102 protein-coding genes, 10 tRNA genes and 1 pseudogene (1 of these 113 running past the window's edge) are annotated in these 113798 nt (G+C 60.2%); 56 read left to right on the forward strand and 57 right to left on the reverse strand.

Going from position 1 to position 113798, the window contains the following annotated elements; all coding sequences use genetic code 11:
* Nucleotides 1-524: 524 nt before the first annotated feature.
* From rhtA to ACP7C6_RS12075, 4 genes are all read left to right on the forward strand, one after another.
* A complete protein-coding gene (rhtA, locus tag ACP7C6_RS12060; protein WP_068932449.1) occupies nt 525-1412 on the forward strand; it encodes a threonine/homoserine exporter RhtA in 888 nt (295 codons plus the stop codon).
* A gap of 163 nt (nt 1413-1575) precedes the next feature.
* Nucleotides 1576-1857: a hypothetical protein gene (locus ACP7C6_RS12065; RefSeq protein WP_028615818.1), complete on the forward strand. Its 282-nt coding sequence runs from the start codon at nt 1576-1578 to the stop codon at nt 1855-1857.
* A gap of 111 nt (nt 1858-1968) precedes the next feature.
* On the forward strand, nt 1969-2700 hold the full coding sequence (locus ACP7C6_RS12070; protein ID WP_323989929.1) for an SDR family oxidoreductase: 732 nt from the start codon (nt 1969-1971) through the stop codon (nt 2698-2700).
* A gap of 36 nt (nt 2701-2736) precedes the next feature.
* Nucleotides 2737-3327, forward strand: coding sequence for a 2-hydroxychromene-2-carboxylate isomerase (locus tag ACP7C6_RS12075; protein ID WP_028615816.1), 591 nt, complete (start codon nt 2737-2739; stop codon nt 3325-3327).
* Here the strand turns inward: ACP7C6_RS12075 and ACP7C6_RS12080 are convergent.
* On the reverse strand, nt 3324-4310 hold the full coding sequence (locus ACP7C6_RS12080; RefSeq protein WP_426108792.1) for a zinc-dependent alcohol dehydrogenase family protein: 987 nt from the start codon (nt 4308-4310) through the stop codon (nt 3324-3326). The two genes, ACP7C6_RS12075 and ACP7C6_RS12080, sit on opposite strands and share 4 nt — an antisense overlap.
* A 116-nt stretch (nt 4311-4426) precedes the next feature.
* On the opposite strand from ACP7C6_RS12080, the gene ACP7C6_RS12085 reads away from it, so the two are divergent.
* Nucleotides 4427-5335: a LysR family transcriptional regulator gene (locus ACP7C6_RS12085; RefSeq protein WP_068932458.1), complete on the forward strand. Its 909-nt coding sequence runs from the start codon at nt 4427-4429 to the stop codon at nt 5333-5335.
* Here the strand turns inward: ACP7C6_RS12085 and ACP7C6_RS12090 are convergent.
* The 3 genes from ACP7C6_RS12090 to ACP7C6_RS12100 form a co-directional block, all read right to left on the reverse strand.
* Nucleotides 5328-7136 carry an aminopeptidase P family protein gene (locus tag ACP7C6_RS12090; RefSeq protein ID WP_426108793.1) on the reverse strand — a complete coding sequence of 603 codons (1809 nt, stop codon included), beginning with the start codon at nt 7134-7136 and terminating at the stop codon, nt 5328-5330. The two genes, ACP7C6_RS12085 and ACP7C6_RS12090, sit on opposite strands and share 8 nt — an antisense overlap.
* Before the next feature lie 49 nt (nt 7137-7185).
* Nucleotides 7186-8346: a cysteine desulfurase family protein gene (locus ACP7C6_RS12095; protein ID WP_305384486.1), complete on the reverse strand. Its 1161-nt coding sequence runs from the start codon at nt 8344-8346 to the stop codon at nt 7186-7188.
* A gap of 233 nt (nt 8347-8579) precedes the next feature.
* The gene (locus tag ACP7C6_RS12100) at nt 8580-8849 is read right to left on the reverse strand and encodes a hypothetical protein (protein ID WP_028615811.1); all 270 of its coding nucleotides are present in this window, start codon (nt 8847-8849) and stop codon (nt 8580-8582) included.
* Between the two features lie 399 nt (nt 8850-9248).
* Between ACP7C6_RS12100 and msuE the strand changes: the two genes are divergently transcribed.
* The 4 genes from msuE (at nt 9249) to ACP7C6_RS12120 (ending at nt 13425) form a co-directional block, all read left to right on the forward strand.
* Nucleotides 9249-9812, forward strand: a complete 564-nt coding sequence (gene msuE, locus ACP7C6_RS12105) for an FMN reductase (RefSeq protein WP_028615810.1) — start codon at nt 9249-9251, stop codon at nt 9810-9812.
* A gap of 9 nt (nt 9813-9821) precedes the next feature.
* Nucleotides 9822-10964, forward strand: coding sequence for an FMNH2-dependent alkanesulfonate monooxygenase (ssuD, locus tag ACP7C6_RS12110; RefSeq protein WP_426108794.1), 1143 nt, complete (start codon nt 9822-9824; stop codon nt 10962-10964).
* A gap of 158 nt (nt 10965-11122) precedes the next feature.
* Nucleotides 11123-12310, forward strand: coding sequence for an acyl-CoA dehydrogenase family protein (locus ACP7C6_RS12115; protein ID WP_122684572.1), 1188 nt, complete (start codon nt 11123-11125; stop codon nt 12308-12310).
* A gap of 11 nt (nt 12311-12321) precedes the next feature.
* Nucleotides 12322-13425 carry a sigma-54 interaction domain-containing protein gene (locus tag ACP7C6_RS12120; RefSeq protein WP_028615807.1) on the forward strand — a complete coding sequence of 368 codons (1104 nt, stop codon included), beginning with the start codon at nt 12322-12324 and terminating at the stop codon, nt 13423-13425.
* On the opposite strand, the gene ACP7C6_RS12125 is transcribed toward ACP7C6_RS12120, so the two are convergent.
* The gene (locus tag ACP7C6_RS12125; RefSeq protein WP_026000062.1) at nt 13414-13779 is read right to left on the reverse strand and encodes an antibiotic biosynthesis monooxygenase; all 366 of its coding nucleotides are present in this window, start codon (nt 13777-13779) and stop codon (nt 13414-13416) included. The two genes, ACP7C6_RS12120 and ACP7C6_RS12125, sit on opposite strands and share 12 nt — an antisense overlap.
* A 101-nt stretch (nt 13780-13880) precedes the next feature.
* Here ACP7C6_RS12125 and soxR point away from each other — a divergent pair, with 101 nt between their 5' ends.
* On the forward strand, nt 13881-14330 hold the full coding sequence (gene soxR, locus ACP7C6_RS12130) for a redox-sensitive transcriptional activator SoxR (protein ID WP_068932468.1): 450 nt from the start codon (nt 13881-13883) through the stop codon (nt 14328-14330).
* Nucleotides 14331-14418: 88 nt separating this feature from the next.
* Here soxR and ACP7C6_RS12135 read toward each other — a convergent pair whose 3' ends face one another.
* The 3 genes from ACP7C6_RS12135 to ACP7C6_RS12145 are packed head-to-tail and all read right to left on the reverse strand — an operon-like array spanning nt 14419 to nt 17111.
* Nucleotides 14419-15189, reverse strand: a complete 771-nt coding sequence (locus ACP7C6_RS12135; protein WP_028615805.1) for a MetQ/NlpA family ABC transporter substrate-binding protein — start codon at nt 15187-15189, stop codon at nt 14419-14421.
* A 29-nt stretch (nt 15190-15218) separates the two neighbouring features.
* Nucleotides 15219-15884: a methionine ABC transporter permease gene (locus ACP7C6_RS12140; RefSeq protein ID WP_016980232.1), complete on the reverse strand. Its 666-nt coding sequence runs from the start codon at nt 15882-15884 to the stop codon at nt 15219-15221.
* Nucleotides 15885-15887: 3 nt separating this feature from the next.
* Nucleotides 15888-17111 carry an SfnB family sulfur acquisition oxidoreductase gene (locus tag ACP7C6_RS12145; RefSeq protein ID WP_122684570.1) on the reverse strand — a complete coding sequence of 408 codons (1224 nt, stop codon included), beginning with the start codon at nt 17109-17111 and terminating at the stop codon, nt 15888-15890.
* 227 nt (nt 17112-17338) lie between these two features.
* On the opposite strand from ACP7C6_RS12145, the gene ACP7C6_RS12150 reads away from it, so the two are divergent.
* From ACP7C6_RS12150 to ACP7C6_RS12165, 4 genes are all read left to right on the forward strand, one after another.
* Nucleotides 17339-17800: a VOC family protein gene (locus ACP7C6_RS12150; protein ID WP_426108795.1), complete on the forward strand. Its 462-nt coding sequence runs from the start codon at nt 17339-17341 to the stop codon at nt 17798-17800.
* A 198-nt stretch (nt 17801-17998) separates the two neighbouring features.
* A complete protein-coding gene (locus ACP7C6_RS12155) occupies nt 17999-18874 on the forward strand; it encodes an alpha/beta fold hydrolase (RefSeq protein ID WP_426108796.1) in 876 nt (291 codons plus the stop codon).
* A gap of 83 nt (nt 18875-18957) precedes the next feature.
* The gene (locus tag ACP7C6_RS12160; protein ID WP_305384472.1) at nt 18958-20262 is read left to right on the forward strand and encodes a dicarboxylate/amino acid:cation symporter; all 1305 of its coding nucleotides are present in this window, start codon (nt 18958-18960) and stop codon (nt 20260-20262) included.
* 78 nt (nt 20263-20340) lie between these two features.
* The gene (locus tag ACP7C6_RS12165; RefSeq protein ID WP_204937098.1) at nt 20341-21255 is read left to right on the forward strand and encodes a LysR substrate-binding domain-containing protein; all 915 of its coding nucleotides are present in this window, start codon (nt 20341-20343) and stop codon (nt 21253-21255) included.
* Here the strand turns inward: ACP7C6_RS12165 and leuD are convergent.
* Complete coding sequence (gene leuD, locus ACP7C6_RS12170) at nt 21252-21866, reverse strand: 3-isopropylmalate dehydratase small subunit (protein WP_028615800.1); 615 nt, start codon at nt 21864-21866, stop codon at nt 21252-21254. The two genes, ACP7C6_RS12165 and leuD, sit on opposite strands and share 4 nt — an antisense overlap.
* Nucleotides 21863-23281, reverse strand: a complete 1419-nt coding sequence (gene leuC, locus ACP7C6_RS12175) for a 3-isopropylmalate dehydratase large subunit (protein ID WP_122684562.1) — start codon at nt 23279-23281, stop codon at nt 21863-21865. The genes leuD and leuC overlap by 4 nt, the downstream gene beginning before the upstream one ends.
* A gap of 271 nt (nt 23282-23552) precedes the next feature.
* Between leuC and ACP7C6_RS12180 the strand changes: the two genes are divergently transcribed.
* From ACP7C6_RS12180 to ACP7C6_RS12215, 8 genes are read left to right on the forward strand one after another with little or no spacing between them, the layout of a single operon-like run.
* Complete coding sequence (locus ACP7C6_RS12180) at nt 23553-24755, forward strand: PepSY-associated TM helix domain-containing protein (protein WP_426108798.1); 1203 nt, start codon at nt 23553-23555, stop codon at nt 24753-24755.
* The gene (locus tag ACP7C6_RS12185; protein ID WP_426108799.1) at nt 24752-25288 is read left to right on the forward strand and encodes a thiamine pyrophosphate-binding protein; all 537 of its coding nucleotides are present in this window, start codon (nt 24752-24754) and stop codon (nt 25286-25288) included. Before ACP7C6_RS12180 ends, ACP7C6_RS12185 begins: the two co-directional genes overlap by 4 nt.
* Entirely contained in the window at nt 25285-25614 is a 330-nt protein-coding gene (locus ACP7C6_RS12190) for a hypothetical protein (protein ID WP_016980241.1), read from the forward strand. Before ACP7C6_RS12185 ends, ACP7C6_RS12190 begins: the two co-directional genes overlap by 4 nt.
* Nucleotides 25611-26171, forward strand: coding sequence for a DUF6162 family protein (locus ACP7C6_RS12195; protein WP_028615798.1), 561 nt, complete (start codon nt 25611-25613; stop codon nt 26169-26171). Before ACP7C6_RS12190 ends, ACP7C6_RS12195 begins: the two co-directional genes overlap by 4 nt.
* 19 nt (nt 26172-26190) lie before the next feature.
* Nucleotides 26191-27111 carry a metal ABC transporter substrate-binding protein gene (locus tag ACP7C6_RS12200; protein ID WP_028615797.1) on the forward strand — a complete coding sequence of 307 codons (921 nt, stop codon included), beginning with the start codon at nt 26191-26193 and terminating at the stop codon, nt 27109-27111.
* Nucleotides 27108-27854, forward strand: a complete 747-nt coding sequence (locus tag ACP7C6_RS12205; RefSeq protein WP_305384461.1) for a metal ABC transporter ATP-binding protein — start codon at nt 27108-27110, stop codon at nt 27852-27854. The genes ACP7C6_RS12200 and ACP7C6_RS12205 overlap by 4 nt, the downstream gene beginning before the upstream one ends.
* A complete protein-coding gene (locus ACP7C6_RS12210) occupies nt 27851-28750 on the forward strand; it encodes a metal ABC transporter permease (protein WP_028615795.1) in 900 nt (299 codons plus the stop codon). The genes ACP7C6_RS12205 and ACP7C6_RS12210 overlap by 4 nt, the downstream gene beginning before the upstream one ends.
* Complete coding sequence (locus ACP7C6_RS12215) at nt 28750-29664, forward strand: metal ABC transporter solute-binding protein, Zn/Mn family (protein WP_308908607.1); 915 nt, start codon at nt 28750-28752, stop codon at nt 29662-29664. The genes ACP7C6_RS12210 and ACP7C6_RS12215 overlap by 1 nt, the downstream gene beginning before the upstream one ends.
* Here ACP7C6_RS12215 and ACP7C6_RS12220 read toward each other — a convergent pair.
* Nucleotides 29645-30370, reverse strand: a complete 726-nt coding sequence (locus ACP7C6_RS12220; protein WP_038844847.1) for a UTRA domain-containing protein — start codon at nt 30368-30370, stop codon at nt 29645-29647. The genes ACP7C6_RS12215 and ACP7C6_RS12220 overlap by 20 nt on opposite strands.
* 347 nt (nt 30371-30717) lie before the next feature.
* Here ACP7C6_RS12220 and ACP7C6_RS12225 point away from each other — a divergent pair, with 347 nt between their 5' ends.
* The 6 genes from ACP7C6_RS12225 to ACP7C6_RS12250 all read left to right on the forward strand — a co-directional run bounded on the left by ACP7C6_RS12225 (nt 30718) and on the right by ACP7C6_RS12250 (nt 36045).
* Nucleotides 30718-31794, forward strand: a complete 1077-nt coding sequence (locus ACP7C6_RS12225; RefSeq protein ID WP_028615792.1) for an ABC transporter substrate-binding protein — start codon at nt 30718-30720, stop codon at nt 31792-31794.
* A 154-nt stretch (nt 31795-31948) separates the two neighbouring features.
* A complete protein-coding gene (locus ACP7C6_RS12230; RefSeq protein ID WP_426108800.1) occupies nt 31949-32755 on the forward strand; it encodes an alkaline phosphatase family protein in 807 nt (268 codons plus the stop codon).
* Nucleotides 32752-33588, forward strand: a complete 837-nt coding sequence (locus ACP7C6_RS12235; RefSeq protein WP_426108801.1) for an ABC transporter permease — start codon at nt 32752-32754, stop codon at nt 33586-33588. The genes ACP7C6_RS12230 and ACP7C6_RS12235 overlap by 4 nt, the downstream gene beginning before the upstream one ends.
* Nucleotides 33575-34375, forward strand: a complete 801-nt coding sequence (locus ACP7C6_RS12240) for an ABC transporter permease (RefSeq protein ID WP_028615789.1) — start codon at nt 33575-33577, stop codon at nt 34373-34375. The genes ACP7C6_RS12235 and ACP7C6_RS12240 overlap by 14 nt, the downstream gene beginning before the upstream one ends.
* Nucleotides 34372-35361: an ABC transporter ATP-binding protein gene (locus ACP7C6_RS12245; protein ID WP_426108802.1), complete on the forward strand. Its 990-nt coding sequence runs from the start codon at nt 34372-34374 to the stop codon at nt 35359-35361. The genes ACP7C6_RS12240 and ACP7C6_RS12245 overlap by 4 nt, the downstream gene beginning before the upstream one ends.
* Before the next feature lie 30 nt (nt 35362-35391).
* Nucleotides 35392-36045, forward strand: coding sequence for an HAD family hydrolase (locus ACP7C6_RS12250; RefSeq protein WP_426108803.1), 654 nt, complete (start codon nt 35392-35394; stop codon nt 36043-36045).
* Nucleotides 36046-36165: 120 nt separating this feature from the next.
* Here the strand turns inward: ACP7C6_RS12250 and ACP7C6_RS12255 are convergent, their stop codons facing one another.
* Nucleotides 36166-37128 (reverse strand): zinc-binding dehydrogenase, encoded by a 963-nt coding sequence (locus ACP7C6_RS12255; protein ID WP_426108804.1) that lies wholly within the window; start codon nt 37126-37128, stop codon nt 36166-36168.
* A gap of 138 nt (nt 37129-37266) precedes the next feature.
* Between ACP7C6_RS12255 and ACP7C6_RS12260 the strand changes: the two genes are divergently transcribed.
* Nucleotides 37267-39348, forward strand: a complete 2082-nt coding sequence (locus tag ACP7C6_RS12260) for a carboxy terminal-processing peptidase (RefSeq protein WP_174890955.1) — start codon at nt 37267-37269, stop codon at nt 39346-39348.
* Nucleotides 39349-39466: 118 nt separating this feature from the next.
* Complete coding sequence (locus ACP7C6_RS12265) at nt 39467-41236, forward strand: bifunctional diguanylate cyclase/phosphodiesterase (RefSeq protein ID WP_028615784.1); 1770 nt, start codon at nt 39467-39469, stop codon at nt 41234-41236.
* Here the strand turns inward: ACP7C6_RS12265 and ACP7C6_RS12270 are convergent.
* The 4 genes from ACP7C6_RS12270 to ACP7C6_RS12285 form a co-directional block, all read right to left on the reverse strand.
* A complete protein-coding gene (locus ACP7C6_RS12270; RefSeq protein WP_005786715.1) occupies nt 41233-41604 on the reverse strand; it encodes a hypothetical protein in 372 nt (123 codons plus the stop codon). The genes ACP7C6_RS12265 and ACP7C6_RS12270 overlap by 4 nt on opposite strands.
* Complete coding sequence (locus ACP7C6_RS12275) at nt 41601-41942, reverse strand: helix-turn-helix domain-containing protein (protein ID WP_426108805.1); 342 nt, start codon at nt 41940-41942, stop codon at nt 41601-41603. The genes ACP7C6_RS12270 and ACP7C6_RS12275 overlap by 4 nt, the downstream gene beginning before the upstream one ends.
* Nucleotides 41943-42035: 93 nt before the next feature.
* Nucleotides 42036-42494, reverse strand: coding sequence for a YkvA family protein (locus tag ACP7C6_RS12280; RefSeq protein WP_122684546.1), 459 nt, complete (start codon nt 42492-42494; stop codon nt 42036-42038).
* A gap of 313 nt (nt 42495-42807) precedes the next feature.
* Nucleotides 42808-43539 (reverse strand): FKBP-type peptidyl-prolyl cis-trans isomerase, encoded by a 732-nt coding sequence (locus tag ACP7C6_RS12285; protein WP_028615781.1) that lies wholly within the window; start codon nt 43537-43539, stop codon nt 42808-42810.
* 247 nt (nt 43540-43786) lie between these two features.
* Here ACP7C6_RS12285 and ACP7C6_RS12290 point away from each other — a divergent pair, with 247 nt between their 5' ends.
* The 3 genes from ACP7C6_RS12290 (at nt 43787) to ACP7C6_RS12300 (ending at nt 46991) form a co-directional block, all read left to right on the forward strand.
* Complete coding sequence (locus ACP7C6_RS12290) at nt 43787-45595, forward strand: di-heme-cytochrome C peroxidase (protein WP_426108806.1); 1809 nt, start codon at nt 43787-43789, stop codon at nt 45593-45595.
* Complete coding sequence (locus ACP7C6_RS12295) at nt 45592-46758, forward strand: catalase family protein (RefSeq protein WP_426108807.1); 1167 nt, start codon at nt 45592-45594, stop codon at nt 46756-46758. The genes ACP7C6_RS12290 and ACP7C6_RS12295 overlap by 4 nt, the downstream gene beginning before the upstream one ends.
* A gap of 110 nt (nt 46759-46868) precedes the next feature.
* Nucleotides 46869-46991 (forward strand): hypothetical protein, encoded by a 123-nt coding sequence (locus ACP7C6_RS12300; RefSeq protein WP_256348291.1) that lies wholly within the window; start codon nt 46869-46871, stop codon nt 46989-46991.
* A 3-nt stretch (nt 46992-46994) separates the two neighbouring features.
* Here the strand turns inward: ACP7C6_RS12300 and ACP7C6_RS12305 are convergent, their stop codons facing one another.
* The 5 genes from ACP7C6_RS12305 to ACP7C6_RS12325 all read right to left on the reverse strand — a co-directional run bounded on the left by ACP7C6_RS12305 (nt 46995) and on the right by ACP7C6_RS12325 (nt 52111).
* Nucleotides 46995-47930: a LysR substrate-binding domain-containing protein gene (locus tag ACP7C6_RS12305; protein ID WP_305384441.1), complete on the reverse strand. Its 936-nt coding sequence runs from the start codon at nt 47928-47930 to the stop codon at nt 46995-46997.
* 83 nt (nt 47931-48013) lie between these two features.
* Entirely contained in the window at nt 48014-50023 is a 2010-nt protein-coding gene (locus tag ACP7C6_RS12310; protein WP_311895510.1) for a CocE/NonD family hydrolase, read from the reverse strand.
* Between the two features lie 27 nt (nt 50024-50050).
* The gene (locus ACP7C6_RS12315; protein WP_068932507.1) at nt 50051-51634 is read right to left on the reverse strand and encodes a BCCT family transporter; all 1584 of its coding nucleotides are present in this window, start codon (nt 51632-51634) and stop codon (nt 50051-50053) included.
* 305 nt (nt 51635-51939) lie between these two features.
* Nucleotides 51940-52016, reverse strand: a tRNA-Asp gene (locus ACP7C6_RS12320).
* A gap of 19 nt (nt 52017-52035) precedes the next feature.
* A tRNA-Val gene (locus tag ACP7C6_RS12325) sits at nt 52036-52111 on the reverse strand.
* Between the two features lie 200 nt (nt 52112-52311).
* On the opposite strand from ACP7C6_RS12325, the gene ACP7C6_RS12330 reads away from it, so the two are divergent.
* The 3 genes from ACP7C6_RS12330 (at nt 52312) to ACP7C6_RS12340 (ending at nt 56319) form a co-directional block, all read left to right on the forward strand.
* On the forward strand, nt 52312-52830 hold the full coding sequence (locus ACP7C6_RS12330; RefSeq protein ID WP_028615770.1) for a sigma-70 family RNA polymerase sigma factor: 519 nt from the start codon (nt 52312-52314) through the stop codon (nt 52828-52830).
* A 6-nt stretch (nt 52831-52836) separates the two neighbouring features.
* Nucleotides 52837-53808 carry a FecR family protein gene (locus tag ACP7C6_RS12335; RefSeq protein ID WP_311895508.1) on the forward strand — a complete coding sequence of 324 codons (972 nt, stop codon included), beginning with the start codon at nt 52837-52839 and terminating at the stop codon, nt 53806-53808.
* 78 nt (nt 53809-53886) lie between these two features.
* The gene (locus tag ACP7C6_RS12340; protein WP_426108808.1) at nt 53887-56319 is read left to right on the forward strand and encodes a TonB-dependent siderophore receptor; all 2433 of its coding nucleotides are present in this window, start codon (nt 53887-53889) and stop codon (nt 56317-56319) included.
* A gap of 142 nt (nt 56320-56461) precedes the next feature.
* Here the strand turns inward: ACP7C6_RS12340 and ACP7C6_RS12345 are convergent.
* Together ACP7C6_RS12345 and ACP7C6_RS12350 are read right to left on the reverse strand one after the other, a co-directional pair.
* A tRNA-Asp gene (locus tag ACP7C6_RS12345) sits at nt 56462-56538 on the reverse strand.
* A gap of 19 nt (nt 56539-56557) precedes the next feature.
* Nucleotides 56558-56633: transfer RNA gene (locus tag ACP7C6_RS12350), tRNA-Val, on the reverse strand.
* A gap of 159 nt (nt 56634-56792) precedes the next feature.
* Here ACP7C6_RS12350 and rdgC point away from each other — a divergent pair.
* The 3 genes from rdgC (at nt 56793) to sugE (ending at nt 59239) form a co-directional block, all read left to right on the forward strand.
* Nucleotides 56793-57713: a recombination-associated protein RdgC gene (gene rdgC / locus ACP7C6_RS12355; RefSeq protein WP_005786703.1), complete on the forward strand. Its 921-nt coding sequence runs from the start codon at nt 56793-56795 to the stop codon at nt 57711-57713.
* Between the two features lie 139 nt (nt 57714-57852).
* Complete coding sequence (locus tag ACP7C6_RS12360) at nt 57853-58818, forward strand: bile acid:sodium symporter family protein (RefSeq protein ID WP_426108809.1); 966 nt, start codon at nt 57853-57855, stop codon at nt 58816-58818.
* A gap of 106 nt (nt 58819-58924) precedes the next feature.
* Nucleotides 58925-59239, forward strand: a complete 315-nt coding sequence (gene sugE, locus ACP7C6_RS12365) for a quaternary ammonium compound efflux SMR transporter SugE (protein WP_003237114.1) — start codon at nt 58925-58927, stop codon at nt 59237-59239.
* A 66-nt stretch (nt 59240-59305) separates the two neighbouring features.
* On the opposite strand, the gene ACP7C6_RS12370 is transcribed toward sugE, so the two are convergent.
* From ACP7C6_RS12370 to ACP7C6_RS12385, 4 genes are all read right to left on the reverse strand, one after another.
* Nucleotides 59306-61180: an MFS transporter gene (locus tag ACP7C6_RS12370; RefSeq protein ID WP_078047680.1), complete on the reverse strand. Its 1875-nt coding sequence runs from the start codon at nt 61178-61180 to the stop codon at nt 59306-59308.
* 67 nt (nt 61181-61247) lie between these two features.
* Nucleotides 61248-62396, reverse strand: a complete 1149-nt coding sequence (locus tag ACP7C6_RS12375) for a TDT family transporter (protein ID WP_028615766.1) — start codon at nt 62394-62396, stop codon at nt 61248-61250.
* Between the two features lie 107 nt (nt 62397-62503).
* Nucleotides 62504-62815 (reverse strand): cupin domain-containing protein, encoded by a 312-nt coding sequence (locus tag ACP7C6_RS12380; RefSeq protein WP_028615765.1) that lies wholly within the window; start codon nt 62813-62815, stop codon nt 62504-62506.
* A 44-nt stretch (nt 62816-62859) separates the two neighbouring features.
* Nucleotides 62860-64053 (reverse strand): MFS transporter, encoded by a 1194-nt coding sequence (locus ACP7C6_RS12385; protein ID WP_028615764.1) that lies wholly within the window; start codon nt 64051-64053, stop codon nt 62860-62862.
* A 91-nt stretch (nt 64054-64144) separates the two neighbouring features.
* Between ACP7C6_RS12385 and ACP7C6_RS12390 the strand changes: the two genes are divergently transcribed.
* Nucleotides 64145-64684 carry a TetR/AcrR family transcriptional regulator gene (locus ACP7C6_RS12390; protein WP_028615763.1) on the forward strand — a complete coding sequence of 180 codons (540 nt, stop codon included), beginning with the start codon at nt 64145-64147 and terminating at the stop codon, nt 64682-64684.
* A gap of 550 nt (nt 64685-65234) precedes the next feature.
* On the opposite strand, the gene ACP7C6_RS12395 is transcribed toward ACP7C6_RS12390, so the two are convergent.
* The 4 genes from ACP7C6_RS12395 to ACP7C6_RS12410 form a co-directional block, all read right to left on the reverse strand.
* On the reverse strand, nt 65235-66014 hold the full coding sequence (locus tag ACP7C6_RS12395; protein WP_005786689.1) for an ABC transporter permease: 780 nt from the start codon (nt 66012-66014) through the stop codon (nt 65235-65237).
* Nucleotides 66011-66943, reverse strand: a complete 933-nt coding sequence (locus ACP7C6_RS12400) for an ABC transporter ATP-binding protein (RefSeq protein ID WP_028615762.1) — start codon at nt 66941-66943, stop codon at nt 66011-66013. The genes ACP7C6_RS12395 and ACP7C6_RS12400 overlap by 4 nt, the downstream gene beginning before the upstream one ends.
* A gap of 134 nt (nt 66944-67077) precedes the next feature.
* Complete coding sequence (locus ACP7C6_RS12405) at nt 67078-67695, reverse strand: glutathione S-transferase (protein ID WP_122684530.1); 618 nt, start codon at nt 67693-67695, stop codon at nt 67078-67080.
* A 56-nt stretch (nt 67696-67751) separates the two neighbouring features.
* Entirely contained in the window at nt 67752-68411 is a 660-nt protein-coding gene (locus ACP7C6_RS12410) for a transglutaminase-like domain-containing protein (RefSeq protein WP_236319060.1), read from the reverse strand.
* Between the two features lie 158 nt (nt 68412-68569).
* Here ACP7C6_RS12410 and ACP7C6_RS12415 point away from each other — a divergent pair, with 158 nt between their 5' ends.
* Together ACP7C6_RS12415 and ACP7C6_RS12420 are read left to right on the forward strand one after the other, a co-directional pair.
* On the forward strand, nt 68570-71017 hold the full coding sequence (locus tag ACP7C6_RS12415) for an acyl-CoA dehydrogenase (protein WP_426108810.1): 2448 nt from the start codon (nt 68570-68572) through the stop codon (nt 71015-71017).
* A gap of 75 nt (nt 71018-71092) precedes the next feature.
* A complete protein-coding gene (locus ACP7C6_RS12420) occupies nt 71093-71500 on the forward strand; it encodes a PA2817 family protein (RefSeq protein WP_016979513.1) in 408 nt (135 codons plus the stop codon).
* 104 nt (nt 71501-71604) lie between these two features.
* Here ACP7C6_RS12420 and ACP7C6_RS12425 read toward each other — a convergent pair whose 3' ends face one another.
* Nucleotides 71605-72537, reverse strand: coding sequence for a LysR family transcriptional regulator (locus ACP7C6_RS12425; RefSeq protein WP_068932517.1), 933 nt, complete (start codon nt 72535-72537; stop codon nt 71605-71607).
* A gap of 89 nt (nt 72538-72626) precedes the next feature.
* On the opposite strand from ACP7C6_RS12425, the gene ACP7C6_RS12430 reads away from it, so the two are divergent.
* Entirely contained in the window at nt 72627-73253 is a 627-nt protein-coding gene (locus tag ACP7C6_RS12430; protein ID WP_305384417.1) for an alanyl-tRNA editing protein, read from the forward strand.
* On the opposite strand, the gene ACP7C6_RS12435 is transcribed toward ACP7C6_RS12430, so the two are convergent.
* Together ACP7C6_RS12435 and ACP7C6_RS12440 are read right to left on the reverse strand one after the other, a co-directional pair.
* Nucleotides 73250-74824 carry an alkaline phosphatase D family protein gene (locus ACP7C6_RS12435; RefSeq protein ID WP_426108811.1) on the reverse strand — a complete coding sequence of 525 codons (1575 nt, stop codon included), beginning with the start codon at nt 74822-74824 and terminating at the stop codon, nt 73250-73252. The genes ACP7C6_RS12430 and ACP7C6_RS12435 overlap by 4 nt on opposite strands.
* Entirely contained in the window at nt 74821-75375 is a 555-nt protein-coding gene (locus ACP7C6_RS12440; protein ID WP_426108812.1) for a GNAT family N-acetyltransferase, read from the reverse strand. The genes ACP7C6_RS12435 and ACP7C6_RS12440 overlap by 4 nt, the downstream gene beginning before the upstream one ends.
* A 190-nt stretch (nt 75376-75565) precedes the next feature.
* On the opposite strand from ACP7C6_RS12440, the gene ACP7C6_RS12445 reads away from it, so the two are divergent.
* The 6 genes from ACP7C6_RS12445 (at nt 75566) to ACP7C6_RS12470 (ending at nt 82874) form a co-directional block, all read left to right on the forward strand.
* Entirely contained in the window at nt 75566-75973 is a 408-nt protein-coding gene (locus ACP7C6_RS12445; RefSeq protein ID WP_005786670.1) for an ExbD/TolR family protein, read from the forward strand.
* 2 nt (nt 75974-75975) lie between these two features.
* Complete coding sequence (locus tag ACP7C6_RS12450; protein ID WP_426108813.1) at nt 75976-76695, forward strand: energy transducer TonB family protein; 720 nt, start codon at nt 75976-75978, stop codon at nt 76693-76695.
* Between the two features lie 24 nt (nt 76696-76719).
* On the forward strand, nt 76720-79002 hold the full coding sequence (locus ACP7C6_RS12455) for a TonB-dependent receptor (protein ID WP_028615753.1): 2283 nt from the start codon (nt 76720-76722) through the stop codon (nt 79000-79002).
* 17 nt (nt 79003-79019) lie between these two features.
* Nucleotides 79020-79667 carry a MotA/TolQ/ExbB proton channel family protein gene (locus tag ACP7C6_RS12460; protein ID WP_028615752.1) on the forward strand — a complete coding sequence of 216 codons (648 nt, stop codon included), beginning with the start codon at nt 79020-79022 and terminating at the stop codon, nt 79665-79667.
* A gap of 154 nt (nt 79668-79821) precedes the next feature.
* Nucleotides 79822-81039: a phospholipase D-like domain-containing protein gene (locus ACP7C6_RS12465; protein WP_426108814.1), complete on the forward strand. Its 1218-nt coding sequence runs from the start codon at nt 79822-79824 to the stop codon at nt 81037-81039.
* A gap of 95 nt (nt 81040-81134) precedes the next feature.
* On the forward strand, nt 81135-82874 hold the full coding sequence (locus tag ACP7C6_RS12470; protein WP_028615750.1) for a dipeptidase: 1740 nt from the start codon (nt 81135-81137) through the stop codon (nt 82872-82874).
* A 31-nt stretch (nt 82875-82905) separates the two neighbouring features.
* On the opposite strand, the gene ACP7C6_RS12475 is transcribed toward ACP7C6_RS12470, so the two are convergent.
* The gene (locus ACP7C6_RS12475; protein WP_122684519.1) at nt 82906-84567 is read right to left on the reverse strand and encodes a M24 family metallopeptidase; all 1662 of its coding nucleotides are present in this window, start codon (nt 84565-84567) and stop codon (nt 82906-82908) included.
* 77 nt (nt 84568-84644) lie between these two features.
* Between ACP7C6_RS12475 and ACP7C6_RS12480 the strand changes: the two genes are divergently transcribed.
* On the forward strand, nt 84645-86150 hold the full coding sequence (locus ACP7C6_RS12480) for a PLP-dependent aminotransferase family protein (RefSeq protein ID WP_426108815.1): 1506 nt from the start codon (nt 84645-84647) through the stop codon (nt 86148-86150).
* Between the two features lie 11 nt (nt 86151-86161).
* Here the strand turns inward: ACP7C6_RS12480 and ACP7C6_RS12485 are convergent, their stop codons facing one another.
* Entirely contained in the window at nt 86162-86413 is a 252-nt protein-coding gene (locus ACP7C6_RS12485) for a hypothetical protein (RefSeq protein WP_016979527.1), read from the reverse strand.
* A 59-nt stretch (nt 86414-86472) separates the two neighbouring features.
* On the reverse strand, nt 86473-87576 hold the full coding sequence (locus ACP7C6_RS12490; protein WP_028615747.1) for a polyamine ABC transporter substrate-binding protein: 1104 nt from the start codon (nt 87574-87576) through the stop codon (nt 86473-86475).
* A gap of 138 nt (nt 87577-87714) precedes the next feature.
* Between ACP7C6_RS12490 and ACP7C6_RS12495 the strand changes: the two genes are divergently transcribed.
* Nucleotides 87715-88512, forward strand: coding sequence for a response regulator transcription factor (locus ACP7C6_RS12495; RefSeq protein ID WP_028615746.1), 798 nt, complete (start codon nt 87715-87717; stop codon nt 88510-88512).
* A 21-nt stretch (nt 88513-88533) separates the two neighbouring features.
* Here ACP7C6_RS12495 and ACP7C6_RS12500 read toward each other — a convergent pair whose 3' ends face one another.
* The 9 genes from ACP7C6_RS12500 to ACP7C6_RS12540 form a co-directional block, all read right to left on the reverse strand.
* A complete protein-coding gene (locus ACP7C6_RS12500) occupies nt 88534-93714 on the reverse strand; it encodes a hypothetical protein (protein WP_426108816.1) in 5181 nt (1726 codons plus the stop codon).
* Between the two features lie 12 nt (nt 93715-93726).
* Nucleotides 93727-95148, reverse strand: coding sequence for a trypsin-like serine peptidase (locus ACP7C6_RS12505; protein WP_426108817.1), 1422 nt, complete (start codon nt 95146-95148; stop codon nt 93727-93729).
* A gap of 168 nt (nt 95149-95316) precedes the next feature.
* On the reverse strand, nt 95317-97311 hold the full coding sequence (locus tag ACP7C6_RS12510) for a M3 family metallopeptidase (RefSeq protein WP_311895462.1): 1995 nt from the start codon (nt 97309-97311) through the stop codon (nt 95317-95319).
* A 396-nt stretch (nt 97312-97707) separates the two neighbouring features.
* Nucleotides 97708-97783 (reverse strand) — tRNA-Gly (locus tag ACP7C6_RS12515).
* Nucleotides 97784-97786: 3 nt separating this feature from the next.
* Nucleotides 97787-97862, reverse strand: a tRNA-Glu gene (locus ACP7C6_RS12520).
* A 103-nt stretch (nt 97863-97965) separates the two neighbouring features.
* Nucleotides 97966-98041: transfer RNA gene (locus ACP7C6_RS12525), tRNA-Gly, on the reverse strand.
* Between the two features lie 3 nt (nt 98042-98044).
* A tRNA-Glu gene (locus tag ACP7C6_RS12530) sits at nt 98045-98120 on the reverse strand.
* Nucleotides 98121-98224: 104 nt separating this feature from the next.
* Nucleotides 98225-98300, reverse strand: a tRNA-Gly gene (locus ACP7C6_RS12535).
* Between the two features lie 4 nt (nt 98301-98304).
* A tRNA-Glu gene (locus ACP7C6_RS12540) sits at nt 98305-98380 on the reverse strand.
* Nucleotides 98381-98742: 362 nt separating this feature from the next.
* Between ACP7C6_RS12540 and ACP7C6_RS12545 the strand changes: the two genes are divergently transcribed.
* Nucleotides 98743-99513: a hypothetical protein gene (locus ACP7C6_RS12545; RefSeq protein ID WP_028615743.1), complete on the forward strand. Its 771-nt coding sequence runs from the start codon at nt 98743-98745 to the stop codon at nt 99511-99513.
* Between the two features lie 274 nt (nt 99514-99787).
* Entirely contained in the window at nt 99788-100600 is an 813-nt protein-coding gene (locus ACP7C6_RS12550; protein ID WP_311895458.1) for an alpha/beta fold hydrolase, read from the forward strand.
* A 36-nt stretch (nt 100601-100636) separates the two neighbouring features.
* Here ACP7C6_RS12550 and ACP7C6_RS12555 read toward each other — a convergent pair whose 3' ends face one another.
* The 4 genes and pseudogenes from ACP7C6_RS12555 to ACP7C6_RS12570 form a co-directional block, all read right to left on the reverse strand.
* Complete coding sequence (locus ACP7C6_RS12555; RefSeq protein ID WP_394365184.1) at nt 100637-101518, reverse strand: methyl-accepting chemotaxis protein; 882 nt, start codon at nt 101516-101518, stop codon at nt 100637-100639.
* Nucleotides 101495-102604 (reverse strand): annotated as a pseudogene (locus ACP7C6_RS12560) (HAMP domain-containing protein); the annotation flags it as partial. The gene ACP7C6_RS12555 and the pseudogene ACP7C6_RS12560, both read right to left, overlap by 24 nt.
* Nucleotides 102605-102718: 114 nt before the next feature.
* Nucleotides 102719-104131: a PLP-dependent aminotransferase family protein gene (locus ACP7C6_RS12565; protein WP_068932537.1), complete on the reverse strand. Its 1413-nt coding sequence runs from the start codon at nt 104129-104131 to the stop codon at nt 102719-102721.
* A 203-nt stretch (nt 104132-104334) separates the two neighbouring features.
* Nucleotides 104335-105096, reverse strand: coding sequence for an SDR family oxidoreductase (locus tag ACP7C6_RS12570; protein ID WP_311895455.1), 762 nt, complete (start codon nt 105094-105096; stop codon nt 104335-104337).
* A gap of 229 nt (nt 105097-105325) precedes the next feature.
* Between ACP7C6_RS12570 and ACP7C6_RS12575 the strand changes: the two genes are divergently transcribed.
* Nucleotides 105326-106333 (forward strand): NADP-dependent oxidoreductase, encoded by a 1008-nt coding sequence (locus tag ACP7C6_RS12575; RefSeq protein WP_305384392.1) that lies wholly within the window; start codon nt 105326-105328, stop codon nt 106331-106333.
* 101 nt (nt 106334-106434) lie between these two features.
* On the opposite strand, the gene pyrF is transcribed toward ACP7C6_RS12575, so the two are convergent.
* Nucleotides 106435-107133 (reverse strand): orotidine-5'-phosphate decarboxylase, encoded by a 699-nt coding sequence (gene pyrF / locus ACP7C6_RS12580; RefSeq protein ID WP_010211681.1) that lies wholly within the window; start codon nt 107131-107133, stop codon nt 106435-106437.
* Between the two features lie 260 nt (nt 107134-107393).
* Here pyrF and ACP7C6_RS12585 point away from each other — a divergent pair, with 260 nt between their 5' ends.
* Nucleotides 107394-108158, forward strand: coding sequence for a response regulator (locus ACP7C6_RS12585; protein WP_122686770.1), 765 nt, complete (start codon nt 107394-107396; stop codon nt 108156-108158).
* The gene (locus ACP7C6_RS12590; protein ID WP_068932539.1) at nt 108158-109192 is read left to right on the forward strand and encodes a sensor histidine kinase; all 1035 of its coding nucleotides are present in this window, start codon (nt 108158-108160) and stop codon (nt 109190-109192) included. The genes ACP7C6_RS12585 and ACP7C6_RS12590 overlap by 1 nt, the downstream gene beginning before the upstream one ends.
* On the opposite strand, the gene ACP7C6_RS12595 is transcribed toward ACP7C6_RS12590, so the two are convergent.
* From ACP7C6_RS12595 to ACP7C6_RS12620, 6 genes are all read right to left on the reverse strand, one after another.
* Complete coding sequence (locus tag ACP7C6_RS12595) at nt 109189-110250, reverse strand: AI-2E family transporter (protein WP_016979537.1); 1062 nt, start codon at nt 110248-110250, stop codon at nt 109189-109191. The genes ACP7C6_RS12590 and ACP7C6_RS12595 overlap by 4 nt on opposite strands.
* A 72-nt stretch (nt 110251-110322) precedes the next feature.
* Nucleotides 110323-111141 (reverse strand): DUF4892 domain-containing protein, encoded by an 819-nt coding sequence (locus ACP7C6_RS12600; protein WP_426108818.1) that lies wholly within the window; start codon nt 111139-111141, stop codon nt 110323-110325.
* A 102-nt stretch (nt 111142-111243) separates the two neighbouring features.
* Complete coding sequence (locus ACP7C6_RS12605) at nt 111244-112098, reverse strand: alpha/beta hydrolase (protein WP_122686759.1); 855 nt, start codon at nt 112096-112098, stop codon at nt 111244-111246.
* Nucleotides 112095-112898 (reverse strand): alpha/beta fold hydrolase, encoded by an 804-nt coding sequence (locus ACP7C6_RS12610; RefSeq protein ID WP_068932545.1) that lies wholly within the window; start codon nt 112896-112898, stop codon nt 112095-112097. Before ACP7C6_RS12610 ends, ACP7C6_RS12605 begins: the two co-directional genes overlap by 4 nt.
* A gap of 97 nt (nt 112899-112995) precedes the next feature.
* Nucleotides 112996-113439 (reverse strand): hotdog fold thioesterase, encoded by a 444-nt coding sequence (locus ACP7C6_RS12615; protein ID WP_028615732.1) that lies wholly within the window; start codon nt 113437-113439, stop codon nt 112996-112998.
* Nucleotides 113440-113470: 31 nt separating this feature from the next.
* Nucleotides 113471-113798, reverse strand: the end of a protein-coding gene (locus ACP7C6_RS12620) for an AMP-binding protein (RefSeq protein WP_426108819.1). 1322 nt of this gene lie beyond the right edge of the window; only the last 328 of its 1650 coding nucleotides appear in the window; its start codon lies off the right edge, out of view; it ends in the stop codon at nt 113471-113473.

Genomic DNA, 113798 nt, shown 5'->3' on the forward strand with positions numbered 1-113798 from the left:
CCACAAGCACCCACACGAATTGCTTGATTCAGTTGTTAAAGAGCGGTTGGTTAAGATCTTTCGTCTCAACCGAGGCGCGCATTCTACAGCAGCCTCATTTGCTGTCAAGTGATTATTTTCAGAAGCTTTCGAAGATTTCTTCAACAACTTCAACCACTTGCGCTTCCGATCTCTCGTCAGCGGGAGGCGAATTCTACAGCGTTACACGCTGCTGTCAACACCTCTTTTTCAACTTCCTTTTGGCTTCGATGAACTGAAGCAACCTGCTGCCGAAACCTACATAACTCATTGTTTACCAAGGAGTTTTCCATTTCGACTGCGCCGGAAGTGGGGCGAATTATAGACGTCTGAAATCTGCCGTCAACTCTTAATTTGTTTTTTCTATCAGAAGGGCTGAAAACCGCTAAATCCGCCTTTTTAGCCTCTCGATAAGGATAATTGAGCAATATATTGCCCAACCTCAAACAGTTAAGCATCATAGCGCCGACGTTTCTCTTAATATGACTTCGGACGAACACTCCCAAATGACCACCTCCCCCCGCAGCCTGGCCTCGACATTGTTCCCCGTCGGCCTGCTGCTGATCGCCATGGCCTCCATCCAGTCCGGCGCCTCGCTGGCCAAGAGCATGTTCCCTATCGTCGGCGCACAAGGCACCACGGCGCTGCGCCTTATTTTTGCCAGCGTAATCATGCTGCTTTTATTACGCCCATGGCGCGCCAAGTTGACGGCAAAGTCCCTGCGGACGGTGATCGTCTACGGAATGGCATTGGGCGGCATGAACTTCCTCTTCTATATGTCCTTGCGCAGCGTACCTCTAGGGATTGCGGTCGCCCTGGAATTCACCGGGCCGCTTGCCGTCGCGATCTATGCCTCTCGGCGCGCCGTCGACTTCCTCTGGATTGCCCTGGCGATCGTCGGCTTGCTCTTACTTATCCCGATGGGCGAAGCGAGCAGCGGTATCGATTTACTGGGTGCGGGTTACGCCCTGGGTGCAGGGGTCTGCTGGGCGCTCTACATTCTGTATGGTCAGAAAGCCGGTAATGACAACGGCGTACAGACCGCCGCCCTTGGCGTAATGATCGCGGCCTTGTTTGTTGCGCCTATCGGTATCGTCCATGCGGGCAGCGCATTGCTGACGCCTGCCCTGATCCCGGTCGCCATCGGTGTCGCCATTCTGTCCACCGCCCTCCCCTACACACTGGAGATGGTTGCACTGACGCGCCTCCCCGCCCGAACTTTCGGCACACTCATGAGCATCGAACCGGCGTTTGGCGCCCTCTCCGGCCTGTTGTTCCTGCACGAACACCTGTCACTCGCACAGTGGCTGGCGATCACGTGCATCATCCTGGCCTCCGTAGGCGCTACTGTGACGATGCGCAGCGAGTCAAAGCCACTGGTACCAGCGGATTGAAGCCTGTTTGAATCTAGCTCTGGTATTTACCATTCATTTAGGCCATGTTTAAGCCGTAAACGAATGTCATTCATGGAGAATTTCGACAAGGACAGCGCGAACGCTACACCCGAGAGCGAGTAAAGCCAGCCTGTAGATTGCGGGCCGGCTATTAAGGATAGGAATGAAGCGAATTTTGATACTGTTAATGGTCATGGCGATTACCGGTTGTGCCGCGACCACCAAGACAGAAGTGAAACGTGGCAAAAAAGGGCTGCATATCAACTGTTCCGGCCTGTCTTCTTCCTGGGACCAGTGCTACACCAGTGCAACCAACTCTTGCGGCGCCAAGGGCTACCGGGTTATCGCAAAGTCCGGCGACAATTCCGAGGAACCAGGGGACTACCCCTTCGGCCTCAACCCTGCTGGCTACACCAGCCGCAGCATGATCGTCATCTGCAAGTAGTCGCTTGAGCAGTCACCCCCTGACTGCTCTCATTAAATTCCAGCTACAAACCCAGCCCTTCTCGCCGTTGCGTCTAAACTCCTGCTCGACTATCGAGCCAAGAGAGTTCCCATGACGCACAACAAGAAAATCGTATTGGTAGTGGGCGCCGGAGACGCAACGGGTGGCGCCATTGCCAAACGTTTTGCCCGCGAAGGCTACGTGGCGTGTGTCACCCGCCGCAGCGCCGATAAATTGCAGCCGCTGGTAGACAGCATCCACGCGACAGGCGGTGAAGCCCATGGCTTTGCCTGCGATGCCCGTAAAGAAGAAGACGTCATTGCGCTGATCGACCAGATCGAAACCGAGCTGGGTCCGATTGAAGCCTTCGTGTTCAACATCGGCGCCAACGTGCCGTGCAGCATCTTGGAAGAAACCGCACGCAAGTATTTCAAGATATGGGAGATGGCTTGCTTCTCCGGGTTCCTGAATGCACGCGAGGTGGCCAAGCGTATGGTCACGCGTAATCGAGGCACCATTCTGTTCACAGGTGCCACCGCAGGATTGCGCGGCGCGGCAGGGTTTGCCGCCTTCGCTGGCGCCAAGCACGGTATCCGGGCACTCGCGCAAAGCATGGCGCGGGAACTGGGGCCCAAGAACATCCACGTCGCCCATGTGGTGGTCGATGGCGCCATCGACACCGACTTCATACGTGACAATTTCCCGCAGAAATACGCGCTCAAGGACCAGGACGGTATCCTCAACCCCGAGCACATCGCCGAGAACTATTGGTACCTGCACAGCCAGCCACGCGACGCCTGGACATTTGAACTGGACCTGCGTCCCTGGAATGAACCCTGGTAAGCACGACCCCACAATAATAAGCAGCGAGCATCGACCATGCGTAAAACCCTGGAATTCTTCTTTGACCTCGGCAGCCCCGCCACCTACCTGGCTTACACCCAGTTACCCGCACTGTGCGCTTCAACCGGTACGCAGCTGATTTATAAGCCCATGTTATTGGGCGGCGTGTTCAAGGCCACGGGCAACGCCTCTCCCATCACCGTTCCCGCCAAAGGTCGCTACATGTTTGATGACCTGGCGCGCTATGCCCGCCGCTACAACGTACCGCTCAAGTTCAATCCGCACTTTCCCATCAACACCCTGGTGTTGATGCGTGCAGTGACCGGCATCCAGCTGCGTCAACCCGAGCACTTTGACGCCTTTGTGGATTGCCTGTTCCGCGCGCTCTGGGAAGACGGTCGCCACTTGGGAGATCCCGTCGTTGTGGCTGCCGTGCTAACCGAGCATGGTTTCGATCCGGAGGAGGTCCTGGCCTTGGCCAATGACGAAGCGGTAAAGGCCGCCCTCAAGGACAACACCGAACACGCCGTGAAACGCGGTGTGTTCGGTGCGCCCAGCCTATTTGTAGGCAACCAGCTGTTCTTCGGTCAGGACCGTCTGGATTTTGTGCGTGAAGCCCTGACTTAAATCTCAATCGCCAAGCGCCCTTGCGCGCCGCTTGCGAGCACATCGTAGGCGGCGTTCGCACTGTGCAAATTGAATGCACGCCCATCCAGGATCGGCTTGAGCTTACCGGCATCGATCAAGCGCGCGGCCTCGGCAAGAATCTGCCCGTGATGCTCACGCCCCTTACCGGTCAGCAACGGCAGCAAGGTGAACACACCCGAGTAGGTCGCCCCACGAAACGACAGTGGGGCCAGGCTGTATTGCCCCCATCCCAGGCAACTCACGACATGACCGTGATAGGTCTTGGCGGCTCGAAAGGATGCATCCAGCGTTTCGCCGCCGACAGTGTCATACACAATGTCGAAGCCTTCGCCCGCGGTGTGCTGCGCGACGTACTCTTCGACCGTCTGCTGCTGATAGTCGATAAACGTCGCGCCCAGCCCCTCGATTACTGAGCGATGCTTGGCGGATCCCGTGGCATACACCTGCGCTCCGCGAGCAATCGCCAACTGCACTGCGACATGCCCTACACCGCCCGCGCCGCCTTGGATCAGTACTTTGTGCCCGGAGCCTACATGCGCCCGGTCCACCAAGCCCTCCCACGCAGTGATCAGCACCAGCGGCAATACCGCCGCTTCACGCATGCTCAACACCTCAGGTTTCTTCGCCAGCAAGCGGACATCGACGGCCGCGTACTCGGCCAATGAGCCCTGTGCGCCACCAATGCCGGTCGCCAACCCATAGACATCATCGCCCACATGCCAATCACCGACGTCAGGACCTACCGCTTCCACGGTACCTGCCACATCCATACCGAGCACTGCCGGTAATGGCTGCCGGGCGTGGGCAGCCTGGCCTGCGCGGATTTTCCCGTCCAAAGGGTTAAGGCCACTGGCGCTGATTCGGACCAGGACTTGGCCAACGCCTGCTACCGGTTTGGGAATTGTCGTCAGCCGGAATGGCGCGTCCACGGCATCCACAATCAAAGCGTGCATATCAGTCATGTTGGCGATCTCGCGTCATCGAAGAATGAAATCAATGATCCGCCAGCCAATTCATGCTGATAAGACACCAAAAGACTATAGTTCCTATGCTTAATAGACATGAGTTGGAACCCCCAATGGATAAACTCAACGCAATGGCGATTTTCGTTCGAGTGATCGAACGCGGCAGCTTTTCCGCCGTCGCCCGGGAAATGCAAACTACCCAACCCACCATCAGCAAAGTCCTGCGCGCCTTGGAAACCGAACTGGGTGGCAAGCTGATTGCCCGCAGTACACGTCAACTGTCCCTGACCGACGAAGGTCAGCGGTACTACAGCCATTGTCGTGAAATCCTCGCCGCCGTGGACGCCGCCGAACACAGTTTCCAGACCGGCAAAGAGGCGATCGCCGGCCCATTACGCGTGGGTTCGTCGGTAAGTTTCGGCCGCCTGCAGATTGCTGCACGCTTGAGCGATTTCCTGCAGAAATACCCTGACGTACAAGTAGACCTGCAACTCAACGATCACCTGCAAGACATGGTCAGCGAAGGCTTGGACGTAACCCTGCGAATCGGTGAACTGCGCGACAGCGGCTTGATCGCCAGGCAAATCGGCACCACCCACCGCGTCACCCTGGCCAGCCCGGCCTACCTGGCCAAACATCCCACGCCGAAAACCCCGCAGGATCTCAGCCAGCACAACTGCCTGCTGTTCAACCTGCTCAGCAGCCAGAACCAGTGGGTTTATGAAAAGAATGGCGCGCGACACAGCGTGCGCATCACCGGCAACGCCCAGAGCAACAACTCCGAAGCGGTGCGGGAGATGGTGTTGACGGGGCTTGGCATTGCGCTGTCGCCCCTGTGGTTGTTCCATGACGATTTGAAAGCCGGCCGCGTGATTGCGTTATTGCAGGACTACACCCCGCAACCACTGCCGATCCATGCGGTGTCAGCACCCAATCGCCGCCAGTCGGCCCGGGTCAAGGCATTCGTCGACTATATGGCCGACGCTTTGGCCCAGGCCCCCGAACTGCAGGCGGTCAAATAGCCGCAGTGCGCACCTGCAACCATTCAAGCGCGGCACCATCAAGCAATGGACTCAAACGCTCACGTACCTCGGCATGGTAAGCGTTGAACCACTCACGCTCGTCTGCCGTCAGCAGCGACGGTTCCAGACAGCGCGTGTCGATCGGACACAGGGTCAGGGTTTCGAACTTGAGGAACTCGCCGAACTCGGTCTTGCCGGCTTCGCGGTTCAGCACCAGGTTCTCGATACGCACGCCCCAGCGTCCCGGACGGTAAGTGCCCGGTTCGATGGAGGTGATCATCCCCGGCTGCATCGCCGTTTGCGGCGCAGTGGCCGCCTGATAGGCAATCACTTGCGGACCTTCATGCACATTGAGGAAATAGCCTACGCCGTGCCCGGTACCGTGGCCGTAGTCCACGCCTTCCGCCCAGATCGGCGCGCGAGCAATGGCGTCCAGCAGCGGTGACAGGATGCCTTTCGGGAAATGCGCACGGGACAAAGCAATCACGCCCTTGAGCACACGGGTGCAGTCGCGCTTCTGTTCCTCACTCGGCGTACCGATTGGCACCATCCGCGTGATATCCGTGGTGCCGCCGAGGTACTGGCCGCCCGAATCGATCAGCAGCAGGCCATCGCCTTCGATCACTGCGTGTTCTTCTTCAGTGGCGTGGTAATGCGGCATCGCACCGTTGGCGTTATAGGCGGCGATGGTGTTGAAACTCAGCGACACATAACCGGGGCGACGGGTGCGCGCAGCGGTCAGGTGTTCGTCGATGGTCAGTTCGGTGATACGTTCGCGACCCAGCGCACTGTCCAGCCAGGCGAAGAATTCGCACAGCGCCGCGCCATCCTGCTCCATGGCTTGGCGGATGTGCTCCGCGTCGGCCAGGCTCTTGCGCGACTTGGCAAGTGTCGTCGGGTTGAGGCCTTCGATCAGCTTGACGCCGGCATCGAGATTTTCCAGCAAGCCAGCGGTAACGCGAGCCGGATCGACCTGCAAACTGGCGCCCGCCGGCACCGTACGCAAGGCATCCGCCACTTCGCTGTAGTCGCGCAGCGTCACGCCATCCTGTTCCAGCACCGCCCGCAGCTCGGCATCGACTTTGCTCAGCGCCACGAACAACGTGGCCTGCTGTTGATTGATCAACGCAAAGGACACAAACACGGGGTTGAACGAAACATCCCCTCCACGCAGATTGAACAGCCAGGCGATGTCGTCCAGGGTCGCGATGAAGTGCCAGTCGGCGCCCTTCTCTTTCAAGGCCGCACGCAGCGAGGCGAGTTTCTCACCACGGCTGACGGTGGCCTGAGGCGGCAGGTGTTGATAGATCGGCTGGTTCGGCAGTGTCGGACGGTGTTTCCAGACTTCATCCAAAAGGTCGATATCAGTACGCAGTTGTGCACCGCGCTCTGCCAACTTGCCGCCCAAGGTACGCGCCGAGGCCACGGCCATCACCGCACCGTCCACCGCGACTACGCCACCTTCCGGCGTCTGCTCGGCCAGCCACTCCAGCGGTCCTGGTTGGCCCGGCTGCAGTTTCACCAATTCGATGCCGCTGCCCTTGAGTTCCTTGGTCGCTTGTTCCCAGTAACGGCTATCGGCCCACACGCCGGCGAAATCCGCAGTGACAATCAGCGTCCCGACCGAACCATGAAACCCCGACAACCATTGCCGCCCCTGCCAATAACCCGGCAGGTACTCGGACAAGTGCGGGTCGGCCGACGGCACCAGCAGGGCGTGAATGCCCTCGCGGCTCATCAGTTCACGGGTGTGCGCCAAGCGCTGGGGAACCGTTCCATGGGTCAAAGGCTGCGTACTCATTGTGTCTCCTGCTAACCACGAATAATTATTATGTGTTGCGATAAATGAATCAGACCGCCCAGAACGCCGGTGCGCTGGCCAGGGATGCCTTGATCAATTGCACCGCCTGGTCGATATCCTGCTCGGTGGTAAACCGGCCGAGGCTCAAGCGAATGGTGCGGCCGGCGCTGCGTGCATCATGGCCCAACGCCAGGAGCACGTGGGACGGCGCATTGCTCGCCGAATTACAGGCCGAGGTCGCGGAAAACGCGATCCCCGCACTCAACGCAGCGGCATTGAATTCACCTTCGCCAAACGTGAGGCTCAGGGTATGTGGAATACGCTGCGTCGCGCTGCCATTGAGGCGCACGCCGGCCACCGCTTCCAACTGATCCAGCAAGCGCTGACGCAAGGCGACGATTACCGCCTTTTCTTCAGTAAAAGACGCCGCCGCCAGGGCAAACGCGGTGCCCATGCCGGCAATCTGATGGGTCGCCAGAGTGCCGGAGCGCAAACCGCCTTCGTGACCGCCGCCGTGAATCTGCGCCAACACCTTCTGCTGCGCCCGTGGGCCGACGTACAACGCGCCGATCCCTTTGGGGCCATACAACTTGTGGGCCGAAAACGACATAAGGTCCACTGGCCATTGCGCCAGATCGATTGCCACCTTGCCCGCGCCCTGCGCCGCATCCACATGCAACAACGCGCCGTGTTCACGCACTCGCGCGCCGATGGCGGGGATGTCGTTGAGGGTGCCCAGTTCGTTGTTCACCAGCATCAGCGAAACCAGGAACGTGTCTTCACGCAAGGCTTCGCTGACGGCATCGGCACTGATCAGCCCATCGGCATCCGGCACCAGGTACGTGACGGCCACGCCGGCTTCCTGCAGTTGCCGGGCGGTATCCAACGTGGCCTTGTGTTCGATCTGGCTGGTGATGATATGCCCACCCGCCACGCCCCGTGCCTGGGCCACGCCCTTGATTGCAAGGTTGTTGGATTCGGTGGCGCCGGAGGTCCAGACGATTTGCTCGGGGTTGGCACCGACCAATTCGGCCACCTGGCGACGCGCGTGCTCGACCGTATGCCGGGCCGCCTGGCCGAACGCATGGGAACTGGACGCGGGGTTACCGAAATTGGCATTGAAGCCCAGACACTCGACCATTACCTGGATGACCCGCTCATCCACCGGGGTGGTGGCGGCGTAGTCGAAATACAGCGGACGTTTATTCATGACGTTAAAAACTCGCAGAGCAGGTTCCCGAGAGCAGCGTCTCAGGGGCACGGACCGGAACTGAGGTCGTCAGGTTTAACCGATCGAATGCCATTAAAGAAGGACCACTTTATGTAAATGTGCGTAGGAACGCTCCTGAAATTCAGCTTAACAGGCTGAAGTCGCACCATGGCAAACAAAAAGCCCGAGGTTCCTTAGGGGAATCCTCGGGCTTTGTGCCGTCAGGCGCGGGATCAACTGGGACGACCATGCAGGGTCACGCTCCGTTCGGCATTCATTTCGCCCTGGCGATCAAAGCCGAAAGGCTTCTGTGGCTGTCCGGTCAGCGCGGCGCGCTGTTGTTGGTATTCATCAAACGACAAACCACGACGACTCAATGCTTCCAGGGCCAACTGCTTGGTTTCTTCCGCCGTGTAGGGGCGCAATTCTGGCGAAGGATGGGTCGCACATCCGGCGAGGACTGAGCTGACAATCAATAAGGAAACAGCGAGGAATCGGTTCATGGCGGCGGCCCTGCAAAGGAGGTTTCGAGTCAATGAACACAGGCTACTCCCGGCCCCGCACGGTGAAAAATCACCTGCCTTGATAGTCGCTATCAACCGCCAAGACACCTCCAATAGCAAGACCTTCATATTTCTTTATGATCTATAAATATGGAAATACGTTCATTTACGGAATAAATCCAACCCTCTATAACGGGTGCTACGCCGCATCGGAACTGTTGCCCACGCAACTGTTGCCAGCGCAACAGCCAATCAACAAATCACCAGCCAGACAACAGCGACACTTTTCGGCAGCAAGCCTGCAACCCACGCCAATCAAGGCTCGCGCCCGTTGGTATAGCTCTTGCTCAACAGGTTGCACCTACCCGTTCTGCACCTCTGTTGAAAAAGGAACTGTTCATGACCCGTCCCCTGAATGTCGTTGCCCTCTCCGGTGGAACCTGGCGCCCGTCACGCACCCTGGTGCTGACCCAAGCGGTGCTCGCCGAACTGGCCACGTTGCTGCCGATCCAGACCACCCTGATCGAACTGGGCGACATTGCCCGACCTCTGGGAGGTGCGCTGTCCCGCGACGAACTGCCGGCAGACGTCGAATCCCAACTGTTGGCCATCGAACAGGCCGACCTGCTGATCGTCGCTGCGCCGGTGTATCGCGGCTCCTACCCCGGCCTGCTCAAGCATCTGTTCGACTTGATCGGCCTCAATGCCCTGATCAACACGCCGGTACTGCTTGCCGCTACCGGCGGCAGTGAACGCCACGCGCTGGTGCTCGATCATCAACTGCGCCCGCTGTTCAGCTTTTTCCAGGCATTGACCTTGCCGATCGGTGTGTATGCCACCGAAGCCGACTTCACCGACTACCAAATAACCAGTGAACTCTTAAAAGCCCGTATTCAACTGGCGGCAGAACGTGCAGCGCCTTTGTTTGCAGCGCACTCCCTCTCTCTGTTGAAAATCGCTTAAGGATTGGTCATGGATGTTTTCTGGTTTCTACCCACACATGGCGACGGGCATTACCTGGGCACCACCCAAGGTGCGCGGCCGGTCACCCTTAATTACCTGAAACAAGTAGCTCAAGCCGCTGACAATCTCGGCTACTACGGCGTGCTGATTCCCACCGGGCGTTCGTGCGAAGACTCCTGGGTCATCGCCTCGGCGCTGGTGCCACTGACCGAACGCCTGCGTTACCTGGTGGCGATTCGTCCGGGCATCATCTCGCCGACTGTTTCTGCACGCATGGCGGCAACCTTGGATCGCCTGTCCAACGGCCGCTTGCTGATCAACGTGGTGACCGGCGGCGACCCGGATGAAAACCGTGGCGACGGCAGTTTCCTCGACCACAGTGAACGCTACGAAGTCTCCGATGAATTCCTACAGATCTGGCGTCGTGTGTTGCAAGGCGAATCGGTAAATTTCGAAGGCAAACACCTGCGCGTGCAGAACGCCAAGGCGCTTTACCCACCGGTGCAGAAGCCTTATCCACCGCTGTATTTTGGCGGATCCTCCGACGCCGCCCACGACCTTGCCGCCGAGCAGGTCGACGTCTACCTGACCTGGGGCGAACCGCCTGCCGCCGTCGCAGAAAAACTCGCGGACGTGCGTGAACGCGCCGCACGCCACGGGCGCACGGTGAAATTCGGCATTCGCCTGCATGTGATCGTGCGCGAAACCGAAGAAGACGCCTGGAAAGCCGCCGACAAACTGATCGAACACATCAGCGACGAAACCATCGCCGCCGCGCAAAAATCCTTCTCGCGTTTTGACTCCGAAGGTCAGCGGCGCATGGCCGCCCTGCACGACGGGCGCCGCGACAACCTGGAAATCGCCCCCAACCTGTGGGCGGGCGTCGGCCTGGTGCGCGGCGGTGCCGGCACTGCGTTGGTGGGCAACCCGCAACAAGTCGCCGAGCGCATCAAGGAATACGCGGACTTGGGGATCGAGAGTTTCATCTTCTCCGGCTATCCGCACCTGGAAGAGGCGTATCGCTTCGCCGAACTGGTGTTCCCGCTGCTACCGGAACCCTACGCCAGCCTGGCCGGACGTGGCGTCACCAACCTCACTGGCCCCTTTGGCGAAATGATTGCCAACGATGTACTGCCAACGACAAAGGCCTGAACCGCTGCTCTTCTGTAGGAGCCGGCTTGTTGTGGTGAGTAGGGCTTGTCCCCCGACGGGTTCGCCGCCGATGCAAGGGGGCTGCTTCGCAGCCCAGCGCAGGGCAAGCCTGCTCACCACAGCAAGCCAGCTCCTACAAGGAAAATAGAGGAAACCCCGTGACAGCCAAACCCCACAGCGTCCTGCCCTCCCCCTTGCAGACCGCCAAACTGCTGGCCGCCGAATTCGCCCTCACCGCCGTCGAGCGCGACGAGCGCGGCGGCACGCCCAAAGCCGAACGTGACGCCCTGCGCCACAGCGGCCTGCTGGCCCTGAGCATCCCCACCCAATACGGCGGCCTCGGCGCACGCTGGAGCGAAACCCTGGGCATCGTGCGCGAATTCGCCAAGGTCGACAGCTCCATCGCCCATGTCTTCGGCTTCCACCACCTGATGCTTGCCACCGTGCGCCTGTTTGCGCGCCCGGACCAATGGCAACCCTGGTTCGAACAGACCGCGCGCAAAAACTGGTTCTGGGGCAACGCCCTCAACCCGCTGGACACCCGCACGGTGGTCAAGGATTTCGGCGGCTGGCGCGAGTTCTCCGGCAAAAAGAGCTTCTGCTCCGGCGCCAGCGACTCGGAAATGCTGATCGCCTCGGCAGTGGACGAAACCGCCGGCGGCAAGCTGCTGATCGCCGCAATCCCGAGCGGGCGCAGCGGCATCACCTTGCACAACGACTGGAACAATATCGGCCAGCGCCAGACCGACAGCGGCAGCGCCAGCTTCGAACGGGTGCGTGTTGAAGAATCCGAATTGCTGCTCGATCCCGGCCCACTGAGTACGCCCTTTGCCTGCCTGCGCCCGCTGATCGCCCAGTTGACCTTCACGCATATGTTTCTCGGCATTGCCGAAGGTGCCTTCGAAGAAGCGCGCAACTACACCCTGACCGAAACCCGCGCCTGGCATAAGTCTTCGGCTGAAGACGTGCGCCAAGACCCTTACGTGCTGCATCACTACGGTGAGTTCTGGGTCGCCCTGGAAGGTATCCGCCTGCTGGTGGAGCACGCCGCAGAGTTGCTCGACCAAGCCTGGGCCAAGGGCCCGAACCTCAGCGAAACCGAGCGCGGCCAGCTAGCCATTGCCATCGCCACCGCCAAAGTCGCCGCCACCCGTCAGGGTCTGGACTTGTGCAGTCGGTTGTTCGAAGTCACTGGCGCGCGCTCCACCCACGCCTCGCTACGGCTGGACCGCCACTGGCGCAACCTGCGTACGCAGACCCTGCACGATCCGGTGGACTACAAACTTCACGAACTGGGGGATTGGGCGTTGAACCAATCCCTGCCAATTCCTACGTTCTATTCCTAAGAGAGGTGCCCATGCAGCTGTTGACCCTACCGCCCTCGCCCGCACTCGCGACGTCGATCCGCGCCACGGCCCAGGTCTTCGAAGATCCGAAATCCCAGGCATTGCTCGACCATATCCAGCAAGTGGCGCCGAGCGAAGCCAGCGTGCTGATCATCGGCGAGACCGGCACCGGTAAAGAGCTGGTGGCGCGCCACATCCATAACCTCAGCGCGCGGCGCAACCGACCGTTTGTGGCGGTGAACTGCGGGGCATTCTCCGAATCCCTGGTGGAAGCCGAGCTGTTCGGCCATGAAAAAGGCGCCTTCACCGGCGCCCTCAGTGCCAAGGCCGGTTGGTTTGAAGAGGCAGACGGCGGCACCCTGTTCCTGGATGAGATCGGCGATTTGCCGATGGCAATCCAAGTGAAGCTGCTGCGCGTGCTACAAGAGCGTGAAGTCGTACGCCTGGGTTCGCGTAAGAGCATTCCGATTGATGTGCGCGTATTGGCCGCGACCAACGTGCAACTGGAAAAGGCCATCAACGCCGGGCATTTCCGTGAAGACCTCTATTATCGCCTCGACGTGGTCAGCCTGGAACTCAGCCCGTTGCGCGAGCGCCCCGGCGATATCCTGCCGCTGACCCGGCACTTCATCGAAGCCTACAGCCAGCGCCTGGGCTACGGCCCGATCACGATCAGTCGTGAGGCCGAGCACAAACTCAAGAGCTACAGCTGGCCCGGCAACATCCGCGAGCTGGAGAACGTGATTCACCATACCTTGTTGATCTGCCGTAACGGCGTGATCGAACGGGACGACCTGCGCCTGTCGAACATGCGCATCGAACGCCAGGACGACAGCCAGCACAGCACCGACAATAGCGCCGAAGCCTTGCTCGCGCGCGCCTTCCAGAAGCTGTTCGAAGAACAGGCCGGCGCCCTGCACGAAAAGGTCGAGGACGCCCTGCTACGTGCCGCCTATCGCTTCAGCCATTACAACCAGGTACACACCGCCAACCTGTTGGGCTTGAGCCGCAACGTCACACGCACGCGCCTGATCAAGATCGGCGAGCTGGCGGTGAACAAGCGCCGACCCGGTGAAAACGTGCAAGGCGAGCGCATGCTGCATTTATCCATTTAGGCGGCAGTGCAGCGCGTTGTCATGGCTGCGCTCGAAACTGCGCAGCACCTGGAACGAACCGAAGGTGACCGCCGTGGCCTGATGGGCGCGGATCAGCGTCCAGAAGTCTTCCTCGCCATGCTCAAAGCACTGGAAAGCCGCCTCGCCGTCTTCACGCGAGCGCCATTGCAGGTAGTTGAGCACCCGCCGTCCGTCATCACTGACCTGCACACTTGCATTGATAAAGCCGCCGTGGCCCTGGGCCAGGCGTTCGCTTTGGGTGGTCAAGGCCGCCACCAGGGCGACTTGCTGCTGGGGCTCGATCTGAAATTCAATCAATTGAGTGAAGCTGCGATTTTTCTCTGATACCTGCATGAACACTCCCCTTCCTCTGTAGGCAGAATCTTGCGATTCGATGCCACGCAGGGTAAAACCTCTAGTTAAGTCAAGGTCAAGCGTTGTCTGGGAGTTTCTTCATGCTCAACAAAGAACTTACCGTCGGCCAACTGGCCGCCCGCAGCGGCGTGGCGGTCACAGCCCTGCATTTCTATGAAACCAAGGGGCTGATCAAGAGCAATCGCAATGCTGGCAACCAGCGGCGCTATCCGCGGGATGTGCTGCGGCGCGTGGTGGTGATCAAGATTGCCCAGCGTTTGGGCATACCACTGGCAACGATCGGCGAGGCGTTGCAGGCCTTGCCGGATGGGCGTACGCCCACGGCGCAGGATTGGGATCGTTTGTCCGCGCTGTGGCGGGAAGACCTGGATGAGCGCATCAATAAACTGATGCTGCTGCGGGACAAGCTCAATGGCTGTATTGGGTGCGGGTGCCTGTCGATGGAGGCGTGTCCGTTGCGTAATCAGGATGATCAGCTGGGTGAGCGTGGGCCGGGGGCTCAATTGCTGGAACCCACCCCAACCGCATGACCTGCAAACCCAATCATTGCCGGCGATGGCGGTCATGAGGACGCTATGGCCGGCAAGCCGGGCTCCTGCAGGAATGTGTGTTTAATTCTTAGAAACCAGGGGCAATCTGGCCTTTGTAACGGGTCAGGATGAACTGGCGCACCTCATCGGAATTCAACACCTTGGCCAGTTTCTGGATGCGCGGGTCGTTGATGTTATCCGGCCGCGCCACCAGGTACTCGACGTACAGCGACTTGCCCTTCTCCACGATCAACGCGCTGTTGGTATCGATCCCCGCTTCCAGGGCGTAGTTGGCAAACACAAACGCCAAATCCACCTGGCTCACCGAACGGGCCAGCAAGGCGCCTTCCAGTTCGCGAATCTTCAAGTGCTTGGGGTTATCCGCAATATCGCGCGGCGTGCTCAGGGTGTTGCTCGGGTCTTTGAGCTTGATCAGGCCCGCCTCATCCAGCAGCACCAGGGCGCGGCCAGTGTTGACCGGGTCGTTGGGGATCGACACCGTGGCACCGTCCTTCAGCTCCGCGATGTTTTTGATCTTGGTCGAATACGCGCCAAAGGGTTCGATATGCACACCCACCACCGGCACCAGGTCGGTGTGACGGGTTTTGTTGTAATCATCGAGGAACGGGCGGTATTGGTAATAGTTGGCGTCGATGTTCTTCAACGACAGTTGTTGATTGGGCTGGATGAAGTCGGTGAAGACTTTGATCTGTAAGTCCACGCCCTCCTTGGCCAGCACCGGTTTGACGAACTCGAGGATTTCCGCATGGGGCACTGGGGTCGCACCGACTACCAGCTTTTCATTGGCAACGGCATTCAACGACAGGACAGCGGCCAAAATGGCCAGGGACTTTTTCATACATGCTCCGAAGGCAGTTGTTATAGGAATCAACGGCGGCTGTAACGCGCCACCAAACGGTCACCGGTCATCTGCAGCGCCTGCACCAGCACCAACAGCAGCACCACGGTGACCACCATTACGTCGGTCTGAAAACGCTGGTAGCCATAGCGAATCGCCAAGTCACCCAAACCACCGCCACCGATCACGCCGGCCATGGCGGTGTAGTCCACCAGCACAATCGCGGTCACGGTCACTGCCGCCAGCAGCCCGCCTCGGGCCTCCGGCAGCAGGGTGTGGCGGATTACCTGCCAGGTGCTGGCGCCCATGGACTGGGTGGCCTCGACCACGCCGCGATCCACCTCGCGCAGCGCGGTTTCCACCAGCCGCGCAAAGAACGGCGTACAGCCCACCACCAGCGGCGGGATGGTGCCCGGCACGCCGAGGGAGGTGCCCACCAGCAAGGTAGTCAGCGGGATCAACACGATCAGCAGGATGATGAACGGCAGCGAACGCAGCACATTGACCACCACCGACAACAACCGATACACCACCAGCGCCTCGTGCAACTGGCGCTTGCCGGTGAGAAACAGCAGCACGCCCAGAGGCAGCCCCAGCAGCACGGTAAAACCCAGCGCAGCGGCAAGCATGCTCAGGGTTTCCAGGCAGGCCTGGCCGATGTCGGCCCAGTAGATGTTCTTGAACAGTTCGGCCATGGATCACGACCAGTCATGGCGCGGCGGCTTGGCGCCGTTGAGCAACCAATTGCCCACCACGTGGTACTTCCAGCGCACCGGGTCGTGCAAGGTGTGGACCCGCGCGTTGCGCCAGTGACGGTCGAAGTTGTGCTTCTTCAAGGTGGAACGAGTGCCACCCAGTTCGAACAGTTTGTTGCTGGCTTCAATCGCGACTTCAGTGGTCAGCACTTTGGCGCGGGCGACGGCCAGAGACGCGTGGGCGACGTTGTCTTCATCTGGGGCCGGGCGCGCGGCGTCCAGGGCAAAGCCGGCGCGGTCGAGCAAGGCTTCGGCGGCTTCCAGGCGAATATCCAGGGCACCGACCTGAATGATGGTGAGTGGATCCTCACTGGCTTTTTCCACCGCGGCGTCGATCCATGGCCGGGCGAATTGCTGCACGAACTGCACCGTGTCACGCAGCGCGGCGCGGGCAATGCCAGCGTCGATGGCGGCAGTGGTCAATTGTGCGAAAGGCCCGGCCAACGTTGGGGAATCGTAGGATTTATGCGTGGGAAACAGATTGAACGCCGGCACCCGCAGATCCTGTGCCAGCACCGTCCCGCTGGAAGTGGTGCGTTGGCCCATGCTGTCCCAATCGTCAACCACCACCAGCCCTTCGGTGCCACGCGGCACAAAGGCCAACTGGGCATTTTGCTGTTCATCCAGCGCCAGCACCGCCAGCCAATGGGCGTACAGCGAACCGGTGCAATAGCCCTTGCGCCCGTTGATCACATAGCCGTCGCCTTCGCGGCGAATAGTGGCCTGGATGTCCTGCACGTGCTTGCCGCCGGTTTCCGACAGCGCATTGGCAAACCGGTGACCTTGCAACGCCAGGCCAAAGAAGTGTGCCTGTTGCTCGGGCGTACCTTGCAGGCGGATATCTTCCAGCAGGCAGTAGTGGTTCTGCGGGATCTGCCCCAATGACGGGTCGGCCGACGAAATAATCGCGATCACCTGGGCCAGCACCGCGTAAGACACCTGCGCCCCGCCGAACGCGCGCGGCACACTGATGCCCCACAGGCCGCTGTTGGAATACAGGTCCACCACCTCGGCGGGCACCTGGCGAGTGCGATCGCGCTCGGCGTCCTGTTCCAGGAGGACGGCGGCGACGCGGTGGGCGACGGCAATCGCCTCGGCTGCATCGCGGATCAATGCGGCATGGGGCGTGTGGATCGGGTAATCGGCAGACACAGGCAGTACAGACATACAACGCTCTCGGGCGAATGGTTTGCCAGAGGTATTGCAGCTTCTGTGCCGGGTCCAAAACCGCTGGTTTGGCCTTAAAAACCCGCCCGGGTCCGCTTATGGCGCAGCAAACTGCCTGCTCGCTGTTGCCTGGCAGACACCTCGTCGGCTGCCTGCAGGCCCCGCCATACGTGGCCTATAGTGAAAAGACCGTGCCTCCACAACCACAACAACCCAAGGAGAACGAAATGAGCGTTAAACCCATTCCCGAGGGTTTCCACAGCGTCACGCCCTACCTGGGCGTCGAAAAAGCTGCCGAAGCCATCGAGTTCTACAAGAAAGCCTTTGGCGCCATCGAAGCCATGCGCCTGGACATGCCCGACGGTAGAGTCGGCCACGCCGAGCTGCGCATCGGTGACTCGCCGATCATGCTGGGTTCTCCCTGCGATGAAAGTGCGTTTTGCAGCCCGCGTGATGGCCACACCAGCGTCGGTTTGCATGTGTATGTCAATGACGTCGACGCGCAATACAAACAAGCCATCGCAGCCGGTGGCACACCGATCTCCGAACCCAAGGACCAGTTCTACGGCGATCGCTCCGGCACGCTGAAGGATCCATTCGGCCATGTGTGGTTCCTGGCCACCCACAAGGAAGACCTGACTGAAGCGCAGATTCGCCAGCGCGCGATGGAGATGTTTAAGCAAGCCTGAGCCTTTGTAGGAGCGAGCTTGCTCGCGAAAAACGCCATGACAATGCCTACGTTCAGGAGGCCGGCGTTATCGTTAACCTTCTTCGCGAGCAAGCTCGCTCCTACATCACACTTCATGAACAACCCCTCCACGTTTTCGCCCTTGCCCCGAACGCCGCGTGATTCCAGGATGCAGGCACTCATCACAAGGAGTCATTCCATGTTCGCCGGATTCCAAAAAGACAGCTGCCACGTCAACGGCGTGGACATCAGCTACCGCAAAGGCGGTACAGGTCCCGGTCTGCTCCTGCTGCACGGGCACCCGCAAACCCACGTCATCTGGCACAAAATCGCCGAGCAACTGGCCGAGCACTTCACCGTGGTCGCGGCCGACCTGCGCGGTTATGGCGACAGCAGCAAGCCGCCGGCCAGTGACCACCACACCAACTACTCAAAACGCGAAATGGCGCGGGACGGCGTTGAACTCATGAAAGCCCTGGGCTTTGAGCAGTTCTCGGTGCTGGCCCATGACCGTGGTGCCCGCGTGGCCCATCGCCTGGCCCTGGACCACCCGACCGCCGTGCAACGCATGGTGCTGCTGGACATCGCCCCTACCCTGGCAATGTATGCGCAAACCGACGAAGCCTTCGCCCGTGCCTACTGGCACTGGTTCTTCCTGATCCGCCCGGCACCGTTGCCGGAAGCCTTGATCGAGGGCAACCCGCAGCTGTACCTGCGCAGCGTGATGGGCAGTCGCAGTGCCGGGCTCAAGCCATTCACCGACGAGGCCTTTGCTGAATACCTGCGCTGCCTGAAACTGCCGGGCGCCGCCACCGGCATCTGCGAAGACTACCGGGCTGCCGCCGGCATCGACCTTGAGCATGACCAGGCGGATATCGACGCCGGCAAACACCTGAACTTGCCGTTGCTGGTGATGTGGGGCGCCGAAGGCACCGTCGGCCGCTGTTTCGAGCCGCTCAAGGAATGGCAGAAAGTCGCCACCGACGTGCGCGGCAAGGCCCTGCCGGCCGGCCATTACATTGCCGAAGAGGCTCCCGAATTGTTGCTGGGCGAAGTCCTGACCTTCCTTCGCTGACCCCCTGATTCACTCCCCCACGCAGGCACGCCAACGCCTGCGACGGGGTCTGCTTGCCCAAAAAAGACTGCGAGATAATAACAATGACAATCAGAAAACTGCTGGGAACCCTGTATATCCAGGTGCTCATCGCGATCGCGCTAGGCGTGTTGATCGGCCATCAATGGCCGCAGATCGGCATCGACCTCAAGCCCTTGGGCGACGGTTTCATCAAGCTGATCAAGATGATCATCGGCCCGATCATCTTCTGCACGGTGGTCTCCGGCATCACCAGCATGCACGACGTAAAACAGGTCGGCCGCGTCGGCGGCAAGGCGCTGCTGTACTTCGAAGTCGTCTCGACCATTGCCCTGTTGATCGGCATTCTCGCCGCGCACCTGCTGCATCCGGGCGTCGGCTTCAATATTGACGTGAAGACCCTCGACAGCTCGGCCATCGCCGGTTTTGTCGGCCAGGCCGAACATGGAGAAGGCATCGTCGGGTTCCTGTTGCATGTGATCCCCGCAACGTTTTTCGATGCGTTCTCCAAGGGTGAAATCCTGCCGGTGCTGTTCGTTTCCGTGCTGTTTGGCGTCGGCCTGGTGATGGTCGGAGAAAAGGGCCGGCCGCTGGTGGGTGTAATCAACCAGGCCAGCGAAGTGTTTTTCCGCATCGTCGGCATCATCAGCAGGGTCGCGCCGATCGGGGCCTTTGGCGCGATTGCGTTCACCATCGGCAAATACGGCGTCGGTTCGTTGCTGCCGCTGTTGAAACTGGTGGGCACCTTCTATGTCACGGCGTTTTTCTTTATTGCCGTGGTGCTGGGCAGCATCGCCCGCTATGCCGGGTTCAGCATTTTCAAGTTGATGGGCTACATCAAGTCGGAGCTGTTGATCGTGCTCGGTACCAGCTCGTCGGAGTCGGCATTGCCGCAGCTGATCCAGAAACTCGAAAGCCTGGGCGCCTCCAAGGGCGTGGTGGGCATCGTGGTGCCGACCGGCTACACCTTCAATCTGGACGGCACCAACATCTATATGACCCTGGCGGTGTTGTTCCTGGCCCAGGCCACCAATATCCACTTGCCGCTGGAACAGCAGTTGACGCTGCTGGCGGTGGCCATGCTGACGTCCAAGGGCGCCGGGGCGGTGGTCGGCGCGGGGTTTGTCGCATTGGCGGCAAGTTTGGCGGTGGTGCCGACCGTGCCGGTGGCAGCGATGGTGTTGATTCTCGGCGTTGATCGCTTCATGGCTGAATGCCGCTCGCTGACCAATATCATCGGCAATGCCGTGGCCGCGCTGGTGGTGGCAGCCTGGGAAGGTGAACTGGACCGCGAAAAAATGGCGCCTATCGCGCTCAAGCACGGCCGACATGCCCGCGCGGCCACCCAAGCGAAGATCGCTGCCGAGTAACCCAAGAGGGCCGGGTGTGCCGGAAGGCATACCGATCCGGTGCTATTCTGGCGGCTCATGCCGCCAGCCCTGTTTCTGATGACAAATAAGAAAGATACCGTGCCCCTACCCGAAGACCTGCGGGTGTTCCTGACCGTTATCCGCAAGGCCGGCTTCGCAGCGGCCGCCGATGAACTGGGCTTGTCGCCGGCCTATGTCAGCAAGCGCATCCAGATCCTCGAAACCACCCTGGCCACCCGCCTGTTGCACCGCACCAGCCGGCGCATCGCCCTGACTGAAGACGGCGAGCGGGTGCAGCGCTGGGCTGTGCGTATCCTGGAAGACTTCCAGCAACTTTCCGATGAACTCTCCGACGCACACGACAGCCCCCGTGGCCGTCTGCACCTGTGCAGCAGCTTTGGTTTCGGCCGCAACCATGTGGCGCCGGCCCTGTCGCTGCTGGCGGAACAGTATCCGGACCTGGAAATCCGCCTGGACCTGTTCGACCGCGTGGTAGACATCGTCAGCGAAGGCTTCGATTTGGAGATCCGCGTGGGCGACGACATTCCTGGCCAGCACATTGGCCGCCGACTGGTGAGCAACCGCCGCGTACTGTGCGCAGCGCCGGCTTATCTGCAGCGGCGCGGAACACCGCAACAGTTGAGTGACCTGGAGCAGCACGACTGCCTGGTGCTCAAGGAGCGCGATAACGCGTTTGGCATCTGGAACCTGGAACACAACGGCGCCCAGGAAAGCGTGCGCGTGCGCGGGCCGTTGTCGTCGAACAATGGCGAGATTGTGTTGCAGTGGGCGTTGGATGGGCGCGGGGTGTTGCTGCGCTCGATGTGGGATGTGAAGCCGTTACTGGAACAAGGCAAGCTGGTGCAGGTGCTGCACGGTTATACCCAGAGCGCCAACGTGTGGGCGGTGTACCCGACACGGTTGGCGTATTCCGGAAAGCTGCGCGCCTGCGTGGAGTTTTTGCAGGAGCATTTCAAAGGGCTCTCGATTTAGCTCAGCCAGGGATTGGCTGCCAGGTGCCGGTGCTCGAAAGCCTTGATCTGTTCACTGCGTTGCAAGGTACTGCCGATGGCATCCAGGCCCAGCAACAGCGCGGTTTTGCGCAGGTTATCGATCTGGAAAGGGATCACCTGGCCATCCGCCAAGCGAATTTCCTGGGCTTCAAGGTCCACGCTGATCTGCGCCTGATCTGCCTGGCTCACAGCCTTGCCCAGTCTCTGCAACACCGACTCGTCCAAAGTGATCAACAACACCCCGTTGCGCTGGCAGTTGTCATAGAAAATCCCGGCAAAGCTGCTACCGATCAACGCGCGGATGCCCATTTGCTTCAAGCCCCATACCGCATGTTCACGGCTGGAACCGCAGCCGAAATTCGGCCCCACCACCATGAAACTCGCGCCCTGCCAGGCCGGTTGGTTCAGCACGAAGTCGGGGTTGAGCTCGCCGGACGGCAAGAAGCGCAAGTCGAAGAACAGCCCGCGGTCCAGGCCGCTACGGTCGATGCCCTTGAGGAATTGCTTGGGCATGATCACGTCGGTGTCGATGTTGGCCGCCAGCATCGGCGCGGCCTTGCCGGTGACCAGGGTGAAGGGCTGCAGGCTCATGGGCGCGCTCCAAAGTGGCGGATATCAGTCAGGTGGCCGCTGATGGCAGCGGCGGCGACCATCGCCGGGCTCATCAGGTGCGTGCGTGCGCCCGCGCCCTGGCGACCTTCGAAGTTGCGGTTGGTGCTGGAGGCGCAGCGGTCGCCGGGGGACAGCACGTCGTCGTTCATGGCCAGGCACATCGAGCAGCCCGACTGGCGCCATTCAAAGCCAGCGTCGATGAAAATCGCCGCCAGCCCTTCGGCCTCGGCCTGGTCACGGACTTCGGTGGAGCCGGGCACGATCATCGCGCGGACGTGGCCGGCCACGTGTTTGCCACGCACCACGCTGGCGGCGTCGCGCAGGTCTTCGATACGGGCGTTGGTGCAAGAGCCGATGAAGGCGTGGCTGATGACAATCTCGCTCAGCGGCATGCCGGCTTCCAGGCCCATATAGTTGAGGGCACGGCGCATGTCTTGGCGCAGGATCAGGTCGCTGACGTCCTGCGGGTCGGGCACGCGGGCTCCGATGGGCGCGGCCTGGTCGGGGCTGGTGCCCCAAGTGACCATGGGTTCCAGGGTGGTGGCGTCGAGTTGCACCTCCCGGTCGAACACCGCGTCGTCATCGGTGTGGAGTTTTCGCCACTCCAACAGCGCTTTTTCCCACAGCTCGCCTTGAGGTGCGCGTGGTTTGCCCTTGAGGTAGGCGAAGACTTTCTCGTCCGGCGCCATGAAGGCGCCACGAGCGCCCGCTTCCACCGCCATGTTACAGATGGTCATGCGCGCCTCGACGCTCAGCGCGTCGATGGTGGAGCCGCGAAATTCAATGGCGTAGCCCGTTGCGCCGGACGCGCCGATCTTGCCGATCAGCGCCATGATCACATCTTTTGAGGTCAAACCCGGCGCCAGGTCACCGTCTACGGTCACGCGCATAGTTTTCAGACGTTTGTAGACCAGGGTCTGGGAAGCCAGCAGGTGTTCGATTTCCGAGGTGCCGATGCCAAAACCAAAGGCCCCGAGGGCGCCGTAGGTGGTGGTGTGGCTGTCTCCGGCGGCAATCACCATGCCGGGCAGGATAAAACCCTGTTCCGGGGCGATCACGTGCTCGATGCCCTGGCGCTTGTCGAGGATGTCCAGCAGCTCGATGCCGAAGTCCCGGCAGTTCTCCGCCAGGTACGACACTTGCCGCGCGCCGCCTGCATCCGGCATCGCCGCGATGCGCTGGGGCGTGGTGGGGTTCACATGGTCGACCACGGCCAACGCCGTGCCCGGACGCCACACCGTGCGCCCAGCCTCGCGCAAGCCGCTGAAGGCCTGGGGACTGGTGTATTCGTTGATCACCTGGCGGTCTATATAGAGCAGGACATGGCCCTGGTCATCCAGGGGGCACACCGTGTGGGAGTCGATGTGTTTGTCGTAGAGGGTTCTGGCAGTCATTTCTTGGGCTCACTCAACGGTATAAGCCCATCCTACGCAGCGCCTCGGCCCCATCAATGCCGCTTGGGTGATGGCTTGGAACATGTTTCGTGTTCGATCAAGGCGTTTAAGCGGCCTGAATGTGAACCTGAAACATTTTCTTTCATATCCGGGTTAGGGATTTCTCATTCTCATCCGTCTTAACTTAGATACAGCCTGTCGCGTCAGCAAAAGCTACGACTGGCCTTTTCCGGGCCTTCACTGCCCCCCTCCGATCAAGACCCTCATTCACATGTCGAAGAAGTCACGCTCCAAACTCTGGTTTCTCGTGCATAGCTGGTTGGCCTTGCCCATCTGGTTCTTTGTACTGATCGTCTGCGTCACCGGCACCCTGGCGGTGGTCAGCCAGGAGATCGTCTGGCTGGCCAACCCGGATATCCGCGCGAGCAAGCCGACGGACGACGCCGAACCGCTGAGCTATGACCAGGTGATCGCCGCGATCAAGCGCGAAGAACCTCAGGTGTTCGTCCAGTCGATCAGCCACCCCGACGAGTCCCATTTCGCCCTCAGCGTCGACCTCAGCTACCCCGACGGGCGCTCCGTCGAGGTCTACGTCAACCCCTACACCGGTGCGATCCAGGGCATCAGCCCGTCGTTCAACTTCCAGGCCTTTACCCGCGCCCTGCACGGCTGGTGGCTGGTGCCGTTCACCAATGGCTACAGCTGGGGCTGGTATCTGGTCTCGGCACTGGGTATTCCGCTGCTGGCATCGCTGGTCACCGGGCTGGTGGTGTACAAGCGTTTCTGGAAAGGATTCCTACGCCCTACCCTGCGTATTCGCCATGGTGCGCGGATCTTCTGGGGCGACTTCCACCGCTTGAGCGGTATCTGGTCGATCTGGTTCATCGCAGTGATCTCCGTCACCGGCATCTGGTTCCTGATCCGGGCGATCCTGGGGGATAACCAGATCTCGATTTCCACCGAGCCGGTCATCCCGGTGATTGCACGGGAAAAAGTGCCGATGTCGGCACCCGGCGTGCCGGCTCCCATGATTCCTGTGGACGAGGCGATCAAGATCGCCACACAGCGCATTCCTGGCCTGGAGGCGAGCTTCATCAGCCTGCCGCTCAATGCCTATAGCCACCTGCAGATCGGCGGGCGCGGCTGGTATCCGCTGATGTTCCAGACCGCGCAGATCAACCCCTATGACGGCGAAGTCGCGGCGGCGCACTTGCTGTCCGACCGCTCGAAGCTGGAGTTCGTCACCGAATCCATGCGCCCGCTGCACACCGGCGACTTTGGTGGGATCTGGATCAAGCTGATCTGGGCATTCTTTGGCCTGATCATGAGCATGATGGTGTTGAGCGGCCTGCTGATCTGGACCAAGCGCACCGCCCTGGCCACCCTCAATGCCCTCAAGCGTGAAGCCAAGACCCAACACAAGCCGGCGGCCGCCCCCGCCAGGCAGGCTGAAACCTCGGAGGTCACCCCATGAGCAAGGTCGCTGCTGCTAAACCTTCGGCGCTGCGGGCCTTCTGGCTGAAATGGCGCTTCCACATCAATGTGCTGCTGTTGCTGATCCCCCTGGGCTTCATGCCCAAGTACTTCGCTGACGCGGCGCTGTTTCGTGGCGACACCGGCATCGGCGAGCGAGTGGCCGGTGAGGTGCAGGTCGGGCCCTGGAGCCTGACCCTGGCGGAGTTCCGCAATGAAGGCCCGCGCCCCGACCCAGCCGGGCCGATGAAGTTCTTCAATGCCGCCCTGTGCGACACCTGTGCCGAACAGGTCAAGGCCACCTACCTGCGCATCGGCAAGCCGCGCAGCATGCGCGCCGCCGGGGTGATCTTCTTTGGCACGCCGTACCGCATGGGCGCCGGCCTGCCGATCCCGGAACGCACACCCGCCGACGCCGAACTGTGGGTCACCATGGAAGGCTGGGACGGCACGATGCACCAGGGTTCCATCCCGTTGAGCCAGGCCTCGCCTGCCACTATTGCCTGGCTGAACAAGCAAGGAGTTAAACCATGACTTTGATGCGCATGACCCGCGCCTGTGGCGTCCTGCTGATGTGCGCCGGTTTCAGTACCGTCGCCCTGGCCCACAACCCGATGTGTGAGTGCAAGGAAATCCCCGGCGAGCAGATCCAGTGCAAAGGCGGCTTCTCCGACGGCAGCGGCGCACCCGGCGTGACCCTCGATGTGATCGGCTACGACGAAACCATCCTGGTGCCCGGCAAGCTGGGTGAGGACTCGACCCTGACCTTCAAGAAACCGTCTGCCGAGTTCTACGTGTTGTTTGATGCAGGCCCCGGCCACGTGGTGGAAATCGACCAAGCGGATATCCAGCCGCAATGACGACCACACAGGTTGTACGCCCCGCCGGCGCCGGTCATGAAACCCTCTACGTGCTGCTGTTGTGCCTGATCATCCTCGCGGTGGCAGGCTCGGTGATCGCGCTGCACGGTGAATCCCAGGAAGTGGCGGCCGTGCCCAGCCACCAATTGGATGCGCGCCGCGACCTGAGCGCCGCCGAGCAAGGCATCTACGCCGACCTGCGGGTGACCCTGGATGAGATCCAGCTGTTGCAGCAGGAGCAAAGCGCGCTGCCCAGCCCGGCGCAACTGGCCGAAGAAGGCTTCGCGCCCTTTGCCCAGGATGCCAGTTCGGTCAGCCGTGGCGATCATCGCTGGCGATTGCTTGAGCCCTCGGCCTACCTGGGCTTGAGCCAGGCACCGGCCACCGCCGGCTCGCTGCTGATGCGCGTGCACGGTACCGAACCGGATATCTGGCTCAATCGCCAGGCCAACCTCGCCGCCCCTTCCGACCTCACTGACCAGGCGCTGATTGCGGCCGGCTGGCAGCAAGTGGTTGCGCAATTCGATGCCGGCGTCACCCGCCAGCACCGTCACTGAACGAGAAGACCGATTGCCCATGTCTATTTCATCTCCCCTGTTGCGCCTGTTGCTGGTTGGCCTGCTCAGCCTGATGCTCGCTCCATTGGCTAACGCCGAGGCTGCCAAGCGCCTGCGTATCGGTATCACCCTGCACCCTTATTACAGCTACGTGGCGAATATCGTCGGCGACAAGGCCGAAGTGGTGCCGCTGATTCCGGCCGGTTTCAACCCACATGCCTACGAGCCACGCGCCGAAGACATCAAGCGCATCGGCACCCTGGACGTGATTGTGCTCAACGGCGTCGGCCATGATGATTTTGCCGACCGCATGATCGCCACCAGCGAACGCCCGGACATCCCGGTGATCGAGGCCAACGCCAACGTACCGCTGCTGGCGGCCACCGGTAACGCCGCGCGCGGCGCGGGCAAGGTGGTCAACCCGCATACCTTCCTGTCGATCAGTGCGTCGATTGCCCAGGTCAACAACATCGCCCGCGAATTGGGCAAGCTCGACCCGGACAACGCCAAGGCCTACACCCAGAACGCCCGCGCCTACGGCAAGCGCCTGCGCCAGATGCGCGCTGATGCCCTCGCCAAGTTGACCAGCGCGCCCAACCCGGACCTGCGCGTGGCCACCGTGCACGCGGCCTATGACTACCTGCTGCGCGAGTTCGGCCTGGAAGTCACCGCTGTGGTCGAACCGGCCCACGGCATCGAGCCAAGCCCGAGTCAGTTGAAGAAGACTATCGATGAACTGCGCGCCCTGGACGTGAAGGTGATCTTCTCGGAGATGGATTTCCCGTCCACCTACGTCGACACCATCCAACGTGAGTCCGGGGTCAAGCTGTACCCGCTGTCGCATATTTCCTACGGCGAATACAGCGCCGAGAAGTACGAAGTCGAGATGACCGGCAACCTCAACACGGTGGTGCGAGCCATTCAGGAGTCCGGGTCATGACGGCGGCGGAACAACTGAGTGCAGTCAGCGTCGGCCCGACACTTGAGTTCGACGAGATTGCGCTAACGCTCGGTCGCACCGTGATCCTTGATGACGTGAGCTTCCAGGTACAGCCGGGCAGCATTCATGCGCTGGTCGGCCCCAACGGCGGCGGCAAAAGCTCACTGATCAAGACACTGCTGGGCCAGACACCTCATCAGGGAAGGTTGAGCCTGCACTGGCCGGCCACGCCCGGCACCATTGGCTATGTGCCCCAGGCCCTGGAGTTCGACCGGGGCTTGCCGATGACCGTGGATGATTTCATGGCGGCCATGTGCCAACGGCGTCCGGCGTTTCTGGGCCTGTCCAAGCATTACGCCGGCGCGATTGGCGATGCGCTGGAGCGCGTCGGCATGCAAGACAAACGCAAGCGGCGCATGGGCGCGCTGTCCGGCGGTGAGCGCCAGCGCGTGTTGCTGGCCCAGGGACTGATCCCGGCGCCGCAGCTGCTGGTGCTGGATGAACCGATGTCGGCGCTTGATGAAGCCGGTATCCAGGTGTTTGAGCGCCTGCTGAATGACTGGCGCCTGGCGGGAATCACCGTGCTATGGATCGAACATGACCTGGAAGCTGTGGGCCGCCTGGCCGACCGCGTCACCGGCCTCAACCGCCGCGTGCTGTTCGACGCCACGCCCAAAGAGGCGTTGACCCCGGATCGCCTGCTGAGCCTGTTCTCTACCCACCCTCGGAGCCCGGCGCAATGAGTTATGAAGCCTTTCGCTTGATGGTCCAGGGCTGGGCCTCTGCCGGTTATCTGCCGGAGGCGCTGGCCTACGGTTTTGTGGTCAACGCCCTGCTCGCCGGTCTGCTGATCGGCCCGGTACTGGGCGGCCTGGGCACGCTGGTGGTGGTCAAGCGCTTCGCGTTTTTCTCCGAAGCGGTCGGCCACGCGGCGCTGACCGGCGTGGCGGTGGGCATCCTGCTCGGTGAACCCTACACCGGCCCGTATGGCGCGCTGTTCGGCTACTGCCTGCTGTTCGGCATCCTGCTCAACTACCTGCGCAACCGCACCGGCCTGGCGCCGGATACCTTGATCGGCGTGTTCCTGTCGGTGTCCCTGGCGCTGGGTGCGAGCCTGTTGCTGATCCTGGCCGGCAAGATCAACGTGCATATCCTCGAGAACGTACTGTTTGGCTCGGTGTTGACGGTCAACGGCAACGACCTGCTGGTGCTGGCGGTAGTCGGCTCGTTGGTGATGGCCCTGGCACTGCCGTTGTACAACCGCATCATGTTGGCCAGCTTCAACCCGCAATTGGCGGCGGTACGCGGTGTAGCGGTGAAGACCCTGGACTACCTGTTCGTGATTCTGGTGACGCTGATCACCGTCGCGGCGGTCAAGGTCATCGGCGCGATCCTGGTGGGTGCGCTGCTGGTGATTCCCGCCGCTGCGGCGCGCCTGTTGAGCCAGTCGCTCAAGGGCTTCTTCTGGATCTCCGTCGCGATTGCCACCATCAGCACCCTGTGCGGGATCCTGCTGCCGATCATCTTCGACCTGCCCGTGCCGTCCGGCGCCGCGATCATCCTGGTCGCCGGTATCGCCTTCGCCCTGGCCGCCATCGCGCGCGGCACGGTGCCCAGCCTTAAAGGGAATCTTGGATAATGCGCTCCGTTCTTTCTCCCCTGGCCCTGGCCATCGCTTGTTTGTTCACCACGCCGTTGATGGCGGCTGAAGCGGCCAAACCGGCTGCCCACGCGGCAAAGCCGGTCAAAGTGCTGGCCTCGTTGCCGATCACCTACGGCCTGGCTGAAGTGCTGCTCAAAGGCACCGACGTGCAGCTTGAACGCGCCGCGCCGGCCAATCTGCCCGGTTCGCGACAAGTGTCCTACTTCACCGGCCGTGGCGCCCCCGCCCTGAATAAGTTGGCGCTGGATGCCGACGCCGCCATCGGCCTGCGTTCGCTGTGGGCCGACGACCCGCTGTACCCGGTGGCGCGGCGCAGCAATATCCGCATCGTCGAAGTCGATGCTGCACGCCCGGTGGACGGCGGTCTGCCTGGCATCGCGGTGCAGCCGGGCGTCACCGATGGTTTGAACAGCCAGCCGTGGCAATCGAGCAACAACATGGGGCGCATGGCCGATGTGCTGGCCGCCGACCTAAGCCGCCTCGCCCCCACCGCCAAGCCGAAGATCGACGCCAACCTCGCCGCCCTCAAACAGCGCCTGCTCAAGCTCACCGCCGACAGCGAAGCACGACTGGCCAAGGCGGATAACCTGAGCGTGGTCAGCTTGAGTGATCACTTCGCGTACTTGGTCAGCAGTTTGAACCTGGAAGTGCTCAGCACCGATGCACGGCCCGACGCGGATTGGACGCCTGAGGCGTTGCAGAAACTGAGTGCCGATTTGAAGGACAATGAGGTCGCGGTGGTGCTGCATCATCGGCAGCCGAGTGAGGCGGTGAAGGCGGCTATTACTGCCGGTGATTCGAAGCTGTTGGTGTTGAATGTGGACGGTGCCGAGCCGGTGACAGAGCTGGAAACCAATGTGGATCAGGTGATCAAGGCGCTGACCCCGTAACATCCACACCGACATGAATGGCATCATGCCGCCAGAACTCCAGGTCGCAATCGATCAACCGCTGGTGCTGGTCATAATTGACCCGGGCGATCCGCAAGCCCGGGCTGCCCACCGACACGCGCAACGCGGCGGCGGCTTCCACTGGCAGTGAGGTCGGCACGATTTCAAAGCGCACGCGCCCGTAGTGCAGGTCGTATTTGCGCGCATACAACTCTGTCATCGACTGATTCAAATCACACGCCAGGATCCCGGGAAAATACTGCGGGTTCAGGTAGTGCTCCACATACAGCACCAAGCGCCCATCGATCCGCCGGCCCCGGCAGATCTGGATCACACTGGACAGCGCCGGCAACTGCAACCACGCACACACCGCCGCCGATGCCGGCTGCAACCGCGCCGAAATCACTTCGGTGGACGCCACGCGCCCCTGGTCGCTGACCATGGCGTGAAAGTGGCTGCGTTGCATCAGGTTGTAGGCCAGCCGTGGCGGCGAGACAAACCAGCCGCGCCGCTCCTCGCGATAGATCTGGCCTTGGGCTTCCAGTTGTAACAAGGCTTCCCGCACCGTAATCCGGGTGGTACCAAACAACTCGCTGAGCTTGCGCTCGGCGGGCAGTTTGCTGGCAGGCGGCAACAAACCGTGGTCGATCTGCTCTTGCAGCGCCAGGCCAATGGATGTCACCGCCTTGATTGCCTCATCACGCATCAACGTTACCTATCTGGACTAGACCAGCACCGTTCGGGTGCATAAACCGCGCTGCATTTGGGCTGTTGCGGTTGCACGCCAGCCTAGGCATTGCAGATGACCGACAGATGACAGTCCGCGTCGATCCCCCGCAGAACACCCTGCAATACATCGGCCAAGTCCAATCAATGCGGGCACTTGGACATGGTCTACGCTCATCCTGAACTTAGCGACATCTAAGCTTTGAAAACGACATCGACATGAAACTGTCATCCATCGCGTCTAGATTGGCTCAGGTATTGCTCTGACCTAGACCAACAACACAGCAGAAAAAACCGCCGCGTTGAAAACGCCCAAAGGAGCTTCGGATGAAACAGCTTTTCCTGGCATCACTGTTAGGCTCGACCATTGCCATGTGCACCGCCGCCATGGCCGCTGATACCGATCTAAAAACCCTGGAAGCTGCCGCAAAGGCAGAAGGCGCTGTAAACAGCGTCGGCATGCCCGATGACTGGGCCAACTGGAAAGGCACCTGGGAAGACCTGGCCAAGACCTACGGCCTCAAGCACATCGACACCGACATGAGCTCGGCCCAGGAAATCGCCAAGTTCAAGGCTGAGAAAGACAACGCCAGCGCCGACATCGGCGACGTGGGCGCAGCGTTCGGTCCGATCGCGGTGAAGCAGGAAGTCACCCAACCATACAAACCGTCCACCTGGGCCCAGGTTCCGGATTGGGCTAAAGACAAAGATGGTCATTGGGCCTTGGCCTACACCGGCACCATCGCGTTTATCGTCAACAAGAAGCTGCTGCACGGTTCTGAAGTGCCAACCAGTTGGGCGGACCTGCAGAACGGCAAGTACAAGGTCTCCATCGGTGACGTGAGCACCGCGGCACAAGCAGCCAACGGTGTACTGGCAGCGGCCATTGCCAATAAAGGCGACGAAAAGAACATCGCTCCCGGCCTGCTGTTCTTCACCAAGATCGCCCAGCAAGGCCGTCTTTCGCTGTCCAACCCGACCATCGCCACCATGGAAAAAGGCGAAGTCGAAGTGGGCGTGGTCTGGGACTTCAACGGCCTGAGCTACAAGGCCAAGATGGCCAACCCGGATGACTACGTGGTGTTGATCCCATCGGACGGCTCGGTGAAATCCGGCTACACCACCATCATCAACAAATACGCCAAGCACCCTAACGCCGCCAAGCTGACCCGCGAATACATCTTCAGCGACGCCGGCCAGCTCAACCTGGCGAAAGGCAATGCGCGCCCGATTCGCGCTGAAACCGACCTGAAACTGCCGGCCGACATCGCCAAGAACCTGATCCCGGGCGAGCAGTACACCAAGGCCAACCCGCAGCCGATCAAGGATGCGGATGCCTGGGAAGCCACGTCCAAGAAGCTGCCTCAGTTGTGGAACGAGCAGGTCATCGTAGAGATGAAGTAATCGAAGCAAACCTCTGTAGGAGCCGGCTTGCCGGCGATCGCGGTCGAACATTCAACCTGTATGTTGACTGATACACCATCATCGCCGGCAAGCCGGCTCCTACCGATCTGATACCACCTGATCCAAGCCCATCTGTTGCGGAGCGCCAGCCCCCATGAAGCACACTGTCATCCTTGTCGTGCTCGACGGCCTGAACTTCGAGGTTGCCCGACACGCCATGGGGCACTTGCAGGCCTACATCGGCGCAGGACGCGCAGCCCTCTACAAACTGGAATGTGAACTGCCCGCCCTGTCCCGCCCGCTGTATGAATGCATCCTCACCGGCGTGCCTCCAATCCAGAGCGGCATCGTGCACAACAACGTCTCGCGCCTGTCCAACCAACGCAGCATTTTCCATTACGCCACCGACGCCGGGCTGACCACGGCAGCGGCGGCTTACCATTGGGTCAGCGAGTTGTACAACCGTACGCCCTTCCTCGCCGCCCGCGACCGTCATACCGACGACAAGTCACTGGCGATCCAGCACGGGCATTTCTACTGGAATGACCATTACCCGGACTCCCACCTGTTTGCCGACGCCGAGAGCCTGCGCCTCAAACACGCGCCGAACATCCTGGTGGTGCACCCGATGAACATCGACGACGCCGGCCACAAGCACGGCCTCGACACCCCGCAATACCGCAACAGCGCACGCTCGGCCGACATTATCCTGGCCGACTACCTGCAAGTCTGGCTCGATGCCGGTTACCAAGTGCTGGTGACCGCCGACCACGGCATGAACAACGACCGCTCCCACAACGGCCTGTTGCCGGAAGAGCGCGAAGTGCCGCTGTTCGTTCTCGGCAATGCCTTCAGCCTCGACCCCAACGCTACACCGAAACAGACCGACCTCTGCGGCACCATCTGCGAGTTGCTGGGCGTGCCCCACGACAAACCTGTCTGCCGGGAGCTGTTGAAATGATCCGTGGCAAATGGTTGGCGCTGCTGTGCCTGGTGCCCTTCGCGCTGTTCTTTATCGTGTTTGAAATTGCCCCGCTGGTGTGGGTGCTGATCAACAGCCTGCAAACGGAAGAGGCCGGTTGGGGCGTGGAAAACTTCGTGCGCATCTTCAGCTCGAAATTCTACCTGCAAGCCATCCAGTTCAGTTTGGAGATCAGCTTCTACTCCAGCATCTTCGGCATCATCATCTCCACGCTGGGCAGCTACTCGTTGCGCCGGGTGGATTCGCCGCTGCGCAATTTCGTCACCGCCTTCGCCAACATGACCAGCAACTTTGCCGGTGTGCCCTTGGCCTTCGCGTTCATCATTTTGCTGGGCTTCAACGGCAGCATCACGATCATGCTCAAGCAGGCGGGGATCATTCAGGACTTCAATCTGTATTCGAAGACCGGCTTGATCATCCTCTATACCTACTTCCAGATTCCCCTGGGCGTGTTGCTGCTGTACCCGGCCTTCGATGCGTTGCGCGAAGACTGGCGTGAGTCGGCTGCACTGCTCGGCGCGAATGGCTGGCAGTTCTGGCGGCATATCGGCCTGCCCGTGCTCACCCCGGCCCTGCTCGGTACGTTCGTGATTCTGTTGGCCAACGCCTTGGGCGCCTATGCCACGGTGTACGCCTTGACCACCGGTAACTTCAACGTGCTGCCGATCCGTATCGCCGGGCTGGTCTCCGGTGATGTGTCCCTCGACCCGAACATGGCCAGCGCCCTGGCCGTGGTGCTGGTGGCGCTGATGACCGTGGTCACCGTGGTCCATCAACTGCTGCTCAAGAGGAGCTACCATGTCTCGCGCTGAAGCCGGCCCGGCCTCCCTCTACCATCGGGTGGTGGTGTGGCTGCTGTTTGCAATCCTGGTACTGCCGTTGATAGGCACCTTTGTCTACTCCATTGCCAGCAGTTGGTCGGCGACCATCCTGCCCGCCGGCTTCACGGTGAAATGGTACGTGCAGCTGTGGAGCGACCCGCGCTTCCTGATGGCCTTCGGGCAATCGTTGCTGGTGTGCGTCGGCGCGCTGATCCTGTCGGTGGTGCTGATTTTGCCGCTGCTGTTTGTGGTGCATTACCACTTCCCCAAGCTCGATGCGCTGATGAACATCCTGATCCTGCTGCCCTTCGCGGTACCACCGGTGGTGTCGTCAGTGGGCCTGCTGCAACTGTATGGCTCCGGGCCGATGGCGATGGTCGGCACGCCGTGGATTCTGATCGGTTGCTACTTCACCGTGGCGCTGCCGTTCATGTACCGGGCGATCACCAACAACCTGCAGGCGATCAACCTGCGCGACCTGATGGACGCGTCACAACTGCTCGGCGCCAGCACCTGGCAAGCGGCGATCCTGGTGGTGCTGCCGAACCTGCGCAAAGGCTTGATGGTGGCGTTGCTGCTGTCGTTCTCGTTCCTGTTCGGTGAGTTCGTGTTCGCCAATATCCTGGTGGGCACCCGCTACGAAACATTACAGGTGTATCTGAACAACATGCGCAACAGCAGCGGCCACTTCACCAGTGCCGTCGTGATTTCCTATTTCTTCTTTGTGCTGGTGCTGACCTGGGCCGCCAATATCTTGAACAAGGACAAAAGCCAATGAGCTTCGTCAGCGTCCAACACCTGCAAAAAGGCTACGCCGGCACTCCGGTGTTCAGTGACATCAACTGCGAGATCGCCAAGGGTGAGTTCGTCACCCTGCTCGGTCCGTCCGGTTGCGGCAAATCCACGCTGCTGCGCTGCATCGCCGGCCTGACCTCGGTGGACAGTGGGAAAATCCTGCTGGATGGGCAGGACATCGTCCCGTTGAGCCCGCAGAAACGTCACATCGGCATGGTGTTCCAGAGCTATGCACTGTTCCCCAACATGACCGTGGAGCAGAACGTCGCCTTCGGCCTGCGCATGCAGAAGGTCAATGCCGACGACAGCCACAAGCGCGTGCAGCAAGTGCTGCAACTGGTGGAACTCAAGGACCTGGCCGGTCGTTACCCGCACCAGATGTCCGGCGGCCAGTGCCAGCGCGTGGCCCTCGCCCGCTCTTTGGTCACCCGCCCGCGCCTGTTGTTGCTGGATGAGCCGCTGTCGGCCTTGGACGCACGCATTCGCAAGCACCTGCGCGAACAGATCCGTCAGATCCAGCGCGAATTGGGGCTGACCACCATCTTCGTGACCCATGACCAGGAAGAAGCCCTGACCATGTCCGACCGGATCTTCCTGATGAACCAGGGCAAGATCGTGCAGAGCGGCGATGCCGAAACCCTCTATACCGCGCCTGTCGATGTGTTCGCCGCCGGTTTCATCGGCAACTACAACCTGCTGGACGCCGACAAGGCCACCCAGTTGCTGCAACGCCCGATCAACAGCCGCATCGCCATTCGCCCGGAGGCCATCGAACTGAGCCGCGACGGCGAACTGGACGCCCTGGTGCGCAGCCACAGCCTGCTGGGCAACGTGATTCGCTATCGCATCGAGGCGCGCGGCGTGGAGCTGGTGGTGGATGTGCTCAACCGCTCGGCCGACGACCTGCACCCGGACGGACAACGCCTGGCACTTTCCATCGACCCAAGCGCCCTGTGTGAAGTAGCCTGATGCAACGTTTCATTTGAGAGAGCATGACGGATGGCATTGGTAATTTTTGATCTGGACGACACCCTCATCCACGGCGACTGCGCCACCCTGTGGAGCGAGCAGATGGGCCGCCTGGGCTGGGTCGACCCTGAATCGTTCATGCGCAAGAACCACGAACTGATGGACGCCTACAGCCAGGGCAAGCTGAGGATGGAAGACTTCATGGACTTTAGCCTGGAGCCGATGATCGGCCGCACGCCGGAGGAAATCGAGCATCTGGTGGAGCCGTGGGTCGAGGACGTGATCGAGCCGCTGATCTACAGCGACGCCACCAAGACCATCGCTCGGCACCGTGCGAAGGGTGATCGGATCCTGGTGATCTCGGCGTCGGGCACGCACCTGGTCACGCCGATTGCGGCGCGGATCGGGATTGATGAAGTGCTGGGGATTGAATTGGATGTCAGCCATGGCGTGTACAGCGGACGCACCGTGGGTGTGCTGACCTATCGCGAGGGCAAGATCACTCGGTTGCTGGAATGGTTGGAAAAGGAAGGTGAAACGCTGGAGGACGCGTATTTCTATTCGGATTCGCGCAATGATTTGCCGTTGCTGTTGAAGGTGGATCATCCGCAGGTGGTGAACCCGGACCCGGTATTGCGCGAGCACGCCGAAAAAGCTGGCTGGCCAATCCACGATTGGACCTGACACACCGCTCCCTGTAGGAGCCGGCTTGCCGGCGATGGCGGTGTGTCAGATGAAACATTCTTCATCGATACACCGCCATCGCCGGCAAGCCGGCTCCTACCGTTTTGATCGCGTTGCAATTCAGGCCAAAGATTCGTCGATCACCAACACCAACTTCCCGGAAATCTGGTTGGTCGCCAGCTCGGCAAACGCCGCCTCGGCATCCTTGATCGGGAAGGTCTTGGCCAGTTGCGGGCTCAGCCGCCCTTCAACAAACAACGGCCACACATGCTGGCTCAAGTCACTGAACAGGTCGGCCTTGAACTGATCACTGCGGCTTCTCAGGGTCGAGCCCAACAACTGGATACGCTTGCCCAGTACCTGCGCCAAGTCCAATTGAGCCTCACGGCCGCCCATCAAGCCGATCAATACCCAGCGGCCGTCCAGGGCCAGCAGCTTCAGGTCCAGCGCCGCATAGTTGCCACCGACCGGGTCGAGGATCACATCAAACGGCCCGAAATCCCGCAACGCTTCGAGGCCATCGGTGCGCACCACGCCGCCCTGGGCGCCGAGTTCTTCGCAATAGGCCAGGCGCTCCGCCGAGCCGACGCTGACCCAGCACGGGCTGCCGAACGCCTTGCACAACTGGATCGCCGCCGAGCCCACACCACTGGCGCCGGCATGCAGCAACACCTTTTCGCCAGGCCTGAGACCGGCCAGTTGGAACAGATTGAGCCACGCGGTGCTGTACACCTCAGGCAATGCCGCCGCTTCGATCAGCGACAAACCTTCTGGCACCGGCAATACATGACGCGCATCCACCACCACTTCTTCAGCCATGCCACCGCCGGCCAACAGCGCGCAGACACGGTCGCCAACCTGCCAGGATGAGCCCGACCCCACTTCGCTGATCACCCCGGAACACTCTAGGCCCAACACCTGGCTCGCGCCCGGCGGCGGCGGATAAAGCCCGGCGCGCTGTAATAAATCGGCGCGATTCAGGCCCGCTGCCGCCACGCGAATGCGAACTTGCCCTACATCGCAGGTAGGACTGGGTTCTTCCAACCACTCCACATGACCGTCAACGCCTTGCAATGCTTTCACAGTGCCTCCATAGTGAGTCTGGACTGAGCCCGTAGCTGTATCGCCGGGCTTTTTGCATTATGCGACCGGACCATATGGAACCGGCTCCCTCAAAGACGGCCTAATATGCGTTATCAATTGCCCCCGCGTCGAATCAGCATGAAGCATTTGTTCCCCAGCACCGCCCTCGCTCTTTTCATTGGTCTCGGCTTCGCGTCGACATCGACCAATACGTTCGCAGCCAACAGCTGGGACAACCTTCAGCCGGATCGCGATGAGGTGATTGCCAGCCTTAACGTCGTCGAACTGCTCAAGCGCCATCACTACAGCAAGCCGCCGCTGGACGACGCGCGCTCGGTGATCATCTATGACAGCTACCTCAAGCTGCTGGACCCGTCGCGCAGCTACTTCCTGGCCAGTGATATCGCCGAGTTCGACAAGTGGAAGACGCAGTTCGACGACTTCCTCAAGAGCGGCGACCTGCAACCCGGCTTCACCATCTACAAGCGTTACCTGGACCGCGTCAAAGCGCGTCTGGACTTCGCCCTGGGTGAGCTGGGCAAAGGCGTCGACAAGCTCGACTTCACCCAGAAGGAAAGCCTGCTGGTCGACCGTAAGGACGCGCCTTGGCTGACCAGCACCGCCGCCCTCGATGACCTGTGGCGCAAACGCGTCAAGGACGAGGTGCTGCGCCTGAAGATCGCCGGCAAAGAGCCTAAGGCCATCCAGGAGCTGTTGACCAAGCGCTACAAGAATCAACTGGCACGTCTGGACCAGACCCGTGCCGAAGATATCTTCCAGGCCTACATCAACACCTTCGCGATGTCCTACGATCCGCACACCAATTATCTGTCGCCAGATAACGCGGAAAACTTTGATATCAACATGAGTCTGTCGCTGGAGGGCATCGGTGCCGTCCTGCAAAGCGACAATGACCAGGTCAAGATCGTGCGCCTGGTGCCGGCAGGTCCGGCAGACAAGACCAAGCAAGTGGCTCCGGCCGACAAGATCATCGGTGTTGCCCAGGCCGACAAAGAAATGGTCGACGTGGTCGGCTGGCGCCTGGACGAAGTGGTCAAGCTGATCCGTGGGCCGAAAGGCAGCGTGGTGCGCCTGGAAGTGATTCCGCACACCAATGCACCGAACGACCAGACCAGCAAGATCGTGTCCATCACCCGTGAAGCGGTGAAGCTCGAAGACCAGGCCGTGCAGAAGAAAGTCCTCAACCTCAAGCAGGATGGCAAGGACTACAAGCTGGGCGTGATTGAAATCCCGGCCTTCTACTTGGACTTCAAGGCGTTCCGCGCGGGCGATCCGGACTACAAGTCCACCACCCGCGACGTTAAGAAAATCCTGACAGAACTGCAGAAGGAAAAAGTCGACGGCGTGGTCATCGACCTGCGCAACAACGGCGGCGGTTCCCTGCAGGAAGCCACGGAGCTGACCAGCCTGTTCATCGACAAGGGCCCGACCGTGTTGGTGCGCAACGCTGACGGCCGTGTGGATGTGCTGGAAGACGAGAACCCGGGCGCCTTCTACAAAGGCCCGATGGCGCTGCTGGTCAACCGCCTCTCGGCCTCGGCTTCGGAGATTTTCGCCGGCGCCATGCAGGACTACCACCGCGCCCTGATCATCGGCGGACAGACCTTCGGCAAAGGCACCGTGCAGACCATCCAGCCGCTGAACCATGGCGAACTGAAACTGACGCTGGCCAAGTTCTACCGGGTTTCCGGGCAGAGCACCCAGCACCAGGGCGTACTGCCGGACATCGATTTCCCGTCGATCATCGACACCAAGGAAATCGGCGAAAGCGCCCTGCCGGAAGCCATGCCGTGGGACACCATCCGCCCGGCGATCAAGCCCGCTTCGGATCCGTTCAAGCCATTCCTGGCGCAGTTGAAGGCTGACCACGACACCCGCTCCGCCAAGGATGCCGAGTTCGTGTTCATCCGCGACAAGCTGGCCCTGGCCAAGAAGCTGATGGAAGAAAAAACCGTCAGCCTCAACGAAGTGGACCGCCGCGCGCAGCACACCGACATTGAGAACAAGCAACTTGCACTGGAAAACATCCGCCGCAAGGCCAAGGGTGAAGATCCACTCAAGGAGCTGAAGAAAGAAGACGAAGATGCGTTGCCGACCGAAGCGGATAAAACCAAGCCGGAAGACGACGCCTACCTGGCCGAGACGGGCCGGATCCTGCTGGACTACTTGAAGATCACTAAGCAGGTGGCCAAGCAGTAAATGATGGCGATTTAATGTGATCGCTCAGCAGAGTGTCATCATATAGACATCATTCTGTCGTGAAATGAAGGACCGCAGGTTTCCAGCCTGCGGTCCTTTTTTTTCGATCGAGATCGCCATGACCATGACCGAACAGCTGAATGCATTGGGCGTTATCCTGGCTCAAGGCAGTTTGCACAGCCTGTTCCAACCGATCATCAGCCTGTCTGAACGGCGCATTCTCGGCTATGAAGCCCTTAGTCGTGGTCCTTCCAACAGCCCGTTGCACTCCCCCATCGCCCTCTTCTCGGTGGCCAGCCAGGCCGGGCGACTCAGTGAGCTGGAGATCGCCTGCCGCGAAAGCGCGTGCCGACGTTTCAGTGAACAGAAGCTGCCGGGCAAGCTGTTCCTCAACGTCTCGCCACAATCCCTGATGGAAACCGCGCATCAACCGGGGCGTACCCTGCAATTGCTGCGTGACTTCGGCATCCCACCCAGCCAAGTGGTGATCGAACTCACCGAGCAAACCCCCACCAACGATATCGACCTGCTGCAAACCGCCCTGCACCACTACCGCAACATGGGGTTCTCAATTGCCCTGGATGACTTGGGCGCCGGTTATTCCAGCCTGCGCCTATGGTCGGAGTTGCGCCCGGATTATGTGAAGATCGACCGACACTTCATCGACGGCATCCATCAGGACGCGCTCAAACGGGAATTTGTCGGCTCCATCCTGCAAATCGCCAAGGCGTCGCGTGCCCAAGTGATTGCCGAAGGAATCGAGTTGCCTGAAGAGTTGGCCGTACTGACGGAGATGGGCGTGGACCTGGTCCAAGGTTACCTGCTCTGCCGCCCGCAGGAGCAGCCGCCGCAGGAAGCGCGCCTGATGCTGCCCAAGCCCGACAGCGCCAACGTGGCGCTGAACGACGAAGGCAGCGACCTGAGCGCCTTACTCAGCGAACAGCCTGCGGTGGATCAGGACACCGCCACCGCCCAGGTGCTGGAAGCATTCCGGCGCCAGGCCAACCTCAATTCCCTGGCGGTGCTGGATGGGCGTGGGCACCCGATCGGTATCGTTCACCGGCATTCACTGTCGGATGCGCTGCTGAAACCCTTCGCCACCGACCTGTTTGCGCGCAAGCCCATCAGTCGCTTGATGAGCACCGACTTTCTGGCAGTGGAGCTGAGCCAGTCCCTGCAACAAGTCAGCCGTTTGCTCACCAGCCGCGCGCGGCAACGCATCGAAGAAGACTTCATCATCACGCTCAATGGCGATTATCTGGGCCTGGGCCGGGTGATCGATGTGCTCAAGCTGATCACCGAATTGAAGATCCAACAAGCGCGCTACGCCAACCCACTGACCCTGCTACCGGGCAATGTGCCGATCCAGCAGTGCCTGACGCGCCTGTTGCAGCAACAGCGTGAATCGGTAATCTGCTACGTGGATATCGACAGTTTCAAGCCGTTCAACGATATCTACGGCTATGGGCGTGGGGATGAGGTGTTGTTGTGCCTGGCACAGTGCTTGAACGACCGTGTCGACCCTAGCCGCGACTTTGTCGGGCATATTGGCGGTGATGATTTTTTGCTGGTGCTGGGCCCGCAGGATTGGCGCAAACGCCTTAATCAGCTGCTGGATGACTTCCACACCCAATGCCGGCGCTTCTACCGTGCCGAACACCTTGAAGCAGGCTGTTTCGTGGCGCTCAACCGCCAGGGCGTGCGCCAGGAGTTTGCGCTGCTGTCACTGTCCATCGGCGTGGTGCATTTGTATCCACAGGCCTGTGGACAACTCGATGCCAGCCAGTTGGCGGAGCTGGCCTCGCAGGCCAAGCACCATGCCAAGGACATGGCCGGCTATAGCATCCATGTGATCGACAGCATGGACGCGCTGCCCCAAGCGCTTTAGGCCTCTGCGGATTCCGGGTATTCGTATTCAAACACCCGCACCACTTCGGAGGCGTGCCAGGAGGCCGCGGCCACACCGTCGGACGGCCCGCTGAAGCGGCCCAAGCGCTCGACACATTCAAAGAAACCGGTACGCGGCAGGCGACTGGCGCCCTGGCTGATCACCAGCGAGCTGCGCAGCGGCTGCTCGGCCTTGGCGTCCAGCGCCGCCAGGTGTTCCAGGGCGGCGGCCAGGGTTTGCATGGCCGGTGTAGGGAATTGCAGGCGCTCCAGCAGCGCGCGGTAGGTCAGCAGATGGCGCTGGCGGCGCGCCTGGTCCAGTTCGTTGAGTAACCCATCCCAGTGTTGACGGCTGATACGTAGGCTCAAGATTCATCCCTCCAACCTGCAACGCCCAATTCCCAGGCCAGGCTGCGGCGGATCGCGGCATCCGGCTGGCGTTCACCACTTTCAATCAATCCAAGATACGAGGGGCTGATACCCACGGTGCGGGCCAGGGTCTCGATAGCCAGGCCTTTGGTTTCGCGCAAGCCGCGCAGGGCTGCGAGCGGGCGCAGGTCCTGATCAGGGGCAGCTTGGGCAGTCGATGAAAGAGGAGGTAGCGTTGGCTGTTGCTGACCGGCAGCTTTTAGCAGCGCCTGGTACTGGTCCCATGGCAACACCGCGTATTCGGGTTCGCCATTGCGTGAAATTATCTGAATATCCATGACCGCCCCGTAGGATAACAACACTTACTGAGTAAGCTCTTTCCTTAGGAGTGTAATCCTAACAGCCACAAAGGTCGCAGGGGGATAGTCACATCATCCGTTTTTTTGCGGGCTTTCCTTGGACAGCAGCGCGGGCGTCGCAGGTAGGCGCTCAACCACGGCAAGCTTTTCCGGACGCTGCGCGTCGCGCCAGGCGCGAAAAGCGCTCAGTTCGCCGTCCAGGGTCTTCATGACCCATGCCAGCACGGCAATGTCGTCCAGCATGCCAAACATGGGGATAAAGTCCGGGATCGCATCAATCGGGCTAAGGAAGTACATCAAGCCTGCCACCACCGAGATCAGTGCCTTGGGACTGATCGCCCGGTACTCGCCGCGCCAGTAAGCCAGGCACAAGGCCTGGAGCAACTTGAGGTCATCCTTGAGCTTGCCCAGTCGATTACCCTGGCTGGAGCCCTTGGCAGCGACGGCGAATAGCAGTGTCGGCAAGCGGCCACGGCCCAGGAGACGTGCAGCCATGGGCAGGAATCGGGTGAAATTGAAGGGTGGTTTCATCGGTCACTCCAGTTCCAGGCGATATAAAAGGTTATCCACACAAATTGTGGATAACCTTGTGAACAGAGCCTATTTTCTGCGCTGAAAGCCACGTACTACAAGGCTTGCAGTCAGATCGGGCGTTTTTTGCGCACTGAAAAAAAACCCAAGATTTCATTGACTTGGCATTGATGTGCGGCTACCCGTACTCGAGTCTTATATCAGACTGTTGCAGGTTGCAGGCGTTCGATCGGATGTTCGCGGGCTCGGATTTTGCAACCCCCATAAACAACAACGCCCCGTCGAGACGGGGCGTTGTGTGTTCAGGCGCCTGTTACTTCTTGGCAGCCGGTGCAGCAGGAGCGTCAGCCTTGGCTGGGTCCTTGATGGCCAGCAGTTCCAGGTCGAACACCAGCACGGAGTTGGCTGGGATCGCTGGGCTTGGGCTTTGTGCGCCGTAGGCCAGGTCGGAAGGAATGTACAGCTCGACCTTCTCGCCGACGTGCATCAGTTGCAGGCCTTCGACCCAACCTGGGATCACGCCGCTGACAGGCAGGTCAATCGGGCTACCGCGATCCACGGAGCTGTCAAAGGTAGTACCGTTGGTGAGTTTGCCGGTGTAGTGCACAGTCACCACGTCAGTCGGCTTAGGCTGGGCGCCGTCGGCTTTCTTGACGATCTTGTACTGCAGACCGGAAGCGGTGGTGACTACGCCGTCTTTCTTGGCGTTGTCTTCGAGGAATTTCTTGCCGGCGGCTGCCGACTCTTCGCTCATTTTGGTCATGCGTTCTTCAGCACGCTTCTGCAGTGCGGCAAACGCTTCAACCAGCTCGTCGTCTTTGAGCTTTTGCTCTTTCTTGCCGACGGCATCTTCGATGCCTTGGGCTACTGCTTTGGAGTCCAGGTCATCCATGCCTTCTTGGGCAAGGCTCTTGCCCATGTTCAGGCCGATGCCGTAGGAAGCTTTCTGCGCCGGGGTTTTCAGCTCTACGCTGGTCTGCGAATCACAACCCGCAAGTACCAGGCTAACCAGGGCCACCGCCGCCGCCAACCGATGCTGTTTCATGCTATTTCCTTGTTCATGCGCCAAAAGGGCATTCGAATAAAGTCGCGAGCTTATCAGGCGGCCACGACCAATGGCTACCGGCATGTGAGCGGGAAACTTCTGATAAGTTCACGTGTTTAAAAGCATTTTCATTCATGATGGAGGCCCGCGACGGATCGCGGGGCCGCCCACTACCGGGCTCATGGCCACTTGCCGCACTTGTGCCGTAGTGGCATAACAGCGCTACAACTCGACAAGGATAGTTATCTTGCGCATTTTTTCCCGTGTTTTACTCCTGATATTCGCCATTTTGGTCCTAGTACTGGCCGTGGTGCTCTATTACACCATCAACCCCAAGCTGCCGGACTACGTGCCCGTGGAGCAGGTGCACTACCAGGACCAATGGAGTGCCGCCGACCGACAGACCTATTACTTCACGCCCCAGGGCACCCAGGTAAAAGGCCTGCACTACGACTGGTTCACCGCCCTGGAATTGCCGTTTTCCGAGCAGCGTTTTGCTACGCCGGCGTATCTGGCGCGCTTCGGTTTCCTGGTCGATCCCAAGCAAGTGCCCACCGCACAAAACCCCGGCAACCTGCCGGTGGGTTTCGCCCGGCATAAAAACGCCGACAGCAACGCCGAATACCTGGATATCACCTGCGCCGCCTGCCACACCGGCGAACTGCGTTACAAAAACCAGGCCCTGCGTATCGATGGCGGTTCCGCCCAGCACGTATTGCCTTCCAGCGTGCCAACCTTGCGCGGCGGCAGTTTTGGCCAGGCCCTGGTTGCCAGCCTCGCCGCCACCTATTACAACCCGTGGAAGTTCGAGCGTTTCGCCCGGCAGGTGCTGGGGGATCGCTACGACGCCGAGCACAAGCAATTGCGCCAGGACTTCAAGCAGTCGCTGAACAAGTTCCTCAAGGTGGCCTGGAACGATACCCACCGCGGCCTCTACCCCACCGAAGAAGGCCCCGGCCGCACGGACGCCTTTGGCCGTATCGCCAATGCCAGCTTTGGCGATGCCATTTCTGCGGACAACTATCGCGTCGCCAACGCACCGGTGGACTACCCGCAGCTGTGGGATATCTGGACGTTCGATTGGGTGCAGTGGAACGGTTCGGCCCAGCAACCCATGGCACGCAATATCGGTGAAGCCCTGGGTGTCGGTGCGACGCTTACTTTTTTCGACGCCGCCGGCCAGCCGCTTCAGGGCGATGCGCGTTACCCGTCCAGCGTAAGGGTGCGCGACCTCAACCTGATCGAAGAAACCCTGCAACGCCTCAAGCCACCGACCTGGCCCGAGGACCTGTTCGGCAGCATCGACAAGCCGCTCGCCGCCCAAGGCCGTGCACTGTTCGCCGGAAACTGCGCCGGCTGCCATGTGCCCAGCGTCATCCAGGAAGGCGGACGCCCGGTGCAACAGCTGAAAATGCTGCCAGTGGACTACATCGGCACCGACCCCGGCACCGCCAGCAACATCGCCGATCAGCGCTATGACCTCAGCGCGTTGCAATGGGACTTGGCGGAACTGGCCAAGCTCAACGTCGAGCTGCACCCGACACCGACCGAGCCACTGGACCTGAAAAAGATGTCCGTGGCCAAGGGCCTCGCCTACGTCACCGCCTTCGTCGAAGAACATGCCTACCGCGCCGCTGGTGTGACCCCGGCCGAGCGCCCGCGCCTCGACGGTTACGGCCTGCCCATCGGCGTGCGCGAGTTGCGTGCCTACAAGGCGCGGCCATTGGCAGGCGTTTGGGCGACGCCGCCGTTCCTGCATAACGGTTCGGTGCCGACGATCTACCAGTTGCTCTCGCCCCAGGACGAGCGCAGCACCACATTCTATAAAGGCACGTTCAACTACGACCCGCGCCACCTCGGCTTCGAGACCGGTGCGTTCAAGAATGCCTTTGTGTTCGATACCAAAATCACCGGCAACCACAACAGCGGTCACGAATTCCGCGCTGGCCAGCGTGGCAACGGCGTAATCGGCCGTGGCCTGCTGCCGCAGGAACGCTGGGCGCTGCTGGAATACCTCAAAGTGCTGGGCGGCCCGCTGGAGCAACAACTGCCATGATGATTCGATCACCCTACGACCGACCTTCCCTGCTCGCACGCCTGTGGCTGCGCATCGGCGCGTTCCTCGGCAAGACCCTGCTGTGGCTGGTGGGCCTCGGCCTGCTCGGCTGGCTGGGCGCCAGTGCCTGGTACGCCTGGCAGCACAGCGGCCCGGTGTCACCGAACGAGCAAATTCCGTCCGGTGAGGCGGCGATGACCCAAGGCATCATCCAGACGGCGGTGCGCATCGTTGACCAGCACCGTGAAGGCACGCGCTACCTGCGCGATGCCCATGCCAAGGCCCATGGGTGCGTGAAGGCCGAAGTCAGCGTGTTGGCCGACCTCGACCCGGCGCTGCGCCAGGGCGTATTCACCGAGCCAGGCAAGACCTGGCAGGCGATGATGCGACTGTCCAACGGCAACGCCTACCCGCAGTTCGACAGCATCCGTGATGCGCGGGGCATGGCGCTCAAGCTGCTGGATGTGCCGGGCAAGCAACTGCTGGCCGACCAACAGGCGCGCACGGAACAGGACTTCGTGATGTTCAGCCATCCAAACTTCTTTGTCAGCGATGTGGCGGAGTACGCGCAGAACATCGGCGCGCAAGCGGACGGCAAGAAAGTCCTGGCGTTCTTCCCCACGGTCGACCCAAGGACCTGGCAGGTGCGACATCTGTTTATCGCCCTGGCGACCCTGGCGCCGGCACCGGCCAGCCCGACGCAAACCACGTACTTTTCAGTGTCGCCCTACAAGTTCGGTGCGGCCAACGCCAAGTTCCGTGTCGCGCCCGACCCGCAAAGTTGCCCGGAGTATGTGTTGCCCAAGCAAAACCAGGACCTGCCAAACTTCCTGCGCAGCGCCCTGAGCCAGCAGCTATCCACCGACCGCAAGCCTGCGTGTTTCGTGCTGCAGATCCAGCGGCAGAACCCACAAAAATTCATGCCGATCGAAGACACCAGCATCGAATGGAAGGAGAGTGATGCGCCCTATGAAACCGTGGCCAAGGTACGCATCCCGGCGCAGGATTTCGACACCCCCGAGCAGAACCTGGCGTGCGACAACCAGTCGTTCAACCCTTGGTTTGGTGTAGCGGAGCACCGCCCCATCGGCGGTATCAACCGCTTGCGCAAGGCCGTGTATGAGGCGGTCAGCGATTACCGCCACAGCCGCAACGCCCCGTAAAGAATGCGTAACAATGGGCCCGACGGCGTAAGGATTGCGTCGGGTCTATTGAGCCGGTTTCACCTCGCCTCTACCTTGAGCACCTACCCCAACACCCGTAGGAAGTCATCGTGGAAAGCTCAACCCTCGGCATGATCGTACTGACCCTGATCGCCGTGTTCGGCACCGCTTCTTTTTGCTTCGAACACCTGGCGACACGCCAGACCAAAAAGAAAAAAACCGGCCAGCACTGAGCCTTATCCGACCTGTCCTGCCTCTGCCGTTCGAGCCTGCAACCACTGGCGAAAACTACGCACCGCCGCCGGCGGGTTGCGGTGGTGCGGTTGCATCAGGTGCAGGCGACCGCGACTGTGCATGCTGTGGGGCAAGGCCATTTGCAGACGCCCGGAATCCAGGTCGCTTTCCAGCAAGCGCTTCCAGCCCAAAGCGACGCCATGCCCCATCACCGCCGATTGCATCAACAGTTGATAGCTGTTGGTCCTCAAGGCATGACGCGGGGTGTAATAGTCGGCTCCGGCATCAGTGAACCAGTCGGCCCAGGTCAACCAGTCGTGGTGGTGGTCCTCGACGATCAGCAGGGTATGAGCGTGCAGCAAGTGGTGCAGGTCGCGAATCGGGCCGTGACGCTCAAGGTAACCAGGGCTGCACACGGTGATGACCTGCTCGCTGTCGAACACCGGCGACAGTTCAAGGCCGTGGGGCGCGGCCAATTCATCCAGGTGATAGAACAGGCCCAGGTCATATTCGCTGACATCCAAGTGGCTGGGGCTTTCGCTGCACAGGATGCGGATATCCAAGTCCGGGTGGTCGTGCTGGAACTGCGGCAACAGACCGGCCAGCCATATGGAACTGATGGTGGGCGTGCTGGCCAGGGTCAACTGGCGATCGGCACCGCGCCTGCGCAACTCGGCGGACTCGCGATCAAGCTCGCGCAACAGGCGTTGGACGGTACGGAAATAACGCACCCCAGCGGGTGTCAGGCTCAAGCCCTGGGCCAGCCGATAGAACAGTGGACGGGCCAGGTCTTCTTCGAGACGTTTGACCTGCCGGCTGACCGCACTTTGGGTCAGATTCAGTTCGTGGGCCGCCTGGGTAAAGCTCAAATGGCGGGCGGCCGCTTCGAAGGTCTGCAAGCAATTGAGGGGAGGAAGATCAACGTTTCGGCGCGACATGAGCAAGTCCATTGGCAATAACGGGCCCAGGTTACCCCAGGCCCGCAGAGATCACGTTGGCGAGCATCCTGCCAGTTGCCTGCTCAGAGTGCGACCCTGGCCACGCGCTTACTCCATTGCCTACGGTGCTCAAGCTGGCCATTTTCCCAGGCGGTCTGCTCCGCTTCGATGTAGAACCACTCGGCGTCGGCGTGCACGCTCAAATGGCTTTCCACCTCCACGGCCCACTGGTCGCGGCCGACTCGGTAGTGCCATTCAATGTCAGCCTGCGTCGACAGCGGATCCCAGGGCAAGGTGCGGTATTGCTCGGTGCAACGTTGGTCCACCGACAGGCCATGGTCGGTAAAACGCACCGAACCCAAGTCATCTTCGATTTTCACGCAGACTTCACCACTGCCGACGTCTTCGATCAAGGTGCGTTTCGGCGCAGCGGCGCGTAGGACCTCCATCGCTACCGGCGTAGCCGACTGCGGTGCTTCGAACGGGCAGTCCACCGCCTCGCCTTTGAATATCGGCAGTTGCAGGCTTTGCAGGGTGGGTAGCAACGTCAGGGTGGTCAATTCACGGCTCGGCCACAGCAGCGGGAAACTCGCCGTGCTGAGCGCCAGACGCAAACGGTAGCCGGCGGGCAGGCGCATGCCGATGTGGTCGAGGTTTAACTGCACGTCCATGGGTTCACCGGGGACTACCGGCGTTACCTGGGAAAAATCCTCACGCAGTGTGAGATTAAGCACACCGTAGCTGATCTGGGTGACTTGCCCGTCCGGCGCTATCGCATTCAGCCGGGCGACCAATTGACCACAGGAAGTGTCGCTTGCCAGGCGTAACGTAAGACGTGCATCGCCGAGCAACGCCAGCGGCTCGGTCAGCGGCAGGGAGTCGAAGCACAACGAATGGGCGTCATCGCGACGTTGATCCGTTGGGCCATCGGGGCCAAACCAGATGGCGCAGTACTCGCCCTGGTGCAGGCCGGTGGTCAGCGGCGAACAGAGGCTGCGCGGCGCCGCCAAGGGCTGTGAGCCCGCGCTCAGGCCTTGATCGCCCAGGCTGAAATCCGTCCATTGCACCTGCGGATCCGGCCAACCCGAGGTCTGCACCCAGATCCCTGGCCGCTCGGCATAACTGCCCTTCGGCGGCAGAATATCCTGTAGGTAAAAGGTGCAGGCTGCGTCATCCATTACCCCGTTATCGATGCCCTTGAGCCAGTGATCCCACCAGCGTTTGGCCTCTTGCAGGAAGCCGATGGCCGGGTTGGGCACGGCAAAATGCGGGTACTTGTGGATCCACGGGCCGATCATGGCTTTCTTCGGGCCCGGCAGATTTTCCATCAGGCGCGAAACCGTGTTGCGGTAGGCATCGCCCCAGCCGCCCACGGCATACACGGCCGCCTTGATCTTCGAATAGTCCTCGCACACCGAGCCGTGGCGCCAATAGTCATCGCGGGTCTGGTGTTGCAGCCAGGTTTCGGCCAGCAGCGGCATAGTTTCCAGGCGTTGGTGCCAGAGGTCTTTCCAGTCGTCGCCCACCAGCAAAGGATCCGGCACCGCTGCGCTGAAATTGAGCATGGTCGCGGCCCAGCCGAAATTCTCCATCAACAGGTTGCCACCCTTGTAATGGATGTCGTCGGCAAAGCGGTCATCGGTGGAGCACAAGGTGATGATTGCTTTCAACGCCTCGGGCTGGCGTGCCGCGACTTGCAGGCCGTTAAAGCCGCCCCAGGAAATCCCCATCATGCCGACATTGCCGTCGCACCAGGGTTGCCGGCACAGCCAGTCGATCACTTCGAGGGCGTCTTCCTGTTCCTGCAGCAGGTATTCATCGGCCATCAGGCCCTGGGATTCGCCGTTGCCACGCATGTCCACCCGCACACACACGTAGCCCTGCCCCGCCATCCACGGGTGAGTCAGCGCATCGCGTACGGCGGTGCCATCGCGCTTGCGGTACGGCAGGTATTCCAGGATTGCCGGGAAGGTCTGCACACCGGCGACTTCCGGCAACCAGATGCGGGCGGCCAGTTGAGTACCATCCTTCAAGGGGATCAGGCAGTGCTCGATTTCGCGCACGGTGTAAGCAAATTCAGTGACGATTTCCATCAGTAACTCCTACAGCGATTCAATCGATCAGCGGGCGAAATCCGGCACCGGGCTAGCGCCGCGCAGTTCCGTCTCGGGGGTACGCTGAAGGCGTTTCACATCCAGCAATGCGGGATTTTTCAACCAGAAGATCAGCGAAGTACTGGCCAGCAACACCAGGATCATGCCCGGCAGACCGCCGAGGTTGGAGAGCATCTTCACCCCATCGATGCCGACAAACGCGACCATCACCCACGATACCGAGCCGATGATCAGGCCCCAGACAATCTTCAGCAGCGGGTTGCCGTCCAGGTCAGAATCGGCCGTCACGCCTTTGCTGCACAGGTTGGCGATAACGTCGGTGCTGGAGTCCGCGGCAGTGACAAAAGAGATGAACGCGACGAACAGCAGGAACGCGATCATCACGCCGCTGGCCGGCAGTTGCTGGAACATCTGGTACAGCACGTGTTCCACGCCCTGCTCGTTCAGCACACGGTTGAGGCTGCCGTCGCCCAGCGCATCGAAGTACAGGCTGGTGCCGGAGAAGATGCAGATCCACACCGCCGTGAACAACGCCGGGTAGAGCATGTTGATATGAATGAATTCACGCACCGTGTAGCCACGGCCGATCTTGCCGAGGAACAACGCGCTGACCGGCGCCCAGGCAAACCACACCGACCAGTAGAACACCGTCCAACTGTGCGGCCAGGTGTCGCCACTGGCGGCGCCGGTGAACAGGCTGCGGCTGAAGAAGGTGTCGAGGTACACGCCCAAGGACTCGACGCCGAGGCTGAACATGTACAGGGTCGGCCCGCACAGCAGCACAAACAGCCCCAGGGCCAGCATGATCCAGGTGTTGAACGAGGACAGCATCACAATGCCTTTCTGTAGACCGCTGGCGGCCGACGCGACAAAGGTGATGACGATGATCGCAATGATGATAGCCAGGCGAAACGGCGTGGTTTCACCGCCGATGTACTGGGCCAGGCCGCCGGCCAGGGTCAACGCGCCGGTGCCCAGGGACGAGGCCATGCCGGCCACCAGGGCGAACATCGCCAGGGTGTCGATCAGCCCGGCATAGCGCCGGACCCGCGCTTCGCCCAGCAACGGTTCAAGCATGGCACCGATGGAGAAATTGCTGCGACGGTTGTAGAACACCAACGCAAACACCAACGAGGGCACCAGGTAGATGGCGTAAGGCGTGATGGTCCAGTGCAGGAACATCGTCGACATGGCAAAGCTCTTCGCCGCCGAACTGCCCGCCTCGATCGGCAGGCTGGTGGGTGGGCCGTACAGGTGGTAAAGCGGTTCGGCGGTGGTCCAGAACAGCACGCCCACCGCCAGGGTGGTGCACAGCGCCACCATGAACCAGCGCCATTTGCTCAGCAGAGGCTGGGCATCTTCACCGCCGATACGCACCTTGCCCAGTGCAGAGAAGTACACGACAGCGGTCAGCACCACCATGGCAAACGAGCCTGCACTGAACAGCCATGAGAAGTTTTTCAGGATCAGGTTGTTGAGCTGTTTGCTGACCGCAAGGAACGCATTCAGGTCGACGTAGCTGGCGATCACCGCCGCCAGCAGGATCAGGAACGTTGGCCAGAACACCAACGGACGCAGTGGATATTTCATAGAGAGCCATTCCCCTTGCAGACTATTTTTATGTTGGAGAGCGAGCCCCCGCAGCATCCTGCTGCCGGTCACTCGCCTGGAAGTCTTCGCGTGGCTATAGATAAACGTTTAAGCGTCCGACGGCGCAATCAACCAATGAGCATGGGGGTATTCCCTCACGTCATGGCGCACCCGTACAGTTCAGGACGAATAAGCAGTGCACACTGACAGGGCATAAGAAGAAGAAATCGCAGACGAAAAAAAGCCCGCTCAATGAGCGGGCTTCTTGTGGTGACCTGGCGTTCAGTGTTCCAGATTACCGAATATGGCGCAGCGGACGGGACTCGAACCCGCGACCCCCGGCGTGACAGGCCGGTATTCTAACCGACTGAACTACCGCTGCGCGTAACACGTAAAACGAATGGTGGGTGATGACGGGATCGAACCGCCGACATTCTGCTTGTAAGGCAGACGCTCTCCCAGCTGAGCTAATCACCCTTCGTTTCGGTGTGGGCGGCATCATACACCAAAAATCCGCAATGTCTTGATTTAAATGCAATTTATTTGAAATATTTTCTCAGGCACGACAAAACCCAGCAAAAACGGGCTTCTACGCCTTCAAACGCGAGTCTATTGCGTTTACCCGCCCCTTGGCCGCACAATTAAAAACCATTCTCAATAACACCTGAGCCACGCCTATGTCTGCGGGTGAACCGCCCTTCCAACGGGAAATTACCCAGCTCTACAGCGAGCATCATGGTTGGCTGCTCACTTGGCTAAGACGCAAGCTGGGCTGTCGACAGAATGCCGCCGACCTGGCGCAGGACACGTTTGCACGCATCTTGAACGCGCGTGAATCCGTCGCCGGCATTCGCGAACCCCGCGCGTACCTGAGCACCACCGCCCGGCGCTTGCTCATTGACCAGGCGCGGCGCAAGCAGATTGAACAGGCTTACCTGCAGGAATTGGCGCTGACGGTGGACACGCTCGAAGGGTTCCAATCCCCGGAGCAAATCCACACCACCCTCGAAGCCCTCGAACAGATCGCCTTTATCCTGGAAGGCATGCACGAATACTCGCGCCAGGCCTTCGTGCTGTATTACCTCGAAGACATGACCCAGCAACAGATCGCCCGGCAGCTCAAGTTGTCGGAACGCACCGTGCGCAAGTACCTGATCCAGGCGCTTATGCATTGCAGCCACAGCATGGACACCTGATCGAGCATGTCGGACGTCGAAGAACAAGCCGCCGAATGGCTGCTGCGCCTGCACGACGGCGAATGGGACGAGGCCCAGCAGCAGGCGTTCGAGCGCTGGAAGCAACAAGGCCCGCATCACGCTGCAGCCGCCGCACGCATGGAAACTATGGTTTCGCGCATGCAGGCCTTGCGCGGTAAAAAAGCCCCTGCCCGCGCCGCATTGAATGCGGCCTTTGCGCAGCCGAAAACCCGTCGCCGCAAGCACGCCCTGCGCGCGCTGGTATTGGCGTGCAGCCTGGCGATCCCAGCAGCGGCCTTGTTGATCAGCCCCTATCCGCGGCAGTGGATGGCCGATGTACGAAATGGCCCGAGCCAATGGCAAACCCTGCAACTGGCGGACGGTTCGACACTGACGCTCAATGGCATCAGCGCAGCGAACCTGCATTTTGATAGCCAGCAGCGCCGTATCGAGCTGTTGCAAGGCGAAATCCTGGTGGAAGTCGCCCACGACAGCACCCGGCCGTTTGTCGTGCAGACGCCCCAAGGAACGCTGCGTGCGCTGGGCACACGGTTTGTGGTCAAGCGCGAAGGTGATGTCACGGTGCTGAGCATGCTCCAGTCGCGCGTGGCGGCACAAAGCGCGAACGGCCAGCAGACACTGGAAGTCGATGCAGGGTCGCGAGCCCTGATGCACGCGAACCAAGTGCGCCTGGCCGGCACTGTTGAGCCGAGCAGCATCAACGAAGCCTGGCGCCGCCATCAATTGGTGGTGGAGAACCAACCCTTGCCCGACGTGCTCGACGAAATCGCCCGGCACCGCAGCGGCCGCGTGCAGTTTGATCGCGCCGCGCTGCAAAGCCTGCGCGTGTCTGCCGTGATTCCCCTGGATGACAGCGACCAGGCTTTGCAATTACTCGCGCAAACGCTGCCGATCCGGGTGCAGTCCTACACTCCATGGCTGATCGTGGTTGGCCCCGAGCCAGCACCCAATAAATAATTATTCGCATTTGCTTCCGGTTTTTCCGAGGCTGCCCGTCAAGGAAGGTAATTCGACACATAAAGGACTGCCTTCACCATGCACACCCCTTCCTACCCACGCGGACGCTTTCGGCTACTGAAAAGTGCACCGCTTTCCTTGGCCCTGTTCACTGCCGGCACCTTGAACATCGGCCTGGCCCAGGCGGACGCCGTCAGTGTCGCCGCCCAGTCCTATGACATCCCCGCCGGACCGCTGGGCAGTTCGCTCAACCGCTTCGCCCAGCAGGCCGGTGTGGCCATCGTGTTCCAGTCCCACGAACTGGAGGGCCTCAAAGGCCCAGGCTTGAAAGGCAATTACGGGATTCAGGACGGGTTTGACAGGTTGCTGGAAGGCAGCGGCTACCGCGCCGTGCAAGGCGTTCAGGGATACGCCCTGCAACCCGCCCCCATCGCCGGCAATGGCACCATGGAACTGAGCCCGACTGCCGTCACCGCCAACCAGCTGGGCAACGTCACCGAAGGCACCGGTTCCTACACGCCCGGCACCATCGCGACCTCCACACGCCTGGTGCTGACGCCCAAGGAAACCCCGCAGTCCGTGAGCGTGGTCACCCGTCAGCACATGGATGACTTCGGCCTGAACAACGTCGACGACGTGATGCGCCATACCCCCGGCATCACCGTTTCGGCCTTCGACACCGAGCGTACCAACTACTACGCCCGGGGCTTTTCCATCAATAACTTCCAATACGACGGCATCCCCTCGACCGCACGCAACGTCGCTTACTCGGCGGGCAACACCTTGAGCGACATGGCGATCTATGACCGTGTCGAAGTGCTCAAGGGCGCCACCGGCCTGCTCACAGGTGCAGGCTCACTGGGCGCGACGATCAACCTGGTGCGCAAGAAACCCACCGCAGACTTCCAGGGCCACGCGACCCTCGGCGCCGGTTCGTGGGACAACTACCGCAGCGAGCTGGATGTCAGCGGCCCCATGACCGAAAGCGGCAACGTGCGTGGCCGCGCCGTGGCGGCCTATCAGGACAAGCATTCGTTCATGGACCACTACTCGCGCAAGAGCCCGACGTACTACGGCATCATGGAGTTCGACCTGTCACCCGATACGCTGCTGACCGTAGGCGGCGATTACCAGGACACCTTGCCGAAGGGCTCATCGTGGTCGGGCAGTTTCCCGCTGATCAACTCCAAGGGCGACCGCAACAGCGTCAAGCGCTCGTTCAACAACGCCGCGGAGTGGAGCAGTTGGGAGCAATACACCCGCACCGTATTCGCCATGCTCGAACACGACCTGGGCAATGGTTGGGTCACCAAGCTGCAACTGGATCACAAGATCAACGGCTATCACGCGCTGATGGGCTCGATCCAGGGCGACCAACCGCAGCCGGATGGCACCGCGCAACTCACCTCGGGCAAGTACACCGGGGAAACCGTCAGCGATTCCGCCGACCTGTACTTCAGCGGCCCATTCAGCCTCGGCGGTCGCGAGCATGAACTGGTGTTGGGCGGCTCGATCAGCGCATCGGAATGGAAAGGCAAAGGCTATTGGAACCTCTCCCCCAATATCGTCGACTTCAATAACTGGCATGGCCACGCCACGATACCGGACTGGGGCAAGGCGCAATCGCTTACCGATGACACCGTGCGCCAGACCGGTGCCTATGTGACCACGCGACTGAACCTCGCCGATGACCTCAAGCTGCTGCTGGGCGGTCGCGTGGTCAATTATCAGGTCACGGGCTACAACCCCAACTACCGCGAGTCCGGGCGTTTCGTCCCGTACATCGGCGCCGTCTACGACCTCAACGACACGTACGCGGTCTACGCCAGCTACACCGATATCTTCATGCCGCAGGAAAACTACAACCGCGATCGCGACAACAAGTTGCTGGAACCGGATGAAGGCCAGAACTGGGAACTGGGCGTGAAAGCCGACTTCCTCGACGGACGGGTGAACGCCAGCGCGGCGTACTTTGAAATCCGCGAGTCCAATCGCGCACTCTCCGACGACGAATACAACAACCAGACACCGATCCCGAACAACTACGCCTATAAAAGCAGCAAGGCCGTCACCAAGGGTTATGAACTGGAGATGTCCGGCGAGATTGCCCCCGGCTGGCAACTCCAGGCCGGCTACACCCATAAGGTGGTGCGCGACGACAAGGACGTAAAGATCTCCACCTTCGAACCCGAAGACCAGGTCAAGCTGTTCACCACCTACAAACTCAAGGGCAACCTGGACAAACTGACCGTCGGCGGTGGTGTGCGTTGGCAAAGCGTGGGTTGGCAGGACATCTACAACTCACCGAAGGGTGGGTATGAAGAGTTTTCCCAGGATGCTTATTGGCTGGTGGATCTGATGACCAAGTATCAGGTCAGCAAAAACCTGTCGGCGACGCTGAACGTCAACAATATCTTCGACAAGCACTACTACACCAACATCGGCTTCTATAACTCGGCCGCTTACGGTGAGCCGCGCAACTTCATGGTCACCACTCGCTGGGATTTCTGATTGCCCCATAAAAAACGCCGCCGATCATCGGAAATGATCGGCGGCGTTTTTTTGGTTTTGCAAACCCCAGACAGCAAAAAGCCCGCTCATTGAGCGGGCTTCCTGTGGTGACCTGGCGTTCAGTGTTCCAGGTTACCGAATATGGCGCAGCGGACGGGACTCGAACCCGCGACCCCCGGCGTGACAGGCCGGTATTCTAACCGACTGAACTACCGCTGCGCGTAACACATGAAGCGAATGGTGGGTGATGACGGGATCGAACCGCCGACATTCTGCTTGTAAGGCAGACGCTCTCCCAGCTGAGCTAATCACCCTTCGTTTCGGTGTGGCGCGCATTCTACGGAGCGACCTTAAGTCTGGCAAGCACTTTCTGAAATCTTTTTTTTGATAGCTTCCAATGGCTTAGGCAGGGTTGGCCTGGGACGTTATCAAGAGAATAATGCCCCCCTTTGTATAAAGGAGAGACTCACCCCATGTGGTTCAAGAACCTGCTTATCTATCGCCTGACCCAAGATCTGCCTGTTGATGCCGAGGCGTTGGAAGCGGCCATGGCCACCAAACTGGCGCGCCCTTGCGCGAGCCAGGAATTGACCACTTATGGTTTCGTCGCGCCTTTTGGTAAAGGTGAAGACGCTCCCCTGGTTCACGTCAGCGGTGATTTCCTGCTGATCGCTGCACGCAAGGAAGAACGCATCCTGCCGGGCAGCGTGGTGCGTGACGCACTGAAAGAGAAAGTCGAAGAAATCGAGGCCGAGCAGATGCGCAAGGTCTATAAAAAGGAACGCGATCAGATCAAGGATGAAATCATCCAGGCCTTCCTGCCACGCGCCTTTATCCGTCGCTCCTCCACCTTCGCCGCCATCGCGCCGAAACAGGGCCTGATCCTGGTCAACTCGGCAAGCCCGAAACGCGCTGAAGACCTGCTGTCGACCCTGCGTGAAGTGATCGGCACCCTGCCCGTTCGCCCGCTCACGGTGAAAACTGCGCCAACCGCAATCATGACCGACTGGGTCACCACCCAGAAGCCGGCCGATGACTTCTTCGTCCTCGACGAATGCGAACTGCGCGACACCCACGAAGACGGCGGCATCGTGCGCTGCAAGCGCCAGGACCTGACCGGCGAAGAGATCCAACTGCACCTGACCACCGGCAAAGTCGTGACCCAATTGTCCCTGGCCTGGCAGGACAAGCTGTCCTTCATGCTCGACGACAAAATGACCGTCAAGCGCCTGAAGTTCGAAGACCTGCTGCAAGACCAGGCGGAACAGGACGGCGGCGACGAGGCCCTGGGCCAACTGGATGCGAGCTTTACCCTGATGATGCTGACGTTCGGCGATTTCTTGCCGGCGCTGGTTGAAGCATTGGGCGGTGAAGAGACTCCGCAGGGTATCTAAACCGTGTGAAATTCAAAATGTGGGAGGGGGCTTGCCCCCGATAGCATTCTGTCAGTTAAAACACCTATGACTGACAGACTGCAATCGGGGGCAAGCCCCCTCCCACATTTGATCGAATCCAACAAAAAAGGACATCCCCATGCGCGCACTCGCCGCCTTGAGCCGCTTCGTCGGCAATACCTTCGCCTACTGGGTGTTGATTTTCGCCGTCGTCGCCTTCCTCGAACCCGGCTGGTTCATTGGCCTTAAAAGCGCCATTGTCCCGCTGCTGGGCCTGGTGATGTTCGGCATGGGGCTGACCCTCAAACTCGATGACTTCGCCGAAGTCGCCCGCCACCCCTGGCGTGTGGCATTGGGCGTGGTTGCGCATTTCGTGATCATGCCGGGCGTGGCGTGGTTGCTGTGCCAGGCCTTCCATCTCCCCCCGGAAATCGCCGTCGGCGTGATCTTGGTCGGTTGCTGCCCAAGCGGCACCTCGTCCAACGTGATGACCTGGCTGGCCCGTGGCGACCTGGCGTTGTCGGTGGCCATCGCCGCCGTCACCACCCTCCTCGCCCCGCTGCTCACGCCAGCATTGATCTGGCTGCTGGCCTCGGCCTGGCTGCCGGTGTCGTTCATGGAGCTGTTCTGGTCGATCCTGCAAGTGGTGTTGCTGCCGATCGTGCTCGGCGTACTGGCGCAACGTGTACTCGGTGAACGGGTTCGCCATGCGGTGGATGTATTGCCGCTGGTGTCAGTGGTGAGCATCGTGATCATCGTCGCGGCGGTGGTGGCGGCGAGCCAGGCGAAGATTGCCGAGTCGGGCCTGTTGATCATGGCGGTAGTGATGCTGCATAACAGCTTTGGTTACCTGCTGGGTTACTTCACCGGCCGCGTGTTCAAGTTGCCGTTGGCGCAGCGCAAGTCGCTGGCGCTGGAGGTGGGCATGCAGAACTCCGGGCTGGGCGCCGCGCTGGCCAGTGCGCACTTTTCGCCGCTGGCGGCGGTGCCGAGTGCCTTGTTCAGTGTCTGGCACAATATCTCCGGTGCATTGCTGTCGACTTACTTCCGCCGCATGAGCGAAAAGGAAGACCGTCGCGCCCTGGAGAACACCCCGCAAACTTGATCAGCCGAGCACTTTTCGGCACTCTAACGCGCTTCGCGGGGACGACCCCGCGACGCGCTCAAGCGACTACTCCGGGGACGACCCCACCTAGTGTTAGGAGGTCATCATGTCCTGGATCATTCTGTTTTTCGCGGGTCTGTTTGAAGTCGGCTGGGCCGTCGGCCTGAAGTACACCGACGGTTTCAGCAAGCCACTCCCCACCGCCCTGACGATTGCCGCCATGGCCATCAGCCTTGGCCTGCTGGGGCTCGCCATGAAGGAACTGCCTCTGGGCACCGCCTATGCCATCTGGACCGGCGTGGGTGCAGTGGGCACTGTGATCGCTGGGATTATCCTGTTTGGGGAATCCATGGCGTTGTTCCGGTTGGCCAGCGTGGCGTTGATCATTTGTGGGCTTATTGGCCTGAAAATCTCCACATAACCCTTGTAGGAGCCCGCTTGCGGGCGATGGCGGCCTGAAGATAGCCATCGCCGGCAAGCCGCGCTCCTACAGGACCGTGCCGCGCAGCTGAGTAACTTTCTCCTGCAACTGCGCCGGGGTCGCCGACTCGACCGCCACCGGCTCGCCCGCCACCAATACCACCCGCGACCAGATGCGATGAAAGAAGCCCTTGTTCGGATCGCGGCTGAAGAAACTCCCCCACAACCCCTGCAACGCCATCGGAATCACCGGTACTGCCGTTTCTTCAAGGATGCGCGTCACGCCCCCGCGAAACTCGTTCATCTCGCCATTGGCGGTCAGCTTGCCCTCCGGGAAGATGCACACCAACTCCCCTTCCTTCAAATACTGCGCAATGCGCGTGAAGGCCTTTTCGTAGATCTGGATATCTTCGTTGCGCCCCGCAATCGGAATCGCCCCGGCGGTGCGGAAGATGAAGTTGAGCACCGGCAAGCGGTAGATCTTGTAGTACATGACGAAGCGAATCGGCCGACGCACCGCGCCGCCAATCAACAGTGCATCCACAAACGACACATGGTTGCACACCAACAACGCCGCGCCTTCATCCGGGATCGCCTGCAGGTTGCGATGCTCCACGCGGTACATGGAATGGCTGAGCAGCCAGATCATGAAACGCATGGTGAACTCGGGGACGATCTTGAAGATGTAGGTGTTGACCGCGATGTTGAGCAGCGACACCACCAGGAACAGTTCCGGGATCGACAGCTTGGCCACGCTCAGCAGCAGGATCGACACGATGGCCGAGACCACCATGAACAGCGCGTTGAGAATGTTGTTCGCGGCGATCACGCGCGCGCGTTCGTTCTCGGCGGTACGCGACTGGATCAGTGCATACAGCGGCACGATGTAGAAGCCGCCGAATACACCCAGGCCGAGGATATCGAACAGCACCCACCACGCCTGGCCGTAGCTGAGCACGGCAAGCCAATCGTTGGCCTGCACGTTCTGCGGGAAGCCGCCGGAGTGCCACCACAGCAGCAGGCCAAACACGGTCAGGCCGAATGAGCCGAACGGCACCAGGCCGATTTCCACCTTACGCCCGGAGAGCTTTTCGCAGAGCATCGAGCCCAGTGCGATACCCACCGAGAACACCGTGAGGATCAGTGTCACCACGGTCTCGTCGCCGTACAACCACTCCTTGGCGTAGGCCGGGATCTGCGTCAGGTAGATGGCACCGACAAACCAGAACCACGAGTTGCCGACGATGGAGCGCGAAACGGCCGGCGTCTGCCCCAGGCCCAAGCGCAGGGTGGCCCAGGACTCGCTGAAGATATTCCAGTTCAAGCGCAGTTCCGGGGTCGACGCGGCCGCGCGCGGAATGCTGCGGCTGGCCAGGTAACCCAGCACCGCTACGCCGACAATCGCCACGGACACCACGGGGGCGTAATGGGTGGACGACATCATGATCCCGGCGCCGATGGTGCCGGCCAGGATCGCCAGGAACGTGCCCATTTCCACCAGGCCGTTGCCGCCGACCAGCTCATCGTCATGCAATGCCTGGGGCATGATCGAGTACTTCACCGGGCCGAACAGCGCCGAGTGAGTGCCCATGGCAAACAGCGCCAGCAGCATCAGCTCCAGGTGGTTGGTGAGGAAGCCCGTCGCGCCCACGGCCATGATCACGATCTCGCCGATCTTGATCGCGCGGATCAACGCGTCCTTGTTGAATTTCTCGCCAAACTGCCCGGCCAGGGCCGAGAACAGGAAGAACGGCAGGATAAACAGCAATGCGCAGAGGTTGACCCAGATCGAGCGGTCACCGTCGATAGTGAGCTTGTAGAGAATGGCCAGGATCAGCGATTGCTTGAAGATGTTGTCGTTGAAAGCGCCCAGCAACTGGGTGATGAAAAACGGCAGGAAACGCCGTGTGCGCAGCAAGGTGAATTGCGAGGGGTGGCTCATCGTCCGTGTTCCTGCGTGGCCTGTTTTTTTGTAAAAGCTGTCAGGCCACGACTTTACCTAATCCGGCTTACTTATTCGCTAGTCCTGCAATGCAAGGCGAAACAAAAAGCTCACCTTTATAGGCACCCTGCACGGTGCGCTTGGCCACGATCAGCCACATCAGCGCCAATGCCACCACCAGCACGCTGCCAAAAACGCTGAAGAACCCCAGGTGCAGCAGGCTCGCCAGCTTCAGCGTCGCCAGGGCATACACGCCCAGCGGGAAGGTGAAACCCCACCAACCGAGGTTGAACGGGATACCGGCGCGCAGGTAACGCAGGGTGATCAGCACCGCAATCAGCATCCACCACAGGCCGAAGCCCCACAACGTAATGCCCGCTACCAGGCCGAGGCCGTTGGCGATCTCACCGACACCCGGCAGGCCATTGGCCGCAAAGATCGCCGGCGCATCGCCCCCCAGCAGCAACATGCCCAGCGCACCGGTGCCGATGGGACCCAGGGCCAGCCAACTCGACGCGGCCATATTGGCGTGGGGCAGTTTGTGCAGGGCCATGCGCAGCATCAGGATGGTCAGGATGCTGAACGCCACAGGCAACGAAAACGCCCACAGCACATAGCTGGTCACCAGCATCACCAGTTGCGAATGCGCGTCTGCCAGGTGCGGCGCGAGCAGCCCACCACTGGCCGCGGCAACTTCAGCGGCAACCACAGGCAGCAGCCAGACGGCGGTCATCTGGTCGATGCTGTGTTCCTGGCGGGTGAACATCATGAAGGGGATAAGCACGCCGCAGGCCAGGGCCATGCCCACGTCCAACCACCACAGGGTTTCAGCCAGCGGTATCACACCGGCGCCCCAGCGCGGCAGGCCAAATAACAGCAAGCCGTTGAGAATCGTCGCGAGCCCCATGGGGATGGTGCCGAAAAACATCGAGACGGTGGAGTGACCGAAAATACGCCGCGCCTCGTGGAAAAACATCACCCAGCGGGCCGCGTACAACACGCTGAACAACACAAATAGGCCAACAGTGAACAACCACAACGCCTCGGCGATGGCGTGCAGGCCAGGCAGGTTGACTGGCAACTGCGCCAGGGCCAGTGCGAGCACACCAGTGCCCATGGTGGCGGCAAACCAGTTCGGCGTGAACTGGCGGATCACTTCCCGTGGATGGGTCAGGTGACTGAAGGGTTTGTAACTGATGCTATTCGAGCAGGTCATGATGGCAATCCTCTTCCTCGCATGAGGGTGAGACCATGGTAGAACCGAATCGAATATCTATATAACGGGTAATATCTCTATCTGTTATCTACTTTACCTATATATCGTCAGACGCTGCCTTCGCACTCGATCACCAGAATCCGCGCCGGCCCTTGCGGGTGGGCCACGTGCTCGGTGCCGACGCTGGCGTAAAAGATGTCCCCGACGCCCAGCTCCGCCACCTGTTCGAAACCATTGTCGCGGTAGTGCATCTGCACCCGGCCATCGAGCACCACAAACACTTCTTCGCCGTCGTTGATATGCCAGCGATAGGGCTGGTCGGTCCAGTGCAGGCGCGTGGTGATGCCATTCATGTTGGCGATGTCCAGCGCCTCCCAGGCACGGCTGCCGGTGAAGTCCTTGCTGCGGATGATCTTCATGCGCGAATCTCGATCAGGCGGATACGGGCACTGATTATTACCCATCAGCCGCCTGTCGTCGCCCGCACGCGCGCCGAATCCTGCAACAGCAAGGCAATGAGCGCACCGACAGCCAGCAGGATGAGGACCGCGCCGTAGCCGTCGGTGGTGGCGATCAGGCCAAAGCTGCGAATCAGGTTGCCCGCCAGTAACGAAGGCAAGCAGAACGCCAGGTAGCTCAGCACATAGAACGCCGACATCAGCCCCGCGCGCTCGTGGGGCAAGGCCAACGGCACCACACTGCGCAAGGCGCCAAGAAAGCCCGCGCCAAAGCCACTGCCGGCGATCAGCGTGGCGATGAAGAACAGGGGCAGGCTGGCGCTGTGCACCGCCGTGAGGATCAGCGTTACACCGATGGCCAGCAAGCCGGCGCCGAGACGCAGCACCTTGTCGGCCGGACGATTACGCAAGGTAAAGATCATCAACGCGCCGCTCAGGGTCAGCACGGCCACCAGGCCGCCACCGATCAGGTTGGAGGTAGACCCGGTGGCGGCCCGCACCAGCGACGGGGCCAGTGACAAGTAGAAGCCACCCATCGCCCACACCGCCACATCCACCGGCAATGACAGCCACAACGCCCGGCGCGCCTGGGGCGGTACATGCAATGTTGGGCGCAGCGACGCCAGTGCGCCGGGGATGCGGCTCACCGTTTCCGGCAGGCGCCATACGTAGAGGGCCTGCAACAGCATCAAGGCCAGCAATGTCCAGTAGATCAACTGGGTCGGGAGGGGCGCGAATTCCACCAGCAGACTGCTGCCCATCGCCCCGCAAGCCATGCCCAAGAGCGGCGCCACGCTGTTGACCAGCGGGCCCTGTTGGCGGTCGGTGTCGAGCAGTGCCGCGCCCAATACGGCGGTGGCCATGCCAGTGGCAAACCCTTGCAACGTGCGGGCGGCAATCAGCCAGGCCACGCTGCCTTCATTGATAAACAGCAGCATCGCCAGCATATCCAGGAGCAGCGCAGCAAAAATCACCGGCTTGCGCCCCAGGTGGTCCGACAAAGAGCCGACGGTCAACAGCGCCGCCAGCAGGCTGAGGGCGTAGACACCGAAGATCAGCGTCAGCATGCCTGCCGAAAAATGCAGGCCTTCCTGATACAGGTGGTACAACGGCGTCGGCGCACTCGAAGCGGCCAGGAAGGTCAGCAAGGTGATCGCGAGAAACACCAGGCTGGAACGATGGGAAACAGGACTGGACATGCACACGCTCCGCTAAAGCTAATATTTTGCTTTTGCAGAGTGTGCTACCCGCCAGCGCTTAAAGCAAATTCTTTGTGTTAAGGTCACAAACATGGCGATAAAAGAAGGCCTTCGCCCGGGGGGCCGCAGTGCCCGGGTACAAGAATCCGTCCATTCGGCGGTGCGTGAACTGCTGGAAGCCCACGAGCGCTCCAGCGTCACCGTGCCCATGATTGCCACACGCGCAGGCGTCACGCCCTCGACTATCTACCGGCGCTGGGGCGACCTCTCCGTGCTGCTCGCGGACGTGGCCCTGGCGCGCATGCGCCCCGACAGCGAACCCGCCAACACCGGCAGCCTGCGCGGCGACCTGCAGGCTTGGGCCGAGCAATACTTGGATGAAATGAGTTCGGAGCCGGGCCGCAACATGATGCGCGACCTGCAGTGCACGATCACGCCGGGATACTGCGTGAGCATCCTGAGTGGGCAGTTGCAGGCGATTGTCGATCGCTACCCGCAAAGCACGCCGCCGAGCGTGGACCACCTGATCAACCTGATCGCAGCGCCAACGGTGTTTCGCATTCTATTTTCGAACGCCCCGCTGACAGTGCAAGAACTGCACGCCCTGATCGAACTGGCACTCAACGCCTGAACCTCCCCTGCAGGAGCCGGCTTGCCGGCGAAGGCATAACGCTGGGTGTACCTGCTATACCGAGCCGCCTGCATCGCCGGCAAGCCAGTTCCTACACCTACCTGCCTTTGATCCAACCACTCAGGCCGGCTGTCAGGCCGCCGTGCTCTTGCTTTTGATCTTGATCCTAGGCGCCCCGTCAAACACGCTGGCCGGAATTCGACAGGGATTTGGGGGGGTAAACCGGCAGGGATGTCGGTTTAGCCGCCCCGCGCCATGGATGGCGCGTGGCGGCGGCCCCCCAAATACCTGTCGGATTACGGGCACACCGAGCCTAGGCGAGGTGCCGAGTGTTGGGGCAAGAGCCCTTTGGTTACTTTGGGGCTTTTCCAAAGTGACCCGCCGTAAGGGCGGAACCAATACCAGCCGTTACCCAAATAACGGATATGTACCCGATCAGATCCAACATCCAGGTCGGCTGTCAGACCGCCTTCGCAGGCAAGCCAGCTCCCACAGCGGTGCAAAAAAAAACGGCCTCATCCGAGGCCGTTTTTTCATTGCGGATCGCTGCTCAGGTACGCATCCCACGCCCGCTCACCAACAACCGCGCACAGCCGATATACAACACCACCGTGGCGACGATCATAAAGGTGATCGCCACGCTGATCTTGATATCCGACACCCCCAGGATGCCGTAGCGAAACGCGTTGACCATGTGCAGCACCGGGTTGGCCAGCGACACGGTCTGCCAGAACGGTGGCAGCAGGGTAATGGAGTAGAACACCCCGCCCAGGTAGGTCAGCGGCGTCAGCACGAAGGTCGGGATGATCGAAATATCATCGAAGTTACGCGCAAATACGGCGTTGATGAAGCCCAGCAGCGAGAAGATCGTCGCCGTCAGCACCACCACCAGAATGGTGACTCCAAGGTGATGCACCTGCAGGTGGGTGAAGAACAGCGACAGCAGGGTCACGATCACGCCCACCATCAAGCCACGCAGCACACCGCCCAGGGTGTAGCCGATCAGGATGGTGTGGGGCGACACCGGCGACACCATCAATTCTTCGATGGAGCGCTGGAACTTGCTGCCGAAGAAACTGGAGACCACGTTGCCATAGGAGTTGGTGATCACCGACATCATGATCAAGCCCGGCACGATGTACTCCATGTAGGTGAAGCCACCCATGTCACCGATCTGCCGGCCGATCAGGTTACCGAAGATCACGAAGTACAGGACCATGGTGATCGCCGGCGGCAGCAGGGTCTGCGGCCAGATCCGGGTAAAACGCTTCACTTCGCGATAGACGATGGTTTGCAGCGCGACGAGGTTGGGTTGCAGTTCGGAACTCATACCGCCACCTTCGCCAGATTTTTCTCCACCAGGGACACGAACAACTCCTCAAGGCGATTGGTTTTGTTACGCAGGCTCAGCACTTCAATTTGCTGGGCCGCCAACTGGGTGAACAGCGCGGTGATGCCCATGGCCTTGTCCACCTGCACTTCCAGGGTATGGCTGTCCACCAGGCGGCTCGGGTAGCCGAGCAGTTGCGGCGGCGCCGACAGGTTGTTTTTCAGGTCGAGCAAAAAGGTTTCCACATGCAACTGACCCAGCAGGTTACGCATGCTGGTGTTCTCGACGATGGTGCCGTGGTCGATGATGCCGATGTTGCGGCACAGCTGCTCAGCCTCTTCCAGGTAATGGGTGGTGAGGATGATGGTGATGCCCTTCTCGTTCAGCTCGGTGAGAAAGGTCCACATCGAGCGACGCAGTTCGATGTCCACGCCGGCAGTGGGCTCGTCGAGGATCAGCAGGCGCGGCTCATGCACCAGTGCGCGGGCGATCATCAGGCGGCGTTTCATGCCGCCGGACAGCGAACGCGAAGGCACGTCGCGTTTGTCCCACAGGCCCAACTGGGTCAGGTACTGCTCGGCGCGTTCCTTGGCGACTTTCGCCGGAATGCCGTAGTAGCCAGCCTGGGTCACGACGATGTCGAAGGTCTTTTCAAACTGGTTAAAGTTGAATTCCTGGGGCACCACGCCGATGGAACGCTTGAGCGCCGCCGGGGATTTGTCCAGGTCATGGCCGAAGATATTCACCGTGCCACTGGTCTTGTTGACCAGGGTCGAGAGGATACCGATGGTGGTGGATTTGCCGGCGCCGTTAGGGCCGAGCAAGGCGAAGAAGTCACCTTCGGCAACGTCCAGATCGATACCACTCAGGGCCTGGAAACCGTTGCCGTAGGTTTTGGTTAGCTGCCGGATGGACAGAGCGGAACTCATATCGGAATACGCACCAAAGAAGGGAATAGAAAGAGTAGATGGGGGCGCAGCCCAGGTAGTTCAACGGCGGCGCATGACAAGCATGGTGCTTGCCCGCGCCGCACAAGTACAGTCACCCGTATTAATAGTGGGTATTAAGTCAACGCAGTCATGACCGCTTTGCGGTAGGCCGGACGTTGTTGCAGGCGCGCATACCAGGCCTCTAGATTGGGCATCGCAGGCCGTTCGATGGGCATTTCGAACCAGGCGTAGATAAAGCTGCCCAGGGGAATATCGCCCATGCCGATCTCGCTGCCCGACAGATACGGCTGTGTAGCCAGCGCTTCATCAACGGTTTTGAGCACATCGATACAGGCCTGGCGACCGGCATGGATGTTGTCCCAGTTCTGTTTTTCCGCCGGGGTGCGCAGCACGCCCCAGAACACGATCTTGAACGGTTCGGCGAAAGTCGACGTGGTCCAGTCCATCCACTTTTCCGCGTTGGCCCGGGCTTTCACCTCTGTCGGATACCAGCTGGACGCCTGCTTGGCGCAGAGGTAGCGCACGATGGTATTGGACTCCCACAGCACGAAATCGCCGTCTTCGATCATCGGCACCCGACCGTTGGGGTTCAATGCCCGATATTGCGGCGTATCGACCACACCAAAAGCCCCGCCCGCATCAATTGCTTCATAGTCCAGGCCGAGTTCCTCGGCGCACCACAGTGCCTTCCTGACGTTTGATGAATTTTTACGACCCCAGATTTTCAGCATGACCGCGCCTTATTGTTGATGAACATGGCTTGATGAACGCAGCAGCATACGCCGGTTCACGCGCGGCTTAAATCGCTCTGCATATCGCCCAGCAGGGTCGGCATGTCCTCGCTGAACAAGTGGGGGTAACACTGCTGAATATGCGCGAAGAAAAACGCCTCGGGCACGTCAGGAAATTGCCCGTGGTCGACCACATATTCCATCGAACGTTGGCCTTGGCGATTGAACGCGTGGAAAACGCTGTCGTGGATGCCATCGAAGTCCAGCGGCGGCACATCGAATACATCGCACAACTGCTGATTGAACGCAGGCGTGGCCTTGACCCAGCGATCGTTGAGGTAAAGCTCGGTATAGCCGTGCATGGCGAATACGTCGCTCTTGAGCAAGGTGATCAGGCGCGGCGTCGACAAATGATTGCGTACATCCGCCAGGCCGATGCGCGCCGGAATGCCGCAGTGGCGCGCACAGGCGGCGAGCAAGGTGGCCTTGGGCACGCAATAGCTTTCGCCGCTGGCCAAGGCGAAGCTGGCACTTAATGTGTCTGGGTCGCGGCTGAAGGTGTAGGGGTTATAGCGAATCGCCTCACGCACGGCGTAGTAGAGGCTGACTGCCTGGTCACTTAAGTTCGCACGGGTTCCACGGTGTTTTTCGGCGAACTCCACCACCGCAGGGTGGTCACTATCGATGAAGCGGCTGGGACTCAGGTAGGTATCCATGAGCTTTATCTCCGAAGGAAGCCTGGAGTCTAACCACAGGCCTGCCGGGGAGATAACGACGAATCGGCCAAATCTCGTTACACCCTGATCACCCCGCTTGTTCGGATGCCGACTAAGCTCCCTGGTGGTTTCGCCCCTGGTTTCACGGAGGATTGAATATGCTGTTGTTGTGGATACTGGTGCTGGTGGTCGGCATTGCCTACCTCGCACACCGCCGCGTCGCGCCCCTGCCCGCCTTGGGCGTGGTCGCCGTCTACCTGCTGGCGATGGGCGCTTGGAGCCACGCACCGGGTTGGCTGCTGCTGGTCTTCTGGGTGCTGATCGCCGTGGTAGCCGCGCCCCTGCTGCTGCCCGACCTGCGCCGCCAATACTTCACCAAGCCACTGTTCAGTTGGTTCCAGAAAGTCCTGCCGCCGATGTCCGAGACCGAGCGCGACGCGATCGACGCCGGTACCGTCTGGTGGGACGGCGAACTGTTCAGCGGTCGCCCGGACTGGGACAAGTTGCTGGCTTATCCCAAAGCGCAACTGACCGAAGAAGAACAAGCGTTTATCGACGGCCCCACTGAAGAACTCTGTGCCATGGTCAGCGACTGGGAAATCGGACAGGCCATGGACCTGCCGCCCGCCGCCTGGGAACACATCAAGACCCACGGCTTCTTCGCCCTGATCATTCCCAAGGAATATGGCGGCAAGGGCTTCTCCGCCTATGCCCACTCCCAGGTCGCGATGAAACTCGCCACTCGCAGCGGTGACCTGGCCTCGACCGTGATGGTGCCCAATTCCCTCGGCCCGGCCGAACTGCTGCTGCACTACGGCACCGAAGAACAGCGCAACCACTACCTGCCGCGCCTGGCACGTGGCGATGACATCCCGTGCTTCGCATTGACGGGCCCACTGGCCGGCTCGGATGCGGGCGCTATGCCCGACACCGGCGTGATCTGCAAAGGTGAATGGGAAGGCAAGGAAACCCTTGGCCTGCGCCTGAACTGGGAAAAACGCTACATCACCCTCGGCCCGGTCGCGACCCTGCTCGGCTTGGCCTTCAAGGCACATGACCCGGACCATCTGCTGGGTGAAGAGGAAGACCTGGGCATAAGCCTGGCACTGATCCCTACCGACACCCCCGGCGTAGAAATCGGCCGTCGCCACCTGCCCCTGGGCGCCGCGTTCATGAACGGCCCCAACTCCGGCAAGGATGTGTTCATCCCGCTTGAGTTCCTGATCGGCGGCCAGGAAATGCTCGGCAAGGGCTGGATGATGCTGATGAACTGCCTCTCCGTGGGCCGTTCGATCTCCCTGCCTGCGGTGGGCACTGGCGCGGCCAAGTTCACCAGCCTGGTGACCGGCCAATACGCCCAGGTGCGCGAACAGTTCAACGTGCCGCTGTCGGCATTCGAAGGTATCCAGGAAGCCTTGGCGCGTATCGGCGGCAACGCCTGGCTGATGGACAGCGCACGCATGCTCACCGCCAACGCCGTGGACCTGGGGGAAAAACCCTCGGTACTGTCGGCCATTCTCAAGTACCACCTCACCGAGCGTGGCCGCGAGTGCATCAGCCACGCCATGGACGTGCATGGCGGCAAGGGCATCATCATGGGCCCGAACAACTACTTGGGTCGCAACTGGCAAGGCGCGCCGATCTTCATCACTGTAGAAGGCGCGAACATCCTGTCGCGCAACCTGATGATCTTCGGCCAGGGCGCGATTCGTTGCCATCCGTTCGTACTCAAGGAAATGGCCCTGGCCGGTCGCGAAGACCATGACCAGGCGTTGAAGGAGTTTGACGGGCTGCTGATGCAACATATCGGTTTCGCCGTGAGCAACGCCGCCAGCACCTTGGTGCTGAACCTCGGTGTAGGGCATTTCGAGAAGGCCCCGGGCAACCGTTTGAGCCAGGGTTACTTCCGCGCACTCAACCGCCAGGCTGCTGCGTTCGCGCTGCTGGCCGACCTGAGCATGATGCTGCTGGGTGGCGAGCTAAAGCGGCGCGAACGCCTCTCGGCACGCTTGGGTGATGTGCTGAGCCATATGTACCTGGCGTCGGCCGCCCTCAAGCGTTACCACGACCTGGATTCGCCGGACCACCTGGAACCGCTGTTCGCCTGGGCCATGGAAGAAAGCCTTGGTGAATCGGAGCGTGCGCTGGATGAACTGCTGAGCAACTTCCCGAACAAGGTGCTGGGCTGCCTGCTGCGGGTGATCGTGTTCCCGTTCGGCCGTCGTCATACCGGACCGTCAGATGCACTGGATGCCGAAGTGGCGGCGGTGATCGGCCGCGCCAAGGGTGACCCGACCCTGGAAGAGTTGCTGGCCGGCTGCTACCGCCCGCAATCGGCGGAAGATCCGGTAGGCGCCCTGCAACATGCCTACGACCTGCTTGGCGCCAGCCATCCCTTGCAGAAAAAACTGCACACCGCGCTCAAGAGCGGCCAGGTCAAACCGACTGCCGGCGAGCACGCCATCGATGCGGCACTGCACGCAGGCGTGTTGCAACCGGCCGAAGCACAAACCCTGCGTGATGCCGAAGCGGCACGGCGCAAGGTGATCGACGTGGATGATTTCAGCAAGGAAGAGCTGTCCCAGGCTGAGGGTAAGGTCCGCTGAGTCGAGCGGTCATATAAAAACGGGCGCGAGAGGCATATACTCTCGCGCCCGTTTTTGCTTTAGAGGACTTATCTCGTGTCCAACGTCGTTGCCGATCATCTCGTCTTGCTCGACCATCTGCGCAGCATCCTGGTTGCCGTCGGCGAAGCCGAACAGGTACCCGAGGAAAGCCATTCTCTGTTCCTGGAGCGCTTCGACGAATTGCGCGCCCTGCTGCCGATCGACCCGATCGAAAGCCAGTACCTGGGCCAGGACCTGATGAGCCAGGTCATCCTGCGCTACCCGCAAATCGCCCACCTGGTGCCGCGCGACCTGCTGTGGTTCTTTGGCGGTGACTGCCTGCACTTCATGCCCGACGAAGAACTGGACCTGTACCAGGCCCTGGAAGAGCGTCGCTTCGAAGCCGAACAGAACGACGAACCGTTCGACTGGAACCAGGAAAAGCAGCTGCTGGCCATGCCGGTTGACCAGAGCAAGCACTGATTCCCTTGTAGGAGCCGACTTGCCGGCGATGGCGGCCTTGAGTCCTGCACTGGGTTCAAGGGCCAATCGCCGGCAAGCCGGCTCCTACGGTTTCGACCGCATTCCTACCGTTTGCGCAACGTCGGCTCCTTCGCCATGCACGCCACCAGATAATCAATAAACACCCGCAACTTCGGCGGCAAATACCGCGTGGGCGAATGCAGCAACCACGCCTCGCCATGGTAGGACGCAATGAAGTCCCACGCCGGCAACACCTGCACCAACCGCCCCTCCTCCAACGCATGGCGCGCCGTAAAATACGGCAAGCTGCCAACCCCCACATGCTGCAACACCGCATCCAGCCGAACCCCGGTGTGGTTCGCGGCATAACGCCCACGCACCGCCACCGTCACCGCCTTGCCGGCCTGGCGGAATTTCCAGCGCGAGTCTCCGGGTGTCTCCCCGAGGTAGATGCAACTGTGCGCCAGCAGATCATGGGGATGCTCCGGCGTCCCGTGTTCGGCCAAGTACTGCGGCGTCGCACACAACAGATGCTCGATGGGCAGTAACTGCCGGCCCACCAACCCCGGCGGCGGGCTGTCAGTGATGCGGATACTCAGGTCGACATTGTCATCGATCATGTCCACTTGGCGATCCTCCAGGATCAACTGCACATCCACCTTGGGGTAACGCCGCAGGAATTCCGGCATATGCGGATGCACCACAAACCGCCCCACCGCCTTGGGTACGCTGACCCGCACCAGCCCTTCGGCTTCATGGGTGAACTGGCCGCTGATCTCCATCACCGAACGCGCCGCGCTGACCATCTCCTGGCAACGCTTGAGTACCTCTTCCCCGCCTTCGCTCAAGCGCAATTTGCGTGTGGTGCGTTGCAGCAAGCGCGTCGCCAGGGCCTTCTCCAGGCGCGAGATGCTACGGCTCACCGAGGAAGGCGAAGCCCCCAGTTGCCGGGCGGCTTCGGAGAAACTGCCGGCTTCCACCACTTTGACGAAAATCGCCATTTCGCCCAGCAGCGGCAAAGGAAGATTGATGCTCATGGTGCACAGGTCCATTGATAATTGAGCGGATTATCACCCATCTACGCACTATTTATACTGCTCGCAGAACTCTGATGCGGATGTAGATGATGACCGAGCGCCTGTTTTTTACCCACGATCACCTGACTGCCGAGCTGGAAGTGTTGAGCTGCACACCCCATGAGGAGCAATTTGCAGTGATCCTGCAGTCGACGATTTTTCACCCACAGGGCGGTGGGCAACCTTTCGATACCGGCTGGCTCGGTGAAGCCACTGTGCTGCGCGTCACCCAGGAAGCAGACCGCGTGGTGCACTACGTCGACCGGCCATTGGAACCGGGTCCGATTACCGCAAGGGTCGATGAACAGCGCCGTATGTTGAACACCCGGCTGCATTCCGCCGGGCACTTGATCGGCAACGTGGGCGAGACCTTGGGTTGGATGCCGATCAAGGCCCATCACTGGCCCGGCGAAGGCAAGATCACCTTCATCCGTGGCGAAGCGGCGCAAGCCATGGACGCCGAGGCGATCCAGCAACAGGTCAACCAATGGATCGCTGCGGATTACCCACGGCACATGAACCTGGAAGACGGCACCCGCGAAGTCGGCTTTGGTGAATTGCCCGCGTACGCCTGCGGCGGCACTCATGTACAGGCACTGAGCGAGTTGGGCCAGGTGACCATCCTGACCTTGTCAGAGAAAAAGGGCGCGCTGTCCGTGCGCTACGAACTCGATTAAACCTCACTCGCCCCCGCCCGCCCCGGTTCCACCACAAACGACTTGAGGGTCGATACCGTGGCCATCGGGTCGCGGGGGTCGGTAATCACCCGCAGGTTCGTGAGCATCTTGCCCTCCTCCACCTCCACCGACACATATCCCCGCTGACGGCTATCGAAAAACTTCACATGCGGGTTGAGCGGCAACAGCTTGCTGAACGCATCAAAGGGCGGTCCGTCAGACGTCACCGACGTGCCGACGAATTCCGTGGCCACCACCCGCGAGTCCGGGTTATTTCCATCGGCATGCAAGTCCGTCACCCAGAACGAATGGATATCACCGCCCCAGAACACCGGGTTGCTGACCCGGTTACGCTCGATGGACGCCAGCATCCGCGAACGGTTGGCCATATAGCCATCCCACCCGTCGGTCCAACGCCCCGGCTTGTGGTTGGTCAGGTCACGCTGGGTCAGCGGTGCCACCAGCAGGTCCTGGGCGATGATGTTCCACTGCGCCTTCGACTGGGCAAACCCCTGGTCCAGCCAGGCTTCTTGCTGCCAACCAAGCATGGTGCGGCCAGGGTCGCGCAAGTCGTGGCAGAGGTTATCGGCGATATGCCCCTGGTGGCTGCCATTGGCCGGAATGCACGGTTGTTCGGAACGGTATTGCCGACCGTCCAGCACGTGGAAACGGGCCAGTCGGCCGTAGTCCAGGCGCCGATAAATGCGCATGTCCGGCCCCTTCGGCAAGCTGCTGGCACGCAGCGGCATATGCTCGTAGTAAGCCTGGTAGGCTGCCGCACGCTGCTGCAGGAATTGCCCGACCGGTATCTTCGGGTCCTGGGACCAGCGGTTGGCGTAGTCGTTCTGTACTTCGTGATCGTCCCAGGTCGCCACGCTCGGTGCAGCGGCGTGCAGGGCCTGTAGATCCGGATCGGTTTTGTACAAGGCATAGCGGTTGCGATAGTCGCTCAGGCTCACCGCATTGCCGCTGCCATGGGGGCGGATGATCTTGCCCGAATCCGCCGCGTAGGAACTGTCGTAGATGTAGTCGCCGAGAAAGAACACCAGGTCGGGCTGTTCCTCTGCCAAATGGCGATAGGCACTGAAATAGCCGCGCTCCCAATGGGAACACGAGACAAACCCCAGACGCGCCGACGCCATGGCATGCACCGCCGGCGCCGTGCGCGACTGCCCCACTGGGCTTTGCGTACCCAGCCCTTCGAACTGATACCAGTACGGTCTGCCCGCCTCGAGCCCCGCGACTTCTACATGCACCGAATGCCCCCAGCGCTCGCTGGCCATGGCTTCGCCTTGGCGCACCACGCGGGTCATCGCGGCATCGCTGGCGACCCGCCAACGCACAGGTACGGAACGGCTCAAGCCACCCCGGCCATCCACGGCATTGAACAACGGCGCCAGGCGCGTCCAGATCACAAACCCATCGGGCAACGGGTCACCGGAAGCCACGCCGAGGGTGAACGGATAATCCACGCCGGCACTGCGCGCAAACGGACTGAGGATCGAAAACGTGGTGGCGACAGCCAGCCCGGCAAGCACCCGGCGTCGGCCATGATCGACCTCGCCACTCACGGCCGAAACTCCCACTCCTCACGCACGGTGGCGAACACCAGCATGTCTTCATGCACGCCGTTCTTGAGAAATGCCCCGCGCATGCAGCCTTCGTACTGCAGGCCGATTTTCTCCATGACTCGCGCCGACTCTTTGTTGCGACTAAAACACTGGCTGCCCACGCGATGCAGGCCCAATTCGGCAAACCCGTAGTCCATCAGCGCGGTGGCCGCTTCGGTCGCATAACCCAGGTTGCGCGCGTTCGCCGCCGCCCAGCCGCCGAGATGCCCATAGTGATGTTTCGCATTGATGCGCAGGCTGGCGATACCGATCAATTCACCGGTGTCGCGCACATGCACCCCAAGACTCAACAACCCATCAGAGCGAAATTTTGCCTGCATGCCCTCGATAAAATCCTGCGCTGTTTCGAGGGTGTAGGGCGATGGAATACTCGCCGTGTTGTCGGCGATTTTCGGGCCGTTGGCGAGCGTGCACAACGTCTTGGCCTGATGGTTTTCCAGTGCGCGCATTAACAGTCGCGGGGTGGATATCTGTGGCAGTTCACGGCTCATTTCCAGGGGCCCTCGATGTAAAGTTTCTGAGAATGCCCCTGCTGCATGTCAATTCTGTTACGTCACAAAAATGTCTTGAGAATTGCCTGAAAGACTTGTCCTAGAGCCCTCAAAACGTCAATTAAAGTTAACCAATCGGTCATTTTTGGTTGTTAGCGTGTCGCCCCTAATTCAATAACGGGGTAACGGAATGAGAACCTGGGACGAACCGAAAAAACGCAAGGCGCACATCGAACTGATCCCGATGATCGACGTGATGATGTTCCTCCTGGTGTTTTTCGTACTCGTGAGCCTGAACGTGATTCCGGCCCTCGGCATGAAGACGCAACTGCCCAGCGCCAGCAGTTCACAGCAGCTCAAACCACAGAACAAATTCATCCTCACCCTGGGCCTGGAAGGCCAACTGCAACTGGATGGCAAGGACCTCACAGTCGATGCGCTGGTGCCGGCGCTGAAGGCGGCCGAAAAGCCTGACACCAAGTCGACCATCATCGTGAACAGCGACAAAGGCGTGGAGGTTTCGCGTCTGGTGGAGGTGATGGACACCCTGCGTCTGGGTGGCTTTACCTCCGTGTCCATTGCCACGCGTAAGTCCTGATCATGTACGTCTTGTTTCGTGCGCGTCAGCTGCTGGGCAGTGTCCCGGCCCTGATCGCCCTGGTGCTGATTGCACTGGGTATCCAGTCCCAGACCTTGAAGGTCGAGCCGGTGTATGACGAGTCGGCGGTCGAGTTGGCGCTGGTCGAGCCAGAGCCGGAAGTGATCCCCGAGCCGGTGGTGGAACAAGAGCCGCCACCGCCGGTGATCGAGGATGAAGAGGCCGAACCGGCCCCGCCACCGCCGCCACCTAAACCCTTGCCGAAACCCAAGCCTGAGCCCAAGCCAAAACCTGTGCCCAAGCCAGTGGTCGCCAAGCCAACGCCCGCCCCGACACCACCACCAGTCGCCGCCAAACCGGCACCGGCGCCCGTGGCCCAGGCCGCGCCGACACCCGCACCACCGAAGGTCGATGGCCAAGCCCTGGAAGGCGGTTACCTCAAGGGGTTGCGCAACGAGTTGGACACTTACAAGCAGTACCCCACCGGACGCCAGGCCTCCCTCGAACGCCCCACCGGCGAAGTGGTGGTCTGGTTGTTGGTAGACCGCCAGGGTCGGGTTCTCGACTCCGGTTTGCAGACCCAGGCGTCGAGCATGTTGCTCAACCGGGCCGCCACCAACAGCTTGCGTCGTATCAAGCAAGTCAAGCCGTTCCCCGAGCAAGCCTTCGGGGGCCGCAATGAGCAGCGCTTCACCGCCACCTTCAACTACAGCGTGCAATAAGCACCCGACACCAGGACGACAGAGATGAGGTTCACACGGATTCATCTGGCACTCGTTGCCGCAAGCATGGGCCATGGAATGGTCATGGCCGACACCAGCAACAGCGACGTCGGGACGATTGGGGTTCAGGGCAAGGCCACGGCAGGTGGCGGCTACATGGTTCAGGAAGAAAGCATCAAGGGCCGCTCCACCGTGACCAAGGAAGCGCTGGATAAACAGACCGCCACCGGCAACGCCGTGGACAAGCTCAAGTACACGCCGGGCTTGAACATCTCGAGCGAAGACAACACCGGCCTGTCCGGCTTTCGCTTCACCATGCGCGGGCTCAACTCCGACCAGGTGGGAATGTCGGTGGACGGCATGCCGATCAACGACTCCGGCAACTACGCGCTGTACTCCAACCTGCTGGGCGACCCGGAAAACATCGAGCAGATCTTCGTCACCCAAGGCTCTTCGGAGGCCGACGGCCCGCACATCGGTTCCAGTGGCGGCAACATCGGCATCGTGACCATTCGCCCGACCAAGGAAACCGGGGCGTTCGTCAAACAGGTGATGGGCAGCAACGCCACGCGCAAGACCTTTGCCCGCCTCAACACCGGCGAGATCAATGGCCTGAGCAACTGGTTGTCGGCGTCCCACACCGAAGGCCAGATGTGGCGCGGTTCGGGCGCCGTGCGCGCGGACAAAGTCGAGTGGAACAGCTTCTTCGACGCCGGCGATGGCAACACCGCCAACCTGATCCTCAAGTACCACGAGCAGGACAACAACAGCTACAGCCAACTGACCAAGGCCCAGTACCAGCAGAACGGCCGCAAGTACGACCCCTACCCGGCCACGCCTACCGTGGGCAGCAACGGCAAGTACAACAGCTACTACGCCTTGGCGCAGAACCCGTTCCAGACATTCACCGCCGTGCTCAACACCCAGTTCAAACTGGCGGACAACCTCGCGCTGTCGGTGATCCCGTATTACTACTGGGGTAACGGCAGCGGCGTGGGCTCGTCCAGCTATGCGCTGAACCGCGGCTCCAACCAAGGCGGCGTGTTCGACCTGGGCAACCTGCCGACCGGCGCCCAATACAACGCCGACGGCACCCCGAACAACGGTGTGTACTACCGCCCTTCGCGCACCCAGACCTGGCGTCCGGGCATCACCACCAAACTCAACTGGGACCTGGGCGATCACAGCCTGCAAGTCGGCTACTGGTACGAGCGCGCACGTCAAAGCCAGACCCAGCCGTTCATTCCGCTCAAGGCCAGTGGCAAGCCGGTCGACACCTGGCCGGACTCCAACGAGGCCGTGGTTGATGCCAATGGCAACACCATCCAGGGTCGCGACCGCTTCACCATCACCCCGGCGCAAAAGGTCTGGGCCCAGGACACCTGGTACATCAACTCGGACTGGACCCTGATCGCCGGCCTGGCCTACATGAACGTCAAGCGTGACGGCACCAACCACGGCAGCCTCACCGAGCAGCCGGAAAAACGTAACCAGACCTACAACAAACTGCTGCCCAACGCCGGCCTGAAATACCAGCTGGATGAACGCGATCAGTTGTTCTACAGCCTGTCGCGCAACATGCGCATCCCGCAGAACTATGTGCTGTACGACAAGGGCGTCGGCTCCATCGATTCCAAGCCGGAAACCAGCTGGAACCACGAGTTGGGCTGGCGCTACACCGATGAAGACATGACCGTCGCCGCCACCTTGTTCTACATGCAGTTCAAGGATCGCCAGGTGTCGTCGCGCGACATCAACGGCGACTTCGCCGACATCAACGCCGGCTCCGTCAACAACAGCGGCCTGGAGCTGGAGTGGAGCGGCCTGCTGCCGAATCACTTCAACTACTACACCTCCTACACCTACACCAAGGCCGAGCAGCAAGACGACCTGACCGTGTACAACGCCGGCAAAGCCATCCTGTTGCCCACCAGCGGCAAGCAGTTCGCCAACGTGCCGAAAAACATGCTGGCCGCCAACATCGGCTACGACGACGGCCGCTTCTACGGCACCTTCGGCGGCAAGTACACCAGCAAGCTCTACGGCGACCTGACCAACGACGAAGCCATCTCCGGGCGTACCGTGTTCAACGCCGGCGCGGGTATCTACCTGCCGGTGGACAAGAAGGTGGTCAAGGACGCGACCCTGCGCCTGAACGTCGACAACCTGTTCGACAAGAAGTACCTGGACGGCGTGTACACCACCAAGACCAACGCGGCCAGCTACAGCGGCTTCCGCGACGGCGACCCGGCCTACATCGTGGGCCTGGAACGCACCGTGACGGTCTCCCTGGAAGCCAACTTCTAATTGCGAGGTAACTGAACATGGACATGAACCTGCTCCACGACATCACCTTTTATGTGATGTATGCCGCGATGGCCATCGCGATCTTTATCACCATCGAGCGCGGGATTTATTTCGCGTATGTACGCCGTCAAGCCCGCGCGCTGACCGAGGTACTGGGCGCCAATGTGCACAGCGAACGCGACTTGCCGGAAAGTCTGACCCGCCGTGACAGCCTGCCGCTGAGCATGGTGTTGCCGGTGCTGGCGCAGAAAGCCTCACAAGGTTCGCGCAAGGACCTGGATGACGTCATCGAAACCCAGTACCTGACCACCCGTGCACCACTGGCCCGCAGCCTGTGGATCATCGAAACCATCACCACCGCCGCGCCGCTGTTGGGCTTGCTGGGCACCATCCTCGGCATCATTGACACCTTCAAGGCACTGGCGACGGCGGGCGTGTCCGACCCAGGGCAGATTTCCGGTGGTATCGGCACGGCCTTGTTCGCCACCGGCCTGGGCATCGCCATCGCGCTGTTCTGCGTGGTGTTCCATAACTTCTTCCAGGACAGCCTGGAACGCATCAACGATCAGCTGAAAATCCTGCTGATCCGCGCCGCCACCGGCGCCCGCGTGCAGAGTGAAGTACCGCACCTGGTGCCGACGCCGCTGCACAGCCGCACGGCGTAACCCCGTAGTGAGCGGGCTTGCCCCGCGCTGGGTGGCGCAGCCGCCCCAATCCAGGCACCTCGGTCTTTCTGAGACACCGCGGTGGGCTGTTTGGGGCGGCTGCGCCACCCAGCGCGGGGCAAGCCCGCTCACCACATCAGTTGAAGAGAGTGTCATGTCCGTTTCCTTGAAATTGCGTATCGCTGGCCTGGCAGGCTTGCTCATGAGTCCGCTGGCCCTGGCGGACTTTTCGATTCCGGGTTTTGAATTGGTGCATACCGTACCGGTGGATACCGCCCTCGGCACCGACGACTTGCGCCAGCCCGGCCCAGTGTGGAGCGAGCTGTTTGACGGCGCAAAAAACCGTATCGACATTGGCCAGTTCTACGCCGCCGATCATCCAGGCTCCGTGATGGACCGTGTGATCGAACGCCTGGAAGCCGCCGGCAAACGCGGTGTGAAGATTCGCTTTTTGCTGGAAGAAAAAGGCATCAAGTTGTCGGAAGCGTCCACCCTGGAACGCCTGCGCGCAATCCCCAACCTGACCTTTCGTGTGCTGCCCTACGCACGCGTGAGCGGTGGGATCATCCACGCCAAATACCTGGTGGTGGATGGTAAACAGGCGTTTGTCGGCAGCCAGAATTTCGATTGGCGCTCGCTGGAACATATCCACGAAACCGGGCTGCGTATCACCGACCCAACCGTGGTGAGCCAGGTGCAGGCGATCTTCGAACAGGACTGGAAAGCCCAGCAGGCCTTGGCCGACAACCAACCGGTACCGCTGCCTGCCGTGAGCAATGCACCACCGCGCACCGGTAACTACCTGGTGGCCAGCCCGCAACGCTACAACCCACCGGGCGTAGGCGATTCACAGCTGGAACTGCCGCGTTTACTGAGCGAAGCGAAACACGAAGTGCGCGTGCAACTGCTGGACTACGCACCACTGTCCTACGGCCCGGACAAGACCCGCCCGTACTACGCGGTGATCGACAATGCCGTCCGTGCGGCGGCGGCACGTGGGGTGTCGATCAAGCTGATGGTGTCCAACTGGAATACCGACAAGCTGGAACTGCCCTACCTCAAAAGCTTGGCGGTGCTGCCTCACGTCCAGATCAAAATCGTCACCCTCCCCGAGGCCAAGCAAGGTTTTATCCCGTATGCGCGGGTAATCCACAGCAAGACCATGGAGATCGACGGACAGGTTGCCTGGATCGGCACCAGCAACTGGCTGGGCGGGTATCTGGATAATTCGCGCAATCTGGAGGTGGTGATGCGCAGCGAAGCGATGGCCAAGCGTGTCGGGGCATTGCATGAGCAATTGTGGGACGGACCCTACGCTAGAGCCTTGAACGTGACCGAGGAGTACCCCGAGCCCCACCCTGGCCAGCATTGACCAGAGGCACCTGAGTAGTGGTAGTGTGTGGAAATGTTTCTGACAGATTGATCAGAAACGTCCTACTCACTACCTGCAAAGGAATGCGTCCCTTCATGCACTTTCCACTCAAGCAATTGGCGGCTGCCACCCTGTTCGCGGCGAGCCTTTCGGCCATCTCCAGCCCCGCTTTCGCCAACGTCACTCCGGACCAAAGCACAGCGATTCTGAAGCATTTCAACGAAACGTCCGTCACCGATTTCCGTGGTTTCCTCGGCGCCCTGGCCAAGGGCGACCTGGGCAAGACCAGCGATGTCGGCCCGGCGATCAGTGCGTTTCTTGATAACAAAACCTTGAGCGCGGATCAGCAGAACGAGATCAATCGCCTGCTCGGTATCTACACCCGAGTGAAGTACGGCAAGGCCGCCACCGAAACCCTGCGCGAACTGGTGGAAATCCCGACCTTTAACGTGGACGGCCTGCCGCAGTACAAGAACCCGGAATTCATCAAGATCGCCGGCAAGATCGAGGCACTGGCCAAGGCCTTTAACCTGACCTTCCGCAATATCGACAACCGTGTGTACGAAATTTCCCTGGAAGGCAGCGGTGATGAAGTAGTTGGTATCCACGCACACGCGGACGTGGTGCCAGTGACACCGGAAAACTGGGTGTTGAAAGACGGTACCAAGCTCGACCCGTTCAAGGTCACGCTGATCGGTGACCGCATGTACGGCCGTGGCACCGAGGATGACAAGAACGGCATCGTAGTGGCGATGTATGCCATGAAGGTGATCAAAGAAGAGAAACTGCCGCTGGCACGCAATTTCAAGCTGCTGGTGGACACCACCGAAGAAACCTCCGGCGACGCAATTCCTTATTACTTTGAAAAGAACCCGACACCGCAATACAACCTGGCGCTGGATGGCGGCTATCCGGTGGTGATCGCCGAGAAAGGTTACGGCACGGTGATGGCCACCTTCCCACGCCGCAAGGGTGAAGGCAAAGGCGCGGAAATCATTTCGATGACCGGCGGCATGGCGACCAACCAGATTCCGTCAGCCTCGGTGGCGACGTTCGTGAGCGATAAGCCTGCCGAGTTGGCTGCCAGCCTGCAACAGGCCGGTACTGAATACGCCAAGAACAACGGTGGCGATTTTGAAGTGGCCGCCAAGGTCGACGGCAAAGACGTCAAGCTGACCGTCACCGGCGTGTCCGCGCACTCGTCCGAGCCGGAGTCCGGGGTCAACCCGGTGGCGCGCATGCTGGAGCTGATCCATAGCGTCGATGGCAAGATCGCCCTCAAGCACAACCACATCACGGATGCTGCACGTTACGCGTCTGACAACTGGGGCCTGGATTACCTGGGCGGCAAGTTGGGTGTGGGCTTCTCGGATGATTTCATGGGGCCGCTGACTACTTCGTTGACCTTTGTCGGCCTGGATGACAAGGCCTTCAAACTGGCGGTGAACCTGCGCGTGCCGAAGGGCAAGTCACCGGAAAAACTCAAAGCCGAGATCGCCGAAAAATTGAGCGCCTGGGACAAGAAAACCAAGGTCAAGGTGGGCTTCACCTACTCGGTGGCCGAGCCGATGTACCGCAACCCGGAAGGTGAATGGGTGAAAGCCCTACTGGCCGTGGCCAGTGAAAATCTGGGTATGGAGCACAAGTTCGGCACCTCGGCCGGCGCAACCTCCGTGCATGAACTGCCCAACGGCGTGCAATTCGGCCTGGCGCGCCCGGAAGTGAAGTACACAGGGCACACCGACAACGAGTTCAAGACGGTTGACCAGTTCCTGCTGGACCTGCAGATCGTCACCGAAATGATGGGCCGTATCGGCCAACTGCCGAAGCTCTGATAAAAAGCAGCCCGCCGCAACGGCGGGCTCTTCAGGCCTGCAACATCAACATATCCTCGAAAAAACCACCGACCGGTTCCGTGGGATGGCACAGCTGGATTTCCAGGACCCAGGCCATTTCACTCGGCGGGATCTCTAGATCAGCCAGCTCCTTGTTCTCGAACAGCGCATGGGGGAAATCCGCGAGGCGATGGCCCGCGAGATTACGTGCCAGCCTCCAGCCTTTTGACACCGCGCTCTGCTCGGCGAAGTCATAGAGTTCACGACCGGTAAGCCCCTTCAGCCAGGCGTCGCGGGTTTCGTCGAACACCTCATGCAGTGCGGTCCTGCACGCCAGGTGCAGCGGCGCGTCACCGAACACAAAGGTATCGCCGTAGTCACCTTCATAACCGTCCCACACCGGGCCCAAATCAACCACGACGATATCGGTGGCGCGCAGCCTGCGCTGGCGGTCAATGCCTTCGCGCGGTGGGCGTACGGTGTCGTCGCCAAAGCGGATATAGGTCGGGTGCCAGGTGTGGGAAGCGCCCATGGCTTGCAGTTGGTCAGCAGCCATGTCGAGGGCTTCGCCGGTGGTCATGCCCACCTGCAGTCGGCTGGCAATCGCCGCCAAGGCACGGATTGACTGATCGCGCGCGGCCAGCATGCCGTCCAGTGAATAACGTGGGCCGACTTTCTCCCAGATCGGGTGCAGCGCCTTGGGTGTCGTGCCGGCACTCGACCGGCCACTGGGCACAAAGGCCTCCGCGACGAATCGATGGCCGGGCAAGCCGGCGTCCAGACACTCCGTGCGCACCTGGCTGATCATTGCGCCATTACCGCAGGCATACACCTGGGCAGCTTCCCAGTCATGCCCATGGCTCAAGGCAACTTCCTGCACTCGCCCTTGGGAAGCCAACACCGGGTGCCAGTGAAAACGTGGGTGATCAATGACCGATTGATCCAGGAACGCGCGGTCATAGAAATCTGCTGGCTGCCCGCCGCCCCAGTACAAGGTCACATCCACATCGCGCGTGAACGCCGTCAGGAGGATGGGCTTGATACCCGCGTAGCCGGTGCCCGTGGCGAACAAGACGACGGGCGCATTGTCATTGTCCTGCCAGGTACAGGCGCCAAACGGTCCTTCCAGTTGCACCAGATCGCCGGCCTCCAGGCCGCCCAGCAGTGTCTCGGAAAACAGCCCGCCGCTCACCCGGCGAATCTGGAATACCAGGCGCCCATCGTCTTCGGCCGGCAGGTTGGCGATCGAGAAACACCGCGAGTCGCCGTCGACCAGGCGGAACTTGAGGTACTGGCCCGCCCGCGCTGCCAGCGGCCTGTCCGGCATCAGCACCAGCTCAATGATGTCGGGGCTCAGTGCGCGTTTGCTCACGACCTGCGCCTCGACCACCAGCGCGGGTGTATCCAGCGACCAACCGGGGATTTCCAGGCGCATGTCGCCGCAGGCGTGGCTCTGGCACAACAGCATTTCATTGACTGCCAACGGATAGCAGGGTAAGGGGGCATCCGGCGCCAGCTGCTTGGCCCGGTACACCCCTTCTGCGACCACCACCTTGCAGGAGCCACAGGCTCCGCGTCGGCAAGAAAACGGCACCGACAGGCCGTTGGCGAGCATCGCATCCAGCAAGAGTTCGTCACCGGCCTCAAAGGTTTTCCCCGAGGGGGACAGTTCGATGACATGACGTGTATTCATAACAACCTCGGGGTGAGTGAGCCGTGATTGTTGCGCTAGACTAGGCCCATTAAAACCTCCAGTTTTGGATACTTTAGATGGTCCAGATGCGAAAATGGCGCCCGCTGCTCAAGCTGGACGACAGTGCAAGCCAGGCGTCTTACCGCAAGATCGCCGAAGGCCTGGTGACCGCGATCGTTGAAGGTCGATTGCCACCCGGCACCTTGCTGCCGGGCACCCGGGAGATGGCGCAGTTGCTCGACGTCAACCGCAAGACCGTTATCCTGGCCTACGAAGAGGCCATGACCAAAGGCTGGCTGGTCAGCGAGCCGCGACGCGGGACCTTCGTCAATGCGCAGTTGACGGCCAAGCAACTGCCGAGCCGCGCGCAGGCGCCCTTCGCGCCGCCCATCCTGGCGCAGACAACCGCGCCCTATTTCGCCCAGAACGCTCAGGTGACAGCGCTGAATCATCGGCATGACGCGCTGTTTTTCGACAACGGCACCAGCGACCACCGCCTGCTGCCCCAAGCCGTGCTGCACCGCTACTACCGTAATGCCCTGCGTAACAGCTTTGCGTCCAACACCCTGCGCTACGGCAGCGAGGGCACCGGCTATCATCTGCGCTGCGCGCTGGCCGAGATGCTGCGCAACAACCGTGGGTTGACGGTCAACGCCGAAAACATCTGCCTGACCCAAGGCACCCAGATGTCGCTGTACCTGACCGCCAGCCTGTTGCTCAAACCCGGCGACGTAGTGCTGGTGGAGCGCCTGAGTTACCCGCCAGCATGGGAAATTTTCCGCAGGTTGGGTGCGCAACTGGTCACGGTGGACATCGACGAAGAAGGCTGTCGCACGGACCAGATCGATCGCCTGTGTCGCGAACACAAGGTGCGGATGATCTACCTCACGCCACACCACCAGTTCCCCACCACCGTGAGCCTGCACGCGGCGCGGCGGCAACAGTTGCTGGCATTGGCGGCGCTGCATGACTTCTGCATCATCGAAGAAGATTACGACCACGAATTTCACTTCAGCGGGCGCCCCTACCTGCCCCTGGCCAGCGATCGCGCGCAGCGACATGTGATCTATGTCGGTTCGTTGTCCAAGGTCCTCGGCTCGACGTTTCGCTGCAGTTATGTGGTGGCTCCCACGCAGGTGGTCGAAGCCCTGCATAGCAATGCCGCACTGATGCTGGGCGATGCCGACGCAGTCGCGCAGAAGATGCTTGCCGACTTGATCAACGATGGCGAACTCAAGAAGCACCTGCGCCGGGTATCAAAGGAATACCGCGCCCGCCGTGAGACCTTGCAAGACTGCCTGCAGGCGGCGTTCAGTGATCGGATCCAAGTGCGCGAGCCCGAAGGCGGCCTGGCGCTGTGGGTGCGTTTCGACGATGCAATCGATGTTGACCAGATAGTAAGCGCGGCCCTAGACCACGGGTTGGTCGTACGCAGCGGCCGGCAGTTCTCACCGATGGACCAAGCAGAAAATGCGCTGCGCCTGGGGTTCGCCTCGCTGAACCAGGAAGAGATCCGCGAGGCCACATTACGCCTGGCCCAAGCGGCAAGCCCGCGCGCGCATAAAAATGCCGATCATCACTGATCGGCATTCGGTTAGAGCGGCAGCAGGAAGCGTGATCGCTCCTCGGTCCGGGCAAGCTCCGGGAACTCCAGCAGCAGCGCCCGGTTGCCCCGGCCGATATGCTCCATCACCGCCCGCGTAATGTACTCACGCACCATGCCCGTGGAGACGTAATACATGGCCCAGGCTTGTTCGGGCGTACAGTGGCCGATCTGTTCCTCGATGTCCTTGTACGCCTTGTCATCGTCCGACTTCACGTCGCGCTGATATTCGGCTTGGCCCATGATGGTTCTCCTTCACTGACACGTCTGCTGCAGCCCGGACCGCCTATTCATTCACCCGATCAGGTCCCGCTCTTCACCTTGGTCCACACCCGCGTGCGGATTCGCTCCAATTTCAAGGGCAACGGTTCCAGGGGAACCAAGGTGGCGATCGTCTCTTTGGACGGGTAAATCCAGGGGTTGTCGCGCAACTTCTGCTCGACCAACTCGGTGGCATCCTTGTTGGCGTTGGGGTACAGCGTGTGGTTGGAACTCTTGGCAATCACTTGCGGGTCGAGCATGTAGTTGATGAACGCCAGCCCCTGCTTGGCATGCGGCGCATCCTTGAGCAGCACAAAGTTTTCCGACCACACCAGCCCGCCTTCACGCGGCAGGCTGTAGGCAATTTTGCGGCCGGTGTTGTTTTTCTCATTGATGGCTTGCGCCGTCAGCGCTCCGCTCGCCCAACCCACCACCACGCAAATATTGCCGTCGGCAAAATCAGCGTCGGTCCTGGAAGAGTCGAAGTAGAGGACGTAAGGACGGATCTTCAACAGCAGCGCCTGGGCTTTCTGGTAATCCTCAGGGTTCTGGCTGTTGCTCGGCAGCCCGAGGTAATGCAAGGCGATCGAAATGATTTCGCTCGGCGAGTCGAGCATCGCCACGCCACACGACTTGAGCTTGCTGATGTTCTCTTCCTTGAAGATCAGGTCCCAGCTGTCCACCGGGGCATTGTCACCCAGGGCGGCCTTGACCTTATCCACGTCATAACCAATGCCGGTGGTGCCCCACAAATACGGCACGGCATACCGGTTACCCGGATCGTTGGCGGACAGCAGCGCCAGCATTTCGGGATCGATGTGCGAGAAATTACTCAGTTGGGAACGGTCCAGCGGCGCAAGCACACCGGCCTGGATCAGGCTGGGCAAGACATTCGAGGTGGCGACGACAACGTCATACCCGGTGCGCCCGGCCATGACCTTGCTCTGCATGATCTCGGCACTGTCGAAGGCATCCAGGTGCATCCGGGTACCGGTTTTCTGTTCAAATTCCTTGGGCGTCTCCGGCGCGATCAGCCCGAACCAGTTATACAGATTGACCCGGGGTTCGGCCGCCGAGACCGGCGCACTGGCACACACAGACACCAGCGCAGCCATAAAAATGGCGCGCAACTGGGGTTGACTCATCTCGCTATCCTTGTCAAAACGACAGGCCATCATGGCCTGCATCCACTGGAGGGTGAATATACTCGGCACGCCCGATTAGTAAATACCCAGAAGTACTTAGCCCAGCCCCATGAATACCTAACCCTAAAGGGGTAGTAAATGTCGCTCGACCTTCACAACCTGGCCTGGCATCGGTCCGCCGGAACGCTGATCATGCAGCTGAACCGCCCGGCGTTCTGGAGTTCGCTGGTTCGCGTGGTAAAGGAATATGTCCAGATCGACAATTGGGTTGTGCTGATCTTCAGCGACCAACAGGTGCGGGTCATCAGCCTGACCGAAGTCGCCGATGCAGACGAAGTGGACGCGCTGACCCAGCGCTATGTAAAAGGGCTGTACCTGCTGGACCCGTTTTACATCGCCAACCGGGAGAACCCGCAGAGTGGTTTTTTCCATCTGTCCGACATCGCGCCGGAGCACTTTCTGACCACCGAGTATTACCACCAGTATTTCGCCCAGTACGTCAGCGTGGACGAGGTGCAATACAACGTACAGCTCGACGCTGACAGGACGCTGTGCATGTCATTTGGCAGCAACGTGCGATACAGCCCGCAGCAGATCACGACGCTGGACATGATCAAGCCCTGGGTGATGGCTTTGATGCATCAACGCATGTGCTTTGAGGGTGATGCGGAAAAAAGCCAAGCCGAGCCGCCACCGTGGTCTGAGGCGATCATGCAACTTGGCGCACAAATCACAGCGCGCGAAAAAGATGTGCTCCGGCTGCTGTTGAGCGGTTTTTCCAACAAAGAGATCGCCGGCAAGCTGAACCTGTCGACCGAGACCATCAAAGTTCACCGTCGCAACCTTTACAACAAGCTGAGCATCAAGTCTCAGTCCGAGTTGTTTGCACGGTTTTTCCTGCCAGGGCAGGAGGGCATTGCCGGACCCGCCCCGTGACGAACGATAGGACCTTCAAGACTACGATGCGGTTCGCCGCACGGGTCCTTTCTTCATAGAAGCATCATCTACGCTGTAGACGGACTCCCCTGCGCTGGGAGAGAGGTCAAGCTGACGTCCAAGTCGACTGATCAGCAGCGCCACGGAGTCAGCGTTGCTCAAAATCGTATCCATTCTCTTGAGAGGGTCACTGCGAAATATTCGCCGAGCATCGTCGAGTGCATCTCCCCCGGTAACCGACAAAATATGCTGTAAAAGGCTGTCTTGTGGATCTACATTCTTCACGATCTGGAACAGTTCCGTGAACGGCGTAAAGAGACACAGGCGTTCAGTCTGGCGCTGTTTCAGGCGTGCTTTGAAGGCCCGGTTATCCGGAGTGTCATTCCTGATAAGATCGAGAAATGGATGAGAGGCATCCAGGCGGGCAATGTCCTCCGTTGCGCACACATGATGAGAGAGTTCATGGATGAGGGCGATAGCACGGGCATGGACGTTGACATAAAACGGCTTGGTTAGAAACGGCTTGTACTCCAACGTAGGCTTGAAAAACTCCTGGGTTAAATAAATGACCTGGTCTGCGTCAGGCACCACGACAAACGCCATGACAGCCGTATTACCAGGGGGCGGGGTGCCGCGCGAAACCCCAACGACGAAGCGTTCTGAGTTCAAGGTATTGAGTGAAGGGGCTGTGAGAGCGTTGAATACCTTGTCAACCACTGACTGTATTTTCTCGATATGTTTCATTTCTACGACTTGTAAATCGAAGGTCTCCTTGATAACTGCGAGCGTGGGAGTGGAGGCTTGTAGGGTAGCGGCAACCAGACGTAAGTTCTCCTGCGCGTTTTTTGTATAGTAGGTCGCCATGGCCAATGCTTCAGTGATCATCAAACCCCGTTTGGGATAGAGGGTTCGGATGGCTTCCATACCGGATGCTTCGATGTTCATACCTTCACGAGCTAGCGGGCATGAATAAAATTGATTGCTCAGTTTAGCGAGTGCTCGTCGAGCATGCAGTAACGGAACTTGGCTACTGAGCATCCATTGTTGGCGGGTGTTTTTTCGTATCAGCGGTCCATCTCCCAGGGAACTGAAAATACGCCAGTGCTCACCCTGTTGTTTGACTTGAAAGACTTTGCCTTCGACGGGCGCATAGTGGCGTTTCTGAGCTGATTGGTAGAGCCCAAGATCGCCAACGCGGGTCATCTCCTGTAGCGCGAGATCGGTTACCTCATGGGGTTGCAACCGGGTTCTTTCAGGCGCGGTGATGTCGATGGCGGGCCATGTTGCAACGGCTTCGGACGTAATGGCATCAGGTTGCACAGGTAACGTCTGCTCTGAAATTTCTGGCATTGACCGGCGAAGCAATGCCATTTGCGCAACGCCACTCACGAACTGCGAGATTGCCGTGCGCCAATGATGATCTTGCAACGCGTCGGCAGAAGCCTTGAACAGTATGTAGCTCTGCCAGACGAGCAACGGGTATTCCAGCTTTGCGGCCAGAAACGGAATGCCTTGGTATATACCGCTGGAGAAAACGCTCTTCGCCAGGTTCCAATAGGCAACGGCGTTGGAGATGGAATGGCATCCCAACAATTTCAACAACAGCTCGAAGTTGTCTGCAAATAGCTGTTTGAACAAGCACCCGACGATGGGATTTGAGGCCAGTTGCAACGAGCTTCTGGAGGCATTGTTCGGGTTGAAAAACGTCGTGATTGCCGATTGTGCTGCCTGCGGAAGCAACCTGAGCACCCAACTTTGTAGCGGGCCAAGTGACCAGAGTTCTGTCAGTAAACTCGCTTCGTCGGCATATTCCTTAAGGCAGTGACCTTGACTGTAAGGCGCATAGAGAACGTGAGGCCCCTGACCTGATGCAGGGCTGATCACGTAAATGCCCACGGCTTTGACCGCTGTGGCGCCTATGGAGGTCAGCAGTTCAAGCGGGCGGATGGTGGCATTGGCACCTGTAACGGCAGCACGGGCAATCGAATCCGGCATGTCCATGATCTGCTGGATATAACCGAACGCTGTTGCAGTCATTTGCTTTGCCAGGAATTGGGCATGTGCATGTTGCATCAGTTGCCAGGGTAATTGCCGGGCGAACCGCTGTTGACGCTCAAGCAGGTCGGGGTTAGCAGCCGTGAAGAGCCCTCGTAGATAGTCTTGATAGGTGCCACTGATGTTCAGCGCCTGGATGTGTGTGGTAAGGGTTTTTGCGTCCAGCTGGCTGGAGAGCAACGCTGACCCCGTCGAAGTAAAGCGCGGTGCTTCAGTTCCCCATTCATCTCGATGGCTCGTCGCATAATCGACCAGGGTCAACGTCTTCTCGACAGCGCTCCTGTGTGCAGGGACGGTGACTTCAATCTGATCGGGGGTGACGCGGCTCTGGTTGTCGAGCGTGCGTAACAACGTTGACAGTTTGTTGCGCGTGAAATCGGCCAGTGAGTCGATACCATGAAGGTAGTCTTTGTCCGCTTCCACGCTGTTTCGATACTGCTCCAGCAGTTCAACCTGTAGTTGCTGGTCCGCTACGGGAGCGTTGGCCAACCATTCAGGTAATGAGTGCCGCAGGATCAGTGCCTGGGCGATTGCCGTAGAGCGCTCCACGTTAGTCGGTGCGAGTGTCTGCGTTATTTGGACCTGCCAAATGTCCTGCAGGTATTGGGCAGGTAGCTTCGGGCTAAGCAGGTGAGTGATCTCGGCTTTTCTTTGCTGCTCGTAGTGCCGGTGCAGGTATGCGACCAAACCGTCTTCGATCAACTCGAAAGACCCAACGGTATAGACCTGATGCAGGAGGCGTTCGGACCGAGGGAGGTTTTCCAGCAGTGCAATGCGTTCTTCGGGCTCAAGCAAGCGCTGGTTCAACGTGGTTCTGAGGGCGGCCAATGAACTGAAAACCTCCAACCCCAGCGCTGGGCTCCAAAGAATGGTTTTGCCGGAATATTCGGGATCTCGTCCCCCTCGTTCGGTTAGCACAAAACAGTTGCTCAATGCGGCGCTGACGTCCCGCTCGGCAGTCGTCAGCGTCAGTGACAAGGCATCGGGTCGGAAAGCGTTCATGCTACGTCGCGTATCACGTTTGTAACTGTCAAGGACCGTCAGGATGATTGCCCGGTCGCTGGGCCGTAGTGAATTGTCCAGGACCCTGAGCTTTGCTTCCGCCTTCAATCCAATGGTCATCGCCCTCTCGAGCAGAAGCCGCAGGTCGGGAACCCGTTGGTCCACCAGACGCAGGTGGCCTTTAAAGCCTTTCAGCGAGGTTTCGATGATTGTGTTGAAGGCGGGTAATTCCAGATCGGGCACCTTTTTAGCAACACCCTCGGAGGCTACTGAAAAGAATCCGCTGTTGGGCGAAGGCGTGAGGACCTCCGACTCCCCGCAGAACCGTGCCAGAAAATGGTCGACCATATTGACCGACGATACCGGTGTACGACGTTCGGTATCACCGGGAGGACTGCTGTAGGTATTTATAAAAATATTCGCGGCATCGCGAAAGGCTTCTTCTGTGCTGGAGAGTTCAGAATTGAGTTGTGCGATGGCGGAACGGTAGAGAGTCGGGCGAGTTGCCAGTCTGCCCTCCAGTTCGGTATGCAGACTTTCGAGTTCTCGCAGTTCCGTGCGAACTGTTTGCAGGGCTGACTGCCCTTCTTGCGGAAGGTCAGCAGAGGGGTACCAGGACGCCGCCAACTGAGTGCTCCAACGTCCTTTGGCATCCAATCCCCGTAACGCTGGATCAATCATCGCGCGAACATCAAGCAGATGGTCAATCAGCGCGTCGATGTCCATGGTGCCTTTGCTCTGACGGTACATTTCCAGGCCATACTCCAGGTTCTGAGCCTGTTTTTCGATGACCGTACGCATCAGGCCCGGGAACACCGCTCCTGTGAGAGGGCTCGTAATGACCGTTGAGGTACTGAAGCTGATATCGAAATAACGTTGCGGTCGAGACAGGTAGTTCTTCCAGTCGTCAGGCTGCTTCGGTGAGTTCACTCTCTCCTGAAGACGGGTTTTCAACTCTTCCACATCAGGGTCCGCCAGTACGCCTTCACTGGGGGTATAAAGAATGGCCTGTGCATCTGTCTCGCTTTCTATTGGACGGATCATGAGGGCGCCGGCCAGTTCAACAAAGGAGACATCTGATTCGCCCAACAGTACTTTTTCGACGCGCAGGGCGCTGGCACTGTCAGAAGAGAGTGCATCGGAGGTCAGCAGGCGTGTCTGGATTTCAAGACTTTGGTCCGTGGAAATATTCGCCTGTTGCTGCTGATCAAGCAGGCTGACCCGGAACCTGTCGCTCATGGCCGCCGCAAAGTAATCCAGGCGCGAGGGCCCTGCTCGGCTCGCCGCCTGCCAAAATAGTGAAAGCTGGGTTTTTATTTGCTCCATCAACCCTTGGGCCAGCGTTTGTACAGACCTCTCCCAATGCAACTGATCGTCCGCCGCACGGTTTGACTGCTGAGGGTCGGGGGCTCTGCCAAGGTTACTGTATTGCCGGGTTTCGCCTGCAGGCCAACTGTTGTCGACGAAGTAGGCAAGCACGGTTTCGCTCAATGAGCGAGTTGTGGTTTGGGATGTCTCGGCTATGTGGCAGCTCACGCGTGTATCGCGCTGATTCAAGCCCGGAAAGTGTGCAGCCAGCGCCGTATTGATCGCCTGTTCCAGCATTGACGTCAAACTTGGCGCTGAGTACAGCTCCTCGAGCATGCCCTGAGCATTGTTGCGCAGGTTATTTTGGAGTGCGCGCTGTTGTTCTTCAAAAACGGCGCCGGCTACGGATACAGTGGTGAGCGTGAGTGTTTCGTTGGTGCTCAACGCCGCTCGCTGAGAGAGAGACAGGTAACGAAACAACGCTTCTCGTTGTTCGGATACCTCCAACCAGGTACTCATTGTCGATTTTACGCTGGCAACGCTATCGAATCTTTCCAGGCCCCGGCACGGTGTGTAGAGGAACGCGCCACCACCGGGCGCAGGTCTCATCATGAACGCACCGGCGAGTTCGACTGACGGTTTTCCGGGCGTGGTCAAATGAAGGCTTTCAACTTGCATGGGTGGTTTGTGCGCCATGCGCGCAGCGTGGGTGGCGGAATACACCGCGTCGAGCCAGTCGAGATCCTCAAGGGTGAACGCTCGCGCGCGCTGGCGCTCCGTCAGTTGTTCTCTTACTGCAAGTGTTTCGGTGAAAAAATAGGGAGGGTTATCTTCCATGATGAGGCCTTATTACAGTCGTGGCGATGGCTTCTTCGCTTGTATGGGCGGGAAAAACATTGATCTTTCGATCACATCCGTACGTACGGCGGATGGTTGGCCCGCAAGGTTGCGTGCATAGCTGCACAACGTGATGGGTAGCTGAGATACCCGATAGGTAGAACTGCCGGTGGAAAGCGTATAACGGACATCGTCGATGTCTTGGCAAGAAGCGCCATTCGAAGCGTCCATATAGAAGTGGTGGTGCGTGAAATCTGTGTGTTGGTTGTCCCAATCGATGCTGTAACTCAGGTTGATCCGAGGTGTCGGCGCTGGAGCGGTCAAGAACACGGAGTGCGTGAATACATTGTGGAGCAAGGCAGGCGTCAGGGCTTCGTTCTGGCTATCTATCCCTACAATGCACAACACATGAGCCCCTAGCGCCGGCCCGATCTCTTGATTGATATAGCCATCGGTTGACGCTATCGCGCTGTGATAATCGTTGGGAAACCTACATTCCTTAACGTCATGTACTGCCTTGAATCGATAGTAAGCATTTTGGAGCGAGAATCTGATATTCCAGGTGGGCCGGACGTTTCGTCCAAGCACGTCCTGCTGCTTATGCACATAAGGATTCAGTTTCCACGGTTCTTCAATGATGATCTCGACGGCTTTCAGCTGACAATCCACCGTACTGTTCAAGAATTGACCATCAACAAAACAATGATGCAGGTCGTTGGCTGGATAGCTGTAGTTGAACTTGGCCGCTTCGCACGCCGAGTTGTTTTGGCAGTTGTTAAGGACGTCGTTTTTAATGACCGCTGCTACTTTGCTGACAATGCCCGTCACTTCATTGGTACTGCGATCCAACATCGGGCTTCCGGAACTTCCGGACTGAAGATCTCGACAACGGTTTTTTATCGCGCCAGGAAATACGCCAGGATGTTCGACAAAACTGTCTACCCCCGTTTCTTTGCAGACGCTCATGCGCAGCCCGTTCTGTCGAAACCCAATCGGGGATCCCACATTGATTACTTCACGCTCGCCTGAATGGCGATGGGTCGCGAGCTTGAGTGGCATGATTCCCTCTGAGATGAGTGTGGTCAGTGGCGTATCAAGTTCAAGAACCGCCAAATCGGTGCCGACCATGCTGCTCCAATGGGCAGTTTTAACCCGGAAAGTCCGGTGCTGTGCAGGTGTATCGTGGAAGTATCTGAAGGTGATACTCGCTTCAATGGTTTGGTTGATATATGCCGTGCCGTAGCTAAAGAACACGCAGTGCCCACTGGTCAGCACATAGGCTGGGCCGACGGCATTATCCTGACGGTTTCGGGTATCCAGTAATATCGCATTGCAGGTTTGGCCGATGGCGTTTTTCAAATGACCGATGCCAGACCATAGCGAGTAACGCTGGTCGTGGTTAAGCAATGCCACGGATGAGGTTTGATCCGTCATTCCTTCAGTCAAATCTCTGGCATGGATTTGACCGGTAACACAATACAAAGCAAGTAATAAAAAGGGGATGAAATGCCGATATAACATAATAGGTCTCGGAGAATGGCAGCAGTGGTAAATGCCAAATTGACTCGACACGTCCAATTGATGGGACAGACTGGACTCGTTCTATGAGCGACCGAGAAAAAGCTCAAGTGACGTCATCAGTGGTCGGGTATCACCCTGGGTGATGAACGCATCACGGAATGCCTTGCCGGTAGTAGGGTTGAACAGCCCCTCGCGCTCAAAACGTTCAAACGCCTGCCTGGCAAGTACACCCGACCACTTGTAGGAATAAGTTCTGGCCCCATAGTCACTCCCCAACGGTTCGAAACTGTTGACTGGACGGGTATCAACAGGCCACTGCAAGAGCCCGACTTCTGCATTGACACTGGTGAAGACATCATGAGGTGTTCGACCGTCGCCGTAAGTCCGGTGCAACTCGAAGTCGACGAGCCCGGCGAGCAAGAGAGAGGCCGTTTCCCAACTGGTTTGAGTATGGACAAATCGCTTCACCCTATAGGCGATATCGTCAGGCAGGGGTTGTCCAGTCTGGAAATGCCCTGATAACCAAATCAGGAACGACTGTTTGAAGCAAAACTGTTCCAGAACCTGGCTGACGAACTCCGAAGAGTCATGGCTCAATTGACCGATGCCTGATATCGCCCGATACGGTGCGACGGTTAACAGATGCTGCAGACAATGACCAAACTCGTGCAACAAGACCCTTAGTTGCAAATGATCAAGCAAGCAGGGTTGGGTATCGGTGGGGGGCTGCAACCGGCTGTTCAGCACCACCAAGGGGCTTCGTGGCCTGCCTTCGGCGGTGATCCGCCGGTTACGTAAACCTGAAGCATCACCAAATCCCGCTGCTTCTTGTCGGCGATAGGGGTTAATGAACAAATATCCGATTGGCTCCGCATACTCTCTGAGTTCAAATACCCGCACATCCTCATGCCAGGTATCGGCAGCCGCGTGTTCGATCAGATCAACACCGAACAGCGTTTTTGTGAAGGCGCACAATCGTTGCAACACCGTCTCCAAGGGGAAGTAGTTGCGAAATGCCTCTTGGGAAATGCCTGCCACGTCCTGGCGAATTTTTTCAGCGAAATAATGAATGTCCCAAGGCTTCACATCCGTAATTCCATGCTGTGCAGCGAAGCTCTCAACCTGCTCCGCATCTTGGGCAAACAGGCTTCGCGACAACTCGATCTGGTGATGTAAAAAGTCGACGACCTGCTCGGTCGTGTCCGCCATCTGATCCCCCACCGCCAGTTGGGCAAAGTTGGAATAACCCAAGAGCTGCGCTTTTTTATGGCGATCATCAAGCAGTACCGTCAACACCCTTTCGTTGTTGGTAATCAGGTCATCAGGACCTGTGCCAGAAGCACGGCTGTAGTAAGCAGCCATCATTTCCCGACGCAGGTCCCGGTTGTCCGCATAGTTCACAATGTCGCGATAGGATTGAGTTGAAAGGGTCAGCAACCAACCCGTCAAACCTGCTGCTTGAGCCGCGACCTCCATGCGTGCCTGCACAGCGTTCGGCAAACCGATCAACAACGATCTGTCTTCGATGTGCTTGCTCCATGCCGTGTTCGAATCCTCCACCCGTGCCAGAAACTCGAACTGAAACTTGCTGATTTCCATGTTCAGGCTTGTCAGTTGCAACTGCTGCTCGGACGACAGATCAAGGCCGACCAAGTGGTACTTGCGCAAGATTTTATGCAGTGCACGTTTACGCTCTTCATTGAACAGCGCAGCAATCGGGCTATCGGCGAGCCGCCGATACAGCTGATACAGCTCGCTGTTCTGTGCCTGCTCACTCTTGTACTGCTCTGCCAGCTCCTGACAGCGCGTAATTGCTTCCTGCCAGACCGGCGCTATGCGGGCGGAACCCAGTAGCTGGAGGATAGTGAGGGTGCCGTCCAGGCGGGCTTCCAACTCATCTATGGCGAGCACGAGATCGTCCCATGTTGGGAAGGATTTCTGGCTGGCAATGATCTCTGTGGTCATGACACGACTTTCAGCAATGATCGCCTGGACAGCCGGTATCAAATGCTCTGCTCGTATGGCAGAGAATGGTGGTAAGTCATACCGCTGCAAAAGTGGATTGTTCTCGGACATCGGCTTCTCCTTGAGACGGGGCGGTGAAAAAACCAGTCTAGGAGGATCAAGTGTCCGTGGGACGCTATATATGCGTGGGGAAAATGCCGAGCTGTCGACCCATATCACCGAGGGTTTAGTGTTTGCCGGTCGCCTTGAACTGGCGAACCGCTGCGCGTGGAAGGTGCCATAGTACGAGTTCCTGAATAGGATTCAGGGAAAGATGCCCGTACCCGCAAACGCTCCTCTCCAGCGACAAACGCTATCGCGACCATTCGGATTTCATGGACTCATTTCTGGACTGAAAACGTCGAGATACCGATGGTTCTCGGCTGATCGCACTGGAACGAAAAAAGACGCCTAAGCGTCTATTTTCAATAACCTACAGACTTCCATGGAACTCTGTAGATCGATATTTGGAGCGGGAAACGAGACTCGAACTCGCGACCCCGACCTTGGCAAGGTCGTGCTCTACCAACTGAGCTATTCCCGCAAATGGCGTCCCCTAGGGGACTCGAACCCCTGTTACCGCCGTGAAAGGGCGGTGTCCTAGGCCACTAGACGAAGGGGACACACAACTGAAGCACATGGTGTGTGTTTCAGTGTCCAGAGGTTAGATCCGAAGATCATGCCCTGGTTTCACTCAGTGCCGCCCGAAGGCCACACTGCTTAAATTGGAGCGGGAAACGAGACTCGAACTCGCGACCCCGACCTTGGCAAGGTCGTGCTCTACCAACTGAGCTATTCCCGCAAATGGCGTCCCCTAGGGGACTCGAACCCCTGTTACCGCCGTGAAAGGGCGGTGTCCTAGGCCACTAGACGAAGGGGACACACAACTGAAACACATGGTGTGTATTTCAGTGTCCAGAGGTTAGATCCGAAGATCATGCCCTGGTTTCACTCAGTGCCGCCCGAGAGCCACACTGCTTAAACTTGGAGCGGGAAACGAGACTCGAACTCGCGACCCCGACCTTGGCAAGGTCGTGCTCTACCAACTGAGCTATTCCCGCATATTGGCGTCCCCTAGGGGACTCGAACCCCTGTTACCGCCGTGAAAGGGCGGTGTCCTAGGCCACTAGACGAAGGGGACACACGTACAACATTCACTACTTAGCTGCGTTTCGCTGTGTGCTTTACGCGTTAAGTGGCGCGCATTCTATGGATGGATTGAAAGGTCGTCAACCCCCAAGGATAAATTTATTAAAATCAATGACTTCGACCTGCTTTCAGGGCCTGAAGGCGAATTGTGCGTGTCCGGGCTTTGACGCCTATATTCTGGCGCCCGACAAGACGCTATAGTTCGCTCCAGCAAATGATGGCAATGTGCATCCATGCAGGGAGCGCCTATCTATATATAGAAGCAAACTACCCGGGCAACTGGTCGATCAGTCCTATCCGCCGGATGGCCCAGTCACTACACTCCACTGTAAACCCTATAAAGAGGTCACACCGGTGACACCACTCATGATCACCCTGCTGGTAATAGCCGGGATCGTAATACTGATCGCCATTGGCTACATGAACCACGTGGTGGAAAACAACAAGCTGGAAAAGAAGCGCACCGAGATCGAGCTTAATGATCGCCTGCGTCGCTGCGGTGAAATCACCGAGACCTTCCCCGGCCAGTTGATGACCCCGGCGCTCAAACTGTTGATGACCCGCCTGGAACTCAACGTCAACCAGCGCCTGTTGAACCTCAACAAAGGCAGCGCACCGCTCAAGGCTCGCATCGCCGAGCTGAATACGCTGGTGGCCCAAGGCGAATCGATCCCGGTGAACAATCCGCCCGCGCCGATCCAGACCGAAGCCAAGGCAAAGGATGTGCGCTTCCTGCTCGAAGCCCTGCACGGCCAGGTCACACGCGCCGCCCAGGACGGTTTCCTGCCGGCCAACGAGGCCAAGCACTGGATCCGGGAAATCCGCCATATCCTGGTGTTGCTGCACATCGAGTTCTTCAACAACCTCGGCCAGCACGCCTTGCAACAAGGCCAGCCGGGCCAGGCACGCCTGGCGTTCGAGCGTGGCGTGCAATACCTGCGTAAACAGCCGGAGCCGGTGATCTACAGCGCACAGCTGCAACAACTGGAAGCCCAGCTTGCCCGCGCCAACTCCACGGTGCTGACCAACAGCAAGCCCGCCGAAGACGAGGTCAACGAACTGACCGAAGGCCTCAAAGTGGTGGATGCCGACGCCGAGTGGAAGAAGAAAGTCATCTACGACTGATTGCGCGGTAGTTGGGCGGGCCTGTGGTGAGCGGGCTTGCCCCGCGCGGGGCTGCGCAGCGGCCCTAAAACCTAACCCCCCGATCTGTCTGCCAGAACGAGGGGTTTTTATTGGGGCTGCTACGCAGCCCAGCGCGGGGCAAGCCCGCTCACTACAAGACCAGGTCTGTACAAACAACCTACCGCTTCACAAGATGCCATCACTTTGCATCTATCCCCCCGCCCCCGACTAGCGTAAAAAAGTGCCCCTTACTCCGTGAAGTCAGAGGCCTGTTATGCCTGTCGCCGTCATTGATGGACAACCGCTGCACTACTTGGACCAGGGCACCGGCCCGGTCGTACTGCTGGGCTCAAGCTACCTGTGGGACGCCGACATGTGGGCGCCGCAGATCGAAGCGCTGTCGCAACAATACCGTGTGATCGTGCCCGAGCTGTGGGGCCATGGTGAATCCGGTGCATTGCCCGCGCAAACCCATTCCCTGGACGACCTCGCGCGCCAAGCCCTGGCCCTGCTCGACCAGCTGGATATCCCAGCGATCAACCTGGTGGGGCTCTCGGTCGGCGGGATGTGGGGCGCACGCCTGGCACTGCTGGCGCCCGAGCGGATCAACAGCTTGGTGCTGATGGACACCTACCTGGGCGCCGAGCCCGAGGCCACGCGCCAGTATTACTTCTCGCTGTTCAAGATGATTGAAGACGCCGGTGCCATCCCCGAGCCGTTGCTGGATGTGGTCGCGCCGATCTTCTTCCGTCCGGGTATCGACCGCGAATCAGCGCTGTACCAGGATTTCCGCCGGCAACTGCAGGGTTACTCGAAAGAACGTCTGTTGCAGAGCATCGTGCCCTTGGGTCGATTGATCTTCAGTCGCGAAGACGTACTGGAGCGACTGCCGCGCCTGGACGCCGACACCACGTTGCTGATGTGCGGCGAGCATGACAAACCGCGCCCTCCCGCCGAGTCCGAGGAGATGGCGGGCCTGATCGGTTGCAGCCTGATCCTGATTCCCGAAGCCGGCCATATCAGCGCCAGGGAAAACCCGGACTTCGTCAACGAAGCCCTGCTGACCTTCCTCGCCAACAACGCCTGACCACCCTCCCCTGTGGTCGCTGCCAACGCGCGGCGATCACAGGCGGAAGTGCCCCACCATGCCCTTGAGTTCCGCGCCTAACTGCGCCAGTTGAATGCTCGACGCGGCGTTGCCTTGCATGCTCAGCGCCGACTGATCGGCACTGGCGCGGATGCTGGTGACGCTGCGGTTGATCTCTTCGGCCACCGAACTTTGCTCCTCGGCCGCCGCGGCAATCTGCTGGTTCATCTGCTGGATCAGCGACACTGCCACTGCGATGCTGCCCAAGGCACTTTCGGTTTCCAGGGCATCGCTTACCGCCAGCTTCACCAACTCCCCGCTTTGCTGGATCTGCTGCACCGAGGACTGGGCAGCGCTGCGCAAGGTGCTGACCAGTCGTTCGATCTCCTCGGTGGATTGCTGGGTACGCTTGGCCAAGGCCCGTACTTCATCGGCGACCACCGCAAAACCTCGGCCCTGCTCGCCGGCGCGGGCGGCTTCGATGGCGGCGTTGAGAGCGAGCAGGTTGGTCTGTTCGGCCACGCTTTTGATCACACTCAACACGGTGCCGATATTTTGAATTTCAGCGCTCAGGCTCTCGATGCTGGCGCTGGCAGAGGTGCTGGATGTGGCCAGCAATTCAATGCGCTGCAAACTCTGGCGCACCACCTGTTGGCCGCTGTCGACTTTATCATCTGCCGTCTGTGCGGCTTGCGCGGCCTCTTCGGCGTTGCGAGCCACGTCGTGCACGGTGGCAGTCATCTGGTTCATCGCCGTGGCGACCTGTTCGGTTTCTTCTTTCTGGCTGCTGACCTCGACGTTGGTCTGCTCGGTGACACTGGACAATGAATGCGCCGAACTGGCCAGTTGCTCGATACCGGCTTGCAGGCCTCTGACCATTTGGCTCAAGCCATTACCCATCTGTTGCATCGCCTGCATCAACTGGCCGATTTCATCACGACGGCTGACCTCCATGCGCCCGCTCAAATCGCCGGCGGCAATCTGCTGGGCCACGGCAATCACGCTGCGCAGCGGCGCGACGATCAAGCGGGTGATCACCCAGGCCGCAATCAAACCCACCAACAACGCCAAGGCCGAAGAGCCGATGATCAGCATTGCGCTTTTCTTCAACTGCGCCTGCATCGACTGGTCTTCGGCGTCGTAGGCCTGGTTGACCCGGCTGACGACCTGTTCCGCCCTATCATGCAGCTGCTTGTAGACCACCTTTTCCTGGGCCAGCAGCCCGGTGTACTCGCCGAGTTTTTCACTGAACGCGGCGATATGCCCGGAAACTTCATTGAGCACGGTCTGGTAGCCGGAGTCCTTGACTGAGGTCTTCAGTTGCTCGACCTGGGCAAGAGCCTGGTCAGCCTGCTCGATCTTGCCCTGCTCTGCGTCGTCTTGATCGGCCTTGCGGCTCTGGTCGAGCCGCACATGGGCTTCATTCATTGCTTGCAGCATCAGGCGCGACACCTGGCTGACCTGCCCCGCCTGCTCGATAAACTCAGCGCCTTCCTTGCCCTGGCTTTCCTTCAAGCCATAGGCGCCGTCGTCCGCCAGCCCGGCCTGCAACACGTCGAGGTTATTGGCCACACTGGACACCGACCAACTGGCCATTTCCAACGCCAGGTCTTTGGTCTGGGTCAATTCGACAAACTCATCGAACGCCTTGCGGTAGGCCGCCAAGGCCTGTTCGACATCGGTCATCACCGGCACGTTGGTCGCCGACTGGGACTTGAGACTGGTCGCGAGAGCCGCCAGGGCATCGACGCTTTCGTGCAGGGCGTCAACGGCCTTGGGGTCGGCATGCAACGCGTAGTCCTGCTCGATCAGGCGCACCTTGAGCAAGCCGCTGTTAAGCGACGACATGGCCTTGAGCCCTTCGAAACGCTGGCCAACGGTTTGCAGGGACCACACACCGATCGCCGCGACCAAGGCCGTCAGCAGCAATACCAGGGTGAAACCCAAGCCCAGTTTTTTCGCCATACCGAGGTTGGCGAATTGTCGTTGCACGGCCGAAATCATTGCACTTGAATCCTCTTGCAATGGCGGTTGCCATCAAGCCCGGTTTACACAGGCGAGATTCGCAACCACAAGGCACTGAACACAAGTCGTTGGCGCCACAATAATGGCAAAAAGCTACACGCCCGTCGTTTTCAGAATGGTCGAGGTCGATCTGGCGGGTCCCATGGCACGGAACAACGCCAAGGCCCGTTGATCATCGGCATAGGCCACGTTGATACGCAACCACTCACTGGGCTCGCTGGTTGGACTGAATAGCGCTCCCGACGACAATAAAACCCCGAGTCTGCGGGCGCATGCCTGCAACCGCGATGGATCGCCTGCCCTTGGTCGCGCCCACAAAAACATGCCGCCAGCAGGTGCGGCGAACACCTCCCACTCCTCGTCCTCCAGTACCTGCAGCGTAGCCGTCATTTGCGTATTCAGCCGCTTGCGCAAGCGCTGTACCCATTTGCGATAAGTGCCATTAGCCAGCAGCGTGGCCACCACCGATTCGGCGAAGCGTGAGGTGCCAAAACCGGTCAGGGTCTTGAGGCTGGCCAACTGCGCGATGATCGCGGCGCTGGCACTCAGGTAACCCACGCGCAAGGCACTGCTCAAGGTCTTGGAAAAGCTGGCGACGTAGATCACCCGATCATCATGGGGTAACGCCGAAAGGCGCGTACAACTGGGGTGCTGCAGGTCGCCGAGGACATCCTCTTCGATGATCAGGAAGTTGTCGCGCTGCGCCAGCGCCAGCAAACGCTCGCCCACGGTACGACTCAAGCTGGAGCCGGTGGGATTGTGATACAGGCTGTTGACGAATAGGCACTTGGGCCGATGCTGCTGCAGCAGCGCTTCCAGCGCCGGAATGTCAGGGCCACCAGGCGTTCGCGGCACTTGCAGCAATTGCACGCCGTGGAAGCCTAATTGCCGATAGAGGTTGCCGTACCCGGGTGTTTCGACCACCACGCAGTCGCCGGCCTTGAGCAACGTGCGTATCAGCAGGTCCTGGGCATGGCTCGCGCCCGCTGTGATGAGGATACGGTCCTGGTGGGCGGCAATGTGGATTCGACTCAGACGCTTGAACACTTGCTCGCGCAGCGCCGGCAACCCCAATGGCGTGCTGTAATTGAACAGGCCGGCGGTGTCGGTTCGAGTGACTTCACGAATCGCGTAACTGATGTCATCGCTTTCACGCCAGGCATCGGGCAACCAACCGCAGCCCAGCTTCAACTCGCCCAGCGGACTATCGACGAAGGCGCCCCACTCCCGCTCCGCGCCTTCATACCACTGGCCCTCATACAACGTTGACGGCTGGGCCACGCTGAAACCCGAACCGTGCTTGGAAACCAGCAATCCCTGGGCGACCATCCGCTCGAACGCCTCGATCACGCTGGATTGGCTGAGCAGGTTATCGAGGGCCACCTGTCGAACGGACGGTAAGCGTGTGCCGGGGCTCACCCCACTCATGCGAATCCATTGCGCCACAGCGCTGATAATTTGCTGCACCACCGGTACAAGGGCTTGTCGATCGATCCCTAAATCCATGCGCCACTCACTTCAACTGACTGATATTCAACCCAGAACAGTTAAGCACAGAAGCGCATTTCGACCGCGCGCCAAGTCTTATTAAAGTATTGATTTTATTGAATTATTTACCTATTGATACACATTCTGACAGGGCACGGTGCCAGCTATGGAAACGCCCCACACCCCCCCAAACCTTTTCGAATGAAGGGCGGCGTGAGGTCCTAGATAGCGGTCGCACCACCGTCCACCGCCAAAGCTTGGCCTGTGGTAAATGCGGCGCCATCACTGCACAGGTATAAGACCGCGCTGGCGATTTCCTCGACCTTGCCGATGCGCCCGACCGGGTGCATGGCGGCGGCAAATTCAGCCTTGCGTGGGTCGGCCTCATAGGCGCGCCGGAACATATCGGTATCGATCACCGCCGGGCAGACTGCGTTGACGCGGATTTTCTTCTTCGCATACTCGATGGCCGCCGATTTGGTCAGGCCGATCACCGCATGTTTGGAGGCCGCATAAATGCTCATCTTCGGCGCAGCCCCCAGGCCCGCGACCGAGGCGGTGTTGACAATGGCGCCGCCGCCCTGGGCCAACAACAGCGGCAACTGGTGCTTCATGCACAACCACACGCCTTTGACGTTAACGCCCATGATTGCGTCGAACTCATCCAGGTTGCCGTCGGCCAGCTTGCCCTTTTCGATCTCGATCCCGGCGTTATTAAATGCATAGTCCAGGCGACCATAGGCGGCGATGGTCTGGGCCATCAATTGCTGCACTTGCGCCTCCAGCGTGACGTTGCAACGCACAAACAGCGCTTCGCCACCCGCCTGGTGGATCAGGGCGACGGTGCCTTCGCCGCCCACCGCGTCCAAGTCGGCAACCACGACCTTCAAGCCTTCGGCGGCGAACGCCAACGCGGTGGCGCGGCCAATACCGGCAGCGGCGCCGGTCACCAGGGCGACCTGGCCGGAAAACGTCATGCTCATAGAAGATGTCCTGTGGGAGAAAATAGCCGTGGGTCGAGTCTAGCCAACGCCGCCTTGGACGCGTCAGCACTATCAAACCGCCGGTTGGCGCTGCATGGATCGCAGTGATAAGAGAGATAGGTCAACTATCAACACCACCTATCGACCGGCATTCGCGCTCTCGGTGAACCTTGCTCCCTACCCGTTGAAGGTCTATCACTTCAGGTTCATTTCCAGAAGAGTCGCTGCCATGACCGCCCAGACCAACCGCCAGTTCCTGCTCGCCAAGCGCCCGGTCGGCGCAGCCACCCGGGACACCTTCACTTATCAGGAAGTCCCGGTGGGCACGCCCCAAGAGGGCCAAGTGCTGGTGCACAACGAATACCTGTCCCTCGACCCAGCCATGCGCGGCTGGATGAATGAAGGCAAGTCCTACATTCCGCCTGTCGGCATCGGTGAGGTAATGCGCGCACTGGGTGTGGGAGAGGTGATCGCGTCAAACAACCCGAAATTCTCTGTCGGCGACTACGTCAACGGCGCCCTTGGCGTGCAGGATTATTTCCTCGGCGAGCCACGTGGCTTCTACAAGGTTGATCCGAAACTGGCGCCTTTGCCGCGCTATCTGTCCGCGCTGGGCATGACCGGCATGACCGCCTACTTTGCGCTGCTGGAAACGGGTGCGCCCAAGGCCGGCGAAACCGTGGTGATCTCCGGCGCGGCGGGCGCCGTGGGCAGCATTGCCGGGCAGATCGCCAAGCTCAAGGGTTGCCGCGTGGTGGGCATTGCCGGCGGCGCCGACAAGTGCAAGTTCCTGATAGATGAATTGGGCTTCGACGCCGCCATCGACTACAAAAGCGAAGACGTGCCCGCTGCCCTCAAGCGCGAGTGCCCCAAGGGCGTGGACGTGTATTTCGATAACGTCGGCGGCGATATTCTCGACGCTGTCCTCAGCCGCCTGGCACTGAAGGCCCGCGTGGTCATCTGTGGCGCCATCAGCCAGTACAACAACAAGGAAGCCGTGAAAGGTCCGGCCAACTACTTGTCACTGCTGGTCAATCGCGCGCGCATGGAAGGGTTCGTAGTGATGGACCACGCCGCAGGCTTCGCCGCTGCCGGGCAGGAAATGGCCGGCTGGATGGCCCAAGGCAAACTCAAGAGCAAAGAAGATATCGTGGAGGGGCTGGAGACGTTCCCGGAGACGTTGATGAAGCTGTTCAACGGCGAGAATTTCGGCAAGTTGGTGCTGAAGGTCAACTGACCCCCAGCTTATGTAGGAGCCGGCTTGCCGGCGATGAGGCCCTTGAGCATTGATCTCAAGGCCGCTATCGCCGGCACGCCGGCTCCTACAGGGGGTGTTGTTCAGGCGATCTCGGCAACGACTGCCGCCAACGCTTTGGCCGGATCGGCCGCCTGGCTGATCGGACGGCCAATCACCAGGTAATCGGAACCCGCGTCCAGCGCCTGTCGCGGCGTCAGGATACGGCGCTGGTCATCCTGGGCACTGCCCGCCGGACGAATCCCCGGGGTCACCAGTTGCAGCGACGGGTGCGCGGTTTTCAAGGCCTGGGCTTCCAGCGCCGAGCACACCAGGCCGTCGAGACCGGCTTTCTGCGCCAGGGCCGCCAGTCGCAGCACCTGCTCCTGAGGCTCGATGTCCAAACCGATGCCGGCCAGGTCTTCACGTTCCATGCTGGTGAGCACAGTCACGCCGATCAACAAAGGCTTGGGACCGCTGCGCTGTTCCAGCACCTCACGGCACGCGCTCATCATGCGCAGGCCACCGGAGCAGTGCACGTTGACCATCCACACGCCCATTTCGGCAGCGGCCTTGACCGCCATGGCGGTGGTGTTCGGGATATCGTGGAATTTCAGGTCGAGGAACACCTCGAAACCTTTATCACGCAGGGTGCCGACGATTTCTGCGGCGCAACTGGTGAACAGTTCCTTGCCGACCTTGACCCGGCAAAGCTTCGGGTCCAACTGGTCAGCCAGCTTCAGTGCGGCGTCACGAGTGGGGTAATCCAGGGCGACGATGATAGGAGTCTGGCAGACGGACATTGGAATGGGCTCTCAGGCAAGTCGAAATCGGCGCGGATTGTAGCGCAAGCGGCGGCGTTGCGGGATCCGATGATCGGTAAATACTGACCAAGCGCCATCGGGCAGGCATTTACGGGCAATTATTTCAAAGCTGATACATTCACGACATGCCCCCAACACGCCCCACCGCTAGCCTCGCTCGCACGACCCACCGACCAGCACTTCCAGCCATGGGGCTGGACGCCTATGCTGACCGCAACGACCAGGCAGATGATCGCATTATGCAGACCCCTTCCGTCTCTGTGAACGACGAGCAAAAAGGCACAGTGATCGCCGATGACAAGCGCTGGAACACCCGCGCGCTGATCGTTGACGACGATGTACCGATCCGCGAACTGCTGATCGACTACCTCGCCCGTTTTGGCATCCTGGCCACCGGCGTCACCGACGGCACCGCCATGCGCCAGGCCATGCAGGCTGAAACCTTCGATGTGGTGGTGCTCGACCTGATGCTGCCCGGTGAAGACGGCCTTTCGCTGTGCCGCTGGCTGCGCGCGGAGTCGGACATTCCGATCCTGATGCTCACCGCCCGCTGCGAGCCGACGGACCGCATCATCGGCCTGGAACTGGGCGCCGACGACTATATGTCCAAGCCGTTCGAGCCGCGTGAGCTGGTAGCGCGCATCCAGACCATCCTGCGCCGTGTGCGCGATGACCGCACCGAACAGCGCGCCAACATCCGCTTCGACAATTGGCGTCTCAACAGCGTATTGCGCCAACTGGTGGCCGACGATGGCCTGGTGGTGCCGCTGTCCAACGCGGAATTCCGCCTACTGTGGGTCTTCATCGAGCGCCCGCGCCGGGTGTTGAGCCGCGAACAATTGTTGGATGCCGCCCGTGGCCGCTCCATTGAAGCCTTTGATCGCAGCATCGACTTGCTGGTGTCGCGCCTGCGGCAAAAACTCGGGGACGACCCCAAGGCCCCGCAATTGATCAAGACCGTGCGCGGCGAAGGCTACCTGTTCGATGCGCGGGATATCGGTTGATGCGCAACGCCTTCAACACGCTGTTCGGTCGACTGTTTGGCGTGTTGCTGGTGGCGATTGTGCTGGCCCACGTGCTGGCGATCTCCTGGTTTCGCTATTACGGCCCGCCCCCGCCGCCGCCACAGGAAACCTTTGTCGAACAGCCTGACGGCACGATGAAGCCCCTGCCCAAGCACAAGCGACCGTGGTTTGGCGGCCCGGTGGTGCCGCTGACGTTCCAGTTCATCTCGTTGATCATCGCCGCCTGGTACGGCGCCAAGCTGCTGAGCCGGCCGATTCAGCGCCTGAGCGAAGCCGCCGAGCGCTTGAGCCTGGACCTCGACAGCCCGCCCCTCGACGAGTCGGGACCGCGTGAAGCACAGCAAGCCGCGTCGACCTTCAACCTGATGCAACGGCGCATCCGCGAACAGGTCAGCCAACGCGCGCGCATGCTCGGCGCGGTCTCCCATGACCTGCGCACGCCGCTGTCACGCTTGAAACTGCGCCTGGAACAGATCGAAGACACCCGGTTGCAAGGCCAGATGCGCCAGGACCTGGACGACATGATCGGCATGCTCGACGCCACCCTGAGCTATCTGCACGAACAACGCACCAGCGAAACCCGACACTGGCTGGACGTGCAAGCGTTGGTCGAGTCCATGAGCGAAAACGCCCAGGACCAAGGCTCCGACGTACAATTCGCCGGCACCTGCGCGCCGCTGCAGGTGCAGCCGATGGCCTTGCGTTCGTGCCTCAACAACCTGATCGACAATGCCCTGCGCTATGCCGGTACGGCGCGCATCGAGCTGACGGACAGCCGCGAGGCCTTGGTGATCCGCGTGATCGACCACGGCCCCGGCATCGCCGCCGACAAGCGTGAGGCGGTGTTCGAGCCGTTCTATCGGCTGGAAGGCTCACGCAATCGCAACTCTGGCGGGGTCGGCCTGGGCATGACGATTTCCAAGGAAGCGGCCGAACGCCTCGGGGGTCGGCTGCACCTGGAAGAAACCCCCGGCGGTGGCTTGACCGCCGTGATGTGGTTGCCCAGGGCTTAAAGCGGTTTGTCTTCCCGTCGCCCCTGGGCCTGGGTCGCGCTCCAATCCATCAACAGGCTGTAGGCCACCGCCAGCAGGGTCGGGCCGATAAACAGGCCGATGAACCCAAAGGCGATCAAGCCGCCAAACACCCCAAGCAGCACGATCACCAGCGGCAGGTTGCCGCCACGGCTGATCAGGTAGGGCTTGAGCACGTTGTCCACGCCGCTGATGATGAACGTGCCCCATACGCCGAGGAACACCGCGTAGGTGTAGTCGCCCTTCCAGGCCAGCCAGGCCGTGGCCGGGATCCACACCAGCGGCGGGCCCATAGGGATCAGGCTGAGCAGGAAGGTGACGATGCCCAGCACCAACGCACCCGGCACGCCGGCGATCCAGAAGCCGATCAACGCCAGCAGGGCTTGCGCGGCGGCGGTGCCGATCACGCCATTGACCACCCGTTGCACCGTGCCGGCCACCAGTTCGATGTAGTAGCCGGCGCGATCGCCGATCAAGCGTTCCAGCAGACGGTGGACGAACATCGCCAGGCGCGGCCCGTCCCGATAGAAAAAGAACACGAATACCAGGCTCAGGGTCAGTTCCAGAATCCCCCCACCGATTTGCGCACTGCGCGCCAGCAACCAATTGCCGACCTGCCCCAGGTACGGCTTGATGCTGACCATCAACGCTGCACCCTGCTGATCAATGCTGTCCCACATGCCCACCAGCCGCTCGCCGACAAAGGGGATCGAGCCGAGCCAGGTAGGCGCTTCCGGCAAGCCATCGACCTGAATATCCTTGATCAATGCGGTTGCATCGCGCACATGGTCCGCAAGGTTGAAACCCAGCCACACCAGCGGCAGCGCCACCAGCAGCATCCAACCCAACGTCAGGATGCCGGCAGCCAAGGATTCCCGGCCACCCAGCCAGCGGGTCAGCAGGACCATCAGCGGCCAACTGGCAAACGCCAGCACCGCGCCCCAGAACAGCGCCGACCAGAACGGCGCCATCACCCAGAAGCTGGCACCGAACAGCACCAGCAGCAGGATTTGCACCAGTAGGCGATCGTTATTGAGCATGTAGGATCTCGAAAGGAAGACTGTAGGAAGACAGCTTAGGCGAACGGCGCGGGTCCGTTCGCCCTGTTACGCCTAGCGTATCAGATGCAGGTGCAGGCCCTTGGCGTCACCCGTGCCGGTTTCCATGCGTGCAGCGCGCACGCCTTTGTCGACCAGCGCCTGGCGCCAGGCTTCGGCGGTCGGGCCAGTCAGGCTGACGCGCAACGTGGCATCCAGGTTCAGGCCACGGGAAATCAGGGTCAGCCAGGTGTCGTCAGGGTCGCCGCCCAATGCAGGGAAATCCAGTTCGCCGGTGCTTTTCAATTCACGCAGCAGGGTCGCCGAGGTGGGTAGCAGCTCGGCCAGCGGCGCGCTGGCATCCAATTGCTCCACATGCAAATAGGCGCGGCGGTTGCCACGGGTGATGCCGTACAGCGCCACCAGGGAGTTTTCCTGCGGCGCCGCGAGGCGCAGCAGCAGGTATTCCTGCTGGCCGTCGGCGCCGACCAGCTTGGCGTTGCCGAACACTTCATTGGCCCACAGGCTGCTTTCACCGCAATCCCGTGCCTGGCACCAGAACAATAACTGCGCGCCCTTCTCCTGCAAGGCTTCACGCGTGGCCGTGAACGCGGCGCTGGAGCTGTGTTCGGCGGGCAGTTCATAGGTGATGGCGGTGGTCTGGCCGCGGGCGATGGACTGGCCTTCATAACGCAGTTGGCCGCTGATCTTGCGGATCGCGCCCATGGGGTAGATACGTTCTTTTTCTTCGGCGGGGCGGTAGTCGACAATTTGCGAGTCGACCTGACGGGCCACGGTGGGCAGGTCCTGGCTGCCTGGTACGTCGGCGGCGAATACCAGTGGGCTCAAAAGGCTCAAGCCCAGGATACGGATACATCCTTTACGCACGCTCATAAGATCAACGAGCCCTGGCCATCGGAGGTCGCAGCGGTGTTGAGTTTGTTCATGGTTGACTCCCTTTCAATCCGCCCAGCCTCGGCAGTTGACCGCCCCAAGTCAAGGCGCGGAGAAGAACCGATTGAAACAGTCTGCAACAAGGACCGCGCCGGACTCTTCATTCAGGTGTAAATGGTGGCCGCCTGGCAGCGTGGTTACGGTAAAGGGTAACTGGGAAAGCAATTCGGAATGTTTCGCCAGCATGCCGTCGGCAGCGACCACCAACTGGGTAGGGCAACTCACGCGTCGCACGAAAGCCATCGCCTGTTCCTCAGTCAGGCGAACCGGTGAGGCCAGGGTCAAACGGCTGTCGCTACGCCAAGTGTAACCACCCGGCACCGGCATCAAACCGCGCTGCGCCAGCAGTTCGGCGGCTTCGCGACTGACAGCCACCACGCCTTTCATGCGTGCCTCGACCGCGCGATCCAGGGTGCTGTAGACCGGCTTGCGCTTGTCCTGCAGGTTCAATTGCGCCTGCAAGGCCATGCCCAGCCGCTCGGCGGCATTCTCACCGCTGGCGGTCGGCGGGATCACACCGTCGATCAATCCCAGGTGCGTCACACGCTCCGGCAACGCGCCGGCCAACACCAAGGACACGATGGCGCCGAGAGAATGGCCAAGTAATGCAAAACGTTTCCAACCCAGTTGTTCAGCGACTTGCAGCACGTCAAAGACGTAATCCCACAAGGCATAACCGGCACCGGTAGGACGATGCGCCGAATGCCCGTGCCCAGCCATATCCAGCGCAACGATGCGCAACCCCTGGAGTTTTGGCGCCAGCCGCGCAAAGCTGTTGGCGTTGTCCAGCCAGCCATGAAGGGCGATCACCGGCAAACCGTCCTCGGGCCCGAACAAATGGGCCGCCAGTTCGATATGGGGCAGGCTCAGGCGCACTTCTTCAACCGGGGTGCTCATGCGCAGTTGCGCTCGCGGGATTCCCAGCGGGAGAACAGGTTCTTGATCAGCGTCGCGGTGTCTTGGGGCCGTTCAAGAGGAAACATGTGGCCGCCGGGCATGGTGAGCATTTCGCCCATGGGCAGGCGCCCGACGCCGCTGGCGTGGTGACGCATCACCACCCTGCTCTGCCGGCCGCGCACCACCGCCAGTGGCACCTTCAACTGGCGCACTTGGCCGGGGCTGGTGTGGGGCACGCCACGGTAGATGCTGATTTCGGTGGCCGGATCGAAACGCAGCCGCAGGCGATCGCCCACTTGCAGCAGGCCGTGTTGCAGGTAGGCGTCAAAGCATTCGGGGTCAAAGCCACGGAACAGGGTTTTGCCGGAGAAATAGCTGCGCGCCGCGTCCAGGTCGCTGAATTCTTCTCGACGGCCCAAGGTGCGCCCGGCCGGGGTCAGCCGGTCGATAAACCCGAAGCGCTTGGCCGCGCGAATCACCCAACGGTCGGCGCGGGTCAGCACTGGCGAATCCAGCATGACCACGCCACGGTACAACTGCGGGCAGCGCATGGCCGCGTGCAGGTGCAACACACCGCCGAGGGAATGGCCCACGCCCCACACTGGTTCCGGTTGCTGCTCCAGGTGGTGGATCAGCTCGTCCACCAGGTTCTGCCAGTTATCGTCCACCGGAAACCGGGGGTCGTGACCGTGCTGTGGCAGATGAGCCACCGCGTACTCCGGAGCCAGAGCGGCGAACAACTTGCCGTAGGTGGCCGAGGGGAAGCCATTGGCGTGAGCAAAAAACACGTGCTGCGACATACCGGATCCATTTACAAAAACAGAGATTGATTGTCACCATGCCCGGCCGGCACAGCAATGACTGTAACTGCCAGGAATGATGACACTCACGCCACACCTATCGTGCCGGCGGGTTCTCGCCCAGCGGCACCACGGCCATGGTCAGGCGCGACACGCAACTGGCCTTGCCCTCATCGTTGGTCAGGCGGATGTCCCAGACCTGGGTAGTGCGGCCAATATGGACGGCCTTGGCCACCGCTGTCACCCGCCCGCTGCGCACACCGCGCAGGTGGTTGGCGTTGACCTCCAGGCCCACGCAATAAAACTTGCTCGGGTCGATACACAGATAGGCCGCCATGGAGCCGACGCTCTCGGCCAACACCACCGAGGCGCCGCCATGCAGCAAGCCGTAGGGCTGATGGGTGCGATGGTCGACCACCATGCTCGCGGTCAGGGATTCGTCGTCGAAGCTTTCAAAACGGATGTCCAGCAGTTCACCGATGGTGTTTTTCTGGATTGCGTTGAGTTGCTCGATATTCGGTTGGGTGCGCCACAGGCTCATGGAGAGTGTCCTTATTGGTTTTATTACGGCCCTAATCCTGCCACAGAACGGTTTCGGAACGCTCGCTCCATGTCTGGAAATATTCGCCGTAACTCGATTCGATCACGTTGCGCTTGATCTTCAAGGTCGGCGTCAGGAAGCCGTTCTCTACCGCCCAACTGTCTTTGACCACCACCAATTGGCGTAGGCGCTCATGCTTATCCAGCGCCCGGTTGACCTGTTCCAGCCAGCGCTCCAGGCTGGCACGCAGGGTTGGCAAGTCCTCACTCATTGCCGATAACACGCACAAGCCTATCGGCGCGATCAATCCATCACCCACCACGCACACCTGCTCGATACGCGAATGCTCGGCCAAGCGA

Origin of the sequence: Pseudomonas sp. TWR1-1-4, assembly GCF_049897165.1 — a bacterium.
GTDB lineage: Bacteria > Pseudomonadota > Gammaproteobacteria > Pseudomonadales > Pseudomonadaceae > Aquipseudomonas > Aquipseudomonas canadensis.

Coding starts and splice junctions, on each gene's coding strand:
- ACP7C6_RS12160 (WP_305384472.1), top strand. CDS start 18,958: ATGACAATCAGAAAACTGCTGGGAACCCTGTATATCCAGGTGCTCATC.
- ssuD (WP_426108794.1), top strand. CDS start 9,822: ATGGATGTTTTCTGGTTTCTACCCACACATGGCGACGGGCATTACCTG.
- ACP7C6_RS12165 (WP_204937098.1), top strand. CDS start 20,341: ATGACAAATAAGAAAGATACCGTGCCCCTACCCGAAGACCTGCGGGTG.
- ACP7C6_RS12430 (WP_305384417.1), top strand. CDS start 72,627: ATGACCGAGCGCCTGTTTTTTACCCACGATCACCTGACTGCCGAGCTG.
- ACP7C6_RS12070 (WP_323989929.1), top strand. CDS start 1,969: ATGACGCACAACAAGAAAATCGTATTGGTAGTGGGCGCCGGAGACGCA.
- ACP7C6_RS12155 (WP_426108796.1), top strand. CDS start 17,999: ATGTTCGCCGGATTCCAAAAAGACAGCTGCCACGTCAACGGCGTGGAC.
- ACP7C6_RS12280 (WP_122684546.1), bottom strand. CDS start 42,494: ATGAAACCACCCTTCAATTTCACCCGATTCCTGCCCATGGCTGCACGT.
- ACP7C6_RS12190 (WP_016980241.1), top strand. CDS start 25,285: ATGACTTTGATGCGCATGACCCGCGCCTGTGGCGTCCTGCTGATGTGC.
- leuD (WP_028615800.1), bottom strand. CDS start 21,866: ATGAGCCTGCAGCCCTTCACCCTGGTCACCGGCAAGGCCGCGCCGATG.
- ACP7C6_RS12615 (WP_028615732.1), bottom strand. CDS start 113,439: ATGAGCCTGTGGCGCACCCAACCGAATATCGAGCAACTCAACGCAATC.
- ACP7C6_RS12510 (WP_311895462.1), bottom strand. CDS start 97,311: ATGTCCGAGAACAATCCACTTTTGCAGCGGTATGACTTACCACCATTC.
- ACP7C6_RS12245 (WP_426108802.1), top strand. CDS start 34,372: ATGAGCTTCGTCAGCGTCCAACACCTGCAAAAAGGCTACGCCGGCACT.
- ACP7C6_RS12590 (WP_068932539.1), top strand. CDS start 108,158: ATGCGCAACGCCTTCAACACGCTGTTCGGTCGACTGTTTGGCGTGTTG.
- ACP7C6_RS12360 (WP_426108809.1), top strand. CDS start 57,853: ATGCGCGCACTCGCCGCCTTGAGCCGCTTCGTCGGCAATACCTTCGCC.
- ACP7C6_RS12385 (WP_028615764.1), bottom strand. CDS start 64,053: ATGTCCAGTCCTGTTTCCCATCGTTCCAGCCTGGTGTTTCTCGCGATC.
- ACP7C6_RS12225 (WP_028615792.1), top strand. CDS start 30,718: ATGAAACAGCTTTTCCTGGCATCACTGTTAGGCTCGACCATTGCCATG.
- ACP7C6_RS12125 (WP_026000062.1), bottom strand. CDS start 13,779: ATGCAGGTATCAGAGAAAAATCGCAGCTTCACTCAATTGATTGAATTT.
- ACP7C6_RS12150 (WP_426108795.1), top strand. CDS start 17,339: ATGAGCGTTAAACCCATTCCCGAGGGTTTCCACAGCGTCACGCCCTAC.
- ACP7C6_RS12080 (WP_426108792.1), bottom strand. CDS start 4,310: ATGACTGATATGCACGCTTTGATTGTGGATGCCGTGGACGCGCCATTC.
- ACP7C6_RS12315 (WP_068932507.1), bottom strand. CDS start 51,634: ATGAAATATCCACTGCGTCCGTTGGTGTTCTGGCCAACGTTCCTGATC.
- ACP7C6_RS12265 (WP_028615784.1), top strand. CDS start 39,467: ATGACCATGACCGAACAGCTGAATGCATTGGGCGTTATCCTGGCTCAA.
- ACP7C6_RS12400 (WP_028615762.1), bottom strand. CDS start 66,943: ATGAGTTCCGCTCTGTCCATCCGGCAGCTAACCAAAACCTACGGCAAC.
- ACP7C6_RS12075 (WP_028615816.1), top strand. CDS start 2,737: ATGCGTAAAACCCTGGAATTCTTCTTTGACCTCGGCAGCCCCGCCACC.
- ACP7C6_RS12285 (WP_028615781.1), bottom strand. CDS start 43,539: ATGAAACAGCATCGGTTGGCGGCGGCGGTGGCCCTGGTTAGCCTGGTA.
- ACP7C6_RS12600 (WP_426108818.1), bottom strand. CDS start 111,141: ATGAGCGTGCGTAAAGGATGTATCCGTATCCTGGGCTTGAGCCTTTTG.
- ACP7C6_RS12440 (WP_426108812.1), bottom strand. CDS start 75,375: ATGAGCCGTGAACTGCCACAGATATCCACCCCGCGACTGTTAATGCGC.
- ACP7C6_RS12215 (WP_308908607.1), top strand. CDS start 28,750: ATGCGCTCCGTTCTTTCTCCCCTGGCCCTGGCCATCGCTTGTTTGTTC.
- ACP7C6_RS12465 (WP_426108814.1), top strand. CDS start 79,822: ATGTCCGTTTCCTTGAAATTGCGTATCGCTGGCCTGGCAGGCTTGCTC.
- ACP7C6_RS12135 (WP_028615805.1), bottom strand. CDS start 15,189: ATGAAAAAGTCCCTGGCCATTTTGGCCGCTGTCCTGTCGTTGAATGCC.
- ACP7C6_RS12330 (WP_028615770.1), top strand. CDS start 52,312: ATGTCTGCGGGTGAACCGCCCTTCCAACGGGAAATTACCCAGCTCTAC.
- ACP7C6_RS12565 (WP_068932537.1), bottom strand. CDS start 104,131: ATGGATTTAGGGATCGATCGACAAGCCCTTGTACCGGTGGTGCAGCAA.
- ACP7C6_RS12490 (WP_028615747.1), bottom strand. CDS start 87,576: ATGAGTCAACCCCAGTTGCGCGCCATTTTTATGGCTGCGCTGGTGTCT.
- ACP7C6_RS12260 (WP_174890955.1), top strand. CDS start 37,267: ATGAAGCATTTGTTCCCCAGCACCGCCCTCGCTCTTTTCATTGGTCTC.
- ACP7C6_RS12090 (WP_426108793.1), bottom strand. CDS start 7,136: ATGAGTACGCAGCCTTTGACCCATGGAACGGTTCCCCAGCGCTTGGCG.
- ACP7C6_RS12480 (WP_426108815.1), top strand. CDS start 84,645: ATGGTCCAGATGCGAAAATGGCGCCCGCTGCTCAAGCTGGACGACAGT.
- ACP7C6_RS12450 (WP_426108813.1), top strand. CDS start 75,976: ATGTACGTCTTGTTTCGTGCGCGTCAGCTGCTGGGCAGTGTCCCGGCC.
- ACP7C6_RS12145 (WP_122684570.1), bottom strand. CDS start 17,111: ATGTCTGTACTGCCTGTGTCTGCCGATTACCCGATCCACACGCCCCAT.
- ACP7C6_RS12065 (WP_028615818.1), top strand. CDS start 1,576: ATGAAGCGAATTTTGATACTGTTAATGGTCATGGCGATTACCGGTTGT.
- ACP7C6_RS12140 (WP_016980232.1), bottom strand. CDS start 15,884: ATGGCCGAACTGTTCAAGAACATCTACTGGGCCGACATCGGCCAGGCC.
- ACP7C6_RS12410 (WP_236319060.1), bottom strand. CDS start 68,411: ATGGATACCTACCTGAGTCCCAGCCGCTTCATCGATAGTGACCACCCT.
- msuE (WP_028615810.1), top strand. CDS start 9,249: ATGACCCGTCCCCTGAATGTCGTTGCCCTCTCCGGTGGAACCTGGCGC.
- ACP7C6_RS12295 (WP_426108807.1), top strand. CDS start 45,592: ATGATGATTCGATCACCCTACGACCGACCTTCCCTGCTCGCACGCCTG.
- sugE (WP_003237114.1), top strand. CDS start 58,925: ATGTCCTGGATCATTCTGTTTTTCGCGGGTCTGTTTGAAGTCGGCTGG.
- ACP7C6_RS12340 (WP_426108808.1), top strand. CDS start 53,887: ATGCACACCCCTTCCTACCCACGCGGACGCTTTCGGCTACTGAAAAGT.
- ACP7C6_RS12210 (WP_028615795.1), top strand. CDS start 27,851: ATGAGTTATGAAGCCTTTCGCTTGATGGTCCAGGGCTGGGCCTCTGCC.
- ACP7C6_RS12595 (WP_016979537.1), bottom strand. CDS start 110,250: ATGCTCAATAACGATCGCCTACTGGTGCAAATCCTGCTGCTGGTGCTG.
- ACP7C6_RS12305 (WP_305384441.1), bottom strand. CDS start 47,930: ATGTCGCGCCGAAACGTTGATCTTCCTCCCCTCAATTGCTTGCAGACC.
- ACP7C6_RS12605 (WP_122686759.1), bottom strand. CDS start 112,098: ATGAGCACCCCGGTTGAAGAAGTGCGCCTGAGCCTGCCCCATATCGAA.
- ACP7C6_RS12575 (WP_305384392.1), top strand. CDS start 105,326: ATGACCGCCCAGACCAACCGCCAGTTCCTGCTCGCCAAGCGCCCGGTC.
- ACP7C6_RS12230 (WP_426108800.1), top strand. CDS start 31,949: ATGAAGCACACTGTCATCCTTGTCGTGCTCGACGGCCTGAACTTCGAG.
- ACP7C6_RS12585 (WP_122686770.1), top strand. CDS start 107,394: ATGCAGACCCCTTCCGTCTCTGTGAACGACGAGCAAAAAGGCACAGTG.
- ACP7C6_RS12455 (WP_028615753.1), top strand. CDS start 76,720: ATGAGGTTCACACGGATTCATCTGGCACTCGTTGCCGCAAGCATGGGC.
- leuC (WP_122684562.1), bottom strand. CDS start 23,281: ATGACTGCCAGAACCCTCTACGACAAACACATCGACTCCCACACGGTG.
- ACP7C6_RS12180 (WP_426108798.1), top strand. CDS start 23,553: ATGTCGAAGAAGTCACGCTCCAAACTCTGGTTTCTCGTGCATAGCTGG.
- rhtA (WP_068932449.1), top strand. CDS start 525: ATGACCACCTCCCCCCGCAGCCTGGCCTCGACATTGTTCCCCGTCGGC.
- ACP7C6_RS12240 (WP_028615789.1), top strand. CDS start 33,575: ATGTCTCGCGCTGAAGCCGGCCCGGCCTCCCTCTACCATCGGGTGGTG.
- ACP7C6_RS12460 (WP_028615752.1), top strand. CDS start 79,020: ATGGACATGAACCTGCTCCACGACATCACCTTTTATGTGATGTATGCC.
- ACP7C6_RS12470 (WP_028615750.1), top strand. CDS start 81,135: ATGCACTTTCCACTCAAGCAATTGGCGGCTGCCACCCTGTTCGCGGCG.
- ACP7C6_RS12185 (WP_426108799.1), top strand. CDS start 24,752: ATGAGCAAGGTCGCTGCTGCTAAACCTTCGGCGCTGCGGGCCTTCTGG.
- ACP7C6_RS12390 (WP_028615763.1), top strand. CDS start 64,145: ATGGCGATAAAAGAAGGCCTTCGCCCGGGGGGCCGCAGTGCCCGGGTA.
- ACP7C6_RS12395 (WP_005786689.1), bottom strand. CDS start 66,014: ATGAGTTCCGAACTGCAACCCAACCTCGTCGCGCTGCAAACCATCGTC.
- pyrF (WP_010211681.1), bottom strand. CDS start 107,133: ATGTCCGTCTGCCAGACTCCTATCATCGTCGCCCTGGATTACCCCACT.
- ACP7C6_RS12475 (WP_122684519.1), bottom strand. CDS start 84,567: ATGAATACACGTCATGTCATCGAACTGTCCCCCTCGGGGAAAACCTTT.
- ACP7C6_RS12380 (WP_028615765.1), bottom strand. CDS start 62,815: ATGAAGATCATCCGCAGCAAGGACTTCACCGGCAGCCGTGCCTGGGAG.
- ACP7C6_RS12375 (WP_028615766.1), bottom strand. CDS start 62,396: ATGACCTGCTCGAATAGCATCAGTTACAAACCCTTCAGTCACCTGACC.
- ACP7C6_RS12275 (WP_426108805.1), bottom strand. CDS start 41,942: ATGGATATTCAGATAATTTCACGCAATGGCGAACCCGAATACGCGGTG.
- ACP7C6_RS12405 (WP_122684530.1), bottom strand. CDS start 67,695: ATGCTGAAAATCTGGGGTCGTAAAAATTCATCAAACGTCAGGAAGGCA.
- ACP7C6_RS12235 (WP_426108801.1), top strand. CDS start 32,752: ATGATCCGTGGCAAATGGTTGGCGCTGCTGTGCCTGGTGCCCTTCGCG.
- ACP7C6_RS12495 (WP_028615746.1), top strand. CDS start 87,715: ATGTCGCTCGACCTTCACAACCTGGCCTGGCATCGGTCCGCCGGAACG.
- ACP7C6_RS12250 (WP_426108803.1), top strand. CDS start 35,392: ATGGCATTGGTAATTTTTGATCTGGACGACACCCTCATCCACGGCGAC.
- ACP7C6_RS12120 (WP_028615807.1), top strand. CDS start 12,322: ATGCAGCTGTTGACCCTACCGCCCTCGCCCGCACTCGCGACGTCGATC.
- ACP7C6_RS12370 (WP_078047680.1), bottom strand. CDS start 61,180: ATGAGCCACCCCTCGCAATTCACCTTGCTGCGCACACGGCGTTTCCTG.
- ACP7C6_RS12200 (WP_028615797.1), top strand. CDS start 26,191: ATGTCTATTTCATCTCCCCTGTTGCGCCTGTTGCTGGTTGGCCTGCTC.
- ACP7C6_RS12610 (WP_068932545.1), bottom strand. CDS start 112,898: ATGTCGCAGCACGTGTTTTTTGCTCACGCCAATGGCTTCCCCTCGGCC.
- ACP7C6_RS12095 (WP_305384486.1), bottom strand. CDS start 8,346: ATGAATAAACGTCCGCTGTATTTCGACTACGCCGCCACCACCCCGGTG.
- ACP7C6_RS12335 (WP_311895508.1), top strand. CDS start 52,837: ATGTCGGACGTCGAAGAACAAGCCGCCGAATGGCTGCTGCGCCTGCAC.
- ACP7C6_RS12550 (WP_311895458.1), top strand. CDS start 99,788: ATGCCTGTCGCCGTCATTGATGGACAACCGCTGCACTACTTGGACCAG.
- ACP7C6_RS12505 (WP_426108817.1), bottom strand. CDS start 95,148: ATGACGGATCAAACCTCATCCGTGGCATTGCTTAACCACGACCAGCGT.
- ACP7C6_RS12195 (WP_028615798.1), top strand. CDS start 25,611: ATGACGACCACACAGGTTGTACGCCCCGCCGGCGCCGGTCATGAAACC.
- ACP7C6_RS12310 (WP_311895510.1), bottom strand. CDS start 50,023: ATGGAAATCGTCACTGAATTTGCTTACACCGTGCGCGAAATCGAGCAC.
- ACP7C6_RS12085 (WP_068932458.1), top strand. CDS start 4,427: ATGGATAAACTCAACGCAATGGCGATTTTCGTTCGAGTGATCGAACGC.
- ACP7C6_RS12445 (WP_005786670.1), top strand. CDS start 75,566: ATGAGAACCTGGGACGAACCGAAAAAACGCAAGGCGCACATCGAACTG.
- ACP7C6_RS12415 (WP_426108810.1), top strand. CDS start 68,570: ATGCTGTTGTTGTGGATACTGGTGCTGGTGGTCGGCATTGCCTACCTC.
- ACP7C6_RS12425 (WP_068932517.1), bottom strand. CDS start 72,537: ATGAGCATCAATCTTCCTTTGCCGCTGCTGGGCGAAATGGCGATTTTC.
- ACP7C6_RS12555 (WP_394365184.1), bottom strand. CDS start 101,518: ATGCAGGCGATGCAACAGATGGGTAATGGCTTGAGCCAAATGGTCAGA.
- rdgC (WP_005786703.1), top strand. CDS start 56,793: ATGTGGTTCAAGAACCTGCTTATCTATCGCCTGACCCAAGATCTGCCT.
- ACP7C6_RS12500 (WP_426108816.1), bottom strand. CDS start 93,714: ATGGAAGATAACCCTCCCTATTTTTTCACCGAAACACTTGCAGTAAGA.
- ACP7C6_RS12220 (WP_038844847.1), bottom strand. CDS start 30,370: ATGCGTGATGAGGCAATCAAGGCGGTGACATCCATTGGCCTGGCGCTG.
- ACP7C6_RS12205 (WP_305384461.1), top strand. CDS start 27,108: ATGACGGCGGCGGAACAACTGAGTGCAGTCAGCGTCGGCCCGACACTT.
- ACP7C6_RS12100 (WP_028615811.1), bottom strand. CDS start 8,849: ATGAACCGATTCCTCGCTGTTTCCTTATTGATTGTCAGCTCAGTCCTC.
- ACP7C6_RS12485 (WP_016979527.1), bottom strand. CDS start 86,413: ATGGGCCAAGCCGAATATCAGCGCGACGTGAAGTCGGACGATGACAAG.
- soxR (WP_068932468.1), top strand. CDS start 13,881: ATGCTCAACAAAGAACTTACCGTCGGCCAACTGGCCGCCCGCAGCGGC.
- ACP7C6_RS12570 (WP_311895455.1), bottom strand. CDS start 105,096: ATGAGCATGACGTTTTCCGGCCAGGTCGCCCTGGTGACCGGCGCCGCT.